General features: G+C 58.2%; 82 protein-coding genes, 1 tRNA gene, 1 other RNA gene and 1 pseudogene. 43 read left to right on the top strand and 42 right to left on the bottom strand.

From position 1 onward, the window contains the following. Positions 1 to 486 precede the first annotated feature (486 nt). The 3 genes from Q1A59_RS02175 to Q1A59_RS02165 all read left to right on the top strand — a co-directional run bounded on the left by Q1A59_RS02175 (position 487) and on the right by Q1A59_RS02165 (position 5,305). Positions 487 to 1,356, top strand: coding sequence for a phosphate regulon sensor protein PhoR (locus tag Q1A59_RS02175; protein WP_298404252.1), 870 nt, complete (start codon positions 487 to 489; stop codon positions 1,354 to 1,356). Positions 1,357 to 1,464: 108 nt separating this feature from the next. Then, positions 1,465 to 2,670 carry a 30S ribosomal protein S1 gene (gene rpsA / locus Q1A59_RS02170; RefSeq protein ID WP_298404250.1) on the top strand — a complete coding sequence of 402 codons (1,206 nt, stop codon included), beginning with the start codon at positions 1,465 to 1,467 and terminating at the stop codon, positions 2,668 to 2,670. Positions 2,671 to 2,797: 127 nt separating this feature from the next. After that, entirely contained in the window at positions 2,798 to 5,305 is a 2,508-nt protein-coding gene (locus tag Q1A59_RS02165; RefSeq protein ID WP_298404248.1) for an ATP-dependent Clp protease ATP-binding subunit, read from the top strand. Between the two features lie 46 nt (positions 5,306 to 5,351). Here the strand turns inward: Q1A59_RS02165 and Q1A59_RS02160 are convergent, their stop codons facing one another. The 6 genes from Q1A59_RS02160 to Q1A59_RS02135 form a co-directional block, all read right to left on the bottom strand. Then, the gene (locus tag Q1A59_RS02160) at positions 5,352 to 6,635 is read right to left on the bottom strand and encodes a DUF190 domain-containing protein (RefSeq protein WP_298404246.1); all 1,284 of its coding nucleotides are present in this window, start codon (positions 6,633 to 6,635) and stop codon (positions 5,352 to 5,354) included. Between the two features lie 72 nt (positions 6,636 to 6,707). Further along, on the bottom strand, positions 6,708 to 7,088 hold the full coding sequence (gene crcB, locus Q1A59_RS02155) for a fluoride efflux transporter CrcB (protein WP_299643644.1): 381 nt from the start codon (positions 7,086 to 7,088) through the stop codon (positions 6,708 to 6,710). Positions 7,089 to 7,236: 148 nt separating this feature from the next. After that, positions 7,237 to 8,223: an ABC transporter permease gene (locus Q1A59_RS02150; protein WP_298404243.1), complete on the bottom strand. Its 987-nt coding sequence runs from the start codon at positions 8,221 to 8,223 to the stop codon at positions 7,237 to 7,239. Then, the gene (locus Q1A59_RS02145; RefSeq protein ID WP_298404241.1) at positions 8,207 to 9,154 is read right to left on the bottom strand and encodes an ABC transporter ATP-binding protein; all 948 of its coding nucleotides are present in this window, start codon (positions 9,152 to 9,154) and stop codon (positions 8,207 to 8,209) included. Before Q1A59_RS02145 ends, Q1A59_RS02150 begins: the two co-directional genes overlap by 17 nt. A 50-nt stretch (positions 9,155 to 9,204) precedes the next feature. Continuing rightward, the gene (locus Q1A59_RS02140; protein ID WP_299643639.1) at positions 9,205 to 10,377 is read right to left on the bottom strand and encodes an NEW3 domain-containing protein; all 1,173 of its coding nucleotides are present in this window, start codon (positions 10,375 to 10,377) and stop codon (positions 9,205 to 9,207) included. Positions 10,378 to 10,501: 124 nt separating this feature from the next. Continuing rightward, positions 10,502 to 11,230, bottom strand: a complete 729-nt coding sequence (locus tag Q1A59_RS02135) for a class I SAM-dependent methyltransferase (protein WP_298404237.1) — start codon at positions 11,228 to 11,230, stop codon at positions 10,502 to 10,504. A 307-nt stretch (positions 11,231 to 11,537) separates the two neighbouring features. Here Q1A59_RS02135 and Q1A59_RS02130 point away from each other — a divergent pair, with 307 nt between their 5' ends. The 6 genes from Q1A59_RS02130 to Q1A59_RS02105 all read left to right on the top strand — a co-directional run bounded on the left by Q1A59_RS02130 (position 11,538) and on the right by Q1A59_RS02105 (position 18,627). Continuing rightward, positions 11,538 to 12,029 carry an NUDIX domain-containing protein gene (locus Q1A59_RS02130; RefSeq protein WP_298404236.1) on the top strand — a complete coding sequence of 164 codons (492 nt, stop codon included), beginning with the start codon at positions 11,538 to 11,540 and terminating at the stop codon, positions 12,027 to 12,029. A 177-nt stretch (positions 12,030 to 12,206) separates the two neighbouring features. Beyond that, the gene (locus tag Q1A59_RS02125; protein ID WP_298404234.1) at positions 12,207 to 12,701 is read left to right on the top strand and encodes an 8-oxo-dGTP diphosphatase; all 495 of its coding nucleotides are present in this window, start codon (positions 12,207 to 12,209) and stop codon (positions 12,699 to 12,701) included. Positions 12,702 to 12,809: 108 nt separating this feature from the next. Next, on the top strand, positions 12,810 to 14,081 hold the full coding sequence (gene serS, locus Q1A59_RS02120; RefSeq protein WP_298404233.1) for a serine--tRNA ligase: 1,272 nt from the start codon (positions 12,810 to 12,812) through the stop codon (positions 14,079 to 14,081). An 18-nt stretch (positions 14,082 to 14,099) separates the two neighbouring features. Further along, positions 14,100 to 14,456, top strand: a complete 357-nt coding sequence (locus Q1A59_RS02115; RefSeq protein WP_298404231.1) for a hypothetical protein — start codon at positions 14,100 to 14,102, stop codon at positions 14,454 to 14,456. 164 nt (positions 14,457 to 14,620) lie between these two features. After that, complete coding sequence (locus Q1A59_RS02110) at positions 14,621 to 15,415, top strand: alpha/beta hydrolase (RefSeq protein ID WP_299643633.1); 795 nt, start codon at positions 14,621 to 14,623, stop codon at positions 15,413 to 15,415. Positions 15,416 to 16,230: 815 nt separating this feature from the next. Next, positions 16,231 to 18,627: a transglycosylase domain-containing protein gene (locus Q1A59_RS02105; RefSeq protein ID WP_298482521.1), complete on the top strand. Its 2,397-nt coding sequence runs from the start codon at positions 16,231 to 16,233 to the stop codon at positions 18,625 to 18,627. Here Q1A59_RS02105 and coaE read toward each other — a convergent pair. Beyond that, complete coding sequence (coaE, locus tag Q1A59_RS02100; RefSeq protein ID WP_298404225.1) at positions 18,615 to 19,271, bottom strand: dephospho-CoA kinase; 657 nt, start codon at positions 19,269 to 19,271, stop codon at positions 18,615 to 18,617. The two genes, Q1A59_RS02105 and coaE, sit on opposite strands and share 13 nt — an antisense overlap. Beyond that, positions 19,268 to 21,238: an amidohydrolase family protein gene (locus tag Q1A59_RS02095; RefSeq protein WP_299643628.1), complete on the bottom strand. Its 1,971-nt coding sequence runs from the start codon at positions 21,236 to 21,238 to the stop codon at positions 19,268 to 19,270. Before Q1A59_RS02095 ends, coaE begins: the two co-directional genes overlap by 4 nt. A 694-nt stretch (positions 21,239 to 21,932) precedes the next feature. Between Q1A59_RS02095 and Q1A59_RS02090 the strand changes: the two genes are divergently transcribed. From Q1A59_RS02090 to Q1A59_RS02075, 4 genes are all read left to right on the top strand, one after another. Next, positions 21,933 to 23,378 carry an MATE family efflux transporter gene (locus Q1A59_RS02090; RefSeq protein ID WP_298404220.1) on the top strand — a complete coding sequence of 482 codons (1,446 nt, stop codon included), beginning with the start codon at positions 21,933 to 21,935 and terminating at the stop codon, positions 23,376 to 23,378. 139 nt (positions 23,379 to 23,517) lie between these two features. Then, positions 23,518 to 24,258 carry an SIMPL domain-containing protein gene (locus tag Q1A59_RS02085; RefSeq protein ID WP_299643625.1) on the top strand — a complete coding sequence of 247 codons (741 nt, stop codon included), beginning with the start codon at positions 23,518 to 23,520 and terminating at the stop codon, positions 24,256 to 24,258. A 197-nt stretch (positions 24,259 to 24,455) separates the two neighbouring features. Next, positions 24,456 to 26,450: an excinuclease ABC subunit UvrB gene (uvrB, locus tag Q1A59_RS02080; RefSeq protein WP_298404216.1), complete on the top strand. Its 1,995-nt coding sequence runs from the start codon at positions 24,456 to 24,458 to the stop codon at positions 26,448 to 26,450. A 3-nt stretch (positions 26,451 to 26,453) separates the two neighbouring features. After that, the gene (locus Q1A59_RS02075) at positions 26,454 to 27,722 is read left to right on the top strand and encodes a nuclease-related domain-containing protein (RefSeq protein ID WP_298404213.1); all 1,269 of its coding nucleotides are present in this window, start codon (positions 26,454 to 26,456) and stop codon (positions 27,720 to 27,722) included. A gap of 202 nt (positions 27,723 to 27,924) precedes the next feature. Here the strand turns inward: Q1A59_RS02075 and Q1A59_RS02070 are convergent, their stop codons facing one another. The 7 genes from Q1A59_RS02070 to Q1A59_RS02040 all read right to left on the bottom strand — a co-directional run bounded on the left by Q1A59_RS02070 (position 27,925) and on the right by Q1A59_RS02040 (position 36,592). Further along, positions 27,925 to 29,097: a phospholipase D-like domain-containing protein gene (locus Q1A59_RS02070; RefSeq protein WP_298404211.1), complete on the bottom strand. Its 1,173-nt coding sequence runs from the start codon at positions 29,095 to 29,097 to the stop codon at positions 27,925 to 27,927. A gap of 371 nt (positions 29,098 to 29,468) precedes the next feature. Beyond that, a complete protein-coding gene (locus Q1A59_RS02065; protein WP_298404209.1) occupies positions 29,469 to 29,954 on the bottom strand; it encodes a hypothetical protein in 486 nt (161 codons plus the stop codon). 49 nt (positions 29,955 to 30,003) lie between these two features. Then, positions 30,004 to 31,032, bottom strand: a complete 1,029-nt coding sequence (locus tag Q1A59_RS02060) for an ABC transporter permease (protein ID WP_298404207.1) — start codon at positions 31,030 to 31,032, stop codon at positions 30,004 to 30,006. Between the two features lie 51 nt (positions 31,033 to 31,083). Next, positions 31,084 to 32,043 (bottom strand): ABC transporter permease, encoded by a 960-nt coding sequence (locus Q1A59_RS02055; protein ID WP_298404205.1) that lies wholly within the window; start codon positions 32,041 to 32,043, stop codon positions 31,084 to 31,086. A gap of 106 nt (positions 32,044 to 32,149) precedes the next feature. Beyond that, a complete protein-coding gene (locus tag Q1A59_RS02050; RefSeq protein ID WP_299643649.1) occupies positions 32,150 to 33,955 on the bottom strand; it encodes a peptide ABC transporter substrate-binding protein in 1,806 nt (601 codons plus the stop codon). Positions 33,956 to 34,482: 527 nt separating this feature from the next. After that, entirely contained in the window at positions 34,483 to 34,974 is a 492-nt protein-coding gene (locus Q1A59_RS02045; RefSeq protein ID WP_298404203.1) for a hypothetical protein, read from the bottom strand. A 169-nt stretch (positions 34,975 to 35,143) separates the two neighbouring features. Further along, positions 35,144 to 36,592 (bottom strand): peptidoglycan-binding protein, encoded by a 1,449-nt coding sequence (locus Q1A59_RS02040; RefSeq protein ID WP_299643619.1) that lies wholly within the window; start codon positions 36,590 to 36,592, stop codon positions 35,144 to 35,146. A 122-nt stretch (positions 36,593 to 36,714) separates the two neighbouring features. On the opposite strand from Q1A59_RS02040, the gene nth reads away from it, so the two are divergent. After that, positions 36,715 to 37,377, top strand: coding sequence for an endonuclease III (nth, locus tag Q1A59_RS02035; RefSeq protein WP_298404199.1), 663 nt, complete (start codon positions 36,715 to 36,717; stop codon positions 37,375 to 37,377). 263 nt (positions 37,378 to 37,640) lie between these two features. Here the strand turns inward: nth and Q1A59_RS02030 are convergent, their stop codons facing one another. Beyond that, positions 37,641 to 39,059, bottom strand: coding sequence for an MFS transporter (locus tag Q1A59_RS02030; RefSeq protein WP_298404197.1), 1,419 nt, complete (start codon positions 39,057 to 39,059; stop codon positions 37,641 to 37,643). A 241-nt stretch (positions 39,060 to 39,300) separates the two neighbouring features. On the opposite strand from Q1A59_RS02030, the gene Q1A59_RS02025 reads away from it, so the two are divergent. Further along, complete coding sequence (locus tag Q1A59_RS02025) at positions 39,301 to 40,275, top strand: sodium-dependent bicarbonate transport family permease (RefSeq protein ID WP_298404195.1); 975 nt, start codon at positions 39,301 to 39,303, stop codon at positions 40,273 to 40,275. A 16-nt stretch (positions 40,276 to 40,291) separates the two neighbouring features. Continuing rightward, the gene (locus Q1A59_RS02020; RefSeq protein WP_298404193.1) at positions 40,292 to 40,600 is read left to right on the top strand and encodes a P-II family nitrogen regulator; all 309 of its coding nucleotides are present in this window, start codon (positions 40,292 to 40,294) and stop codon (positions 40,598 to 40,600) included. A gap of 27 nt (positions 40,601 to 40,627) precedes the next feature. Here the strand turns inward: Q1A59_RS02020 and Q1A59_RS02015 are convergent, their stop codons facing one another. After that, the gene (locus Q1A59_RS02015) at positions 40,628 to 41,653 is read right to left on the bottom strand and encodes a gluconeogenesis factor YvcK family protein (RefSeq protein ID WP_298404190.1); all 1,026 of its coding nucleotides are present in this window, start codon (positions 41,651 to 41,653) and stop codon (positions 40,628 to 40,630) included. 90 nt (positions 41,654 to 41,743) lie between these two features. On the opposite strand from Q1A59_RS02015, the gene dcm reads away from it, so the two are divergent. The 3 genes from dcm to Q1A59_RS02000 all read left to right on the top strand — a co-directional run bounded on the left by dcm (position 41,744) and on the right by Q1A59_RS02000 (position 44,476). Further along, positions 41,744 to 42,748 (top strand): DNA (cytosine-5-)-methyltransferase, encoded by a 1,005-nt coding sequence (gene dcm, locus Q1A59_RS02010; protein ID WP_298404187.1) that lies wholly within the window; start codon positions 41,744 to 41,746, stop codon positions 42,746 to 42,748. A 30-nt stretch (positions 42,749 to 42,778) separates the two neighbouring features. Continuing rightward, on the top strand, positions 42,779 to 43,798 hold the full coding sequence (locus Q1A59_RS02005; RefSeq protein ID WP_299643615.1) for a hypothetical protein: 1,020 nt from the start codon (positions 42,779 to 42,781) through the stop codon (positions 43,796 to 43,798). A 126-nt stretch (positions 43,799 to 43,924) separates the two neighbouring features. Beyond that, a complete protein-coding gene (locus tag Q1A59_RS02000; protein ID WP_298404184.1) occupies positions 43,925 to 44,476 on the top strand; it encodes a DUF3267 domain-containing protein in 552 nt (183 codons plus the stop codon). Here the strand turns inward: Q1A59_RS02000 and Q1A59_RS01995 are convergent. From Q1A59_RS01995 to Q1A59_RS01985, 3 genes are all read right to left on the bottom strand, one after another. After that, on the bottom strand, positions 44,425 to 45,705 hold the full coding sequence (locus Q1A59_RS01995; RefSeq protein WP_298404182.1) for a glycosyltransferase family 4 protein: 1,281 nt from the start codon (positions 45,703 to 45,705) through the stop codon (positions 44,425 to 44,427). The two genes, Q1A59_RS02000 and Q1A59_RS01995, sit on opposite strands and share 52 nt — an antisense overlap. A 224-nt stretch (positions 45,706 to 45,929) precedes the next feature. Further along, entirely contained in the window at positions 45,930 to 47,447 is a 1,518-nt protein-coding gene (locus Q1A59_RS01990) for a tetratricopeptide repeat protein (protein ID WP_299643612.1), read from the bottom strand. 3 nt (positions 47,448 to 47,450) lie between these two features. After that, entirely contained in the window at positions 47,451 to 48,449 is a 999-nt protein-coding gene (locus tag Q1A59_RS01985; RefSeq protein WP_298404178.1) for a molybdopterin-binding protein, read from the bottom strand. A 112-nt stretch (positions 48,450 to 48,561) separates the two neighbouring features. Between Q1A59_RS01985 and Q1A59_RS01980 the strand changes: the two genes are divergently transcribed. Further along, positions 48,562 to 49,386: a DUF3352 domain-containing protein gene (locus Q1A59_RS01980; protein ID WP_298490490.1), complete on the top strand. Its 825-nt coding sequence runs from the start codon at positions 48,562 to 48,564 to the stop codon at positions 49,384 to 49,386. Here Q1A59_RS01980 and Q1A59_RS01975 read toward each other — a convergent pair. Then, on the bottom strand, positions 49,364 to 49,756 hold the full coding sequence (locus Q1A59_RS01975) for a hypothetical protein (protein WP_298404172.1): 393 nt from the start codon (positions 49,754 to 49,756) through the stop codon (positions 49,364 to 49,366). The two genes, Q1A59_RS01980 and Q1A59_RS01975, sit on opposite strands and share 23 nt — an antisense overlap. Before the next feature lie 127 nt (positions 49,757 to 49,883). Between Q1A59_RS01975 and Q1A59_RS01970 the strand changes: the two genes are divergently transcribed. Together Q1A59_RS01970 and Q1A59_RS01965 are read left to right on the top strand one after the other, a co-directional pair. Then, the gene (locus Q1A59_RS01970; protein ID WP_298482513.1) at positions 49,884 to 51,089 is read left to right on the top strand and encodes a methionine aminotransferase; all 1,206 of its coding nucleotides are present in this window, start codon (positions 49,884 to 49,886) and stop codon (positions 51,087 to 51,089) included. Positions 51,090 to 51,151: 62 nt separating this feature from the next. Continuing rightward, positions 51,152 to 52,663, top strand: a complete 1,512-nt coding sequence (locus Q1A59_RS01965) for a carboxypeptidase M32 (protein WP_299643608.1) — start codon at positions 51,152 to 51,154, stop codon at positions 52,661 to 52,663. 386 nt (positions 52,664 to 53,049) lie between these two features. On the opposite strand, the gene Q1A59_RS01960 is transcribed toward Q1A59_RS01965, so the two are convergent. The 3 genes from Q1A59_RS01960 to Q1A59_RS01950 all read right to left on the bottom strand — a co-directional run bounded on the left by Q1A59_RS01960 (position 53,050) and on the right by Q1A59_RS01950 (position 55,889). Further along, positions 53,050 to 54,114 (bottom strand): hypothetical protein, encoded by a 1,065-nt coding sequence (locus Q1A59_RS01960; protein WP_298404164.1) that lies wholly within the window; start codon positions 54,112 to 54,114, stop codon positions 53,050 to 53,052. A gap of 141 nt (positions 54,115 to 54,255) precedes the next feature. Next, positions 54,256 to 55,488, bottom strand: a complete 1,233-nt coding sequence (locus tag Q1A59_RS01955) for a glycosyl hydrolase family 18 protein (RefSeq protein WP_298404161.1) — start codon at positions 55,486 to 55,488, stop codon at positions 54,256 to 54,258. Positions 55,489 to 55,535: 47 nt separating this feature from the next. Then, the gene (locus Q1A59_RS01950; protein ID WP_299643603.1) at positions 55,536 to 55,889 is read right to left on the bottom strand and encodes a metallopeptidase family protein; all 354 of its coding nucleotides are present in this window, start codon (positions 55,887 to 55,889) and stop codon (positions 55,536 to 55,538) included. A 209-nt stretch (positions 55,890 to 56,098) separates the two neighbouring features. Between Q1A59_RS01950 and Q1A59_RS01945 the strand changes: the two genes are divergently transcribed. The 7 genes from Q1A59_RS01945 to Q1A59_RS01915 all read left to right on the top strand — a co-directional run bounded on the left by Q1A59_RS01945 (position 56,099) and on the right by Q1A59_RS01915 (position 61,632). After that, positions 56,099 to 57,163 carry a M42 family metallopeptidase gene (locus Q1A59_RS01945; protein ID WP_298404155.1) on the top strand — a complete coding sequence of 355 codons (1,065 nt, stop codon included), beginning with the start codon at positions 56,099 to 56,101 and terminating at the stop codon, positions 57,161 to 57,163. 110 nt (positions 57,164 to 57,273) lie between these two features. Further along, positions 57,274 to 58,557 carry a Glu/Leu/Phe/Val dehydrogenase gene (locus Q1A59_RS01940; protein ID WP_299643600.1) on the top strand — a complete coding sequence of 428 codons (1,284 nt, stop codon included), beginning with the start codon at positions 57,274 to 57,276 and terminating at the stop codon, positions 58,555 to 58,557. A 181-nt stretch (positions 58,558 to 58,738) separates the two neighbouring features. After that, complete coding sequence (locus tag Q1A59_RS01935) at positions 58,739 to 58,957, top strand: YtxH domain-containing protein (protein WP_298404149.1); 219 nt, start codon at positions 58,739 to 58,741, stop codon at positions 58,955 to 58,957. 142 nt (positions 58,958 to 59,099) lie between these two features. Beyond that, positions 59,100 to 59,807: a zinc metallopeptidase gene (locus tag Q1A59_RS01930; protein ID WP_298404146.1), complete on the top strand. Its 708-nt coding sequence runs from the start codon at positions 59,100 to 59,102 to the stop codon at positions 59,805 to 59,807. Positions 59,808 to 59,810: 3 nt separating this feature from the next. Beyond that, positions 59,811 to 59,951, top strand: coding sequence for a hypothetical protein (locus Q1A59_RS01925; protein ID WP_298404143.1), 141 nt, complete (start codon positions 59,811 to 59,813; stop codon positions 59,949 to 59,951). 62 nt (positions 59,952 to 60,013) lie between these two features. Continuing rightward, complete coding sequence (gene udk, locus Q1A59_RS01920) at positions 60,014 to 60,643, top strand: uridine kinase (protein ID WP_298404254.1); 630 nt, start codon at positions 60,014 to 60,016, stop codon at positions 60,641 to 60,643. Between the two features lie 71 nt (positions 60,644 to 60,714). Beyond that, positions 60,715 to 61,632, top strand: coding sequence for a DUF2156 domain-containing protein (locus Q1A59_RS01915; protein ID WP_298404140.1), 918 nt, complete (start codon positions 60,715 to 60,717; stop codon positions 61,630 to 61,632). On the opposite strand, the gene Q1A59_RS01910 is transcribed toward Q1A59_RS01915, so the two are convergent. Next, the gene (locus tag Q1A59_RS01910) at positions 61,610 to 62,137 is read right to left on the bottom strand and encodes a dual specificity protein phosphatase (protein WP_298404137.1); all 528 of its coding nucleotides are present in this window, start codon (positions 62,135 to 62,137) and stop codon (positions 61,610 to 61,612) included. The genes Q1A59_RS01915 and Q1A59_RS01910 overlap by 23 nt on opposite strands. A 55-nt stretch (positions 62,138 to 62,192) precedes the next feature. On the opposite strand from Q1A59_RS01910, the gene Q1A59_RS01905 reads away from it, so the two are divergent. Next, positions 62,193 to 63,077 (top strand): GNAT family N-acetyltransferase, encoded by an 885-nt coding sequence (locus tag Q1A59_RS01905; RefSeq protein ID WP_298404135.1) that lies wholly within the window; start codon positions 62,193 to 62,195, stop codon positions 63,075 to 63,077. A gap of 12 nt (positions 63,078 to 63,089) precedes the next feature. Then, the gene (locus Q1A59_RS01900; RefSeq protein ID WP_298404133.1) at positions 63,090 to 63,653 is read left to right on the top strand and encodes an SH3 domain-containing protein; all 564 of its coding nucleotides are present in this window, start codon (positions 63,090 to 63,092) and stop codon (positions 63,651 to 63,653) included. A gap of 14 nt (positions 63,654 to 63,667) precedes the next feature. Here Q1A59_RS01900 and Q1A59_RS01895 read toward each other — a convergent pair whose 3' ends face one another. Continuing rightward, entirely contained in the window at positions 63,668 to 64,801 is a 1,134-nt protein-coding gene (locus Q1A59_RS01895) for a glycosyltransferase family 1 protein (RefSeq protein ID WP_298404131.1), read from the bottom strand. Positions 64,802 to 64,880: 79 nt separating this feature from the next. Beyond that, positions 64,881 to 65,591 (bottom strand): helix-turn-helix transcriptional regulator, encoded by a 711-nt coding sequence (locus Q1A59_RS01890; RefSeq protein ID WP_298404128.1) that lies wholly within the window; start codon positions 65,589 to 65,591, stop codon positions 64,881 to 64,883. A gap of 234 nt (positions 65,592 to 65,825) precedes the next feature. Between Q1A59_RS01890 and Q1A59_RS01885 the strand changes: the two genes are divergently transcribed. The 4 genes from Q1A59_RS01885 (at position 65,826) to Q1A59_RS01870 (ending at position 72,360) form a co-directional block, all read left to right on the top strand. Further along, a complete protein-coding gene (locus Q1A59_RS01885; protein ID WP_299643593.1) occupies positions 65,826 to 67,868 on the top strand; it encodes a S9 family peptidase in 2,043 nt (680 codons plus the stop codon). A gap of 173 nt (positions 67,869 to 68,041) precedes the next feature. Continuing rightward, positions 68,042 to 68,473 carry a MarR family winged helix-turn-helix transcriptional regulator gene (locus Q1A59_RS01880; RefSeq protein WP_298404122.1) on the top strand — a complete coding sequence of 144 codons (432 nt, stop codon included), beginning with the start codon at positions 68,042 to 68,044 and terminating at the stop codon, positions 68,471 to 68,473. Positions 68,474 to 68,542: 69 nt separating this feature from the next. Continuing rightward, positions 68,543 to 70,468, top strand: a complete 1,926-nt coding sequence (locus Q1A59_RS01875) for an ABC transporter ATP-binding protein (RefSeq protein WP_298404119.1) — start codon at positions 68,543 to 68,545, stop codon at positions 70,466 to 70,468. Next, positions 70,465 to 72,360 carry an ABC transporter ATP-binding protein gene (locus tag Q1A59_RS01870; RefSeq protein ID WP_298404116.1) on the top strand — a complete coding sequence of 632 codons (1,896 nt, stop codon included), beginning with the start codon at positions 70,465 to 70,467 and terminating at the stop codon, positions 72,358 to 72,360. Before Q1A59_RS01875 ends, Q1A59_RS01870 begins: the two co-directional genes overlap by 4 nt. Positions 72,361 to 72,561: 201 nt before the next feature. Here the strand turns inward: Q1A59_RS01870 and Q1A59_RS01865 are convergent, their stop codons facing one another. Further along, positions 72,562 to 75,288, bottom strand: a complete 2,727-nt coding sequence (locus Q1A59_RS01865; protein WP_299643589.1) for a clostripain-related cysteine peptidase — start codon at positions 75,286 to 75,288, stop codon at positions 72,562 to 72,564. Between the two features lie 25 nt (positions 75,289 to 75,313). Here Q1A59_RS01865 and gatA point away from each other — a divergent pair, with 25 nt between their 5' ends. The 3 genes from gatA (at position 75,314) to Q1A59_RS01850 (ending at position 77,768) form a co-directional block, all read left to right on the top strand. Further along, positions 75,314 to 76,774 carry an Asp-tRNA(Asn)/Glu-tRNA(Gln) amidotransferase subunit GatA gene (gene gatA, locus Q1A59_RS01860; protein WP_298404111.1) on the top strand — a complete coding sequence of 487 codons (1,461 nt, stop codon included), beginning with the start codon at positions 75,314 to 75,316 and terminating at the stop codon, positions 76,772 to 76,774. A 103-nt stretch (positions 76,775 to 76,877) separates the two neighbouring features. Beyond that, a complete protein-coding gene (gene rpsR / locus Q1A59_RS01855) occupies positions 76,878 to 77,123 on the top strand; it encodes a 30S ribosomal protein S18 (RefSeq protein WP_066787774.1) in 246 nt (81 codons plus the stop codon). A 162-nt stretch (positions 77,124 to 77,285) separates the two neighbouring features. Next, complete coding sequence (locus Q1A59_RS01850) at positions 77,286 to 77,768, top strand: Fur family transcriptional regulator (RefSeq protein ID WP_298404108.1); 483 nt, start codon at positions 77,286 to 77,288, stop codon at positions 77,766 to 77,768. Between the two features lie 7 nt (positions 77,769 to 77,775). Here the strand turns inward: Q1A59_RS01850 and Q1A59_RS01845 are convergent, their stop codons facing one another. The 5 genes from Q1A59_RS01845 to ettA all read right to left on the bottom strand — a co-directional run bounded on the left by Q1A59_RS01845 (position 77,776) and on the right by ettA (position 83,688). Next, positions 77,776 to 78,330: a hypothetical protein gene (locus tag Q1A59_RS01845; RefSeq protein WP_298404106.1), complete on the bottom strand. Its 555-nt coding sequence runs from the start codon at positions 78,328 to 78,330 to the stop codon at positions 77,776 to 77,778. A 10-nt stretch (positions 78,331 to 78,340) separates the two neighbouring features. Next, complete coding sequence (locus Q1A59_RS01840; protein WP_298404104.1) at positions 78,341 to 78,940, bottom strand: GNAT family N-acetyltransferase; 600 nt, start codon at positions 78,938 to 78,940, stop codon at positions 78,341 to 78,343. A 28-nt stretch (positions 78,941 to 78,968) separates the two neighbouring features. Then, positions 78,969 to 80,396, bottom strand: coding sequence for a protein kinase domain-containing protein (locus Q1A59_RS01835; protein WP_298482510.1), 1,428 nt, complete (start codon positions 80,394 to 80,396; stop codon positions 78,969 to 78,971). Between the two features lie 101 nt (positions 80,397 to 80,497). Further along, positions 80,498 to 81,883 (bottom strand): acetyl ornithine aminotransferase family protein, encoded by a 1,386-nt coding sequence (locus tag Q1A59_RS01830; RefSeq protein ID WP_298404099.1) that lies wholly within the window; start codon positions 81,881 to 81,883, stop codon positions 80,498 to 80,500. 128 nt (positions 81,884 to 82,011) lie between these two features. Further along, positions 82,012 to 83,688, bottom strand: a complete 1,677-nt coding sequence (gene ettA / locus Q1A59_RS01825; protein ID WP_299643583.1) for an energy-dependent translational throttle protein EttA — start codon at positions 83,686 to 83,688, stop codon at positions 82,012 to 82,014. 115 nt (positions 83,689 to 83,803) lie between these two features. On the opposite strand from ettA, the gene Q1A59_RS01820 reads away from it, so the two are divergent. The 4 genes from Q1A59_RS01820 to cdd all read left to right on the top strand — a co-directional run bounded on the left by Q1A59_RS01820 (position 83,804) and on the right by cdd (position 86,800). Continuing rightward, positions 83,804 to 83,877: transfer RNA gene (locus tag Q1A59_RS01820), tRNA-Gln, on the top strand. Between the two features lie 154 nt (positions 83,878 to 84,031). Next, a complete protein-coding gene (locus Q1A59_RS01815; protein WP_298404093.1) occupies positions 84,032 to 84,970 on the top strand; it encodes a ribose-phosphate pyrophosphokinase in 939 nt (312 codons plus the stop codon). Positions 84,971 to 85,056: 86 nt separating this feature from the next. Further along, a complete protein-coding gene (locus Q1A59_RS01810; protein ID WP_298404090.1) occupies positions 85,057 to 86,409 on the top strand; it encodes a hemolysin family protein in 1,353 nt (450 codons plus the stop codon). Beyond that, complete coding sequence (gene cdd / locus Q1A59_RS01805; RefSeq protein WP_299643580.1) at positions 86,390 to 86,800, top strand: cytidine deaminase; 411 nt, start codon at positions 86,390 to 86,392, stop codon at positions 86,798 to 86,800. The genes Q1A59_RS01810 and cdd overlap by 20 nt, the downstream gene beginning before the upstream one ends. A gap of 105 nt (positions 86,801 to 86,905) precedes the next feature. On the opposite strand, the gene Q1A59_RS01800 is transcribed toward cdd, so the two are convergent. Then, positions 86,906 to 87,553 (bottom strand): hypothetical protein, encoded by a 648-nt coding sequence (locus Q1A59_RS01800; protein WP_298404085.1) that lies wholly within the window; start codon positions 87,551 to 87,553, stop codon positions 86,906 to 86,908. Positions 87,554 to 87,643: 90 nt separating this feature from the next. Here Q1A59_RS01800 and ffs point away from each other — a divergent pair. After that, an RNA gene (ffs, locus tag Q1A59_RS01795) (signal recognition particle sRNA small type) lies at positions 87,644 to 87,742 on the top strand. Between the two features lie 56 nt (positions 87,743 to 87,798). Here ffs and Q1A59_RS01790 read toward each other — a convergent pair. From Q1A59_RS01790 to tuf, 8 genes and pseudogenes are all read right to left on the bottom strand, one after another. Beyond that, positions 87,799 to 90,756, bottom strand: coding sequence for a hypothetical protein (locus tag Q1A59_RS01790; protein WP_298404082.1), 2,958 nt, complete (start codon positions 90,754 to 90,756; stop codon positions 87,799 to 87,801). An 86-nt stretch (positions 90,757 to 90,842) separates the two neighbouring features. Further along, positions 90,843 to 91,241, bottom strand: a complete 399-nt coding sequence (gene rplL / locus Q1A59_RS01785; RefSeq protein WP_298404079.1) for a 50S ribosomal protein L7/L12 — start codon at positions 91,239 to 91,241, stop codon at positions 90,843 to 90,845. A gap of 94 nt (positions 91,242 to 91,335) precedes the next feature. Next, on the bottom strand, positions 91,336 to 91,878 hold the full coding sequence (rplJ, locus tag Q1A59_RS01780) for a 50S ribosomal protein L10 (RefSeq protein WP_298404076.1): 543 nt from the start codon (positions 91,876 to 91,878) through the stop codon (positions 91,336 to 91,338). A gap of 225 nt (positions 91,879 to 92,103) precedes the next feature. Continuing rightward, positions 92,104 to 92,817, bottom strand: a complete 714-nt coding sequence (rplA, locus tag Q1A59_RS01775; RefSeq protein WP_298404074.1) for a 50S ribosomal protein L1 — start codon at positions 92,815 to 92,817, stop codon at positions 92,104 to 92,106. A gap of 57 nt (positions 92,818 to 92,874) precedes the next feature. Beyond that, positions 92,875 to 93,300 (bottom strand): 50S ribosomal protein L11, encoded by a 426-nt coding sequence (gene rplK / locus Q1A59_RS01770; protein WP_298404073.1) that lies wholly within the window; start codon positions 93,298 to 93,300, stop codon positions 92,875 to 92,877. Positions 93,301 to 93,384: 84 nt separating this feature from the next. Further along, complete coding sequence (gene nusG / locus Q1A59_RS01765; RefSeq protein ID WP_066787822.1) at positions 93,385 to 93,942, bottom strand: transcription termination/antitermination protein NusG; 558 nt, start codon at positions 93,940 to 93,942, stop codon at positions 93,385 to 93,387. A 24-nt stretch (positions 93,943 to 93,966) separates the two neighbouring features. Beyond that, positions 93,967 to 94,194 carry a preprotein translocase subunit SecE gene (gene secE / locus Q1A59_RS01760; protein ID WP_298404064.1) on the bottom strand — a complete coding sequence of 76 codons (228 nt, stop codon included), beginning with the start codon at positions 94,192 to 94,194 and terminating at the stop codon, positions 93,967 to 93,969. A gap of 72 nt (positions 94,195 to 94,266) precedes the next feature. Continuing rightward, a pseudogene (gene tuf / locus Q1A59_RS01755) lies at positions 94,267 to 94,408 on the bottom strand (elongation factor Tu); the annotation flags it as partial.

The raw sequence follows: 94,408 nt of genomic DNA, 5'->3' as shown, positions 1-94,408 counted from the left end.
GTTCACGACCTCACGCAGCGCGTGGTTGCGCTACGGGGCGTCGTTGGTCTGCTGGTCAGGGAGAGAGCGACGAGGGCCCACTCCTCATCGCTCCCATCGCGTGGAGAGGGGTTACGTGTCATGCTGAACGCATCCCACGTTTATCTCTGAAGTGCATAACAGGCTCTAGCCTGTCAGCTTCCTCGTCGCTTCACGCTCCGCCGAACATTGCGCCGGCGCATGCCAATGTCATGGCGAGAAAGTGGCGCTACCCAGCGCAGCAGGGTGGTGCCCGACCGAAGCAATCTTCCGCTTCAGCGGCACCTGTGCCTGAGCGAGCAGCTTCCGTACTCGCCGGGGATTGCGTCGCCGCGCTCCGCCCGGCTCGCTATGCCACGTTAGGAACGAGCAAGCATTCGCCAATCTGTAATCTACGCACAATCTGCATACTTCAGCCTCTATGGTACCCTGCACCCAACGCTAGTCAAGGCGGGGAAAACGGGGTAAATGATGGGCCGCTGGATGTATGCGCCAACTACATCGCTGATCGTGATACTCGGCATATGTGCGTTAACCAGTGCGTTTGTTGCGCCTGCGCTTGCACTCATCGCCTTAGCCGGCTGCGTGCTCGCGCTACTCTGGGAACGCTACCGGCTCGCGCGCGCGATGCGCGCCCTAGCCCATCGTCTCCACCACACACCCCTTGACACCAAACTCGAAGTTGGAACTGGCGCATGGGGTGAAGTTTGCCATGCGGTCAACCGGCTTTTGCAACAATCGCGCACTGAGCATCACCTGCAACGCCTCCAGCCGGCCCAACCGGCGCTGCGCCAGATCAATCCACTCGACCTGCACCCGCCAGTCAGTGGACGCGACGCGGCCATCGCCGTCTTGGCAGTCGGCCAGCTTTATATTGCCGACGAACTTGACGAACTGCGAGCACGGACCCATCTGATCAGCGAGCCGGTCGAGCGCCAACAGGCCTTACTCCAGTGGTGCGACAGCTATGTTCTGCTTATCTTCGGTGCTCTTACTATCGAAGCCGATCCGTTACGGAACGCCATTACAGCGGCAACCAGCATCATTGCCCGCGCTGAAGCCGCCGGCTTGCCTGTACCGCCGATGGCCCTGAGCAGTGGTCGTGGGCGGGTAGCAGTGGTGCCGCTAATCGGGCTGCACACGATCGGCGAACCGCTTGAACAAGCCGCGATCCTCATCCATCAAACCACGCCCGGCACCCTCATTTGTGCCGAAGAGGCCTATTTTTCCCTCCGCAGCGCCGGCCTACTCCCGCTTAGCGCGGTGCGCTTCACCACGCCAGCGCGCAGTTACGCCCTCACACTCGACGATACCTACCTGCATCAGAAAGCGGAATAGTATCATGATCCTTGCGTTTTAAATCTGCCCGGCGTATAATATTGCTACGTATCGCTCCGACCAAGCCCCGTCGAATGGCGCGCCGCCGCTTCTGCGCAGGGATCTTTCATGGAAGAGTTGAATCATGTCGGCAATAATTCAAACGATCACGACGAAGCTCGCCAACCTGATCTAAACGATCTGCTCGATCGCGGCGATCAGGCGCTTATGGAGGAGATTCTGCGCGATCCCGCTCATTCTTATCGCAACCTCAAACACGGCGATACAGTTGATGGGCGGATTATGCGGATCGACCGCGACGAAATCCTCGTCGATATTGGCGCCAAAGCCGAAGGCGTCATCCCTAGCCGCGAGATGCAGACGCTCAGTGAAGAGGATCGCGCTGCGCTGAAGGTGGGTGATCCGGTCCTTGTCTTCGTCGTCCAATCGGAAGACAAAGAAGGCCGCGCGATCCTGTCGATCGACAAAGCTCGGCAAGAGAAGAGCTGGCGCGCGTTGCAAGAATGTTACGAGCGGGGTGAGATCATATACGCCCGCGTCAAGAACTACAACAAGGGCGGCCTGCTGGTCGATCTCGACGGCGTGCGCGGGTTTGTGCCTGCGTCACAAGTGTCGAGCATCAGCCGCAGCTCGGAAACGCAGAAGCAATCCGAAATGGCCCGGCTGGTTAATGTCGAATTGCCGCTGAAGGTCATCGAGATTAATCGTAACCGCAACCGCCTGATCTTGTCGGAACGGCAGGCGCTCGCTGAAACCCGCGAGTCGAAGAAGGATGAGTTGCTGTCGTCACTGCGCGAGGGCGATGTACGCGAAGGCATCGTCTCGTCGGTGTGCGATTTTGGTGCCTTCGTTGATATTGGCGGCGCCGATGGCCTCGTTCACCTCTCCGAGATTTCGTGGTCGCGGGTGAAACACCCCGCCGAGGTGCTTAAGGTCGGCAGCAAGGTGAAGGTGTCGATCCTGAGCATCGATCACGAGCGCAAGCGGATCGCGTTGTCGATCAAGCGCACGCAGAGCGAGCCATGGACGAAGGTAGCCGAGCGGTATCAGTTAGGCCAGATCGTCGAAGGGACGATCACTCAACTCACCTCGTTCGGTGCTTTTGCCCGCATCGAGGATGGGGTGGAGGGTCTCATCCACATTTCGGAGATGGGTGACGAGCGGATCCAACACCCTCGCGAGGTGTTGAGTGAAGGGCAAGTGGTGCAGGCCCGGATTATCCGGATCGATCCGGCGCGGAAGCGGATGGGATTGAGTCTGCGGCTCCAACACGAGCCGTCCGAGAGCGGCGCAGAAGCGGAGGATGATGGCTAGCTCCTGCCGTTGCTTGGTCGAGATGGCGCTCTCAACCAGCAACAATGGCAAGAGAGGGCAATATTCGTATTCCCCGGTCTGTCAGGCCCAATAGTCGTTTCCTCCAGTCTAGCAGGTGGAGAAGAGTATGTCTGATCTGTACAGCAAATTTACCAAGCGTGCCAAGCAGGTGCTGCAATTAGCCGCCGAAGAGGCGCGCGCGTTTAACCATCCATACATCGGCACCGAGCATATTTTGCTAGGGCTGATCCGCGAGAGCGAAGGAATCGCGGCCCGCGTGCTTGATGAGCTGGGAGTGAAGCTGCCACAGGCGCGCAGCGCAGTTGAATTTATTGTTGGCCCCGGCGAGAGCACGATGGTCACTGACCAAGAGCTGACGGCCCGCGCCCAGAAGGTGATTAAGTACGCGATTGAAGAGGCTAATCGCCTCAACCATCACTATATTGGAACTGAGCATTTGTTGCTAGGGTTGGTGCGCAATGGCGAAGGCGTCGCCACCGGCGTGCTCGATATTCTGGGTGTGTCGCTCGAGCAGGTGCGCAATCAGGTGATGCGCACGCTGCGCCACGGCACCGCCGGCGCCAGCAGTGAAACGCGCGCTGCGGCTGCGCCCGGCACGCCGCCGGCTCAGCGCCAGTCGAAGACGCCATACCTCGATGCACTCGGCACCGATCTGACCGAGATGGCCGAACAGGGCCGGCTCGATCCAATTATTGGCCGCCAGCATGAGATCGAGCGCGTGATCCAGATTCTCTCGCGCCGAACCAAGAATAATCCGGCCCTGATCGGTGAACCCGGTGTCGGTAAGACGGCAATCGTCGAGGGGTTGGCGCAGCGGATTGTCCAAGGCGATGTGCCCGATAGTATCAAGGGCAAGCGGGTGGTAACCCTCGATATGGGTGCTTTGGTTGCCGGCACAAAATACCGCGGCCAGTTTGAAGAGCGGCTAAAGAGGGTGATCGACGAGATCAAAGAGTCGCGCTGCATCCTCTTTATCGATGAGTTCCATACCATTATCGGCGCTGGCGGCGCCGAAGGGACGCTCGACGCGGCTAATATTCTCAAGCCGGCCCTTTCGCGCGGCGAGTTGCAGACAATCGGCGCCACCACGCTCGATGAGTATCGCAAGTATATCGAGCGCGACGCCGCCCTCGAACGGCGCTTCCAGCCGGTCATGGTCGATGAGCCGTCGATTGAGGATACGATCCAGATTTTGCGCGGGATCAAGTCGCGCTATGAGGATTTTCACCAGTTGCAAATCAGCGACGAGGCGATCCGTGCTGCGGCGGTGTTGTCGGCCCGGTACGTACCTGATCGGCAATTGCCCGATAAGGCCATTGACTTGATTGACGAGGCGGCTTCACGCGTGCGTATGTATCGCTCGGCGACCCCGCCGCGCCTACGTGATGCGCTGCGCGGCCTTGAAGCCCTGCGCAAAGAGCGCGAGGCGGCACTAGAGGATCAGCAGCTTGAGCTGGCCGACAATCTGCGCGAGCGCGAAGAGCGTATGCTCCAGCGCATCCAAGAGATTGAAGCCGAACTTGGCACCCGCAGCGATGAACGCTACGACCGACCTTACGTGACCGAAGAGGACATCGCAGAAGTGGTCGGGATGTGGACGGGTGTACCGGTGACGCGCTTGACCGGCAACGAAACCCAGCGCCTCATGCATATGGAGGAGTTTCTCCATAGCCGGATCGTTGGCCAGCACGAGGCGATTGTCACCATCTCGAAGGCGGTGCGCCGCGCGCGCGCCGGTCTCAAAGACCCCAAGCGCCCGATTGGGAGCTTTATCTTCCTTGGCCCCACCGGCGTCGGCAAGACCGAGCTGGCCAAGGCGCTGGCCGAGTTTATGTTCGGCACCGAAGAGGCGCTCATCAAGATCGATATGTCCGAGTTCCAAGAGCGCCACACCACCTCACGGCTGGTCGGCTCGCCGCCCGGCTATATCGGCTATGGCGAAGGTGGCCAACTGACCGACGCTGTCCGCCGCAAGCCGTACAGTGTGGTGCTGTTTGACGAGATCGAGAAGGCACACCCCGATGCCTTCAACCTCTTGCTACAAGTGCTCGAAGACGGCCACCTGACCGATGGCAAGGGCCGACGGGTTGACTTCCGCAACACGATCATCATCATGACCAGCAACGTCGGCACCGAGCACATCCGCCGTGCGTCACGGATTGGCTTCGGCGGCAATGCTAACGAGATCGACCAGATGGATATGCGGCGTAAGGTTGATGAGGCGCTCAGAATGCTTTTCCGGCCTGAGTTCCTCAACCGCATCGACGCGACGATCATCTTCCATCCGCTGACCAGCGAGGAGATTCAGTCGATCACCCAACTGATGCTCAAGCGCGTGCAGACGCAGCTCGATGAGCACCAGATCAAGCTAGTCGTGCAGCCTGACGCGCTTGAGTTCCTTGCCCGCCGCGGCTACGACCCAGCCTTCGGCGCGCGACCGCTCCGGCGGGTGATCACTAGTCTGATCGAAGACCCGTTGGCCGAGGGGTTGCTCTCTGGGCAGTTCCAAGATGGCGATACCGTGATCGTCGATACGTGCGAGGATCAACTGCGGTTGCGCTCACAGCGCGAAATCGATCAAGAGAAGGTTGAAGAAAGCCCCGCATTGGCATAGAGAACACCAAGAGGGGTGCAGCAATGCTGCACCCCTTCCGTTTCCCTTACTGGCTGCTACCTAATAATGCCCCCAACAATGCAGCTCGCCCAACCATCCCTACCAACCGGCCTTCATTATCAACCACCGGCAAGCGTTTGATCCGGTGCGTGATCGTCTGCTCAACCGCAGTTGTAATTGGGGTATCTGGTGTCACTGTTATCACAGGGCTTGTCATCACATCAGCCGCGGTGTGATTCTTGAGCGCCAGCTCTAACTCAGGCGGGCGAGCGCCGCCTCCGATCCAGATGGCGAAGCGTTGCAACAAGCCCGGCGCCACCGGTCGCATTGCCCGGCGCAGAATGTCGCCATCGCTGATGATGCCAATGACGCGCCGTTCATTGTCGATCACCACTGCGCGTCGGCGCGGCGTCGATAAAACCCGATCGAGCGTCTCGATCAACGATGTTTCAGGAGTAACGGTTGGCACGTCACGCACCATCACTTCACCAACCGTCTTGGCGGCATTCAAGCCGGTAGGTGCCGTTTCAGGACTCACCGCAAAGTTATTCGCTACTGTCTGCAAGATGTCTGACCTACTGACAATCCCTACCAACTGCCCCTCGCCATTAACGACCGGCAACCGTTTGTGATCATGCTCGGCCATGAGCAATGCCGCTTGTGTTAACGAAGCAGTCGCCGCGATAGTACGGGGGTTCGGCGTCATCACGTCGACCGCCCGTTCAGGACGGGTTGCAATTGCGGCCAATTGCGCCGCTCGTTCATCACCCGGCAGCAACTGCTGCAAGTGCAGCGGCAACTGGCTCACCCCGCGTTGCAACAAATCGGCATCGGTAACAATCCCTACTACCTTGCGCTGCCCATCCACGACTGGCATCGCTCGCAAGCCGCGTTCGAGCAGCAGCCGCACCAACTCGCCGACCGGCGTATCAACCGTCACTGAGACCACATCGTGATTCATCACATCGGCGACAGTCAGGTGAGAAGGAAAAATCCCGCCGGCGCGCCGGCCCACTTTCACAACGAGCACCGGCGAGAGCACGATCAACCCCTCTTGCACCAACTCGCTCAGCTTAGGCAATACTCGTTGCAAGCGATCGCTGCGGTCGATGCAGGTGATGATCAGCGGCAGCCGGCTAGGAATATCGACCAGCAAGTCGCTATGGAAAACGCCATGGGTGCCGTAACCTCCTACACCGCGTAAGACCGTCACTCCCGGCGCACCAGCGGCCCGCAGCGTATCGACAATCCGTGAGGCGATCGTGCGACCTTGCTGACTATCGCCTTCATCAATATAGATCCAGAGCTGCTGCGTCACGGCCTGCTCCATTGGAGACCTCCTCTCAAGGAGGCAAGGGCGACACTAGGCGTTGCCCTCACCGACTATCCTACACCAAACCACTTACCCGCCGATCCATCGCCCAAGCTCGACTCCAACGACTACGGCGATCAGACCGCCCACCACACTCCCGCCGACATACCCCAATGCCGCCAGCCAATTGCCGGCATTTAACAGGGTAAAGCTCTCGTAGCCAAACGTCGAGAAGGTAGTGAACCCGCCGAGCAAACCCGTCACCAACATCAATCGTACCGGTTCGCTGAGGGTCAGCCGGTTAGCGGTGAGGGTCAGCAACACGCCAATCAGCAGACAACCGAGCAGGTTGATGATGAGGGTGCCGTATGGCCACGCCGTGCCGAAGCGTTGGGCTGCCCACAACCCAATGCCGTAGCGGAGGTTGGCGCCAATCGCCGCCCCCAGCGCAATCGCCAATACGTTGTTCATCGCTGCCTATCTCTCCTTGTGCAAGGCAGAACCCGACAATAGCTATCTGTATTGTACGACGATTGGGGAAATTGTGGGGAATATCAGTGTGGGGAGAGTAGGGGGCGAAGGATGGGAGGGGCGAATAATAATTCGCCCCTACCGGCAATTACGCCCGCACCTCTTGGCGTTGAAAGAGGATATAGCCGATAGCGAACAGCACGATTGTCGCCGCGATCAGGCCGGTGGCGTGCGGCCACGTCAGCAAGATGCTCTGCCCAGCCGGCAATGGTGTGCCGGGGATGGCGTTGTGCAACTGGATGGGCAGAACAATCCCCAAGGCGCGCACTGCCGGGTTGAGCATCGCCAGCGCCACCTCCGAGAAGAGAGTATTTGGCGATAGCCGAGTGAGCAGCAGTTCCAGTTGAATTTGGTTGATCAACGCTTGAGTATCACCCGGTGGCACCGGTTGCAAGGTACGAGCCAACAGGCTGGCGATAATGCCCCAGAAGACGGTAAAGAAGAGCCAGACGGCAATCGCGGCTAGCGCCGCCGTGGCCGGCTGGCGAAAGATGATCGAGAAGAGCATCGCCAGTGCCAACCAAATTCCGCCGTAGAAGATGGTGATCAGCAAGAACCACAGCATGCGCACCGTCTCTTCGCTGCTCGGCGGCACCCCCAGTTGCAGCAAGCCCATGCCGATGATCAGGAGCCAGATCGCGGTCAGGGCCAAAGCCAGCGTGCCCAAACCGGCCAAGAATTTACCCAACAGCAGGGCATCGCGGTAGATCGGCTGCGCCAGCACCTTCGAGAGCGTGCGCTGGTTGAACTCGCCATTGATCGAGTCGAACGCCAGCGCAATCGCTAGCAACGGTACCAGCAAGCCAAGGAAACCGACAAAGGCCGGCAGCGGCTCGCGGGCCGTGGTAAAAAGGCGCAAGAAGAGGAAATCATCGCTAGTGCCAGCGCCAGCGCGCAGATTCTGTGACGCGGCATAGACGGTGCCAAAAGCGGTGAGCAAGATCAGCGCTTCAAGGATCATCATGCGGGCGCTGGTCAGATAATCGGCCATCTCTTTGGCCACCACCGCCCACAACCCCGTCCACGGCGAACCTTCGCGCTGGCGCGCGGGTGCTATGCTACGCGCGTGCTGCATAGGCCGCTCCTTTCTGGAAGTAGCGCGCGTACACCTCATCGAGGCTGGGCGTGTCTACGCTCAGACCCAGCAACTTACCACCTGCCTCGATCACCTTGCGGGCAATCTCGGCGCGCAGATCGGCACGCGCTTCGACGTTGTATTGGGAGCCGTTCGCTGACACTTTTACCACATCGGGCAAGGCGTGCAACGCCGCCGCCACCGCATCGCCACCCTCAGCCTCAACGTGGATGCGGTAGGCGCCACCAAGCACGCGCTGGGCCAACTCGCCGACTGTGCCTTCCAGCACCATGCGCCCTTGGTGGAAGAGACCGACCCGATCGCAAACCGCCTGCACCTGTTGTAATAGGTGCGACGAGAGCAAGATGGTAATGCCGCTCGCCTTGAGCTGGCGGATGAGATCGAGAAATTCGCGCACCGCTTCCGGGTCAAGCGCCAGCGTCGGCTCGTCCATGATGATTAGCTGCGGCTGCTTGATCAAAATCTCGGCCACCCCCAACCGCTGGCGCATACCGCGCGAGAAGGTCTTAACCCGCCGATCGGCCACGTTGCTCAACCCAACCTGAGCAAGCGCCTCGTTGATGCGCTTGCTCATCTCTGGCTCGCGCATACCATTAAGCTTGGCGATGTAATTGAGATTCTCGCGCGCGGTCAAGTTGTCGTAGAAACCGACTTGGTCGGGCAGATAACCAACCCGCGCCTTGACGCTAAGCGGCTGGCGGGCCGGGTCAAGGCCTAACACCCGCACACTCCCGCCGGTCGGCTCGGTCAAGCCCAGCAGCATCAGAATGGTAGTGGTCTTGCCAGCGCCATTCGGCCCCAACAGGCCGAAAATTTCGCCCTTGCGCACGGTCAGGTTGAGGTGATCGACGGCGATAAACGTGCCGTATTGTTTGGTCAAATCACGGCATTCAATCACCACGTCGGTCATAATCGTTTCCCCTGTTATCGTGGTAGAAACACACGACGTGCGGCTTTACATTACCGGCGGCCAAACCGCATCACCGCCACGCCAACGCCAACCACCGCCACCGCAATCAGGGCAATCCCAACTAACCCCCAAATCGTTGAGGTCAACACCGTAAACCGGAATTCGCTGGTGGCAACCGCTGCATCAGCCGGGCGGGCCGTGAAGGTAACGAGGTAATCACCGGCAATTGCCTGATTCGACGGCTGTACCTTCGCAGTGACTTCGACCAGTTGGCCATTGGCTAGCTCAGGGATCTGCTTCGGCTCAAATTCGACCGTCCAGCCAATCGGTGGTGAGGCGCTCAGTTCGATATTACGCGCCGGTGCAGAGCCGGTGTTGCGTATCACCAACTTCACATCAGTCTTTTCGCCAATACGTGCTTCACCAGAAAGCCGGCCATCGGGGGTTGTCAGCACCAATTGCGGTTGACCGGTAATATCGGCCACGAGACGGGTCGTCGCTTGCACATCACCGCCACGCGCCAGAATACCGATTTCGTAGGTGCCAGCGGGTACGTCAGGATTCAACGCACGCACTTCCACACTAAGGCTCTTTGACTCGTTGGGGCCAAACGGCACGCTGGTAATGCTTTGGCCCGACAACTTGAAATCAACTTGGAAACCGCGCGGCGCTTCAGCCAGCAAGCTTACTGGCACCTCTTCACTGCTCTCGTTCTTAAGTGTAACGTTGTAGCGGAAGGTGGTTGAAGGCGAACCGCGCAATGTCGGTAGATCGACCTTGAAGGTAAGACCAGCGGGGTTCACCGTCTTGGCCTTCAGCGTCAACTCGATCGGCAACGTCACCTCTTGGTTCACCCCAGTCGCTACCGCCACCATCCGATACGAACCGGCCTTCACATCTGATGGCGGCTCGATGCGCAGATCAAAAGTCGCGTTGTTATTCGGCTCAATGTAGGCTGACTGGATCACACGCCCGTCGCCGCGGAAGGTGATATTCCAACCGCTCGGTGCTTCACGCATGCCGAGGCGCACAATCTGCGGTGTCGTATCGGTGCCGAGCGTGAGTTTGAAAGTGACAACATCGCCAACGGTGGCTTCTTGGGCGGGGTAACGAGTGTAAAAGAAGAGATCACGCTGGTTCTCTTGGGCCAGCGCTGGCGCTGCGCCCACGACGGCGATCAGCGCTAACATCACGAGCAAGCTGATGTTGCGAAATGCGCGCATCGTCTACCTCCCCTTGTGATGGCAACTGTAGAATCTGCCGCGGAGATCCGCTCACTTTCGGGAAGATAGACGGTAATGATTAGAAAAAGATTAGTTGTGTATTAGTGTTCTCTATGAAATCTCTTCACTTGGTTAGCGCATATTCCCATAACTGGTGCGGCGCATCGAGCGCTGACTGCGGGCGCATCACGCGCACTTGCAAGGGGAGCGTTTGCAAATGCCCATACCAAAGGCGAAGCGGAATTGCGTGAACCGATTGCGGGTACAGCTTTAAGCGGTAATAGAGCGCGTGATCAGGAAAACCTAAGCGCTTCAGAATTGTGTAGGCGCGACGCCGTAGTTGCAAGCGGTATAACCAGTGTATGTGGTGGCAAACGTTCGTAAAGATTAACCCACCCGGCGCTAAAACCCGCGCAAATTCGCTTAACAAGTTCAGAATCGCTTGCCGATCGGGAATGTGTTGGAAGACGCCGAAAGAAAAGATCAAATCGATGCTATTGTCTGGCAGTTCGAGCCGGCTGGTCGTATTGACCAGAAACTGAGCATTGGCCAAATCGCGGTGCAGCTCGCGCGCTTTGCAAATAAGGCTCTCGGCGACATCAAGACCGATATACTCAGCGAAATGCTCGCACAGGGCCGGCGCCACTCGCCCGATCCCGCAACCGAAATCGAGTACACGCTGAAACCGACGCGGATAACCGAGACGTTGCATCTCTTCATGCAACTGTGCTATCTGATGCCGGCCAGTTTGAAAGAAGTCGGCTAATTCCCAACCGGATATGCCGGTCATTGCCCAGAACGGATCAAGCTGGCCTAAGGCATTCCATTGCTGTTGGTTGTAGGCAAAGGTCATAGTTCCTCCTGCCGAGACGAAGGAAGATTAACAGCTTCACTCATCAAACCACAGCAACCCTCCATTTGTCTTGTGTATTTTGGCAGAGATACGGATGGGGATATTTTCCTCATTGCAGCGGCATATCTCCATGGGACCCTTGCCTAAAGGAATATATCCGAACATGCGCAGGCCGGGTATTGCCCTCGCTGCTCACGCCACAACAGCCCTCACGACGCCGATTTGCGGCCAAGATATGCCCGTGCTATGATGCGTTTGCGATCGGTGGAACGATCCAGCGGCTGAAGCGACAGGGTTAACAGCGGCCATGATCCACCCCTTGCGCGAAATCATCCTCACCGGAGCATATAATCTCTTCATCCGCTTGCGGTTGGCGCAAGGTATTATCTTCCGCCCACGCGCAATTGGGGTGCGGGTGATCGTGCAGCGCGGCGATGAATTTTTGCTGGTACGTCACCGGGGTGGGGCGAAACCGTGGGGTCTGCCCGGCGGCGCGATCGATCGCGGTGAAGCGCCGGCGGAAGCGGCCCGCCGCGAGGCGCTCGAAGAGAGCGGCTGCCCGGTGACGGTGACTGGTCTCCATGGTGTGTTCCACTATCTCGCCAATGGTCTCAGCGATTACGTGATCGTCTTCACCGCAGTGGCTGATGGCCCGCCGGCGCCGCCCCGCGGTGACATCGAGATCTGTGATGCCCAATTTTTTCACCCCGACCGTTTGCCCGCCGGGGTTGACACCGGCAGCGCGCGCCGAATCGCCGAAGTGCAACGCGGTGAGCGTCATCTCTATCGAGCATGGTAACGCAGTAGAGCCGGACGACTGTCTGGCTCCGCAGCGCTCGAAACGCAAAGGGCGCAGAGGTTTTGCGGGGTGGGGGGTACATGTGCGGTGAGGAAACAACCCTCACACAAATCTTTATCGCGCTTTTGCATGTGAATAACGTTGCGTCTTCGTATTCACTTGCTATCGAGGTTAACGATGCCGTATACACCAATTCTCGCTACGCTTGGCTACGTCCTCTCACCTGACGGTCAATCGGTGCTGATGGTACATCGCAACGCGCGTGCCGGCGATCAGCACCTAGGCAAATATAACGGGCTCGGCGGCAAACTCGAACGTGACGAAGAGATTGTCGCCGGGATGCAGCGCGAACTGCGTGAAGAGGCTGGCATTACCGCCCTCGAACTTACGCTGCGCGGTACGGTGAGTTGGCCGGGGTTTGGTAAAAACGGCGAAGACTGGTTTGCGTTTATCTTCCTCATCACCCGCTTCAGTGGCGAACCACCAACAGCGAATGTTGAAGGAACGCTCGAATGGGTACCACTTGTACGCATCATGGACTTGCCACTCTGGCCCGGCGACCGCTTCTTTCTGCCGCTCGTCTTCGATCATGACCCACGCCCATTTCACGGCGTGATGCCTTACACCAACGGCCAGCCGGTTGATTGGCGCTATAGCCGGATTGGGGTATAACGGGATTGGTGAGGTGGGGCGTAGGGCTACAGCGGGTTACACTGTGGTATAATTGCCACGACAGCACCAACCGCCGCGCACGTGCGCATTGCATACCGGCAAAAAACCATGCTTGACATGAAACTCATCCGCGAGCAGCCCGACGAAGTGAAACGTCAATTAGCTCGTTGTGGCGTCGATGGCGCTCTTGTTGATCAGGTTCTCGCGTTCGACGAACAGCGTCGCCGCTTGATCTACGAGGTGGAGACACGCAAAGCTGAACGCAATGCGGTCTCGAAGCAGATCGGTGCGATGAACGACGCTGCCGAGCGACAGGCCAAGATCGAAGCGATGCGCCAATTGGGTGATGAAATCGCTGCCCTCGATCGTCAATTGGCCGAGGTCGAAGAGCAACAGCGGGCCGCAATGCTGGAAATCCGCAATCTGCCGCACCCTGATGTACCCGATGGGGTTGATGAAAACGATAACGTGATCGTCTATCAAGAGGGTGAAGCGCGACCGTTGCCTTTCCCTGCTCGCCCGCACTGGGAACTGGGTGAGGCGCTGGGCATCCTCGACTTCGAGCGCGGTGTCAAGCTCGCCGGTTCGCGCTTTTATGTTATGCGCGGAGCCGGCGCGCGCCTGCAACGGGCCGTCATCCAGTGGCTGCTCGATCTCCACCTGCAACAAGGCTACCAAGAGGTGTATACGCCGTTTGTGGTCAAAGAGTCGGTATTGTGGGCCTCTGGTCAGTTACCTAAATTCCGTGACAATCTCTACCGCGACGAGGAGTCGGGCTTGTGGCTGGTGCCGACGGCAGAAGTGCCGCTGACCAGCCTCTACGCCGACGAGATTCTCGAAGCGAGCCAGTTGCCAATTTACCACGCCGCCTACACACCCTGTTTCCGCAAGGAACAGCTGAGCGCCGGGCGTGACGTGCGCGGGATCAAGCGCGGCCACCAGTTCGATAAGGTCGAGATGTACATGTTCGTCAAGCCCGAAGAGAGCTATCAGGCGCTCGAGAAGCTGCGGCGCGATGCCGAAGCGTGTGCTCGCCTCCTAGGTTTGCCATTCCGCACCAAACTGCTCTGCACCGGTGATCTCGGCTTCAGTTCAACCAAGACCTATGACATCGAAGTATGGGCACCGGGAGTGGGTGAATGGTTAGAGGTCAGCTCATGCTCGAATGTCGAGGCGTTTCAAGCCCGCCGCGCCAATCTGCGCTACCGCCCTGAGCCGGGCGCCAAGCCAGAGTTCCTCCATACCCTGAACGGATCGGGCCTCGGCTTGCCGCGCACGATTATCGCGATTATGGAAAACTACCAGCAGGAAGACGGCAGTATTGTCATCCCCGAAGTGCTGCGCCCGTACATGGGCGGCATGGAGCGAATCAGGCCGTAAGGATGACTGCAAGACGCTATGCCAGTCGTTATTAATCTCACCAGCGCACTTCACGGTGGCACGAACCCTCGTTGCGGCACCGGCGACCACAGCAGTTGCGGGCCGGATTGCGGCTGCGGTTGCCCCTACACCGGTATGGTCGAGCGCGGCAACGTGCAACCGGTAGCACTCATCGAACAACGCTACCCCAACCAATGGCTCGCGCTCGTCATTCCGCCCGGTGAAGATGAAGAGCGACCCGAACAAGCTATGCTCGTCGCCTACAGCAGCGACCCCGACGAGGTGTGGGACGCGGTGAGCCGGATTACCTTTAATCAGGTGGTACACGTTTACTACAACGGCTCGCTTGACAGCTTTCTGGAACAGTTTTCGTAAGCAAAGCTGCACTGGGATTTGGGGCAGTGACTGTAGCTCGTTGGATAACCAAACTAATCATCGTGTCTGGAACGTTACAACCTTAGAAATTTGCGTTTTCTATTACCAGTCCTTTCGCTTCTTTACACCCTGTGCATCGTGGCGTTATTCACGACGTAGCAACTATGCTTACCGTTACCGACTACCTTGCCCAACCTGCCGTGCCGCCTGATGCACGTATCCCCTACGGCAGCCATCCTGATCAGTTTGGCGATCTGTATTTGCCAAATAGCCCGAAACCAGCACCAGTGATAGTGCTCATCCACGGTGGTTGTTGGCAAGCAGCGTATGATCTTACACCACTTGGTGAATGGTGTGCCGCGCTGCGTGCCATCGGATATGCTGTGTGGAGCATTGAGTACCGTCGATTGGGCAACGGCGGTGGCTGGCCGCAGACGTTTCACGATGTCGCTGCCGGCCTCGACCATCTGCGAGTTTTGGCCGACGATTACCCCTTGAACCTTGCGCGGGTGATTGCGGTCGGCCATTCCGCAGGCGGTCACCTCGCACTGTGGCTAGCCGCACGACCTGCGTTACCGGCTACCAGTCCCCTCGCCACCGCCAATCCGCTCCCGATCCACGGCGTGGTTGCGCTTGCCGCCGTCGCCGATCTCGCCCAAGGCGTAACTGCTACCGCCTGCGGCCCAGCCTGCGCCGAACTGGTCGATCACAACCCGCACCGCTACGCCGAGGCGTCGCCGCACATGCTCTTGCCGCTCGGCGTACCTCACTACCACCTCGTAGGCGGCGACGATCCGATCGTACCGGCGGCCTATGTCGCCGCCTTCGTTACTGCGGCCCGGCAAGCCGGCGATACAGCGCATCTGACCATTCTACCGCAATGCGGCCATTTTGAGCTGACGACACCGCATAGCGCAGCATGGCCAGCGGTGGTGGCAGCAATGAGAGAGATGGGGTAAGGGGGCTAACATCATGTTCGTCAATTGCAAAATTGCCCAAAACCACCTTCCATCTTTTGCGCTGGTCAAACGGTTTGATCGATAGAGGACTCGTTGTTGATCGAACCACAACGATGCCAGCGCAAACGAACCCTCGGTACCAAAACAGGTACCGCATTCCATCAGCCCACGCCGTGGTGGAACCACGATGCCAAACCACATCCACGCGATTGTACAGACCATGACCGTGGGTCTTTACCATGCAATCGCCGCAATTCTCCTTCCATCCGCCAACCTATTCATCACTCGTGGCTGGTTTCAAATCTGCTGCGACCAAACGCATTAACGAATACCGTCAACCCCCGGCACCGCCGTCTGGCAACCCCGACGATTCCACAATCGTAATTATTCGCACTGATGCAGCGTAGCAACGAAATATGACATCCATTTGCAACAATCCGGCCCGCCGGGAACACGACCGACTTCGCAGTCAACGGTAAGATACGGATATCAGTAAATTCCCGGCACCCCACCTCGCCTCGCAGAGACGCACGACCGTGCGCCTCTGCGGAGATCCGACCGCCATCATCGCCGCCATTGCTGCCCCACAAATACCAACCGTTTTATCACAATTTTGCCCTACTCATCCGGCGCTAAAACGCGCTATATTACTCATAACAAATAACACATTTGGACCAAATCTTTGGTGTCTGGCATGGTTCTCGTCTATGTCTAATCGCCCGCGCCCACCATTACCTCGGTTTCATCGCTCCTCAGCATTGTCATCACGCCGCCCGTCAGCATTATGGCGTTGGTTGAACCGATTTGTGTTTGGGATGCTTGTACTCATCGTGTTCGGTCTGTTTGCAATCATCGGACTCTACGTTTACTACGGCCGCGATCTACCGCCGCCTGAGTTGCTCGACCAACACCGCAGTTTCGAAAACACCCGCATCTACGCCCGTGACGGCACTACCCTGCTGTACGAAGTGATTGGCCCCGGGGTGCGCGTACCGGTGGCGCTCGACCGCATCCCCAAGCTATTGCGTGACGCCACAGTGGCGGTGGAAGATGCCAATTTTTACACCAATTCGGGCGTGGATCTCCCTAGCATTGCGCGCGCTTTCTGGCAAAACGTCACCGCCGGCCAGACCGTTTCTGGGGCAAGCACGATCACGATGCAGTTGGTGCGGACCATATTGCTCACCCCCGAAGAGGCGCAGCAGCAGTCGATCGAACGCAAGATCCGCGAGGCGATTTTGGCGATCCGGGTTGGGCAGGTGTATAGCAAAGATCAAATTCTGAAGCTCTATCTTAATGAGGTCTACTACGGTGCACAGGCGTATGGGGTGGAAGCGGCGGCGCAGCGATATTTCGGCAAGCATGTCTGGCAATTGACCCGCGGCGAGGCAACGTTGTTGGCCGGCTTGCCCCAATCGCCCTCCAACTACAATCCGTTCGAGAATTTGCCGCTAGCCCGCGCCCGCCAACGCATTGTACTCAACCAGATGGTGGCCGCCGGTTTTATCAGCGCTGCCGAAGCCGATTCGATCTTCGCGGAGCCGATCCGGTTGGTGCCGCCGATGACGACCATTCAAGCGCCGCATTTTACCTTTTATGTCTATGACTTATTGGTGCAGCGGTTCGGCGAGGAGATGGTCAACCGGGGTGGGTTGCGCGTGATTACCACCCTCGATCCGAACTGGCAGGCCCAAGCCGAGGAGGTAGTCCGCACCAAGATTGCCGAGCTGCGCGCGCGTGATGCCAGCAACGCCGGCGTGGTGATGCTGTCGCCTGATGGCCGGATTTTGGCGATGGTGGGGAGTGTTGATTTCAACGGGCCTGATGGTCAAGTTAACGTGACCATGGCGCCCCGCCAGCCCGGATCGGCGCTGAAGCCGTTTGTCTACGCTGCGGCGTTGCAGCGTGGATGGACGCCGGCGACTATTCTGTGGGATGTACCATCAAGCTGGATAGAGAATGGCGTGATTTACCAGCCGCGCAATTACGATGGCCGTTTTCGGGGGTCGGTGCGGCTGCGTTTGGCACTGGCCAATTCGCTCAATATTCCGGCGGTAAAGGCGCTGGAGTTTGTCGGGGTTGAGAACTTCGTCAATCTGATGAGTGAGTTTGGCATTACGACGTTTACCGACCCCAACCGCTATGGCTTAGCAATGGCATTGGGTAGCAACGAGGTGCGGCTACTCGAATTGACTGGCGCGTATGCCGGCTTGCGCGCCGGCGGCAGGCAGGTGCGACCAGTGGCGATCTTGCGCGTCACTAATAGTCGCGGCGAGATGCTCGAGTCGTGGCAACCCCAGCGCGGCAAGCCGTTGCTCGGCCCGCAGAGCGAGCAGATCGCCTTTCTCATTACTGACATCCTCAGTGATAACGCTGCCCGGTGGCTGGTGTTCGGGCGCAACAATGTGATGGAGCTGCCCAATATTCCGGCAGCGGTAAAGACCGGCACCAGCAATGATTACCGCGATTCGTGGGCGGTTGGCTATTCCGATGCGGTGGTCATCGGCGTCTGGGTCGGTAATAACGATAGCCGCCCGATGGCCGAAGTCGCTGGCGCGAATGGAGCCGGCCTCATTTGGCGCGAATTGATGTTGCGCTACCATGCCAACCGTCCGGCCCAACCCTTCACCCCACCCGAGGGAATCGTTGAGTTGCCGGTCTGCGTTGAGACGGGGGGGCCGCCGGTTCCTAATTGCCCGCAGGTGATTAGCGAACGCTTTGTGGTTGGTAGCGGGCCAGTGAGCGCGATTACATACCAAACGTATCGCGTTGGCGGCGATGGTTCGTGTCTAGCCGCACCCTACACGCCGCCGGAAGAGGTGCGGACGATGACCTTTCCACTTTACCCGACCGAGATGGCTGAATGGGCGAAGTACAATGGCCGCGCCGCGCCTACCGAGTATTGCCCGCCGCCACGCGAGCCAGATCGCGCGATGGCCCTGCTCGATCTCGCCGAGAGCAGTGTCGTCACCAACACCTTGCTCTTTGTCAAGGGCACCGCGCGCGGCCCGTTCATTCTTGACATCGGCCAAGGAACTGATCCGACCATCTGGCAGGTGTTCGGCCAGAGCAACCAGCCGGTCGAGGATGGCTTGTTGGGGGTGTGGAAGGCCAGCAATTGGCCGGCGGGTGATTACACGATTCGCTTGCGGGTGACCATGGCTGACGGCGGCGTGATCGAAGAGCGGCGCCGGATTCGCTATGCGCCGTGACTGGCAATCAGCGCCCGTTGCCACGCCGCTTCGACCTGTGCCCGCGTCTGCGCTTGCGAACCGCCGTTGTCGATAATCACGTGCGCCCGGCTAAACCGGCTCTCTTGCGGCGGCTGGGCCGCCACGCGGGCTTGGGCTTCGGCCAGCGACATGCCCCGTGTCGTCATCAACCGCTCAATCTGTTGTTCGGGCGGGCACGTCACTACCCACACCTGATCGCACTCGTCGGCCCACCCCGACTCGATCAGCTTGATCGCGTCAATCACCACAATCGGTCGCTCCACCGGACGCAGACGGGTGGCATATTTGCCCGCACTGGCCACTTCGTCGAGAAACTGGCGGATCTCGGCCCGCACTGCCGGATGGACGATCGCTTCGAGCCGTTTGAGCGCCGCCGGATCGTTGAAGACGATCGCGCCAAGTTTGCGCCGGTCGATAGGGCCGCCGGGGGTTGTCACGATTTGCGGGCCGAATGCGTTCACAATCGCCTGATAAACCGGCGTACCCGGCTGTTGCAGCCGATGGGTGACGCGATCAGCGTCAATCGTGCGCGCACCCAGCGCCGCGAGCATCGCCAGCACCGTGCTCTTGCCACAAGCAATGCCGCCGGTCAGCCCGATCAAGTAGATACCGGGATGTTTCATGCCGCCAGCTCCACATACTCTTGCAACACCAGCGCCTCATCGGTGATACCGACCAATTCGAGCAATTCGCTGATCAACTCGGCGCGTCGCTCGGCATCGCGCCGGCTCCACGTCCGGCTCTTAATTTCGAGGAAGGGGCCGGGATCGGGCTGGCCAGCCAGTGTATCGAGGTTGATCGCAAAATCGTGGTCTTGGTAGAGAATGCGCCAGCGCCGCCGCCGTTTTTCGATCTCCTCGATCCGGTCAGGTTGGAAGTATTCGCGGTAGAAGCGCACGGTATAGTCGGCGGGAGCAGTGTAGCGCGCCCGCGAGAGCATCATCGCCTTGGGATGATCGACTCGGCGCGCTTCAGCCATCAGCGTGAGCGTATACTTTGGTTGCGGGCGCGCGCCCGGATCGGTGCGGTGATCTTCGCGAATGCGGATCCGTTCGCCGTTGGCGAAGATGAAATAGGTGTCGTACTGGGTGCGTTCACTAGTCTTAGTGATGGTGATGGCCGGATTGCGCAAGAGGGCCAGCACCCGTTCGACATCAGCCGGTTGCAGGCGGGCCTTGACCTGAATCTCGAAAATCTCGGCCTGTTGCACACCTCCCAGCGCCAGAATCTTGGCTAGCAGATTGCGCTCACGGGTGGCGAGAAACTCGTTGATGCGAGCGGCAATCGCCTGCGCGTGGGCAATGATTGCCTCTTCATCGAGCGTCTGCAAGTGCCGATTGCGCAGCAGGAGTTTGCCGTCAACCAGCACATCACGCACATCGGCGGCCCGGCTGCTATAGACAAGGTGCGAATAGATTGCGTCGGCAGCGTAAGTGTAACGCGGCGCGCTGTGCAAGCGGCGCAGCTCGACCACGACGATGTCGGCCCGTTTACCCACGGCCAGCGAGCCGATCAGGTGATCGAGGTGGATGGCGCGCGCGCCCCAGCAGGTCGCCAGCGCAAAGGCTTCGCGGGCCGGTACCGCCGTCGGGTCGCCGCTTAAGCCTTTTGGCAACAGCGCTGCCAACTGAATCTCGGTGAACATATCTTGATCGTCGTTGCTGGCCGGGCCATCGGTGCCTAGCCCTACCCGCACCCCGGTCTCGATCATCCGGCGGAAGGGTGCCACACCGCTGGCTAGCTTGAGGTTGCTGGTCGGGCAGGGGACTGCGCCAGCACGGGCTTCACGTAAGAGCCGCATGTCGTCTTCGGTGGCATGGACGCAGTGGGCAGCGATACAGGGCACATCGAACGCGCCGACCCGCTTGGCGTAGCGAATCGGCGTCACTTCGCGGTCACGGATGCTCTCTTCCACCTCACGTGCCGTCTCAGACAAGTGCGTGATCAGCGGCGCGCCAAACTCTGCGCAGAGCGCAGCAGCTTGGCGATAGATGTCGTCGGTGCAAGTGTACGGCGCATGGGGCGCCACCGTGGCGATAATCCGCGGATGGCCGCGCCATTCAGCCATAAACCGGCGCGCTCGCTCGATGCCAGCATCGAACGAATCGGCGTCGGGTGTCGGCAAACGCATCACCGTCTGCCCGCAGATTGCTCGCATCCCGGCTTCATCGGCAGCGCGCGCCACCTCTTCTTCAAAATAGTACATATCAACGAAGGTTGTCGTACCGCCGCGGATCATCTCGGCGCAACTGAGCAGCGTGCCGATATAGCTGAATTCGGGATCGACAAACTGGCTTTCGACCGGAAACATATAGCCAAACAGCCAAACATCGAGCTGCTGGTCGGCCACTAACCCGCGCAAGAGACTCATCGGCACATGGGCATGACCGTTGATCAGGCCGGGAATAATCGCGCAATCGTGACAATCAATCGTTTCTTTGGCAGTGTAGCGCGCAGTAAGCTCAGCACTCGGCCCTACTGCCACGATTACGCCATCGCGAATCGCCACGGCGCCTTCAGTAAAGATGCGCCACGCTTCATCCATCGTTACAACGGTGCCGCCAGTAAGCAGGGTGTCAACATACTCCATGCAATCCTCCTCAACACGTTTGGCGTCTTCTTGACATTGTACGGGAAAGTGACCAAATCTGCGATCCGCCAGAATGCTGAATTGAGGAAGGCTATGCATAGGGCGAGACGTTCGCCCGCGCCAAGCGCAGAGAGATGTGATAGAAGAAATGATCGTGTGCTTCATCTGCGCCTTTGTGTCATTGCGAGGGTGCGTAGGCCCACGGCAATGCTGTATTGCCTCGCACCCAAAGCAATCTCCGCGGCAAGCGAGAGCAATACCTGTTACTCAAACCAATCCGCTTTGCACAAGCAAATAAGACCTAGCGCTAGACTGCCATACCAAGGCTTTTCGCAGCGTTACTCTACGCGCATTGTATACAGCTCGCTCGTAGATCTTCCGGTAAGAAAACCGCTGATCAATCTGTCAACGGATTTTCGCACAACCGTTATCGGGCGATGAGACGATCGGTCACGGTCTCTGAACCATCGCTCACGAAGGCGCGGGGGATTGTTTCGGGCGGTATGCATACACGCCCTCGTAATAACAAAAGGGTTGGTGAGATTATCATTGCAGAAATTGATGAATTCCCGACAAGGCTTACCCTATCTGCCAACAGAAATGATGTTTCAGCTCCGCCACACCTCCCCCAACTTCGGTTAGAATACACCCTATCAACACCCATCAGCGCGACGCATGCGTCGCTTCATGACTTATGCGCTCAGACACCCTCACTGCTGAAACGATCACCCCGCCGCCTTCGCGTGCTCAGCTTGAAAAGCGCGTGTTGCGGCTAGCATGGCCGGTGATCGGCGAGAACTTGCTGCAAACCATGCTCGGTGTGGTTGACACCATCCTCGTCGCGTCGCTCGGCGCAGTCGCGCTGGCCGGGGTTGGCGCTGCCTTACAGGTCATCTTCGTCACCACCGCCGCCCTCAGTGCATTATCGGTCGGGGTGGCCGTACTAGTCGCCCAAGCCTACGGCGGCGGGAAGCTCGCTGAGGCTAGCGCCGTCGCCCGCCAAGGGTTACTCTGGAGCATCTTGATCGGCCTGCCGCTTACCGCTATTGGGCTACCGCTCACCCCAACGTTGATCAACCTGTTCGGACTTGCGCCCGATGTGAGCCAAGTCGGAATCGACTATCTGGCAGTGACGATGAGCACCATCACCACCCTGACCATGATGTATCTGATCGGCGGCGTCTTGCGCGGGGTGGGTGATTCGCGCACGCCGATGTTAGTCACTGCTTTCGCCAATGTAGTCAATGTGATTGCCAGCGCAGCCCTGATCTTTGGCTGGCTCGGCCTGCCGGCGCTCGGCGCGGTGGGCAGTGCGTGGGGATCGGTGATCGCGCGCGTGATCGGCGCGGCGCTGCTGGTTTGGGTACTTTGGTTTGGGCGCAACGGTGTGCGCGCTAGCGGCGGCGGTAGGTGGTGGCCGCGTATCGGCGTCTTGCGTGATGTATTGCGCATCGGGATGCCGGCGGCAGTCGAAGAGGTATTGGTGATCGGCGCAATCGCTTCGCTGACGCCGGTGGTGGCAACGCTGGGCACGGTGCCACTGGCCGCCCACCGAGTCGCGATCAATGTCCTCTCGCTCTCGTTTTTGCCCGGTATCGGCTTTGGGTTGGCGGCAACGGCGCTGGTTGGTCAAGCCATCGGCGCGCAGCGCCCGGCTGAAGCCAATGCGGTGACGATGATCGCGTTGCGTTGGACAATCCTCTGGATGAGCGGCCTCGGTGTGTTGTTCCTCATTTTTGCCGAAGGGCTGGTCGGCATCTTCAACCGTGATCCGCAGTTGGTCGCCAACGGCGCGGCGGCAGTGCGCGTGGTGGCCCTCACCCAACCCGCGTGGGCTTTGACCTTCGCTCTCGGCGGCGCGCTGCGCGGCTTGGGTGACACCCTTTCGCCGCTCGCCATTAGCGGCACTGCGATCTGGGTCTGCGTCGCGCTGGCGCTGGTGATTGTGACGTGGTGGGCGCCGACGTTGTGGGGCGTGTGGCTGGCCTTCCTCATCGTTGGCCCATTTGAGGCAGCTATGTTCTGGCGGGTGTGGCGCCGGCGAATCGTGGAGCGAGCACGCGCAGAAGAGGCAACGACGCAGAGGAGAGTAAACGCGAAGGACGCGAAGCCGGATGTAGGTGGGGGTGAAGCACGCTGATAGCCCCCTATCCAATACCTTTGCGTCTTTGCGTTCAACTTCTTTGCGTCTTCGCCTCCTCTGCGTCGTTGGGAACTAAGTTCGCGGTGTCTCCGTCTTTACATTGAGCTACATAACAGACACTCAAGGAGATACCACTATGGAAAACCGTCTTCTCACAACTATTCTTGGCCTAACTGCACTCATCGCTGTCCTTGCGCTAACCGCCGTTAGTCTCTTTCGCCCTGCCCCAACCGTCACAGCCCAACCCGGCGTGAGTAATATGCCGCAGATTGTGGTCATCGGCACCGGTAAAATAAAGGTAGAACCGGACATCGCGACCATCACGATTGGCGTTGAAACCAAAGCGCCGACCACCCAAGAGGCGCTGGCTCAGAATAGCGCGCAGGCGCAGGCGATGATCGATCAGATTAAACAGTTAGGAGTCGATGCGAAAGACATTCAGACTTCCGGTATTAGTATTTATCCGAACTACGATGAAAAAGGTGAGACGATTGTCAGCTATACCGTCAACAACATGGTCACCGTGACCATTCGCAACCTTGCCCAAGCCGGTGACCTCATCGATCGAGTGGTGCAGGTAGGAGCCAACCGACTGTACGGCATCAGTTTTGGCGTCAGTGATATGGAAGCTGTATTAGCCCAAGCACGCGAGGCGGCAGTGGTCAACGCCCGAGCACGGGCCGAACAGATGGCACGGGCTGCCGGCACATCGCTCGGTCGGGTGCTGTTCATCACCGAAAACTTTGGCGCCAGCCCTATCCCGGTACCGATGATGGCCGATGCCTACGGCGCGCCAGCCGCCCGTTCGGCCCCGCCGGTGCAGCCCGGCCAGCAAACCTACAGCGCCACCGTTCAAATCACCTTCGAGTTGCGGTAAACGTCTCACGTAGCCACACAGCGCGCTGTGCCCCCATCGTAGGGAACACAGTGCGCTATCCCCCTCTCCCGCCGCCATTCTGGTATAATACCTCTAGCCCAACCAGCAGCGCGGCGTTGTTGCCCCTCCCGCCTCGACGCGGACGGCGCAACCCGCGCTGTTGCTATCTCTTCAGTGCCAGAACTCGCGAGCACCGTATGCCATTCCGGATCGAAGCGCCGTATCAGCCAACTGGCGATCAACCACAAGCCATCGAGAAATTGGTGGCCGGTTTGCGCGCCGGCTACCGCCATCAGACCTTGCTCGGCGCGACTGGCACCGGCAAGACCTTCGTGATGGCGCACATCTTCGCCCAGACTCAACGCCCCACCCTCGTCCTCGCCCACAACAAGACCCTCGTCTCGCAGTTGTGGGCCGAGTTCCGCGAGTTTTTGCCCGACGCGGCGGTTGAGATGTTTATCTCGTATTACGATGAGTATACGCCGGAAGCCTACGTTCCCTCGAAAGACCTCTATATCGAGAAAGAAGCCAGCATCAACGAGGAGATTGACCGGCTGCGCCACGCCGCAACGCAGGCGCTCTTCACCCGCCGCGATGTGCTGATCGTGGCGTCGGTCTCGGCGATTTACGGCCTCGGCTCGCCGCACGATTACGGCCAAGAGAAGATTCTGCTCCGCGTCGGCGAGGTGCGTAACCGCGACAAACTCATGCGTCAATTGATCGATTTACAGTTCGAGCGTAAAGATATGGACTTCCAACGCGGCACGTTCCGCGTTCGCGGCGATACGCTCGATATTATTCCCGCCAACGCTGAAACCGCTATTCGAGTCGAGTTCTGGGGCGATGAAATCGAGCGGATCGTCGAGCTTGACCCACTCACTGGCGAGGTGTTGCTTAAGCATACCGCAATCGAGATCTATCCCGCTAAGCACTTCGTTACCACCAAAGAGAAGTTGCAGCAGGCGATCATCGCGATTCAAGAAGAGCTGAACGAACGGGTACGCGAGCTTGAAGCCGCCGGTAAGCTGCTCGAAGCACAGCGGCTGAAGCAACGCACGCTCTACGACCTCGAAATGCTAAGCGAGGTCGGCTATTGTAGCGGGATCGAGAACTATTCGCGCCATCTTGACGGGCGCGCTGCCGGCCAGACGCCGTGGACATTGCTTGACTATTTTCCCGATGATTTGCTGATCTTTATCGATGAGAGTCACATCACCTTGCCTCAGTTGCGCGGCATGTACAATGGCGACCGCCAGCGCAAACAAACACTGGTGGATTACGGCTTTCGCTTGCCGTCGGCCCTCGACAACCGCCCGCTCAAGTTTGAAGAGTTTGAGCAGCACGTCTATCAGGTGATCTACGTCTCGGCCACCCCCGGCCCTTACGAGCGGGAAAAGAGCGAGCAGATCGTCGAGCAGATTATCCGTCCCACCGGCCTACTCGATCCCGAAATCGAGGTGCGCCCGACCAGAGGGCAGATCGACGACCTACTCGGTGAAATTCGGCAACGGGTTGCACGCAAACAGCGGGTGCTTGTGACTACCCTCACCAAACGCATGGCCGAGGATTTGGCCGACTATCTGAAAGAGATGGGGGTACGCACGATGTACCTCCACGCCGACATCGACACCATTGAGCGGGTTGAAATTCTGCGCGATCTGCGTCTCGGTGTGTATGATGTGGTAGTAGGGATCAATCTGTTGCGCGAAGGGCTTGATCTCCCTGAAGTCAGTCTGGTCGCGATCCTCGATGCTGACAAAGAGGGCTATCTGCGCTCGGAAACGTCACTCATCCAGATCATTGGGCGAGCAGCACGCCACATTGAGGGCAAAGTGATTATGTACGCCGACACTATCACTCGCTCGATGGAGGCCGCCATCCGCGAGACCCAGCGCCGCCGCGATATTCAGATGGCCCACAACCTACGCCACGGCATTACCCCGCAAGGAATTGCCAAAGGCGTGCGCGACCTGACCGACCGTATTCGCAAGTTGGCTGAAGAGCGCGGCGAATATGTGACGACACCTACTGCTGCTGTACCGGTTGATCTGCCACGTGACGAGGTGCTGAAACTGATCAAAGACCTTGAGAAGCAGATGAAGCAGGCTGCCAAGGATCTTGCCTTTGAGAAAGCGGCGGCGCTGCGCGACCAGATTGTCGAACTACGCAAGACGTTGACATTGAGCGAGTGAATTATGGCCGTTCAAGTCTGGATTGGCGAGAAACCAGAACACCCGCAAGAGCGCCGCGCCATTCTCGCGCTGGCCCAAACTCTTGAAAAACTTGAGGGCTTGTTCCTGATTCTCTCCAATTTCAGCGTCGGCGGGCGCAGTATCGACCTCGTTATCATCAAACATGACGCGATTGTCATTATCGAGCTGAAACATTGCGATGGTCGTGTCATCGGTAGCGTTAACGGGCCGTGGATTGTCGAGGGGCGCAACGGTGAGCAGAAACGACTGAATCCCGGTCGCAAAAATCCTTACAATCAGGTTATTTCATACTTTCATGCGCTGACCAATTTCCTCAACGAACACCGGCGCGAATTCCTTTCCGAGCAGAAAGCCAATTCCATCGATTTTCGCACCTGCAAGCGTCTAATTGTAATCGCGCCCCGCATTGAAGAAGGGTCACAGCTCGATTTGGACTGGAAGGTAGAGGTGCGTGGGCTTGATGAATTGCCCGCATATATGATTACCGAACGCTCGTCAGAGATCGAGCTGAGCGAAGAGGAGATGCTTGCTATCCCAAAACTGCTCCACTGTACCCCATGGACTGAACTGAACGAAGTGGTGCAGGAAGAAAAACCACCGGCACCGTCGTCACCGGCACTGCCGTGGCGCGAACGAGCTTGGCGGGCGTTGCAGACCACTACTGGCCGGCTAGCAGTAGCTTTTGCTGCGTTAGCCTTTGTCTTACTGCTCGCTCTTTTCTTCCGTCCGCCAGCGCCTGTCCCGCGTGCTGATGCACCAATGACGATCCTTTCAGCCGGCACGCCCGCTGACGGCGCAATGATCGGTTTCAACATTATGACAAGCCAATGCCGTTGGGATGGCTACCAATTGATTAGTAAATACTGGGATGCACGTAATCAGACGTGGCAGAATGTCGCTGCCGGCGAAATCACTACCGGTACTTCGCCTGACATCATTGTCGCCCTTGAGCAAATTGACGCTTGCAGCGACCGTATCGAGTTGAGGTGGAGTGTGCAAAACAACACTTCCCGGACGGTGCGTTTGCCGTTGCGCCACGATAACATCAAGATCAGTGACGGCTTAGGGAACGACTATCCGATCTCGAATGATGACGCACGACCGGCAACGATTACCGTCCCACCGGGTAGCCGGCAGAGTGGCGTGGCCGTGGTACGTCGTCAATTGGCAGCCAACGCGAGTACGCTGCGCATCACCTTGCTTGAACAGCCGTTCGGCGAAGCGAGCTTTATCGTTGCGTTGCAGCCGTAGCACAGCGATGCCGGTAACAAATTGCTCCCCCGCTGTCATTGCGAGCTGCAAAGGACAGAGCAGCGCTCTGTCCCGCAGCGAAGCAATCTCCTCCGAGCACGACAGCCAGCTCGCCCAAGCAGGAAATTGCTGCGGGTGCTGCGCGCCCTCGCAATGACATACGGGAACACCCTTTCGCCCTGACCGAGGAAAAGGATACGCCTCACGATTGGCACCGAGTCGGGTTGCGCGCCTGCTCAAACACGCGCTCAAACTCGGCCAGATATTCAGCCGCCAGCTTCGGATCATCGATGATCAGCAGATTTTCGTCATTGGTGCGTTCGGCCCGGATTGTGAAATTGTACGAACCGGTGATCACGATGCGCTCATCGATGATGATGACCTTGTGATGCATGGTGTAACAGTTTCCATCTTCCAGCACCTCGACGCCGCCATCGCGCAGCATGCCGAAATCTGAACCAACCCCACCGGCATTACGCCGCTCAAACACACCCCGAACCGGTACGCCTGCCTGTTGACGAGCAATCATTGCACGAGCAATCTCGTCGTTCGTGAATGAGAAGGCCATAAACAACACCGAACGACGGGCACCGTTGATCATCTCGACAATCCGCGCCGCCGGTCGCTCACGCGGGGTAAAGTAGTTCTCGATGGTTGCTTGGGCAGTGGTGATACGCGAAAATGGCGTTGTCGCCTGCTTGCTATTCCCAAACCGACCGGCTGCCAGTTCTTCAAATTCGACCCGATAATTCTCGACCAGCGCCGGAATGGTGATGCGCAACAGGTTGTTGTTATTGCGATAGGTGTCATTGATCGTCGCATTCCACGAGCCAGTCCACACAATCTTGGCATCAATGATGATAAACTTGCTATGGAGAAACGCTGTCGTATCCTCCCAGCTGATTGGAATGCCAGCAGCTTCAATCATGCCGGCGAATTTAGCATCAACTGGATCCTCGAGACTCTCGCGGTCAAGCGCCAACCGTACCGCTACACCCCGTTGGTGGGCAGTAACCAGCGCTTCGGCAAGCGGCTGCAACGTATACTCGAATGTCGCGAGATCAATACTCTGTCGAGCATTCGCAATGTCGTTCAACATATCACGCAGGTACGGCGGCGTCACCCGGTTGCGCGGAATATCGGGGTACACCAACGAGGGTGTGGTGAAGTAGACCGTCATCCCCCCTGTGTACCCACTGACGGTGGGGGTTGGCGGCGTTTCGATCCCAAAGAGTGATGGATCAAGCCCAAACCGCCGTAGATCGATAATCCCGGCGGTGATCAGGAAACCGAGCGCGAGAGTCAGAAAGAGCAAGATAACTTGGGTGCGATTGAGGCGCTGCGACGAACGTGGCGAAGCCGGTTTTCGCGCCATAGGATCCTCACAATCTTGCAAAGGCTCTGAGAAGGTGAGCAATACTATCGCTCTAACATATTATGTCATTACGAGGGGGCACAGCCGCTGACGTAATCTCCTGCTCGAGCGCGAGCCACACGCTCAGGTATCCCTCCAACCCACGCAGGAGATTGCTGCACCGCCTCCGGCGGTGCACAATAACACGGGCCACTTGTCATTACGAGGGGCGCAGCCGCCGAAGGAATCTCCTGCTCGAGCGCGAGCCATACGCTCAGGCATCCCTCCAACCTACACAGGAGATTGCTGCACCGCCTCCGGCGGCGCGCCATAGCAAGCGGAAAGTGGCAGCCCGCTCTGCCACCAACTACCCAGCTTTTCTGTCCGCCATCTTACCGCCGGCCAAGGTGCGCCAACAGGCTGAGCGGCAACACCTCCGGCCACCGGCGCGGCAACCGAGGCGGACGGGAGAGAGATGGCGAAGCTGCTGACGCATCGTAAGAGAGATCTGATGAGGTGTCAGGTACGCTTTCCGCACCAGTGATGAGCGAGACCGCCGCCAGCTCAGCCCCGCCAAGCGTGCGTGAGGTGGGTAGAGAGGAGGCTACTCCTGTCGGCAACGCTTGCGCCAACGCTCGCTCAGCCGTCGCTACCGCGCCATCGGCCCGCACCGCCGCCCGCACGGCGGTGCGGATCGCTTGCGCAACCGCTTCCGCAGCTACTTCATCAGCCGCATCGCAGGTAAGCTCGGCAGCTCGCGCCGTGGCCCAACGCAGCAATACCCCGGCTTGTGCATCATCTAACCCGGCGGTCAGCCGTTCATCCTCTTGGATAGCCTCAACCGCCAACCGTTGCAATGGCGTCAGGTGATGGTTCATATTCGGGTTCCGGTGACAAAAAACGCCTGTATGCCGGCATCATTGTACCTCACAACCGCGATCGCGGATCGAGCGCATCGCGCAACCCGTCACCGACAAAATTGATACTCAGCACTGTCAAAAAGATCAACCCGCCGGGGAACAGCGCCAACCACGGCGCCGCTTGCAGATACTGGCTGCCATCGGTCACCAGCCGGCCCCACGTTGGCGTGTCAGGGGGAAAGCCAACGCCAAGAAAGGAGAGAGTCGACTCAGTAATAATCGCGCTACCGACTTCGAGCGTGGCGGCGACGATGATCGGGCCAATCGCATTCGGCAGAATATGGCGGAACATAATTGCTGGCCGGCTCACCCCTAGCGCCGTCGCCGCCTCGACAAACTCCTTCTCTTTCAACGAGAGGAACGACGCGCGCACAATGCGGGCCGTGCTCATCCATGCCAAACAACCGATCACTGTCACCACAATCGTAAAGATACCGGCTTCAGGCGATCCCATTGCCTTAATCACCGGATCGCGAAACAAATAGACCACCAGCAAGGTGAGTGGAATCGCCGGTAATGAAAGGAAAAGATCGGTGATTCGCATCAAAATCTGGTCAATAATCCCCCCGAAAAAGCCTGCTGTCGCGCCGATAATCGTGCCCAGCGAAATCGCAATTGCCATCGCCGTCAGGCCAACCATCAGCGACACCCGCCCGCCATAGAGCGCACGCGCCAACAGATCACGGCCCAGATCATCGGTGCCAAAGGGATGAATTGCGCTTGGCCCTGACAAGATATTGAGAAAATCCAGATGATCAATCGCCGTTTGCAGATCAACCCGATCCTGCAAGAATGGCGAGCCAATTGACTCAAGCTCGGCAGCCAAGCGCGGAACGTAGAAATATGGCCCGACGAATGATACCAAGGCTAGCGTCAACAATACAAAGACCCCTAGCATCGCAAGCCGGTGCTTGCGAAACCGTCGCCACGCATCACTAAGCAACGTGCGTGGTTTCGCTGGCATACGGCTGGTCATCTGCTGGGCGCGGGCGCTGGGAGAGAGACCGACAGCGCCATTGAGTTCTATTTCAGACATCGAACGCTCACCCTTTCCGATGATGACCCTAAACGATGGCAGTGTTGCGCATTACGAATAACGTACCCGTGGATCAAGCACCCCATAAAGAATATCAGCGATTAAGTTGAACACAACGGTCAGAATCGCAAAAATAAACGTTAACGCCATCACTACGGGAGTGTCAGAATTATTGATCGAGGTAATCAGCAAGGCGCCTAAACCATTCACCCGAAACAGATTCTCGGTAATAATCGCACCAGCGAATATAGTAGGAATACCGAGCGCAATCAGCGTCACCACCGGTATCAGACTATTCACTAGCACATGGCGCAACACTACCATCCGGTCGCTGAGACCCTTTGCCCGCGCCGTGCGCACATAATCAAGGTTCAGGTTATCAAGCATCGACGAGCGCATAAAGCGAGTCAGCGCCGCTGTCTGCTGCACAACCAACACCGTCACCGGCAAGGCCATTTGCCGAACTTGCTGCACGAAGGTATCCCAGTCCACAACTTGCAAGGTCGTATTGTAAACAATTGGAAACCACTTAAGATTAATCGCAAACACCAGCATCAAGACAAGGCCAGTGAAAAAAGAAGGAACTGAGAACCCAACAAATGCAAAAAACGTAGCCACATTATCAAAAATCGAATATTGTTTCACAGCAGAGATGATCCCAATCGGAATTGCTAGCAAGACTGCAATCAGATATGCTGTTCCGACTACTATTAACGTCTGCGGCAAGCGCTGCCAAATCAAGTCAAGCACCGGCCCGCGCGTACCGAACGAAAAACCCCAATCACCGCGTAGCAATGAGGTAATCCAACGCACATAGCGCACCGGCCATGGCTGATCAAGCCCAAACTGAATCCGGATCAATTCACGGGTCGACTCAGGAATCGCCGGATTAAGCGCAAACTGCGCCAAAGGATCGCCGGGGGCAAGCGCAAGTACGGCAAAGATCACAAAGCTGATAATCAAGAGGGTAGGAATCGCAATCAATATGCGTCGAATAATGTATTGCAACATGTGTATCGCCCCCAGACCGCGCACAATGCCTACCTAACCAACTATCGAACATAGCAGAGACGCACGCTGATGTGCGTCTCTGCCATCTCACTGCCCATATCACCGCTTAGGGCACACGCCGCCACATTGCGATATTCCAAATGCTGCTGTCAAACGTATTGAAGGTCGGGCCTTCGAGGTTCTTCAGCTTGGCATTGGGCGTGCGGCGATTGATCAGCGGGATCACCGCGCCATCATTCACCAGCAGATCATTCATTTGGATGGCTAGTTGCGCGCGGCGTTCTGGATCGAGTTCGGTCTTCAACTGCTCGAAGAGCGCGTCATATTCGGGGTTGCAGTAGCGGCCATCGTTGCTACCATTCCACTGATTGGCCGACGACGACACTTCAGCGCAGATCCAGCCTTGCAGGTACTGCTGCGGATCAGCCGAGTTCGGGCCGTTGGTATACATTTGCAGGTCGGCGTAGAACTTGTTCAGCGTATCGGGATTACCTGCATCGCCGCCAAAGAAGACCGCTGCATTAATTGCCTTGACGTTGACCTGAATCCCAATCTCAGCAAGGTTCGACTTGATGATCGCCTGCTCGCCTTGGCGCAGCGTGTTAATGCTGGTCTGGAAGCTGACGATCAGCTTGACGCCATTCTTTTCGCGCACTGGGCCGTTCAACTTCCACCCTGCCTCTTCGAGAATACGCTTTGCCTCTTCAACATTACGCTCACAAGTGGTATTGGGTGAATTGAAGGCTGCCGGTACCACTAGAATGTTGCAAGTCGGCTCGCCGGTCGGGCCATAGAGCTGCTCGGCAATCGCCTTGCGATCAATTGCCAGCGAGATCGCACGTCGCACCGCCGGATCGGTCAGGAACGGATGCGGCTGATCAGGCTCGCTGCGCTTGTCGCCCAATGCCGGATCGGGATTGGCAAAGTTAACCACAATGCGCTCGACACCGAACGAACCACCGGCAATCGCATCACACTTGCCGCTATTCAAGATCGGCTCGAGCACCGCCTTCGGGATCTGCAAGTTCCACGCGAAATCGACTTCACCCGTCTCGCAGACGGCGCGCGCCGCCGAAGTTGCGTCGCCACCACCCTTGATCTCGACTTCGTCGAAGAAGACCTTATCAGCATCGCGGAAGAAGGGGTTGCGCTCGTACAGCACCGTGTCACCGGGGCGCAGTTCGCGCAGCTTCCACGCGTTGGTGCCGATCGGGGCCAGATTCGCCGCTTGGCATTCGGCGCTGGTGCTGGCCGCCGCGCCAATGCAGTTACCAAACTGCTTCTGTTGCAAAATCATACCGAAGGGGCCAACGAACGCAATGTACGGATCGGCAGTCGGTTCCTTCCACGTAATCTTTAGCGTGGTGTCATCGATCTTTTCGATGTTCGCGATCGGATCGAACGCTGCCTTCGTAGTGCAAGCCGTTGCTGGATCGGCGCAGTACTTCCACGTGAAGATGATATCTTCAATCGTAAAGTCTGTACCATCCGACCATTTGAGGCCCGGTTTGATCTTCCAAGTTACGCTGGTGCCATCAGGTGCAACACCACCGTTCTCAACGGTTGGAATCTCAGCGGCAAGGAAAGGCACCAGTTCATCGTTCTGGTCGTAGCGCGCTAGCGGCTCAAGGATGACAGTTGCGCCGTCGAAGTCTTTCGTACCGGTCGCCAAATGCGGGTTGAGCGTCGTTACCGCCTGCCAGTAGAGAATAGTCAATTTGCCACCCGGTTGCGCAGCCGGCGGCGTGATCGGAGCCGGCTCAGCCGTTGGTTGCGCCGGGGCAGCCGTGGGTTGCTCGGCTGGGGCAGCCGTTAGCTGTGGCACAGCCGTGGGTTGCTCGGCTGGGGCAGCCGTTGGCTGCGCCTGCTGCTGCTGGCCACACGCTGCTAACATGATCGCTGCCACTGCCATTAGGGTGATCCATACCCAAAGACGTTTGTACGACACAGAAACCTCCTCGCTCCTAAGATGAACACCCGGCTATGATGACTCAGAGTTGGCAGCAGCCACGATTTGCGCGCCCCCGATGCGACGCTACCCAACGCCGCAGAGTATCTGATGGTTCACTCCCGTGCTGCTCCCACCTCGCCATCCGTAAGTAGATCGCGCCAAGATGACGCGCAGAAAAAGGTATGTCAAATAAGCGGTCGATCAACCGTTGATGCCTCCCGCTCGCGTTGCTCAGCACAACTTTGTGTGGTGCACTTTGTTCATTATGCGCTGATTTGGAGACGTGCAGAATGTCTGAACAGTACCATAGGGCGGGCAAATTGTCAAGAAATTGAGTCATGTCGCGCCGGAATGCGCTATTCTTCACGAAGTCGCGGCGGTTAAGAGCAGATGAGGTGTAAATAGAAAACAGAGCGAGGAGACCGGTTGCCAAGCTGCACGGTTACACGGCACTATATTGCCGGCCAGCGCCGCATGGCTACGCGGCTTTACGATGGGATACCACATGCGCGGGCGATTTCATCGATCAGCCAGCGGCTGATCAGAATTTCTTGATCAATTCGCTGCTGGTTGGCGCGGGCCAGCGCGAGATGGCCGGTCTCGATGCCAGTGGCGGTGTGGATGGCGAGAAAGGCTTGATCAGCGCCGCGCCGTTCGCGGTCGGTGATGATCGCCGCCGTGAGGCCAACCCCCAGCAGCGGCCATTCGCCGTCACTCAACGCTTGCGCCCGCCGATAGGCCCATATTGCCATCGCTTGCGCCGTTTCGGCGCTGACTGCCGGGGCATTGATGGCGCCGGTGATCGCGATCCGCGACCGCGTTGAGTAAGCGTCAAGCGCTTCCAGCACCGTGCGCGACGATCCTGCAATCGCATGCAGCCACGCCAATCCTACGCTGCCCGCGCCGGCAAACGCCAGCACCAGCCGGTGCGACGCAGCGTGAATGGCGGTAATCCGTTCGGCGAGATCAGGCGGGATCATGATCATCGGTGTTGTGAATCTTCAGTGCTTTATGGCGTGCAACAGCTAAGATACCGCATGGTTTCGCTACTGGCATTATGCTCGCCGGCAATGAAGATTGCTGCGGACAACCGGCCCATAGCTAAGCGATGTGACTGCACCTCCTCGCAATGCCGGCAGGTTGGCCCTCTTACAACGCAATGCTGCGGGCTAATAACGCTTGCCACGTCGCGCAATCAATGCTATCCCCCGCTGGGAGACCAGCAGTGGCACGGAAGGCGCGAACCGCAACGGCGGTCGTCGGGCCGAACAGACCATCAACCGGGCCGGGATCGAAGCCGAGCGCCGCCAGCCGGCCTTGCACATCAGCGACCGCCGGATCGTAACGGCGTTCCGGCGCCGCTTGCGGGGACAGCGGGGAAAAGAGCGCGCAATCGTGCGCCGCCAGATCCGCCGCCGGCGTCCACGTTAAGGCAAATCCGGCAGCGGCAGTAATGAGCGGCGGTAAGGCTGGATCAGCCGGCAACCAGACGAACGACTCGCTGTCGGCAAAGCGCACCAGCGCGCCTTGCCCTTGCCGATCCCACAAGACCAGCACCGGTTCATCAAATTGTTCTGGGCGCAGCGGTGTGATCACGCCATTATCGCTAACCTGTACCATTTGCGGGCGAAAGGGATAGTCCCAGCTATACTCACTGGCTGGTGCCATTTCTACAAACGCGTAGATCACACCATCGGCCAGCCGTTGCGGCGCGCGCACCAACGGGATCGCTGTTTCGCGGCTCTCAAGAACTGCGAATTCCTCGCCGCTAATAGAGTCGATCCGGTAGAGGCCAAACCGAATATCAGGTCCGGGACCGCCGCCCGCCACCGTTATCTCACGGCTATCAACGCTCCACAGCTCCTCTTCGCAACAACTAAAGGCGCGCACCGGCTCGTCTTCCGGCCCGATAATCATCACTTCACCACCGGGTATGCCCATTTCCGGGAGCATCACCGCGAAAAGCAAGATCTGCACGCCGTTCGGCGACCACGCAACTGGTATATAACGCCACGCCGGATTGGCGACATCTGGTTCAGCCGGCTCAGGATCATCGGCACGCCCCAAGCTAGGCCACCCGCCAGTGATGTAACTGAGGTACACACCGCTCGGCGAATCTTCACGCCCGACGATCAAGCCGGGGGCCGGATCGGTGAGATGGTAAACGACCTTCTGGCCATCAGGCGAAATGCGAGGATAGCTGATGGACTGCTCGCGAACCAAAGCTCGCCGGCCCACGCCATCGAGAACGACCAGTTCATCGCCGGTAAGATAGACCAACGTCCCGTTTTCAGCTACACTCAGCTCGCGCACCGGCTGCGGTTCGTAGGTGATCTGGACGAGGCGGTTACCATCGGGTTCGAGACGCATGACCTGACCGTTGTGGATCAAATAGACTGGGGCGGGTAGGGTAGCAGCAGGGACAAGCGTCGGTGATGCTACTGCTGCCGTTGCTGTGGCCGGCAACAGCGTGGGGACAGCGGTTGGCGCCTCTGCGACAGGCGTGGCCGTGGGGGATGGCAGGGGCGCGGGCGGCGCAGTAGCGCAGGACGCGAGCAGAAGTGCGACCATCCCCCAGATGAACCAGCGTTTATTCACGAACACGCTCCTAGAGTGAATTGAACTTGCGCCCAACGCAGCACGAGTTGCCTTGCGCCAATGGTTTCGAGTATCATCATACGGCATGCCAGCGCAGTTTGCTAGGAGGAAGAGGAGGTTTTGTGACTGCGACGCAGTTCCCGATCGAGCAGGTGTTAGATACATTGGAACGCGAATTGGCTAAGTTTACGCTTCCACTAATCGACCAGATGGGGGAAGTGAGCCAGACGCCATTCCGCATTTTGATTGCCACCATCCTCAGCCTGCGCACGAAAGACACTCTGACCGCCGTAGTGGCGCCACGCCTGTTTGCCATTGCCGATACGCCGGCAGCGATGCTGGAACTGGGTGAAGAGCGGATTGCCGAGCTGATCTATCCGGTTGGCTTTTATCGGGTCAAAGCACGCCAGATTGTCGCTATCTGCCGGATTCTGCTTGAAAAGTACAACGGTGCAGTGCCGTCTGACCTTGATGAACTGCTCACATTGCCCGGCGTGGGCCGCAAGACGGCCAATCTGGTGGTCACTGCCGGCTTTGGCTTACCCGGCATCTGCGTTGATATTCACGTCCACCGCATCTGTAACCGCTGGGGTTATGTGCAAACCCGCACCCCCGAAGAGACCGAAATGGCGCTGCGGGCTAAGCTGCCGCAACGCTATTGGATTCCGATCAACCGATTGTTGGTTACATTGGGACAAAACATCTGCCACCCTACATCGCCGCGGTGCAGCATCTGTCCAATCCGCAACGTGTGCCCGCGGATTGGGGTCACGCGCAGCCGGTGACACAAAGGCGTAGAGAACTCTTAACGCAAAGGCGCGTAGGATGCTAAGGACACAGAGAGTATTAACGCAAAGGCGCAGAGTGCGCAAAGAACGCGAAGGGATAATAAGGGACGGGGTTGTTGTATGGAGGTCTACACTGAGATGGCTAGTATACCAGCATCTATACACGCCGCCAGAAAATTACGAGAAAACCACCAACCTCCACATTTCCCCCCTTAAAACCTCTGCGCCCTTCGCGTCTTTGCATTAAAAACATTCGCGCCTTAACCGCGATTATGGCGCGCCGCCAGCCGCGCCAGCGTCTCGGTGTGGCTAGCTTTGGTGATCGGATAGAAAGCGGTCAAGATCATCCCGCAGATCAAGATTACCGTTGGCAGCGGGCCAATCAGCAGTCGGATCGCTAACAGCGCACTTTCCGGCTGCTGGCCGGGCAGCAGATTCTCGTTGAAGCCGGCAAATTGCAGCGCCAAACCAACCAAAAATAGGCCGAGTGCCAAACCTATCTTTTGCAGCAGTACCATAAACCCGTAGAACATCCCCTCGCGGCGCTGGCCGGTCTCTAACTCATCCAGCTCGATCACATCGGGCATCATACTCCACGGGATGAGATATGCGGTCGCTACACCGGCTCCTGCAATGACGCCGAGCACGATCGCTAGTGTAATTTGTTCGGGCTGAAGAAAAAAGAGAAATGCTTGTACGCCAATCCAAATTAGACTACCAATCATATACACTGCCTTCTTACCGATTCGACGGCTAATCGCGCTCCATACAAACAGAAAGACCAGCGCCGAACCCTGTACGGCAAAAAGCATAATTGGAATAATATCGTTGGCGCTAGCAAAGGTCAGCCCAAACGCAGTCGCCGGAAATTGGGGCACACTGCCTAGCCAAAAGACGATAAAGAAGGTCAACACACTGGATGTCACCTGCACTGCCAGCCACGAGAACATATAGATGCCGACAACAAAGAGAAAAGGTCGATTTTTGAACACATACCGAATCTGATCAAGTAAACTCAGTTCTTCCACGCCGGGCTCAGGTTCGTAACGTTCGCGCGTGCCGAAAAAGCACCAGAGAAAGGGTACCGCAATCAACACACCGATCACCGCACCAGACACGAGATAACCGGTCTGCTGATCGGCAAATTGACCAACAATGATCTGATGCAGAATGCCACCGAGTAGACTACCACCGATACTGAAGGCGAAACGGTAGGAATTGAGTGCTGTACGCTCGTCGTAGTCGCGGGTAAGTTCAGGTGTTAGCGCAGTGTACGGTACATTTACTACTGTAAACGCAGTATCAAAAAGCAGCGCAATGACTAGGTAGTAGATAAACTTACCGGTCACATCTAAAGGCGGCACGATCCATTGCAAGAAAAAAAGCAGACCAAACGGCGCCGCGCCGAACAGCAACCATGGCCGTCGCCGTCCCCAACGGGTTTGAGTTTTGTCAGTGAGCCAACCGACAATCGGATCATTCACTGCATCCCAGATTTTGACAATGAGTAGAACGGTACCCGCGAGACCGGGCGGCAAGCCGGCAATAGTGGTAAGAAAATAGAGCTGAAAGAACGACGCAACAATCGTGGCAATCGCCGGACCGAGATCACCAGCTCCGAAGGCGAGGCGAGTTGCCAACGGCAGACGCTCAGAGTGTGCCGACGTCGTGGCGGCCATAGGGTGCAGCTCCTTAGGATGCAGAACGGCGAACAATGGCTACATTGTAGCACTGCTAGCTATGTTACGCGAGGTGGTAGGATAGAATAGACTGCTTGGTGGTAATCATAGCTGGGGATTATCACGAGAGGCTGCCGTTGGTGAAGCTATGTCCTAAACCACGGGAATCGCCGGCCAGCCTCTGCCTACTACAGCATATGGGGATCGACGCGCGCTGAAACACCTGCAACGAAGGAACGATATGCCGATTCTTGAACTGATGCAGATCAATCTTCTCTCACCAATGGTACTGGCGTTTGGGTTGGGGATCATTGCTACACTGATGCACAGCGACCTGAAATTACCCGATGAGCTGTACACGACCCTATCGATCTACCTGTTGTTGGCAATTGGCTTGAAAGGCGGGGTGGCACTGGCCGAAACGAGTTTGGCGGTGTTTTGGGCGCCGGCCCTTGCAACGTTGTTGTTAGGGTTGATTATTCCGTTGATTGCATACACCGTCGCCCGTCGCCTAGGAAAGCTCAGCGTTGCCGACTCAGCAGCATTAGCGGCCCATTACGGTTCAGTGTCGGCAGTAACGTTTGCTGCAGCGCAGACATTTCTTGATACGATTGGCATACGGTATGAAGGATTTATGCCGGCGCTCGTTGCTATTCTGGAAGTGCCGGCCATTGTGATCGCGTTGCTGATCGCGCAAATGGCTGGTGGGCACCAAGGTGGCGACTGGCGTGCAGCGGTGCGTGAATTACTCACCAGTAAAAGCATTTTGCTGTTAGTCGGTGGGATGGTGATTGGTTGGCTCGCCGGCCCGCGCGGTGGTAAAGAGGTAGCACCACTGTTTGTCGATCTGTTCAAAGGTGCGCTTACCTTCTTCTTGCTCGAATTGGGCATGGTGGCAGCACGACGCTTCCGCGATCTGCCGAGCGCCGGTTGGTTTCTCCTCGGTTTTGCAATTATCATCCCGATTATCAATGGGACACTCGGCGTTTGGTTTGGTAGCATCGCCGGTCTGTCATTCGGTGGTAGTATGATACTGGGTGTCTTAGCGGCAAGCGCCTCGTACATTGCTGCACCGGCTGCAGTGCGTATTGCGTTGCCGCAAGCTAACCCCAGCTTTTATCTGACCGCCGCACTCGGTATTACCTTCCCGTTTAACCTTGCTATTGGGCTACCCATTTACTACACGCTGGCTACGTGGATTGCCGGTGGATCATAAGGAAGGATGAGACAGCATGGAGTTAACCACGGTTAAACTGGTCACTATCATCGCCGAAGCGGTGCTTGAAGAGCGTATGTTGCACGACCTGCGCCAACTCGGCGCCCGCGGCTACACTGTCGGCTCGGTGCGCGGCGAGGGTACCCGCGGCGTGCATGCCAGCGAGTGGGAAGGGCATAGTCTGCGCATCGAAACCCTCGTCGCCCCTCCTGTGGCCGAACGTATCTTGCAGCATCTGGCGAGTACTTATTTCCCGCATTTTGCCGTGATTGCGTACACGACCGATGTGCAGGTCGTGCGGGGTGAGAAGTTTCGCGGGATATAGCGAGGCGCTAACTGGAATAGATGATGGCTACATGTTTGCCCGATCAAGTGCAATCTTCCACAGCGCTAACCCTAGCGTCTGAGGATCGTGGCGGATGGTGTCGGCCTTATTCCACAACTCGCGCGGACCGGGGTCAGGCTCGGCCAACTCGCGCACGAGCGGTTCAACACCGAGTGCGCGGATCGCTTGTCGGTCGGCATCAGTCACGATCAGCGGGTGTAGGCCGGCAGCACTGTAGCGCGCCGCTACCGCCGGGTGTAGCGCATTGGCATCGTTAAGTAGCGCTACATCGAGCACACCGGGGCCGAGCACCTCAACCAACCGCGCCACGTGATCAGCAATCGCCATGCCATCAGTCTGGCCGGGCTGGATGGTGGTGTTGCAGACAAAAACTATCGTCGCCGACGTTGCCCGCAACGCTTCGACGAGGCCCTCGAAGCAGAGCGTGGCGAGGAGCGAGGTATAGAAGCTGCCCGGTCCGATGACCACCAAATCGGCAGCAGCAATCGCTGCCAGCGCAGGTTCGTAGGCAGCAGCCGGCGGATCGAGAAATACGCGGCGGATGGGCGGCTTACCCAGCGCACGCACCGCCGCCTCTTCGACCACGATCCGACCATTGATCAACTCGGCACACAGACGGGTATTGGCCGTCGAAACGGGCAGCACCTGTTCGGGACAGCCCAACATCTGACGTGCCGTTGCTACTGCCACCGCAAAATCGCCTTCCATCTGCGCCAACCCACCTAGGAGCAGGTTACCTACTGCCATCCCATCAAGCAACGGCAACGCTGAACTGCGCAGCCGGTACTGCATGAGCCGGGCCAGCGGGCCGTTCGGATCAGCCGCCAGCGTCGCCAGCAGATTGCGCAGATCGCCGGGTGCAGGAATATTCGCGATCAGACGAGCCGCGCCGGTGCTCCGACCCGAATCGGTGACGGCAATGACCGCCGTGCGTTCGGCAAAAAACGGTCGTGCGCCGAGCAATACCTGCGCACTGCCGCCGCCACCGCCAATGGCAACGAGGCGGAGGGGAGGAAGATGGGATTGGGACATGACAGACTCCTTCCAATGAACTTGACAGCCATCAAGCCATACTGTATACATCAACTATGTTCAAACGCAACGAATTCGGACACGTTCCTTATGGATCAGCGAATCACCTTCATCGACCTCTTTGCTGGAATTGGCGGTATCAGACTAGCCTTTGAACGCGCAGGCGCAACGTGCATCTTCGCTTCTGAATGGGACAAGATGGCCTGCCGTACCTACGAAGCGAATTTTGGCGACAAACCGGCTGGTGACATTACACAAATACCGGCAGATGACATTCCTGATCACGATATTTTGACTGCTGGTTTTCCTTGCCAACCCTTTAGCATTGCCGGCGTTACAAAGCATAATGCGCTCGGTAATGCTCACGGATTTGCCCACATCACCCAAGGAACCCTCTTTTTCGATGTAGCGCGCATTATTGATCGCAAAAGACCACGCGCATTTTTGTTAGAAAATGTTAAACATCTTGTTAGTCATGATCGAGGAAAAACGTTCCGAATTATTTACGAGACACTTACCGAAGAACTCGGGTACTTCGTCTACCACAAGGTGATCGATGCGCGCCTTCTTGTCCCACAACACCGTGAGCGGATTTATATTGTCGGCTTCTCGGATCCGATTGCGTTTGAATTTCCAACGATTCCTGATCGAAAACCAAAATTACGGGATATTCTCGAATCTGATGTTGATCCAAAATACACGCTTACCGATCACTTATGGAAGTACCTCCAGCAGTACGCTGACAAGCATCGTGCGAAGGGAAATGGCTTTGGGTTTGGATTAGCTGATCTTGATCAAGTTACTCGTACATTAAGCGCTCGGTATTATAAAGACGGTTCTGAGATCTTGATCCCACAGGAAGGGAAAAATCCACGTCGCCTCACTCCACGCGAATGCGCCCGCCTGATGGGTTTTCCAGAGAGTTTTAAGATTGTCTGTAGCGATACAAGCGCATATCGACAATTTGGCAATTCTGTGGTTGTACCGATCGTTGAACATATTGCCAACGAGATAATGAAGGCTTTGCGTAATCCCATCCTAAAGCGTGAACAAGCTTATAATTTGCGCTTGTTTGAATTATGTGAAACAAGATAGCTTGATAACATTAGCAAGGATGCCGACCGCATGCCAATCTATTTTTCCACTGACGAAGCGATAGCGTATTTGCAAAGCGTAATAGTAAACAATAAAGCGCGCGGTATGATTGCCGAGATTGAATTAGAAAACTTCGTACATCCATCACAACAATTTCTTTCAGGAGCTTGGATCATCTCACCCAAAACACCGCAGTTTTACCAGTATCGCTATGCAGTTTTTGTTCTACCTGAACTTTATCTCAATGATCAAGAAATAACTCAAGCAATTGATAGTTGGAATAAAAACGGGAGGTTTCAAGCCATAGCTACATTTCTTAACGCTAACGGAATCGGAGTGATCGTTGCGGGAGCGATAAGCTCATCGCCAAACATTGACCAACTATCTTGGAAAAACTACGTGTACGCCGATCAACAGTTCACCCCTTCCAATCATCTGTTTACCCGTTGGCCGGAGCGTGGGCGCAATGCGCGCGGCAACTGTTGGCATGAAGATATCAAAAACCGTTTTTTGCAGGCAAGCGAAACCCAACTCACCGCTCTCACGTTACGGCAGGCATTTTACTATAGTTACCTCAAACAGCGGTTACACAAATCGCTAGCCGATCCGTATGATGTAGACCTGTTCATTGTTGGTTCTGACAGTACAGTGCTACCAGTTGAAGTCAAGGAGAAGAGTCCAACCCGTCGAGGTGATTTCGGCTTAGATGCCGGTCGCATTTTGATGATGCTGAGACTGTGTCTTACTACCCAAAGTAATGGTGTTTACTTGATCCGTCAAGTTAACACTGACGAACAGAGAGGTTTTGTTGCATGGCGCTATACTCTTTTATCTGATATCGTGATGGGTTGTAGCTGGAACTTACAGGCTGGTGGGAGAGGTATGCTTGGCGGGATGACCCAAACGGTGATGTTATCAGACGACCTTTTCAAACCTTTTCAGCCAGATATGCTTACTGAAGATTGGCTACGCCGTCACAGCAATGTAACCTCTTCAATTCGCGAGTTAGCCGACGAGTTTGCTAAGAAATTATCAGACTTTCTGCCGTAGCGAATGAGCTTTGGTATTTGCTCCTTATTCAGCACAAACAGCTTATTATCCAGTTCAACCCTATCTCGCTAGATGCAAGGAAATGAACCCAGATGGGCGTCCATGCTACATCATGAGGTGCTACCGATGGACACCTCACAAACCGCTTACCAACACCTTGATCGCTCGGTTTCGTTTACGCAGGCCAATCTGGGCGCGCTGCTGTTTGGTCTGCCGCTTGCCCTGCTGCTCATCTTCGCACATATCCTCATTCATCAATCGTTCTTACTCATAGCATCGTGGGAACTATTGGGAGCCTTCGTGATTGGCGTTGTCGTCCACGAAGGGTTGCATGCCGCGGGGTGGATGATTGCCGGACACCTGCCGCTGAGCGCGATCACATTCGGCTTCAGCATCAAAGGGCTGGCACCGTATGCCCATGCCAAACAGCCGTTGCCGATCAATGCCTACCGTTTTGGCACGGCTCTGCCGTGCGTGACGCTCGGCATCATCCCCGGCCTGATCGGCATTATCGGCAATTGGCCGATGGTCACCGGCTTTGGCGCGATCATGACCCTTGCTGCCGGGGGTGATCTGCTAATCTTGTGGATGCTACGACGTGATCCGGCCACAGCGTTGGTGGTTGATCACCCCGATCGGGCGGGGTGTGAGGTGTGGTTGCCGGCCAGTAACTCGTGATAGAGGGCCAGCGTTTGCCGTGCTACGACCGGCCAATCGAAGGTTGAGCGCACGATCCGTTCGCCTTCTGCTCCCCACGCTGGCCAACGGTCACGGGCGGCTAATGCAGCGCGCAGTTGAGCGGTAAGATCATCAACGTCACCCGGCTGCACTAATAGGCCGTTGCGGCCCGGAAAGACCTTGTCGGGAATCCCGCCGATTGCGCTGGCGACCACCGGCCGACGATGGATCATCGCTTCGAGCGTGACGAGTGAACTGCCTTCGTAGCGGGTGGGATGCACGAACAGGTCAATCTCTTCGTAGAGACTGTGTAACTCCTCATCGTTAAGCCGCCCGACAAAGAGGGTGTGATCGGCAATACCGGCCTCCTGCGCCTGCTGCTCGAGCGCCTCGCGCGCCGAGCCGCTACCGACCAGCAACCAGCGCCAATTGGCTGGCAATTCATTGTGCAAGCGGGCAAGCGCCGCGATCAAGACATCAAAACCCTTGTTGGGTTCGAGCCGGCCCACGCTGAGCAAAATCGGGCCGCCACTCGTCAACCCCAACCGGAACCGCAGCGCCATGCGCAGATCGCTGCGCACCTGTGCTAAACACTCTTCGACGTCTATCGCCGAAGGGATAACCACGACCTTCACCGGATCAACGCCAAGATAGCGCGGAAGATCATCTTTGGTGCAAGCGTCGGTTGCAATCACGCGATCGGCTTGGCGATGGCCGTAGGCGTAGAGCAGTCGGAATGGGGCGTAGGCTAGCCATTTCAGCCGGTCAGGAGTGCGAAACTCTTCCATGCCGTGCGGGTTAGCGACAAACGGCGTGCTAAGCAAGCGTGGGTCACGCTGGCGGGCCACCGCGTAACCAAAGACACACAACCCCTGTGTATGCACCACATCGAACGCACCGGCTAGCACGCGCTGCGCAGCAAGGCGCCCGATCCGCCAACTGTACAGTGGAAAATTGATCTGACGACCAATAACCCCATTTGGTGGCAGCAACGGAGTTGTATAATCGTAACGAAGAGTCTCGATCGCATAGGGACGGAGATCGCCTTGCTCGGCGTTGTCCGGCGGGGTTTGTACGTAGAGCGTCACTTCTACTCCCAAACGGGTCAGATATTTGGTGAGATGGTAGACGTGGCGCTCGATACCGCCAAAACCGTGCAGTGGGAAGACCGCGCGCGCCAACATCGCCACCCGGATCGGGCGGGGATGAAGCGGATGGGTGGCGTCCATGGCTGCGCAATCCTCCCTCGATGCGATATCACCAAGCTGCCGCGATGATACCACAAAACCAGCAAGGCGCGATACAGCGGCGTAAAGCGTCATCGTACAGGCGTAACGCCAGTTCTAGGGTGAGGTCAACGTATGGTGATAACACACCTACCACGCTTCACGTCTTTATGGAACGTTAATCACAACTGCGGAACCCCATGCCCAAGAACGTCGTATTCACTCCCTCACATTTGGCGGAAGAGCGAACCGCGCTGCGCCCATGCCCACGCATTGTTGGGGTCAATTTCGACAGCACGGGTCAGATCGATAAACGCTTCTTCGTAAATCTTGAGCGCCTGATAGGTTGCGCCGCGCCGGCTCAGCACCCACGAGTCATCGGGGTTGAGTTCAAGCGCGCGATTGAAATCTTCGATCGCCTCATTGTAATGGCGCATAAGGCGATAGGTTTCGCCCCGCTCAGCGAGCACCCATACCACATCGGGTTTCAGTTCAAGCGCACGGTTAAAATCGGCCAACGCCTCTTCGTAACGGCTCAACACCCGATACACCTGCCCACGGCTGCCCAACGCCCACGCATGATCGGGTTGCAATTCGATCGCGCGGCTAAAATCGGCCAACGCTTCGTTGTAACGGCGGCGCAGGCGACAAATCTCGCCCCGTTCGGCAAATGCGCCCACGTGGTTGGGTTCAAGCTCGATCACGCGGCTGAAATCGGCCAGCGCCTCATCAATCCGATCGGCGGCGCGATGCAAGAGGCCACGCTGCATATAGACCCATGCATAATCGGGATCGAGTTCAAGCGCGCGGTTGAAATCGGCTAAGGCCGCTTCAGTATCACCAAGCGCGCGGAAGGTAGCGCCGCGACTGCCTAACGCCCATGCATAATCGGGATCAAGCTCGATCGCACGACTAAGATCGATCAATGCGCCATCGTAGTCGTCAGCCAAACGACGCGATTCACCGCGCTCGGCATAGAGCCATGCCAGATCGTCTTGCAAGGCAATGGCGGCGTCAAAATCGGCAATGGCCGCCGGATAATCGCGCAATTCGCGGTAAGCAATGCCGCGATGCCCCAGCGCCCACGGATAATGAGGATCTATCGCCAAAGCCTGCGTAAATGCCTCGATCGCTTCCGGGTGCCGACGCAGCGCCCGCAGCGCCTCGCCCCGCTCGGCGTGAACCCATGCCAGTGTCGGATTCAGCGCCAGCGCCGCGTCAAAGTCGGCTATTGCCTCATGATGGCGGCGCATCGCTCGCCATACTTGGCCACGGCTACCTAGCGCCCATGGATAGGCAGGACGCAACTCGATTGCGCGCGAAAAGGCCGCAATGGCCTCTTCATAGCGGCGCAACATGCGCAGCGTCTCGCCGCACTCGGCGTGATACGCGGCATCTTCAGGATCAAGTTCACACGCTCGCATCAGATCAGCCAACGACTCTTCCATCCTTCCCAATTCACGCAGCACTTGCCCGCGCTGAAAGTAGGCCCACGCATAGTCTCTATCAAGTTCGATAGCACGATTGAAATCGGCCAGCGCCGCTTCGCGCCGGTCGTGGTACAAACTTTCAAGGCTCATCACTCCCCCTTTCAGCGTGTTCAGGCGTGCTGGCAGATATATTACCATTACGCAAGCGGCTGCGGCGAAGTTGCACCGGCGATCGAGATTGCGAAGAGCATCACGGCTACCGCGCTCGCGGATACGGCAGTCAAACAGCCGTGCTCCGTAGCCGGGCTGGTTCATACCTCATCCGCGCCGGGAGGCGCCAAGCAGCCCGCCAAGGCCCAGCGCAGCAATCTCGCGCCGACCGAGCCGCTCATTTGCCATTAGTCGCGGCAAGATCAGATCAACAATATTCTGGTCGCGTGAACGCACACAACCGGGCGCGCCAATCAGGGGGATGGTATCAACGGCGTGATGAAGATAGGCTAGCAACAACAGATTCCCCGGCTCAACCGGCGCGCCGTAATGCGCGATCTCGCCACCTAGTCGCCGCACTGCTCGCGGAATGACATCATCGCGATCAACGACCGACGTCTCACCGGCAGTGATGATAATATTCGATCCGGCAGCCATGAGGTCAGCTAGACCGACAGCAACTTCATACTCATCTAACGGCAAATCTCGGCAGGCAACTATCGTTGCACCAAGATCGGTGATCCGACCGGCAATGGCCGGCAATATGCCTCGTTCCACCCTTGCTCGTGCCGCCGGGCTACTTACCAATGCCACACCAAACTGCTGCCGAACCAACGGAGCAACCCGCAACACGCCTGCTCCACCGGCTATGGCGGCTGCTTGCAGCAGATCGGTCACGGGGACGGCAAACGGAATGATCTTGATCGTTGCGATCATCTGTCCGGCAGTAACCAAGGTGTAAGGAGGAAGGGTCGCAATCGTAAGACCATCGATCAGGTTGATCGAGAATAACGCTTCAGCATTAATCATCAGTGGGCCATCACTGACTGCATATAGGTTGACCCGACCGGCGTGCGGTTCGCCAATTGCTACCCCCGACCCAGCGACGATCTGCGCTACCCGAATAGCCGCTTCGTCTTCGTGGACATCATCAGGCGCTAATATCGCTACCCGTACTGCCGATAGCCCTAGCTCAACCAGACGCGGCACATCTTCAACACGCAGGCGCCGTCCTTTATGAAACGCTTTTCGCCCCTGCGCATCGGCTACATTGTGGCAGAGAATATGACCAACCGCCGCTGCCGGCGGTAAGGTTTCGATCCGCATATATGCCTGCCTCTGGGTAGGGTGAGAACGAAGAGTTGCAGGGATTACGAAATTCAGTCTATACCTATGGTACCATATCAAGAGAGCATTGGACTGCCTCTGTGACAAGACTATGATCAAAACATCAACCATTCCCCGTGAACGAGGTCTTGGTTACGCCTTCGCCGGCGGACTGGCGATCACCTTGATTGCTACTCTGATCGGCGCTATGTTCGTCTACTGGTTTACCACCGTCCAACGCGGCCCAGCGCCGGCAGAACTCTTACCGGCTGATGTCCAACTGTACGCTAGCCTGTCACCAACCCTTAGCGACGTGCCTGAACAACCGCGGATCGAACGGGCGCTCAGCGAAGTGTTTGGCCTCACGATGCCAGCAGATGCAGCTGCCAACGTTGCCGCTGTGCTTGGCGTGAAGCTCGATAGCGATGTGATAACGTGGATCGGCAGCGATATTGCAGTCGTGGTACGTGACTTTACCCCGGTTACGAATGATGTGGCCACCGATTTGGTTGAAAATGGCGAGGTATTGGTCTTTCTGGCTTCGCGCAACGATCCGCTAGCTAAGATCTTTCTAGACAAATATCTGGAAGTGCGCCGGAACCGGGGTGAAACGTTTACCGAGCAACGGGCCGGCAATGCGACGATCTACATCGGCGAGATTGCCAGTCCGCTGCGGGCAGTAGGCTTGATCGAGCACTATATCGTCTTTTCTAACCGGCCAGAAGCGCTGCTTGATCTGGCAGCCGGCCCAGATCGACCAAACCGACTGGCCAGCCTGCCTACATTTCAGCAATTCCGCGAGACGATAGCGACCGTGCGTTCCGGCACGCTCTACACTGATGGTTCGCCCGCTGCCGAAGCGGCGCGGGCGGCGGTGCGAGCATGGTTGGTGAAGGTGTTGGGGGAAGGATCGGCTATTCACCGTCCTTCTCAATAATCTGTACTTTATTGCTCGCCGGCGGCGAGGTGGGGCGACGGTTCCAATTCAGCACCTGCCCGAGCAATGCCCACATTCGCTGCTCGACGGCATCCTCGCGGCCAATCAGCAGCAGGCTCACGCCGCCGAGCACCAAAATGCCCGGCCACACCAAATTGATCAGCGAGAGTAGCGCCAAGCCCACGCCCCACAACAAGGCTTGCACCGCTTCGTTGGTGCGGCCAAGGCTGCGTTGGCGGCGGTAGATGACGATGCCGCCGCCGGCCAGCAACGCGATCGGCACCAGCCACCACAACTTAAAGATCGCGACAATACCCATCGTCACTAAGAGCAGACCGATTAATCGCATCTGATCGCGCTGGAATGACATATTCTTCCTCCTTCAACGTTCGTACTCTGGTACTGCCGGTATGACGCCGATGCAGTCGCAAAAGTTGCACCGGTCTGTGGTACCATACAGAAAGCCGGTTCTTCTGCCATCCATCAGAGGTTCACTGATGACCACAGCACCCAGCGCCGAGCGCGTTCGCCAGTTTGGCACCACGATTTTTGCCGAAATCAGCGCCCTTGCCGTGCAGTGCGGCGCGGTCAATCTTGGGCAAGGCTTTCCTGATTTCGCCGGGCCGGAATGGATCAAGCAAGCAGCCGCTGAGGCAATTGCCGCCGATGCTAATCAGTATGCCCCTTATATTGGCATTCCTCGGTTACGAGAGGCGATTGCTGCCACGTGGCAGGCCCACGGCTGGCGTGCGATCGATCCGCAGAACGAAGTGACCGTCACCAGCGGCGCGACTGAGGCACTCTTCGCGGCAGTGCAGGCGTTGGTTAACCCCGGCGATGAGGTCATTCTGTTCGAGCCGTTTTACGATGCGTATCTGCCTGATGTGACTATGGCCGGCGGCGTGCCGCGCTTCGTCCGCCTCCATCCGCCGGTAGAAGGCCAAACAGGGTGGTGGTTTGATCCGGCGGAATTGCGCGCCGCCTTTTCAGCACGCACGCGCTTGGTGATGCTGAACACGCCCCACAACCCGACTGGCAAGGTCTTTCGACGGGCCGAACTCGAGCAGATCGCCGAGCTGTGCCAGACTTACGATGTGGTAGTGGTATCGGATGAGGTCTATGATCAGTTGGTCTTCGCTGGCGCTGAACACATTCCTATCGCGACCCTGTCGGGAATGTGGGAGCGCACCTTGACGATTAACAGTATCGGCAAGACGTTTAGTCTCACCGGCTGGAAGATCGGGTACGCAGTTGGCCCGGCCCACCTCAACGCCGCGCTGCGCGCGGCTCACCAATGGATCACCTTCGCCACCGCCACCCCGTTGCAATTTGCGGCGGCGGCGGCGCTTGAAGAGGCGCTGCGCAACGGCTATTACGCCCAGTTTCGCGCTGAGTATACCGCTCGTTACCGGCTCTTGGCTGAAATACTAGCAAGTGTTGATTTGCCGGTATTGCCAACCGAAGGCAGTTACTTCTTAATGGCCGATATCTCATCAACCGGCTTTGATCATGATGTCGCCTTCTGCCGCTTTCTTACCCAAGAAGTCGGCGTCGCCGCTATCCCGCCCTCGGCCTTCTATGCCCGCCAGCACGATTTGCCGTTGCTAGCCCGGTTTTGCTTCGCCAAACGCGACGAGACTCTCCGCGCTGCTCAGCAACGGCTACTGGCGTGGCGACAACGCCAAACCACAAAGAATGGGTAACTCCTTAGTAGTTTGAGGATCACGCTCCATACTTGGCGCTCACGAGAAAGCGAGTCATAACCATGGAAACCCGTTTGCACGAACTCCGCACCCGTTTGCAGGAAATTGACGATATCAACAGCGCAGCCGCCGTGCTCAATTGGGATCAGAGCACCTATATGCCGCCCGGCGGCGCTGCCGCGCGCGCCCGCCAACTGGCCACCCTCTCACGGTTGGCCCACGTGCGCAGCACCGATCCTGAATTGGGCCGGTTGTTGGCTGACCTGATGCCCTACAGCGAACAGTTGCCCTATGACCATCCCGATGCGGCGCTGATCCGGGTGGCGCAACGCAATTACGAGCGCATGACCCGGATTCCGGTTGATCTTGCGAGCGACATTGCAGCACATACAGCGGCTAGCTACCATGCATGGACGCAAGCCCGTCCGGCGAATGATTTCACCACCATGTTACCGTATCTCGAACGCACGCTCGAACTAAGCCGGCGAGTGGCCGACTGCTTCCCCGGCTACGACCATCCCGCCGATCCACTGATTGACGTTAGCGACTATGGCATGCGCACCACCGTGATTCGCGACCTCTTTGCCCGCCTACGCGCCGGCCTCACCCCGATCATCCGGGCAATTGTCGCCCAACCGCCAATTGACGACTCATGCCTGCGCAAATACTACCCGCGCAATGATCAACTGGCCTTTGGTGAGCAGATCATTCGCCAATTCGGGTATGACTTCGAGCGCGGACGGCAAGACCTCACCCACCATCCGTTTGCGACCAAGTTTTCGGTCGGCGATGTGCGCATCACGACCCGCATTAATGAGCATGATTTAGGCGATGGTTTGTTCAGTACCCTGCACGAATCAGGCCACGCTATGTACGAACAAGGTGTTGATCCGGCGTTCGAGGGCACGCCTCTCTGCGGTGGCGTGTCAGCGGGAGTGCATGAAAGCCAATCGCGGCTGTGGGAAAATCTGATCGGCCGCTCACGGCCATTCTGGGAGCATTTCTACCCCGAATTACAACAGACGTTTCCCCAGCAACTGGGCAACGTCCCGCTCGACGAATTCTATCGCGCAATCAACCGGGTACAACCGTCGCTTATCCGCACCGATGCTGATGAAGTGACGTATAACCTGCACGTGATGATCCGGTTTGATCTGGAATTGGCCCTGCTAGAGGGCAACCTGAAGCTGCGCGACCTACCGGAAGCATGGAATGCGCGCTACGCCGAGGATTTAGGGGTGACGGTGCCCGACTATCGCGATGGCGTGCTGCAAGACGTGCATTGGTTTGGCGGTCTGATCGGCGGCGCGTTCCAAGGTTATACGCTAGGGAATATCCTTAGTGCGCAGTTCCTTGCTGCCGCTCGTGCAGCCCATCCCGAAATTGATGATGAGATTGGGCGGGGTGAATTCGCTAGCCTACACGGCTGGCTGCGCGAGCATATCTATCGCCACGGCAGCGTGTATACGCCCAATGAACTGATCGAGCGCGCGACCGGTAAGCCGATGGAGATTGAGCCGTATCTGACCTATCTGCGCCAGAAGTACGCGGCGATCTACGGAATCGCGTTGTAGGGGTGACGCTAATGATGCCCTCTCCCCCCGCACGACAGGAGAGGGTGTACCGCTCCCTCTCGGAGTGATGGAATCGCACCTTTGTGCAAGATTGCTTCACCTCGCTCCGCTCGTAATGACGGGCGACCGCTGCGCCCTGCGCGCCTTGACGTGAAAACCTCTGCGTCTTTCCTCACATGGTGGCTTGGCGTTGATTCCCTCTCCCCCTCCGCACGACAGGAGAGGGGACACCGCTAGATGGCGGGCAAGGCAGGGCAGAAGGGGAACGCCCTCGCCTCCCGCGCGGAGTGATGGAGTTGCGCCTTTGTACGAGACTGCTTCGCCTCGCTCCGCTCGGCTCGCAATGACAGCAGGGCCGGGCATTACGAGGCGCGGGGGGATGCCAATCAACGAATAGTATACGCGCTTATGAGGCTCATCTCGCCGAGACGTTGGCGCTGCGATTGAAAACCGGCTTGGGCACGCTCGATAAACGCGCGTGCCTCTTGAAAGCGAAGCGCGGCACGATTGGCGTTCGCCACATCGTAAGTGCTGTAGAAGTCGAGGATGGCATCGAGACCGGCCAACTCTAGCTCAAGCCCCTGCCGATAATCTTCGTGAGCCGGCATCAGCACTCCCGGCGCACGCAGTTCACCAAGATTAGCCAGCGCCTGCGCTACTGTCGCTCGCAGCCGTTGGGTCGCCGCCACATGGTTGATCGACGCGCCACCGGGCTGGCTCGTCTCTTGCCGATAGGCAGCCGAAGCAGTGCGCAGATCGGTGCGGATCGCATCAATCGCGGTAAGATACGAAACGGTGAGGCTCTCGACGACGGCGAGCGGCTCGGCTTCCAGCGCCGGAATGGGGGTCGGAGTCGCAAGTGGCGCTGCCAGAGCAGTTTCGACGGTAAAGGCTGGTTCTTGCTCGGCAGCCAGCGCCGCAAGCGCGCGCTCGCGGGCAACGCTCACACTCTGATGCAAGATGAGCGCCACCGCCAACAACACAATCGGCAACACCCACAACACTATCCGCACCCGCGACGTTTCGCGGCGCTGCCAACGCCAATGAACCCACCAATCGCGGCTTTGCGCGGTTGGTGTGGGTGGAGAAGCAGGTGCGGCATCGGCGGCTGGTTCCGGCGTCGATGCCGGCGGCGCGAGGTCGGCAATTGGACGCGCAGTCGTCGTGCCTTGCCGTTCGAGATAGGCCAGACCACGACGAGCGTGGGGATTATTGGGGTTAATGCGCAAGACGGCTCGCAAACAAAAAGCGCGCTGCGCTGGATCGTCAACCACGCCGCTCAACCACAGCCATGCCCGTTCATCGCGGGGATCGAGCTTGAGCGCACGCGCTAGCAAGCCGGCAGCAACCCGGCGCTGCCCGCCGCGCGCCGCCGCAATGCCACGCTCGACCAAATCACGCGCCTCGGTTGGATTGGCTCGGACACCGGGTTCGCCTGCGGTGGTGGTCATGATGTAGTCCAATGTATCTAATTTGGAACGCACGGATGTGCGCCGCTACGATTGACGGTTACGCTGATCACCAGAGGGCGTACCGCCGGGGGAGGCGCACTGCCGAGATGCACTGCTGGGGCGCACTACCGTGCGCCCCTACTAGTGTTCCGGTAATAAGGCGTTTAATGCCCGTTGAATCAACGTTGAATCCTGCACTAAACTAGCGCGTACCGTCTGCCAATATTCTGGCCGTTCGTACCCCAACTGCCAAATCGCAATACCCGCCAAATCAAGCTTCTGCACCGTCGCGATCTTATCGGCGAGACCGGTATCAGTCATAAACCAAACGGTGCGCGTACCGGCGCTAGTGCGATAAGTAAAAGTGCTCTCACCGACCCGTCCGCGAGCGTTGCGTTCGATAAAGCTCACTGTCGGTTGATACTCGTTGATGATCTCTTCGATAATCTTCCAAGGCCGAGCGGTAGCATTGCCGTCTGGCGGCCAATCGTAGCCGTAGAAGTGAACGCCGATCAGTACCTTAGCCGGATCAACGACCTCACGAGCATAATTGGCGACGGCTTCAATCCAGTACGCTGGAGCAACCGGCCCCGGTCCTGACCCACGCCAGTGGTAATCGTACGTCATAATCCGCAATTGATCAACATGCGGCCCGATCGCACGCCAATCTTGAAACGCACCTAAACCGCCATCATCACGATCTTTGGCATGGACAGCGACAGTCAAGAGCCTGTCGTGAGCGTGCAATGCCGCAGCAAGATCAACGATAAACGCGGTAAAATCGTCGCGCAGCGAAGGCGCGAGCGATTCATAATCAATATCAATTCCATCGTAACCGCGTGCCAAGACCTCATCGACAATATTTTGGATGTGGCGCGCGCGTAATTGCGGATTGGTCAACACTGGCACCACCGCGCCGGGGTTGCCAACATTATGAATTGAGGGGATGATACGCACGTTGTTTCCATGTGCAATCCCCACCAGATCATCATCGCGCCGGCCATAGAGCCGTCCGCTCGCATCGGTGGTATACCAAAAGGGACTAATGTCATCGATAATATCGACATTGGCGAAAAACGACTCGCGTGCATCGCCGGCAAAATTCGGCGGCAGCCAGACCGCGATATATCGCCCGCTCTTGGGATGATACCCAACCGTCTCTGGTTGGGGCGGAGCGGTAGTTGGCAGCGGCGTCGGCGGCACCGGCGTCGGCAACACCAGCAATGGCGCAGCGGTGGCAGTAGGAATCACCGCAACGGTTGGCGTTGGAGCATTCGCCGAGAGCGCAATGAGCGCGCTTGACATCTGCACGGTCTGCCAGAGTAAGAAACCAGCAATCGCCAACGCGCCAACATACATCATTCCGGTGATCATCGTACTGATCCGCACGCGCTACCTCTTGAACGACAACCGATACTCGCTTAATACGCGCCCAACTCGCGTAACCGCTCATCGCTAATCCCGAAATGGTGGGCGATTTCGTGCAAGACAGTGCGCCGCACCTGCTCGCGCAGTGCCGCTGTGGTGCGAAAATCGCGTTCGAGCGGCTCTTGGAAGATGGTAATCATCGCTGACGCATTATACTCATCGGTGAGCGGTACCCCTTCGTAGAGGCCATAAATCGTCTGCCATGGCTTCAACCCAAGTGCGCGCCGTTGGTCACGGCTTGGACGTGGCGCAATCACCACTTCGACCGTTTCGAGATGGCGCGCAAAAGCAGGGGGTAAACTCGCGATGACTTCAGCAACCAAATTAGCAAAGTCAGGCTTTTCCATTGCGTTTGCTATCAAGTATAATGTAGAGCCACAGCTTCATTATACTGGCCGCAGTTAAATGGCGTCAAGCATTTTGCCGGTTTTCACAAAGCCAAAAACGCATCTTAGTCTGATCGAGCGAGCGAAAAATCGGCAACACTTATCATGAGAGTTACTCTAACAGCTCGTTTTTACACATTCCCGCAACAGAAGAGGTAAGGATCATCCTCATGCAAGACATGCAAATCGCATTTCTCAAGCGCCTCCTAAGCGCGCCGGGGCCATCGGGCGACGAAGATCGGGCGGCACGAGTGTGGCGGGCTGAGGCACGCACTTTCGCCGATCAAGTGTACAGTGATGTGCTCGGCAACAGCTTTGCCGTCCTTGAAGGCAGCGGGCCGCGCATTCTGCTGGCTGGCCACATTGACGAAATTGGCGTCATGATCAGCCATATTGATGAGAATGGCTTTCTCTACTTCAGCCCCATTGGCGGTTGGGATGCACAGGTGCTGATCGGGCAACGCGTGCGCTTGCTAGGCCGACGCGGCGAAGTGCTCGGCGTCGTCGGCAAAAAGCCAATTCATTTGCTGAAACCAGAGGAGCGCACTCAAGTAACCAAGATCGAGCAGATGTGGATTGATATTGGCGCGTCGAGCCGCGCCGAAGCGACCGAATTGGTGCAGGTCGGCGACGTGGGCGTAATTGATGCACCAGTGTACGAATTGCGCGGCGGGCGAATTGTGAGCCGCTCGATCGACAACCGGATCGGGGCGTTTACTGTGCTCGAAGCGTTGCGCTTGCTCAGCCAAAACCGCCCGGCAGCCTGCGTCGCCGCCGTGGCGACCACGCAGGAAGAGATTACCTTCGGCGGCGCAACCACTGCCGCGTTCAGCTTTGACCCGCAAGTCGCGCTTGTGGTTGATGTCACCTTCGCTACCGACCATCCCGACGCCGATCAGCGCCAGTGGAATACGGTGAAGCTTGGCGGCGGGCCGGTGCTTTCGCGCGGTTCGGCCAACAGTGGCCGCGTCTTCCGCCGGCTGGTCGAATTGGCCGAACGCGAGTCGATCCCGTACACCGTCCAAATTGCGCCACGCTACACCGGCACTGACGCTGACGCGATCCATCACGTGCGCGGCGGCATCGCCAGCGCAGTGATCTCGATCCCTAATCGCTATATGCACTCACCCAACGAGATGATCGAGATCAGCGATGTGGCGCATGCAGTCAAATTGATCGCCGCGTTTGTTCATTCGGTGGCGAGCGTCACAGAATTCATTCCCACCGATGAATAATCTTATTCCGCAACCACCATCGCATCGTGGTACAATAGGCATTGTCGCGCCGCCGCTGTCGCGACCGGCCAGTGCTGGCCGCCCTTACTCATCGGAGAGGGGTCAACATCATGGTGATGACTGACGTAGCACATACTGCTGCGCCCTCTGAGGGCGCCGATCTGCTGAGCACCGTCCAGCAACAATTTGACGAAGCCGCCGATCTGCTCGATCTGCCGGCCCGCCTCCGTGGTATCTTGCGCGCCCCTCAGCGCGAACTGACCGTCAACTTTCCCGTCAAACGCGATGATGGCCGTATCGAAGTATTCCAAGGGTTCCGCGTCCAACACAATCTGGCCCGCGGCCCAACGAAGGGCGGCATCCGGTACCATCCGGCAGTCACGCTTGACGAGACGCGCGCATTGGCGATGTTAATGACGTGGAAGTGCGCATTAGCCGGCCTACCCTACGGCGGCGCCAAAGGCGCGGTAATTGTCGATCCCAAACAGCTCTCGCTTGGCGAGATCGAGCGGCTAACCCGCCGTTTCGCCACCGAAATCAGCGTCGTCATCGGCCCTGAGCGCGACATTCCCGCGCCTGACATTGGCACCAATCCACAGGTGATGGCGTGGATTATGGACACCATTTCGATGCATCAGGGCCATACTGTGCCAGCAGTCGTCACCGGCAAGCCGATCAACATTGGCGGCTCGGAAGGCCGACTTGAGGCGACCGGACGTGGGTTGACGTATGTACTCACGACCGCATCACAGCATCTTGGCTTGACGATTCCAGAGATCCGGCTCGCTATTCAGGGGTGTGGCAACGTTGGCTCAACCGTGGCGCGGGAAGCCGTCGCGTTAGGTATGAAAGTCGTCGCCTTGAGCGATAGCCGTGGCGGAGTCTACAATCCGCACGGCCTCGACGTCGAAGCAGTGCTGGCACACAAAGCGCTCACCGGCAGCGTGGCCGGCGCAGCGAACGCCGACTCGTTGACCAACGAGGAGTTGCTTGAAATTGAGTGTGATGTGCTGGTACCAGCGGCGTTGAGCGGTGTGATTACGACCCAAAACGCCAGCCGTATCAAAGCGCAGATCATCGCCGAAGCGGCGAATGGCCCGACCACTAAAGCCGCCGATGCCATTTTGTACGACCGCGGCTGCCTCGCGATACCCGACATTCTGGCCAACGCCGGTGGTGTCACGGTTAGCTACTTCGAGTGGGTGCAAGGATTGCAAGAGTTCTTCTGGAGCGAACGCGAGGTCAATGCCCAGTTGCGCCGGGTCATGACCAACGCCTTGCAGCAGGTGTTGCGCGTCTCGGCAGAGCGGCAAGTTGATTTGCGTACCGCCGCCTACATGCTGGCGATCCAGCGGGTGGGTGACGCGGTGACCACGCGCGGGATCTATCCGTAGCGCCATCAGGCCGCACACAGGTGTGGCCGGTAAACGACAGCCTACGATGCGCCATGACTCAGTGGCATATCGTTCTAGCTTGATAAGAGCGATCGCTTGGGAGTGCGGCAGTTTGACTGCCGCACTCTATATAGTATGATTGGATACAGGAGTAAGCATCACCGTAAAGAGTAGAGTTTCTATGGATGACCTCGATGCCATGATTGACAGCCTGATACCGCACCGCACTAGTGGCCGACGCTTCATAACCGGCTTGCTGCTGGGACTGATCGGCGGCGGCGCTGCAGCGGCCCTATTGATGCCCCGTAGCGGGCCGGCGCTCCGCGCATGGTTGGCCGAACGCGCCCAAGCGTGGCTGGGACAGGCTCGCAACACACTGACCGGCGAGCAACCCTTATGATGTGAACGCGCGACCCTGACTGCCAGCCTCATCATTTTTGCAAAACTCAAACATTTCACCAACACCCGCCTCATGCAAGAGAGTGGTATACTGAGCACAGCAGCGGACAAGTACCGCATCTCAACGTTCAAAGGAGGTGCCTATGCCATTCTTCTTCGATCCAACCTATCTGCTCTTTGCGGTGCCAGCGATGCTCTTCGCCCTCTGGGCCCAATTTCAGGTCCAGTCGGCCTTTAATAAATGGTCGCAGGTCGCCAACATGCGGCGGCTGAATGGCTTTGATGTTGCGCGTATCTTGATGCGGAATGAAGGCCTTGATCATGTCGGCGTTGAAACCATTCCCGGCATGTTGACCGACCACTACGATCCTGCGAGCAAGGTCATTCGCCTCTCGGAAGGATCGGTGCAACCGTCGGTAGCCGCTATGGCGATCGTTGCCCACGAGTTGGGTCACGCCGCGCAAGACAAAGAAGGCTATGCGTGGTTGCGCGTGCGATCGGGCATCGTTGGGTTCGCCAACATCGGCTCGCAACTCGGCACATGGCTGTTCTTTATCGGTATGTTGCTCGGCGCCGGCGGCGGCAGCCAGTTCGGTTTCCAACTAGCGGTCGTTGGCGTGATCTTATTTAGTGCAGCGGTTGCCTTTACACTGGTGACGCTGCCGGTTGAATTCAACGCCAGCGCACGCGCGCGCGAAATGCTCCAGCGCGCCGGGTTGGTGACGGTGCAAGAGGCGGCAGGGGTGAATGCCGTGCTCAACGCGGCAGCGCTGACCTATGTGGCGGCGGCAGCGCAAGCGATCGCGCAGTTGCTTTACTTCGTGACGATTTTGATGCGACGGAGGGATTAACGCATGACAGAGGAAGAACTGCGCCGAAAGTTGGTGCATGGCTTGATCAGCCTTGTGTTGAGTTTGGTAGCCGCGTGGTTAGCGACCTATTTGACGAACAAGATTTTAGGCGAGCCATCAAAACCGGAGTCGCAGACGGCGTAGAGGCATTGTAGGGGGAGAGCCTTGCTCTGCCCCTATGATGCTCTTTTTTTGATGTTTGTATGATAAATACCAACCCCATCATTATCGGCGTCGCCGGCGGCAGCGCCAGCGGCAAAACGAGTGTTGCACAGGCGATTTTGCAACGAGTCGGCGCCGACCGCATTGCTCACATCGATCACGATCGTTACTACAAAGACCTTAGCCATCTGCCACTCGCCGAACGGGCTAAATTCAATTTTGATCATCCTAATGCGCTCGACAATGATCTGTTAGTTGCCCATCTCGATGCCCTGTGCACTGGACAAGCGATCGATCTGCCGACCTATGACTATGCCACCTATGTACGCCTGCCGCAAACCGAGCGGATCGAACCGCGTCCAGTTATCTTGGTCGAAGGCATCTTAATCTTTTACGAACCGGTGTTGCGCCGCCGGATGCATATCAAACTGTTTGTCGATACTGACTCCGACCTTCGCTTCATCCGCCGGCTGCGCCGGGATATTGCCGAGCGCGGACGTTCGGTTGATTCGGTGATTGAGCAATATCTGGCGACGGTACGCCCAATGCATCTCGAGTTTGTCGAACCGACGAAGCGGTACGCCGATGTGATTTTCCCCGGTGGCGGACGCAATCCGATCGCAATTGATATGGTCGTGGCGCGGATCGAAGCTGCCTTGCAAGCAAATGCTTGACGCAATTTGCAACCAAGCGCAAACTACATACGAGAGCAATTCGATCATCCTAGCGCCGGTTACGAGCCACTATGCCGTTGAGCCTGCTGTCTGAAAGCGATGAGCTGCCACTAAGCTGGACGCGCGCCGCCCTTGCTACACCGCGCGTCCAACGGGTGCGGTTGCCGTTGTCTGGCTTTACGTGGCTGGCTTACGCCACTGTGCCGGCGAACGGCCATTTCAGCACCCTTCACCATGAGCACGGCCAGCATGCCCGCCTACTGTTGCGCGGCTGCCCGGCAGGGTTAGCGCAACGGTTGGCCCGCGCCGGCTGGGAAACAGTGCGGGTTGGCATAGAAGGCGTGATCGATCTCGCTGGCGAGAGCTTGCAGCGGCGCTCTGTGCGCAAAATGGCGCGCGCCGCCGCCCGCTTTGGCAGCGTCCATGAAATCCCGTGGAGCCCAACCGCTGTTGCCCGGTTGCGCTGGCTGGCCCGCGAAGCGCGTCACGGCCAGCGTCCGCAGCTTCGCTATCTCTTTCGCACAACGTTTGAACCGGAAACGCGCCTGTTTGTCTTCATCGACCACGATGGGCACTGGCAAGGCGCGGTATTGCTTACCCAGCCCTCTCCCACTGCCGCGGTCACCGAATTGATGCTACGCCGGCCACACGCGCCATCGGGGGTCATGGAAGCAATCTTTGCCACAGCCGGCCATCAACTTCGCAGCGAAGGCTGCCAGACTCTCAGTCTCAATGAAGCGCCCTTCCGCCATCTTGAGACCAATTTGCGCCCGCTCGAATGGCTCATTACACTCGCCGGCAGGCAAATGGCCGCCGTGTATGATGCTGATGGCCTGTACCGATTTAAAGCTAAGTTTGCGCCTCACTGGCGCCCCGTCTACCTTTGCGCCCGGCCACGCCTGCCGTTGTTGGCGCTCGTTGATCTCTTTACCGTATCGGGATGCTTGGAGCTAGCTGCCAGCGGTCTCAATCGCCGGCAGGCGGCGTAGCGCGACTACTGTGGTGGCGCTGGCGTAAGAGCCGCTCATACTCGCGCAAGCGCCCTAGTTGCCGGCGATTAGGGCGAATAATGGGGCGCGCGATGCGCAATGTTGCCAGCGCTGCGCGATGCTCTAGCCCATGGCGCGCCATCAGATAGGCTGCCGCCATCAGCGGCGCCCGGCCTACGCCTGCATGGCAATGGACGAAGACCGGCAGACCATCGCCAATGGCATGGGCTATAAAATGCACCCCTTCATCGAGTTGCTCAATGGTTGGCGGATGAAAATCCGGCACTAAGAGGCGCAAACTGCGCGTGGGCAACGGCCCTCTAAACACGTCAGCCCGTTCGGCTTGCAACGAAAGGACTGCGCGTACCCCTAGCGCGTAAATTGCCGGCCACTGCTGCGGATGAAATTGCCCGCCGACAAACAGCATCGGCGTAATCGGGGTAATGTTCAGGCCAAAGAATCGTTGCCACTGCGTGGAAAAATACTGGCGCACCCGGTTGATCATTACGCTTCTCTGGTACAATACAATTTCAGACCTCTATGTGTATGGTAGCACAAGTATGTGGCCGTTTCGCAAACCAGTTGATCTCAGCGCAGCGATTGTCCGGCCAAGCCAGCCGGCCGACGTCACAGCGGTCAGCCATCTCTTCAACGCCGCCAGCCGCCGCTTTTCCGCCGCCGCCGGCAGCGAACTTTACAACGCGGTGGAAGAAGGGCGAGCAGTTGTCATGCAGCTTGAACGCGAGGTGTTGGCGGCGGCAATGCTTGGCCGACCTATTCATCATATTGCCTGGCTGCGTGCATTCGCAGTGAGCGAACGGCTCCAACCTCGCGAAGCATTAGCGCGAGTCGCGCCTGCACTCGAACAGCTCGCTCGCAAACAGGCAATTACCTCCCTCTATTATGCCGGCGATGATCAGTCGGATCAGTGGCTGTGCCCGCTGCTAGAGCAAGCCGGTTACTACCATCAAACGGATGTCGTCGTCTATGAAAAACGCGACTGGGAAATTCCCGCCCATGGCAATAGCGATGTGCAAGTTCGCCCTGTCCAAGCCGTTGATCTAGCCGAAGTGCTGCAACTCGACGTGCGTTGCTTTGAACCGCAATGGGTCAAAGACGAAAGCATTCTCGCGCCGGCCATCGCCGATGGGTCGTTTTTCGTGGTAGCTGAACTCAACGGCCAGATCGCGGGATACAGTTATGCCACCAGCCATTTTGGCGGCCGATTGGTACACTTGGTGCGGATCGCGGTCGATCCTAATGTGCGCGGACGCGGCATCGGTGTACGATTACTGGCCGAATTCGTCGCCTACGCGGCTGAAACCGGCGCCGGGTTGCTCACTCTCAACACACAAGCGTACAACCACCATGCCCAGCGGCTGTATCGCTGGTTTGGCTTTACGCCTACCGGTGAACGCCAGCCGGTGCTATGCCGCTGGTTGTAGAGAGGGAGAACCGTGCCACCGAAAACCGATCCGCGCGACTGGAATCGGCTGTTTGAACGCCGCCAACGCCGGCGTGGCCCGCTCAGCGCTCTCATTGCAGCGCTTGTGATTGGGATGATCATCGTTGGTCTGATCGGGATCACGCCCTTTATCAGCGACCAACTGGAAACGAACCGAGCCATTGCCCGCCAAACCCAAATCGCGCTGCAAACTCGTGAGGCGCGGGCAACCGCTCAGCAAGCAGCCACACAGAGCGCCATCCCAGCGGTTACAGCAACGCCAGCGCCAACGGCAACCGCAACACCTACACCGACGCCAGAGTCGATCATTGGTCGCGCGCGCGTCATTAACGGCGGCAATATCCGGCGTGAACCGCGCGTTGCCGCTGAAACGGTGATAGGGCAAGTGTGTGTGGGAGATCGGGTGGTGTTGCTAGAAGAGCAGGTGACCAACGGCGCCAACCGTTGGTACCGGTTGCGCGTGGTAGAAACCGTAGGCAACTGCGTTCTCGAACGGGTGAGCGCCGGCACAGAGGGGTGGGTGAATGCCTTGCTGCTAAGCGTGCCCGAACCGTAGGAACTGACAATAGATTACCGCGCACTGGCTGCTGCCTGCTCGTACACTGCCAGCGTTGCTTGCGCCGTCGCGCGCCATGAGAATAGCGCCGCCCGGCGCAACCCGCGCTGGCGCAGCAATTCACGCAGATCGCGCGAGCGGAGTACGCGCAAAATACCCTCGGCGATCTCGTGCATACTGTGCGGATCAACCGTTAGTGCAGCTTCATCAACCACCTCTGGTAAGCTGCCGGCGTAAGCGCAAACCACCGGGACGCCGCACGCCATAGCTTCAAGCGGCGGCAAGCCAAAGCCTTCATACGACGAGGGAAACACAAACAACAAGGCCCCGCTGTAGAGTGCTGGCAGATCGGCTTCGGCAACATTCGCCAACCCTGTGACCCGGTCGCTTAAGCCGCGTTCAGCGGCAATCGCCATTGGCAGCGGATAGCGCCGGTCAAATTTGCCGGCAATCACCAGCACTGCATCGGCAAATGCCGCCGGCAACTCAGGCAGGACCCGTTCCCATGCGCGCACAAGGCGATCAATATTCTTGTGCGGCTTGTTCGAGCCGACGTACAACACATAGTGACGCGGCAAAGCGTAGCGCATCCGCACCTCGGTAATCTCATCAACCGGCTGCGGAGCAAAAACCGGCGCTGCGGCCAGTGGCGTCACTGCGATCTGGTCGCGCGGAATGCGGAGATGAAAGGCCAAATCATCACGCGAAACCGTCGAGATGGTAATCAGCTTGCGCGCACTCTGGGCAGCGAGCCGCAATGACCAGCGGTAGAAACGCCGCCCACGTGAGCTCAGCGTGTGCGGGTAGCGCAACGGCAAGACATCATAGATAGTTACCACCGAGGGGCAGGGCAGCAGATACGGTTTGACAATGTAGGGCGAATGCAAGAGATCGAGACGCAACCGGCGCGCCAACAACGGTATCTCAAGCTGCTGACCCAGCGCAAAAGGGCCGCTCCGCACGGTGATGTATTCGGTGACAGCATTGGATAGCGGCGGTAATGCTTGCCCGGCATTGACCAACACCAACAACCGATGAGGCGCACAATGTTCGCTTAAAGCTGGCAAGAGCGCGGTGATATAACGGCCAATGCCGGGGAAGTGGTCGCTGGCATAGCGAGCATCAAAACCGATGCGAAGCGGGGACATAGAAATAGAAACAAAGTGTGATCAGGCTATTAGGGCTGGTTTGAAACCCACCCTAACACCTGACCTTACACCCATCCCCCTAGATCCCTTCAGCCAGCAACGACGCGATATAGGTTAACGTCGCGCGACGACCTTGAGGATGCAAGCGCCGCCACAGATTGAGCAGGCGCTGCTCGGTGTACGCATTAATCACTGCCTCGTCGGTCATCGTATCAACCACCGGCGTGGCCACCGCATTGGCCGGCGCAGAAGCCGGCGCAGAGTTAACTGCTGCCGAAGAGGCAGCGCTCACCGGCTCATGGCTCGGCGCCGGCGGCAACACAACGCCACGCTGGCTCAATTCAGTCGCAATGATAAGTCGAGCCACTTCCAGCGAATCAGCGCCCAACACTTCGGCGAGTTTCATCGCGTTATCGGGGTCGGGCGTGGTTTGGCCGTTGATATAGTTTTTCATCGCACTGTCGCTGATCTTGGTAGCGGTACAGAGGCTCGCGCGCGTGAACCGGCCTTGTATCTGCTCTTTCAACCACGCACCGAAGGTTTGCCCGGCGTAAGGCAATAATTCAGAACGTTCACGGACTTCACTAGCGGGCATATTCAAGACTTCCGCCATTTGCTCAACGGTTTTGCTACGCATCCGTGAACGTGCGCCTGCTTCAAACAGGTATGAGCGTAAAGTAGCCACACTGAGACCCAACATCCTAGCAAAATCGACCAGCGATGTTCGCCGTTGCATCGCGGCATGGAATAAGAGCACCGAAAGCGGCGTCTTTTGATCGGACGTGCTCACCGGAGGCAATCCTTTCGTTATCAGCAGTTCTCATCCTATGATTACACAAGAAATTGTGAAAACCTCTTTAATTACACTCGCTATTGTAAGATTATAGTTGGATGTCGCTAAAATGTCAAGGTTTATGTTATGGTCATTTGATAATTTCTGACAAAAATATCAAAGTGACATGATTAGAGAAGTGTGTTACAATAGCAAGCAATTGACACCGGTTTCATAATTGCAGGACCGCTCATGACAACCCCAACCCCTAGTCGCTTTACGATCGACGACCTCTACGAGCTGGGATGGCTGGAAGACCCGCGCCTTAGCCCTGATGGACGTATGGCAGCAGCTATATGGGTTACTGTCGATCGGGTAAACAATGGCTATCGCCGCCAGATCGTGGTGGTTCCAACCGCTGGCGGGCCGCTGCGCCGGTTTACGCGCGGCAAGCAGGATCGCCAGCCGCGCTGGAGTCCCGATAGTAAGTGGTTGGCATTCGTCTCAGACCGCGACGATGAGCGGGGCCAGATTTACGTTATACCGGTTGATGGCGGCGAGGCCCGCCAAGTCACCAGTATGCCCAACGGCGCCAGCGATCCAGCGTGGAGCCCGGACGGACGATGGATCGCGTTCCTTTCATCAGTGAACGCCGAAGAGCAAGCACGAGAAGATAGCGGTGAACTGCCGCCGCCGCCGACTGATGCGTGGGAGGCCCGTCGCGCGCGTGAGCAGCGCCAGCACGACGAGGAGCTGCGCAATGATCCACGGGTGGTGACGAAGTTGCCGTACCGCAGCGGCACGACTTATTTCGATGATCGCCGGCGGCATATTTATGTGATTGAGATCGGCGACGAAGACACACCGGCTACTCCGCGCCGCCTGACGTCCGGCGATCTCCACTACAGCGCACCGGTCTGGATGCCCGCTGGCGATGCGCTCCTTAGCACTGCGACTCGCGACCCTGAAGCCGACTCGCTCTTTGCCTATTATGATGTGATGCGCATTCCGCTTGATGGATCGTTGCCGCAGGCGCTGACCAGCCCCGGCTTTTCGTACCTTGACCCACAACCCTCGCCCGATGGCAGCCAAATTGCCTTTTTGCGCCTGAATGAGGCACGACTGCTCGGTGAAGGCCGGCGGGTAGCGATCGTTCCCGCTGAGGGAGGCGAACCGCACGATCTCACCGCGCATACTGACCTGAATATAGCGCAATTCCACTGGCAACCTGACGGGCAAGGCGTGTTGTTTAGCGCCGGTTGGCGCGGCGATGCCCACGTCTACCAGATCGGGTTACCGGGCACGCCGACCTACCGCAATGGAATGACGCTGGTAGGCAGGCCGCGCATCGTCAGCGAATTTGATGTGGGGCGTGATGGCAGTATCGCATTTGTCGCCGGCAGCCCTGCCAATCCGTGCGATCTCTACTTCCGCAGCGCCGATGGTCACGAGCGCCGGTTGACGGCAATCAACGACCGGCTCCTCAGCCAACGGATCATCATGCCGATCGAGGAATTGCTCTACCTTGCGCCTGACGGCAGCGAAGTGCAAGGCTGGGTGCTGCACCCGCCCGATTTCGATCCGACCCACCGCTATCCATTGGCGGTCTATATCCACGGCGGGCCGCATGTGATGTGGGGGCCGGGCTTTCGTTCGATGTGGCACGAATGGCAAACAGCGGCGGCGCGGGGGTATGTGGTCTTCTTCTGCAACCCGCGCGGCAGCGAGGGTTACGGCGAACTCTGGCGAGATGCCATCCGCGGCAATTGGGGTGAAGCTGACGCACCTGATATTTTGGCCGGGATTGACACCCTCGTCGTTCGCGGCTCTATCGACCCCGACCGCATCGCCGTCACTGGCGGTTCGTATGGCGGCTATATGACGGCATGGCTAATCGGCCACGACGATCGCTTTGCCTGTGCCGTCGCTGCGCGCGGCGTCTACAATCTGCTGACCCAGCACAGTACCAGTGATGCGCACGAGCTGATCGAGATCGAGTTCGGTGGCTACCCATGGGAGCTGTATGAAGAATTGTGGGATCATTCCCCATTGGCGCATGCTCACAAGATTCAAACACCGCTGCTGCTCTTGCACAGCGAGCTCGACTACCGTGTGCCGATCAGCGAGGCTGAACAGCTCTTCGCCATCCTCCGCCGCCAAAAGAAGGTGGTGGAACTGGTGCGCTACCCGCGCGAAGGCCATGAACTGACCCGCAGCGGTGAACCGCGCCACCGCGCCGACCACATGCGGCGGACGTTGGAATGGTTTGACCGGTATTGCCGGCGGGAATCATAGATACCGGTCACGTTATGATCGTGGAGACGCACGTCGGTGCGGCTCTACCAACCGCCCCGCGCTCTCCTGTACAGGTATAGCAGCGCTGTGCCCTTTCCTCCATTTCTCATTTGACACAGCAATCATTTCCGCCGTATCATACCCTTAGTTTGTCTAACTAATTGTTTTGACCTATGGATCAAATCACCATCGCCAATGCCCAGCGCCTGATCCAATTGATCGACTGCATGCGGGCCAATCAACCGCGTAGTCCCCTCTTCCAGCAGCTCGGCGAGTGGGGATTGTCGATGTCGCATATGCGCTTGCTCGGTTTGTTAGCGCCTGATCGCGAGCTGTCGATGCGCGAATTAGCCGAGGCGCTCGGGATTACGCCACCGTCGTTGACCGCCCTCAGCCGCCGGCTGGTGCAGAACGGCTTGGTCGAACGCCGTCCGCATCCCGACGACAGCCGGATCACGCTGCTGGCCCTGAGCGAGGCCGGGTGCAAACTCCATCGCGATCTTGAAACGGAACGGCTAGGGCACATGGCGCGGTTGTTGGCCGGCTTAAGCCATGCCGAACAGCAGCTCTTTCTCGATTTGCTAGAGCGCGCGATGCGCACCTGACCCGACCAACGACTCGCCTCCTTCACCGAAAGTGAGAGGATTCAGCAACCATGCCAGCAGGAAACGTCTATGCAAGCTAATCGTGCCGCCCAACTACCGACCAATCGGCCCAATCCCGGCGCGCTGATCCGCGCCATTCGCTATCTCGGTAAGCAACGCCGCACCGTGATGATCGCCTACAGCGCGTTGGTGATCGCGACGCTGGCACAACTGGCCGTGCCGCAATTGGTGCAGAACATGATCGATGCGGTCACGCGCAGCATCACCGCTACCCGCATCCTCACCGAAGTGCCGGCGGCATTTCAGGCTGCCGCGGCCGCACAACTCGGCCTTACCATCGAGCAATTGCAGCGCGATGCCAACAACGCTGAAGGTTTGGTGATTAACGCGGCCTTGCTGATTTTAGTCTTCGCCGTGATGCGCGGCGTCTTTTCGTTTTTGCAATCGTTTATGGCTGAACAAACATCGCACGGGTTGGCCTTCGACCTGCGCAACGCAATCTTTAGCAAGATCCAGCGCATGTCGTTCAGCTTCTACGACCGCAACCAGACTGGGCAGCTCATGGTGCGTGCTACCGACGATGTCGAGCGGGTGCGCACCTTTGTTGCGCAGGGGTTGGTGTTGGTCGCCCAATCGTTTTTGCTCCTCACCGGCGCGCTGATCGTGCTCGCATTTACGAACTGGCAACTGACGCTAGTGATCTTGCCGATCCTGCCGATTGCACTGGCCGTCTTTGTCGTCTTTGGCCGCCTGAGCCAACCGTTGTTCGGGGAAGTACAGGCGCGACTGGCCCGGCTCAACACGATTTTGCAAGAGAATGTCGCCGGGATTAAGGTGGTCAAAGCGTTTACCCGCGAACCTTACGAAGAGCAACGGTTCGATCGAGCGGCAACGGCGCTGATGGAACAGCAGATCAAGGTCAACCGCATCTTCGCCTTTCTGTTCCCGGTGGTGTTTCTGATTGCCCAGCTCGGCCAAGCGGCGATCCTCTACTTTGGCGGCCAGCAGATCCTCAATGGCACGCTAGAGTTGGGCCAGTACCAGAAGTTTAGCCTCTATCTGGTGTACGTCTTCTTCCCGCTCGGCCAGCTCGGTTTTATCATCGCGCTGCTGGCGCAAGCCGGCGCGTCGGCGGCCCGCATTTTCGAGGTGCTCGATACCGAAAGCGAAATTGTCGAACGCCCGAATGCGATCGTCTTACCGCCCTTGCAAGGGCGGGTCGAGTTCCGCAATGTCACCTTCCGCTACTTCAACAGCAGCGCACCGGTGTTGCAAGATGTCAGCTTTGTAGTTGAACCGGGTCAAACTGTGGCTCTGCTCGGCGCCACTGGCAGCGGCAAAACTTCGATCATCAATCTGATCCCGCGCTTCTACGATGTGAGCGAGGGGGCAGTACTGATCGACGGCTACGATGTGCGCGAGGTGACGATTGACAGCCTGCGCAGCCAGATCGGGATTGTGTTGCAAGAGACGAACTTGTTTAGCGGCACGATTCGCGAAAATATCGCCTTTGGCCGCCCTGACGCCAGCGACGAAGAGGTGATCGCGGCGGCGAAAGCGGCGGCGGCGCACGACTTTATCATGAGTTTTCCCGACGGCTACCAGACACGGGTTGGCGAGCGGGGCACGACACTATCGGGTGGTCAGAAACAACGCATTGCTATTGCCCGCGCGCTGCTGCTCAATCCGCGCTTGCTCATCCTCGACGACAGCACCAGCAATGTGGATGTCGCGACTGAGGCACTGATCCAGCGCGCCCTTGATCGGCTCATGCGCGGGCGCACCAGCTTTGTGATTGCCCAGCGGATCAGTACGGTGCGCAATGCCGATCTGATCCTCGTGCTCGATAAAGGGCGTTTGGTCGCCAGCGGCACCCACGCCGATCTGCTAGAAAACAGCCCGATCTATGCCGAAATCTACGCTTCCCAGTTGATCGAAGACGCCCCCTTGCCGTCACCAAACGGCCAGCTTGGCGAAGGAGCATCCACGCTATGATGGGAGGATTTGGCGGCCCTAGCCGCATGCTCAATACCGAGGTGCAAAAGCCAAAGAATGTATTGGCGACGATCGCTCGCTTCTGGCCCTATTTCCGGCCCTATTGGTTTGCAGTAGCGCTAACGCTGATCTTTATCACGGCTAGCGCCCAGTTGCAGGTGATAGCACCTGAACTGATCGGGCAAGCGGTGGACTGTTACCTCTTCCCGCGCGCCGATGCCTGCTGGTACACGAACGTCAATCCCACCGCGACTATCACCGACCGGATGGGAGGGTTAGCCGGCTTAACCGGCTGGTTATTGGTACTCTTCATCGGCGGCGCTTTCCTGCAAGGGTTGGCCTTCTTTAGTATGAACTGGACTGGCCAGCGCGCTTTGCGCCAGATTCGCGAAGATGTCTTCGCTCATATCCACCGGCTCTCGCTTGGCTATTTCTCTCGCAACGAGGCCGGCAACGTTATGAGCCGCATCACCAGCGATACCGACACCATCCAGCAGACACTCAGCTTTGCCTTGTTGAGCGTTGTCAACGGCCTCTTGCAAATCGGGCTGACGATCAATGCGATGGTGCAGAGCAATCTACCCTACGCCCTGATCAGCCTGAGCGTCGTGCCGTTTATGATCCTCGCGACGTTTTACTTCTCAACCCAAGCCCGGCGCGCGTTTCGCACCAGCCGCCAGCAGATGGGGAACGTCAATGCCGGTCTGCAAGAGAGCATCGCCGGCGCGCGCGAGGTGCAGGCGTTCAACCGCGAAGCCGAGAGTATTGCCCAATTCGAACGAGCGAATGCCGCGAACCGTGATGCCAATATTCGCGCCGCCAGCTTCACCAGCGCGCTTAACCCGGTGCTGGAAGCGTTAGGCTATGTCGCGATCGCAATTGTGGTTGTGGTGGGTGCGCTCAGCGCACTGCGCAACACCCCCCTCTTCGGTACGGCAATCATCTCGCTCGGCACCATTTTTGCGTTTATCCAATATGTACAACGCTTTAACCAGCCCATCCAACAGATCGCTACCCTTTGGACAAACGTGCAGAACGCGATTGCCGGCGGCGAGCGCATTTTTGGCCTGCTCGACGTACAGCCCGATCTGGTTGATGCAGACAACGCCCGCCCGCTGCCTCCGATTAAAGGCCGGGTCGTATTCGATCACGTCTGGGCCGAATACAAACCGGGCCAGCCGGTATTGCGCGACGTGAGCTTCGTGGCTGAGCCGGGCCAGACGATTGCTATCGTTGGGCCAACCGGCGCCGGCAAGACGACGCTGGTCAACCTGATCCCGCGTTTCTACGACGTAAGCGCGGGCAGCGTCACGATTGACGGCTACGACGTGCGCGAGGTGACGTCCGCTAGCCTGCGTTCGCAGATCGGAATCGTGCTGCAAGACACCTTCCTGTTTGCCGATACCGTGCTGAACAACATCCGCTATGGCCGGCTCGAGGCCAGCGACGAGGAGGTCATCGCGGTGGCCAAACTGGTTGGCGCGCACGAATTCATCGAGCGGTTGCCCGACGGCTACCAGACGATGCTCGGCGAACGAGGTACTGGTCTCAGCCAAGGCCAACGCCAATTGATAGCGATTGCCCGCGCCGCACTGGCCAATCCACGCATCTTAATCCTCGACGAAGCGACCAGCAGCGTCGATACTCGTACCGAGCGGATCATCCAGCGCGCCTTTGACCAGATGCTGGTCGGACGCACAAGTTTCGTGATTGCCCACCGGCTCAGCACCATCCGCAACGCCGATCTGGTGCTAATGGTCAAAGACGGTCAGATTGTCGAGCGCGGCAGCCATTACGAGCTATTGGCCCAGCGCGGCGCGTATTACGAGCTGTACCGGCAGCAATTCACCGCTGGTGAAGGTGCAGACGTGGAACCGGCCCGGGTGGGGTAGAGTAGGAGTAGCAATCATCACGCGCCGCGCGCGGGTAGAGCAACGCTCTGTCCGCGCGCGGTGCAGCAATCTCCTGCGAGCACAGTAACAAGCCCTCAGCGTCCACTCTCGCCCAAGCAGAAGCGCCCTTGCAACGACAACAGGTCACCCCCAAGCAACAACAACCAGTTGACCACGACCGGCCGCATCGTACCCAACCAATCACCGGATCACAATCGGCAGATACCGATCGTAGGCAATCGGGAACCCGGCAATCAGTGGCAACCCTGTGCCACCAGCAGGCGCAGCCGTCACCCCTCCCACCCCGACAGGCCGATCAACGGTGAGATAACGGCGCAGAAAACGGCTCCACGCATCGGTTTGGCCGCGGTAGAGCAAGCGTTCAACGTAAAGCGGCTGGGATCCAAACAGCGAGTGGTGGGGGAAGAACTCAGCCAAACCGCCGCCGGGAGGCAACGTAGACACACCGGGGACGCCAGATGCTTGCCGGCGGGCGTTGATCACGAAGGGTGTCGAACCGCCAAGCACAGCCGTCAGCGCCGCATTTGCCGTCAGCACAGGGGCTAATGCGCTGGCTTGCAAAGCGGGAGCAGAGGCCAAAGCTGCTGTGAAATCACCGAGATCGAGGAAGGCATCTTCCGGCACATAATACCGGTCGCCGATCGTATCACGCATCATATCGGCCAAGCCATTGCCCGACGAGTCGTAGATAGTACTGGCCGCGCGCACCTCACCTAATGCTTGCTGGATGACAGTACCACGTTCATTCAACACCCGCGCAAGCTCGGCAGCTAGCGCATCACGTGCCGTTTGCACCGCACTGGCGTGCGCAAGATCGAACGCGGCCAGCGCATACTCGCGCAATACTCCATCGGCACGTGACGCCGCCGCATACAGCACCGGCACATCACTCGCCACCGCGCGCGGATCATTGCCATCGGTCGCGGCCAGCCGGTTCAACACCTGACGCAACCATGGCGTGCGCCAGATCTGGCCGGGTGGCGCGACCAGATAATCGGCGGCAGGGGCCAAGGCCAAGGCTGTGGTAAGATTAGCCGTCAACGGCGCTTGCATCAGCACAAGATTGATCCGTTTACCGCTCGCATTGGTAGCAGCAGTGAGCGCCGATCCCACATCAGCGATGCTCATCGCCAGTTGGTTGGCCGTCGTCTCATCGCTCCCAAACCCCAACGCCGGATGAGCCGGCCCCACCAGCACCAGCATCGTGCGACTGGCCGGGAACTTCTGTAAACCTTTCGCAACAAACTCGCGCAACGTCGCCGGGTCAGCGCTGTTGGGTTCGAGTTGCTGCCGGCAATCCACAGCACTTCCGCGCAGAGCACAGATCTCCCCGCCAGTGTTGCCATATCCATCGTAGAAGGTCACAATCGAGATATTCGGATAGGATGCCGCCAATGCCTTTAACCGCGCCAGCTCAAAGGCTGGCTGCGCCACCGCGCTCATCCGCGCTAGATCACCAAGCGCATTATCCGCAGCCACGTAGATCAGCACCGTCCAACTAGCCGGCGCTGCATCTGCCGGCCAGCCTTCATCGTTGGCCGGTTGGGTAGGTAACGTGCGTGGCGCCGGCAAGAAGGTAATCGTATGCTCAGCAAAGCTATAGCCATAGGCTGGATGGGCGGCGGTGCCGCGCGGATCACGCACGATGGCATACCAACGATACGGATAGCCGTAGCGAAGCCGGAATGTAGCAAAACTGGCTGGAACAAGGTCAAAAAAAGGCTCAGTCGCAGTCAAAACCGGGCTGCACAACTGGGAAGGCAAGCCCGTTTCGGACACGAGCAGCGCCGGATCATACAGACAAATCTGGTAGGTTTCACCCTCGATCCCACGTGGCTCAATTTCCAACCGCACCGGAGAGTCATCGGCCAACACCACTGTAGCATTGGGTGGTGGATCGACCAACCGCACGGTGCTCAGCTCAAGATCGAGATTGGACACTTCTTGCCCAGCAGTAAGGGTGGTAATGACCGGCCCAGCCAGCACCCCCAGCCGGCGATCATCACGGGCCGGAGCAAGTGGCTGATTGGCAAACCAAACTTGATAGGCAGCACCGGCAGGCAACGGCGGCACGCTGAACTGATAACGAAAGCCATCTTCCGCTGGCGTGACTTGAGCCGTTGCGACCACCTGCCGCCTGTTGCCATCGTAACGCAGCAGTAACACATGCGTATCGTTCAGAGCAGATGCTGTGCGATTGCGCTGCGTCACCCGCCCGCTGAGCGTTGCGACGGTGCGCGCACACACCTGTGCTTCAATGTTATCAAAGGAGATGTTAATCGCCGTGCCATCATTTACACCGCGCAACGTAATGACCAATTGCGCCGCGCCCTCCTTAGCTAATGGCGCAATATCCGTAGCAGCCCATGTAAAGCTGCGCCAAATACCGTCAGCCCTTCCACTCAGCGATAGATCGACGGCGAAAATGCGACCCGATGGAGTCGGGTCATTAGGCAAGTTCAGCGATAGCGTCACCGTATCGTTCGGCCCCAATGCGCCGGGTGGTATCCGGTACCGCAGCGAACCAATGATCTGCTCGGCAGTCGCCGGTACGGTGAAGGTTTGGCCAAAAGCATCGACATCAACACTGCCATCGCTATCGCCATCGTCATCTTCGATCAGGAAGATCGCTTGCGGCGGCGAAAAGACCTGTGCGACCTCGGTGGTAAAGTTCACCTGACTGCGTATCGCACGCCAAGGCGATTCTGATGGCCCAAGGCTGATCGCCGGATCGGCCAGCGCATCGGTGCAGAGCATCAAATTAGCCAGCTCAGGCGGTGGATCATAGACCGCCTCGATCTGCGGTGGGATGAGACCGATGAGGAATCCAACGCAGAGCAACAGCGCGATCAGGCGCTGCCTCACCGTCAAACGCTGCACTGAAGTCTGGTACAATAAAGCGACCATGCGCCACAACTCCGCTGGAGGCGATATGACCGAAGTCTCTCATCTTACCGTAAGTACCGCTCAAGCTGCATTGGCAGCCGGCGAGATCACAGCGGTAGAACTCACCGAAGCTTATCTCGCGCGGATCAACGCTACCGAACCACAGATTCGCGCCTTCCTGCATCTTACCCCCGACACCGCCCTTGCCGCGGCACGCGCTGCTGATGAACGGCGGCGAAAAGGCCAGCCACTCGGCCCGCTCGACGGCATCCCAATCGGGATCAAAGATGTCATCTGCACCAACGGCGTGCCGACAACTGCCGGTTCGCGCATCTTGGCCGGCTTTCGCCCACCCTACAACGCCACTGTCATCGAGCGGCTGCTTGCCGGCGGCGCAGTGCTGATCGGCAAACTCAACTGCGATGAGTTTGCTATGGGTTCCAGCACTGAAAACAGCGCTTACCAGATCACCACCAACCCGTGGGACACCAGCCGGGTGCCGGGTGGCAGTAGCGGCGGCAGCGCGGCGGCAGTCGCCGCCGGCCAAGTACCGGCCACGCTCGGTACCGACACCGGCGGCTCGATCCGGCAACCGGCGGCCTTGTGCGGTATCAGCGGCCTCAAACCGACGTATGGCCGGGTCAGCCGGTATGGTCTGATCGCCTACGGCTCATCGCTCGATCAGATCGGGCCAATGGCGTGGACAGTGACGGATCTGGCTATGATCATGAACGTGATTGCAGGCCACGATCCGCGTGACGGTACGAGCGCTCCCCTGCCCATCCCTGATTACACAGCAGCGTTGACCGGCGATCTGCGCGGGCTGCGGATCGGGATTCCCCGCGAATACTTCGTGGAGGGTATGGAACCGGGAGTAGAAGCCGCCACCCGCGCAGCTATCGAGGCGCTGCGCGAACAAGGTGCGACATTGGTCGAGGTGTCGCTGCCGCACACTAAATATGCTTTGCCTACATACTACATCATCGCCCCCGCCGAGGCTAGTGCCAATTTGGCCCGATTCGACGGCGTGCGCTACGGCTTCCGCGCCGAGGGTGAAACAATGTGGGAGCAGATCGAGCAGACGCGCGGGCAAGGGTTTGGCCCCGAAGTGCGCCGGCGGATCATGCTCGGCACCTATGCGCTCTCAGCCGGCTACTACGATGCCTACTACCGGCGTGCGCAACAAGTGCGCACCTTGATCAAGCGCGATTTCGATCAGGTGTTTGCCGAGGTAGATCTCTTGGCCACACCCACCTCGCCTACGGTGGCCTTCCCCATTGGCCAAAAGATCAACGATCCACTAGCGATGTATCTCAGCGACGTTTGCACCTTGCCAATTAACCTCGCCGGCGTACCGGCGCTGGTTGTACCGTGCGGTTTTAGCGACGGATTGCCAGTAGGTCTGCAATTGATCGGGAAGCCATTTGACGAAACCACGTTACTGCGAGTTGGCGATGCGTATCAACGCATCACCGATTGGCATACTCGCCGGCCAGCGTTGGCATAAGCGCATTCCTTGCACTACATACCCGCAGATTGTGGTATACTAAAAGGCGGTTTATAAAAACTCGACCGGTCAGTATTGGATTATTTAAGGAGAGACATCATCAATGAGCCGTTCGCGAGGGGTTGGGCGGCCACGAGCGCGCCGCCGCGAGTGTGAGTTTACCAAGTTGGGTATTGTGCCCGACTATAAAGATGTCAAGCGTCTGCAGAAGTATCTGACTGCGCAGGGCAAGATCCTGCCGCGGCGCCGTACCGGCGTGTCGGCCAAGATGCAACGCCGGTTGGCAGTTGCTATCAAGCGCGCGCGCCATCTGGCGCTGTTGCCGGCAGCGCCGGCGCATACGCGCTAAGCGATTAGTCGGATCAACGCGATAGTAGTATCGCGTTGCGCGGCAGCACCAGCGCATACGCGCTGAGCGATTAGTGCTAGAAACGGTACGGATGACGTGCGAGGGTTGAAGCGGCTCATACGCTGCTCTACCCTCGCACGTTGACTAGACGGGAAGTAGCTTATGGCAGCCTCTATCTCTCCATCGCTGCAACCACCAATCGACACCCAAGCTTGGTTAAGCGGTGTGCGCGCCGCATGGCAACGCAGTGGCCTTCGCATCACCGGACCCCGCCTCCGCGTGATCGAGACGATCGTATCGTACTGCGCTCCGTTCAGCGCCGAGCAACTCTACGCCGATCTCTGCACTCACAACGAGGCACCGGGGCGGGCAACCGTCTATCGCACGATCGAGCAACTGCACGCCAGCGGTTGGCTTGCCCGTATCCATGGCTCGGTCGGTGAAGAAGGTTACGTACCCTGCCATCCCGGCCATCTTCATCATCTGGTCTGCACGCAATGCGGCGCGGTTATCAGTTTTGAAGGCTGTGATCTAGAACAGATGCTAGCCCGTGTTGCCAAAGAGACCGGCTTTAGCGTCGAGGGGCATTTGCTGCAATTGTTTGGCCGCTGTGCGCAATGCCAAACGAAAGCTTCATCGTCGTAGCATACCGTTACGACGATGGCAACACTACCCCAAACTTGCTTAAATGGGGGCGAACAATGTCAAGCGCGCCCATTGTTTTGAGCCGCGCTGCAAGGTAGGTTACGTCGAGTTGACAGCGCCGGATGATCCCGGCAACATCATTGATATCGTGCTTCCCTTGCTCTGGCCCGCGCTGCAACAGCAGTTTGTGGGCCACAATATCTTCCGGCGCAGCGACATAGACTTGCGCGCCGAGTAATGGCATCCGGCGGCGGTGGTGCTGCATCGGTTCGTCGAGCCAGAAGGGATGGCTGGCAGCACCGCAACGCACCGTTAAATCTTCGAATAACTTGATCCCGCGCCAGATCACCCGCGAACCATCTGATTGCACCGCTTTGTGCGATTGTTGCAATAATTGGATAATCCGCGGCAACGCGCCCCGCTGCACTAGAATATCCACATCGTTGAGCGGACGCCGATCACCGTATAAATGAGCAGCCGCGCCACCGATCACGGCCCATGCCATCTGATCGCCGTCGAGCAGGCGTTGGACGATAGCAAGATTTCCGGCGATAAGTGACATTATCTTCCCCCTATATCAACGAGCCACCCGCGGCTAGCCATGCCTCGCGCGTGAGTTCCATCTCGTAAAATTCGACCTGCGCATCAAACCGGTTGCGCCGAAAATGGGGGCGCAGGTGTTGATACTGGTGATCATCCAATAAGCGGAGCACCGGTTCATTACCAATGCGCCGCCATTCGCTGCCTACGCCGACAAAACCGAGCCGTTGATAGCAACGCACCGCGCGCAGATTAAAAGCAGCAACATCGAGCACCATCCGCTGATAACCGAGCGAACCGAAATAGTAGGCAAGAAAGAGGCGCAACGCCTCACCGCCTAAACCCTGCCCTACATACGGCTGGGCCAACGAAATCCCTAACCGGGCCGACTGCCACTGCCGGTCGATCTCGCGCAACGAGATGCGCCCGATAAGTTGGCCTGACTTCAGATCAATCGCCCACGCCTCAGTGGTGCCCGTCCAATGACTATCATCTTGACCGGGTTGGTATGGTCGCGGAATATTCCACAGTGAGCTGAACGGTTCGCTATAGCGTGGCCAGCGCTCTTGCATCAGCGTATCGGCTCGCCGCCATGGCCGAATGCGAACCCGCTCGCCGAGCAATTCACGCATTTCCGCTTCCTCTGCCACCATCTCTCTCCTACGGTTGCGGACGTAAATAGTTGAGCGACATCCAGCCCTCGATGGTCTGGCCATTCAACTCCAACTGCACTTTGAGCCACGGGATATTATCGGCCATCACCGGCCCTTCCAGTTTGCGCACCACAACCCCATTTGGCACAACAGTAACAATATTGTCAGGTTGGGCGTTTGGCGCCGACCGGAGATTCAACCCTTCGGCAATATTGACCACATAAAGCTCAGGAGCGGCATTGCCCGGCCAACTCAGCTCAGGCAACGACCACGCCGGCAGATCGGGCAAGCGCGGCGCATCACCCCAACCAAACCGCCCAATCGCCCATGTTACCGCCCAAAATGAACCCCCGGCCACTATCAGCAAGAGCGTGACCATAACCAGCCAACCCATCAGGCTCCGGCTCAAGTTATACCGACGAAACTGGTCGATGTCAAACGAATTGGTCAGCACGCGGCTCATCCGGCTGCGAAGATCGTATGGATGAGTTGGCGCCGGGCGGAGATAAGGAGCTGCCGGCGGCGTTACCGGCTGGCGCTGCGCTCCACTATCGATAGGAGGACGAGCAGTGGCTGCCGGTTGCACCACTAACCGGCGGGTCTGCACCGTCAACTCGCGCCAGAGATCGTTAATCGCCAATGCCAACGCTTGCGCATCAGGGAAGCGCTGGGCCGGATCACGAGCAGTCGCCTGTGCGATCAGCCGTTCCACCGATGGCAGGTACATCGTTGGACGGATGCGGGCTAGAGGCGGCACCGACTGGGTAAGATGAGCCAACGCGGTGGCCTGCGCATCGTCGCCGTGAATCGGGCGTTGGCCGGTGATCAGCTCAAAGAGCAAAATGCCTAAAGCGTATACCGCGCTGGAAAGCTGCGGCGGCTGGCCGGCACTGAGTTCGGGCGCGCGATAATGAGCCAGATCGGCTGGGATCATCGTTGGCGCAAAGAACCAACCGTCCACTAACTTGACCTGCCCATCGCCAACTAACAAGAGGTTGGCGCTGCTAATCGGCGGATGGGCAAGACCGAGCGGCAATTCAGCCGAACGGTGGCGCTGGCAGAGCGCGATTGCTTCGGCCACTTGCCGCACGATCAAGAGTGCTTGCGCCACGCTCAATGCGCCGATGCCAAACAAAGGCCGGCCCTCCACCGCTTCGGTGATCACAAAGGGCCGGTCACCACTCTCACCGCTATCAAACACTTCAAGCAACACCGGATGCGATCGGCGCGCACTCTGGGCTGCCTCGGCCAGAAACTGCGCGCGTTTACGCGGATTGTCGCGCAATTCTTTGCGCAACAGATGGATCAAGACCGTCCGTTGCAGACGTAAGTCAGTCGCCTTGTAGACAGCAGCCAACCGTGACTCACCAAGCGCTTCGTGAACACGATACCGGCCAAAGAGGACTGGTTGCTTTGTCGCTTCAGGAGCGGTCATGTGATTGATCCATCAAAACGGCGTACACCCAGTATCCTAGCAGGCATCATCACCTCATTGTAGTTGCGCCAGCCAGATTATATTCTCTTACCAGTATACAGCTAAGCGGCCAACCCTGCATCATAGGCGGCGCTACCTTTGCCGGCAACGCATGCTTCAATCGCCAACGCAAACCGGGCCACGGCCTCATCAGCCTGCGCCATAGTGATGGTTAGCGGCGGGCAGAACCGGACAGTCGAAGCGCCACAGGTCAACACCAGCAACCCCTTGCGGAAGCTCTCCTCCATGACGGCATCGGCCAACGCGCCGGCGGGGTTACCTTGGGCATCAACAAACTCGACCCCGATCATCAACCCGCGCCCGCGCACCGCACCAATCTGCGGGAAGCGCTGCTGCAACGCCTGCAACTGTTCGAGCAGATAAGCACCAACTGTCGCCGCATTCGCCATCAGCTCTTCTTCGACCATGCAGAGCAATTCATACGCCACGGCACAGGTGAGGCCATTGCCGCCGTAGGTATTGCCGTGCGAACCGGGCTGCCACTGGCGAGCCAATTCGGTACGCGCAATCATAGCCCCTAGCGGCAAACCGCCGCCCAACCCTTTAGCCGAGGCCACGATGTCAGGCACAATGCCCTCATGCTCAAAGGCCCACATCTTGCCGGTGCGGCCAACACCGCTCTGTACTTCATCAACGATCAGCAATATACCGTAGCGATCACAGATCGAGCGCAGACGGGCTAAGGCACCGGGTGGCGGCACGACATAGCCGCCTTCGCCCTGAATCGGCTCGATAATGATCGCCGCCACCTCTTCCGGGGGCGTAGTGGTCTTGAAGAGCGTGCGCTCGATCAGATCAAGACACGCGATCTCGCACGAGGGGAATCGGAGGTTAATCGGACAGCGATAACAATTGGGATAATACGTATGGCTCACGCCCGGCAGCAGCGGAAAAAAGCCGCGACGTTGGCGCGGCTTGGAGGCCGTCAGCGAGAGACTGCCGTAGCTGCGCCCGTGAAACGCGCCGTAGAAAGCGATAATATTCTGGCGACCGGTAGCGTAGCGGGCCAATTTAATGCTCGCCTCAACCGCTTCGGTGCCGCTATTGGTGAAAAAGACCTGCCAGCCCTTACCGCCGGGCATCAGCGAAACCAGCTTTTCAGCCGCCCGCACCATCGGCTCGTTGTAAAAATCGGTGCCGGCCATGTGGGTAAACCGCTGCAACTGCTCTTGCGCCACCTTCATGAGGCGCGGGTGGCAATGACCGGCGGCCAGCACGGCAATTCCCGCATTCATATCGAGAAACCGGTTCCCATCAACATCCCACACTTCACAACCTTGGGCATGATCGATGGCGAGCGGATACACACGCCCCAACGGCGCAATCACTTCGTGATCGCGGGCTACCAACGCCTGCGCGCGCGGGCCGGGCACCGGTTCGGGCATATACTCAGCAGGCATCTTTGCCGTGTCGGTATGAGCAGTCATAACGCGCTCCTTTGCAGATCGTGATGATAGTTGCAGACAAAATATTGTAGCCGACAGACGTTGTCAGCGTCAAGCACACCGAGGAGCGTCCTGCGGTACACCTTGACTCCTCCGGTTGTTCTTGCCGGTTATCGGGTCAATTTGCGGTAGACAATCCGGTGCGGGTGATCGGCCTCGGCCCCTTTGCGGCGGCGATAATCGGCAGCGTATTCCGAATAGGTCCCGGGGAACCACACGACTTGGCTGTCGCCTTCAAACGCGAGCATGTGAGTGGCAACCCGATCGAGGAACCAGCGGTCGTGCGAGATGATCAGCGCACAGCCGGCGAAGTTCTCTAACCCTTCTTCCAGCGCGCGCAGGGTATGCACGTCGAGATCGTTGGTCGGCTCGTCGAGCAGCAAAACGTTTGCCCCCGACTTGAGGATGCGAGCGAGATGGACGCGATTGCGTTCGCCGCCCGAAAGGCTACCCACCAGTTTCTGCTGATCGCTGCCACTAAAGTTGAAGCGAGCACAGTAGGCACGTGAGTTAACTTGCCTCCCCCCCAGCACAATCTGGTCGTTCCCTTCGGTAATCGCTTCCCAGACCGTTTGCTTGGGATCGAGCACCTCACGGCTCTGATCGACGTAGCCGAGCTTGACGGAAGCGCCAACTTCAAGCGTACCGCTATCGGGTTGCTCTTGGCCGACAATCATGCGGAACAGGGTCGTCTTACCGGCACCGTTAGGACCAACGATACCCACAATCGCTCCCGGCGGCACATCGAAGCTCAGATTTTCGTAGAGCAGTTTATCGCCGTAGGCTTTGGTTACATTGGTAGCCCGGATCACCAGATCGCCAAGTCGGGGACCGGGTGGGATGTAGATCTCAAGCTCGCGGTCGCGCTGGTCTTGGCTCTCGCTGAGCAACCGCTCGTAGGCGGCGATGCGCGCCTTCGACTTGGCATGGCGGCCCTTGGGCGCCATATTGATCCATTCCAACTCGCGCTGGAGGGCCTTTTGACGCTGCGATTCAGCCTTCTCGGTCTCGGCCAGCTTCTGCCGTTTCTGCTCAAGCCAGCTCGAATAGTTGCCCCGCCACGGAATGCCGTGCCCGCGTTCGAGTTCGAGAATCCAGCCAGCAACATTGTTGAGGAAGTGACGATCGTGGGTCACGGCGATCACGGTGCCTTTGTACTCTTGCAGATGCCGTTCCAACCACGCCACTGACTCGGCATCAAGGTGGTTGGTCGGCTCATCAAGCAACAGAATATCGGGCTGCTGCAACAGCAATCGGCAGAGTGCCACCCGGCGGCGCTCACCGCCCGACAACACCGCCACTGGGGTATCACCGGGCGGACAGCGCAGCGCGTCCATCGCCAGCTCTAGCCGGCTATCGAGATTCCAGCCGTCAACGTGATCGATCTTGTCTTGCAGTTCGGCCTGCTCGGCGATCAAGGCATCGTAATCGGCATCAGGGTTGTTAAACTGCTCGGTGATCTCGTCGTAGCGGCGCAGCAGGGCCACCGTCTCGGCCATGCCCTCTTCGACCACTTCACGCACCGTCTTGGTATTGTCGAGGCGTGGTTCTTGTTCGAGCAGGCCAATCGTATAACCGGGGGCGCGGGTGATCTCGCCAGTGTAGTCTTGATCGAGACCGGCCATAATCCGCAAGAGCGAACTCTTGCCCGAACCATTGACGCCGATCACCCCAATCTTGGCGCCGTAGAAAAACGAGAGGCTGATATCTTTCAGGATTTCGCGATTGGGTGGCACCACCTTGCCCACCCGGTACATCGAGAAGATAATCTTTTGGGTATCGGTCATGCGAAAACTCCTTGGATTGAGTTATACCGCTCTTAGTGTAGCATAGAGCGGCCAACCAAATACAGCGCGCGATTGACAACACAATTTCAAGCTTATGGTATAATACTTGACGTGATGCCGGGTGGTGTAATGGTAGCACAGCGGACTTTGGATCCGTTAGTCTAGGTTCGAGTCCTAGCCCGGCAGCCATAGTAACAACCGTGCCACAGGCAATGAAACGACTGAACCCGCACAATCTGCTCTCGGCAATGGTGGTCAGGATTTCTGGCTCGGTCAATTGATTGATACGTGCGCAGTGAGCATGCTCGCTGCGCGTTTCTATTCAAGAAAGAACGACTGCATCATGGATGGTCGCCTGCTCATTTTCACCGGCAACGCCAACCCGGCGTTAGCGCAAGAGATTGCCCGCAACCTGCGCATCAATCTGGGGCGGGCGCTGGTCGGCACCTTCAAGAACGGCGAGACGCGGGTCAAGATCCACGACAATGTGCGCGGCTGCGATGTCTTTGTGATCCAGCCCACCTGCACGCCGGTAGATCACCATCTGATGGAACTGTTGATTATGATCGACGCCTTCCGGCGCGCCTCAGCCGCGCGGGTGACGGCAGTCATTCCTTATTACGGTTACGCCAAGCAAGAAAAGAAGACATCGGGGCGCGAGCCGATTACGGCTAAGCTGGTCGCCAACTTGATCCGTACCGCTGGCGCCGATCGGGTGCTGACTATGGACTTGCATGCGCCGGCAATCGAAGGCTTTTTCGATATTCCGGTCGATCACTTGCAGGCATCGCCATTATTGGCCGACTACATCCGCGAACTCAACCTTCCCAATCCGGTCGTGGTCTCACCTGATGCCGGCGGCGTGGGGCGGGCCAACCGCTTCCGCGAACGGATCGGCGCCGGCTTAGCGATCATTGCTAAGCAGCGCCTCGAACCCGATACCGCCGAAGTGATCGAGATGGTCGGCGAAGTTGAGGGCAAGACGGCGATTATCGTTGACGATATGATTTCAACCGGTGGCACACTGATCGAAGCAGCGCATACCCTGCTGGCCCGCGGCGCGCGCGCTGTCTACGCTTGCGCAACCCATGGCATCTTTGCCGACAATGCGTTGCAACTGATTGCAAAATCTGACCTGATCGAGACGATTGTCACCAATACCATTCCCCAACCGCCTGAGGCAACCGCAGCGCGCGTGCGCACAATTAGCGTCGCGCCGCTGTTTGCTGAAGCAATTATGCGGATCCACAAAGATCTGTCACTCAGCGCGCTGTTTTCATAGTTACGCAGGCATATTGCGCCCGAACGCTCTCGCAGCTTCGGGCACTATAGCAGAGTGATCGCGCCATTCTGCGCTGCGGAAGGAGGATGATTAACTTGGAGGACCCCGGTCCTAATTCGTTGATCATCGGCATTGGCCTGTGCCTTATCTTCCTCGGCATTACTTCGGCTGCCGATACAGTCTTGATGACGGTAAGCCGCCCTCGCCTGAGCGCCTTACTCGCCTCAGCCGGTCTTGGCACGCGCCGCTTTACGGCCCATTTTCTCGATGAGCCGTACCGGATCAAATCGGCCATCATCTTTCTCAATGCTGTCTTGACCATTACCGTCACCGCGTTGACCATCCAACTCACGGCACTGTATGGCATCAATGCGCTCATTGGCAGTTTGGCTGCTCTCCTGTTTGCTATTCTGCTGCTGAGCGAAGTGGTGGCCAAGGCGCTCGCGCGCCGCAACCCCGACACCACCCTGTTGGTGCTGGCCCGCCCGCTGGTGATTGTCGCCACGATCTTGTGGCCGTTGATGGCCGTGATCAATGCCATGACCCGCCCCATTTTCACCCTCTTAAGCGGCAAACCGGCCCCGCCGACGCCGCTAGTGACAGAAGAAGAGCTGCGGCTGATGATGAGCGCCGGTGAAGAGGCGGGTTGGATCGAACACGAAGAGCGTGAAATGATCGAGGGAGTCATGGACTTCGGTGACACGCTGGTGCGCGAGATTATGATCCCGCGCGTTGATGTGGCCGCGCTTGAAGTCAATAGCTCGCTCGACCGCGCGCTCGATATGGCGATCACCCGCGGTCACTCGCGCATTCCGGTCTACGAAGAGACAATTGATAATGTGGTCGGCATTCTGTACGCCAAAGACCTTATCCCTGTTTTACGCGACGGCAAGCGCGATACGCCACTGCGCGATCTCTTGCGCCCGGCCTATTTTGTGCCGGTGACGATGAAGGTTAAGGCGCTCTTGGAAGATTTGCAGCGCCGGCGCGTTCACATGGCGATTGTAGTCGATGAGTATGGCGGCACCGCTGGTATCGTCACCCTAGAGGATTTGCTCGAACAGATCGTCGGCGAAATCCGCGACGAGTACGACACCGAAGAGCCGGCGATTGTGGAAGTGGGGCCGCGCGAGTTTATCGTCGATGCTCGTGTCCCGATTGATGATGTGGCCGAATTGTTGGAAGTAGAATTCCCAGCAACGACTGCCGATCGGATCGGTGGCTTGGTGTACGAGCAGTTAGGTCGGATTCCGCGAGTGGGTGACGAAGTGACCTGCGGTGACGTCACGATAACAGTACTCTCATTGAAAGGCATTCGTGCCGAACGGTTGCACATTGTGCGGCATACGCCGGAAGAGGTAGAGGCGGCAGCGCCGGCGGAGGCCGAAAATCCTATATTGCCGCTAACCAAAGAAGCGCATGGATCAAGCAGTCCTTGATCGACTCGTTGCCGCTGCGTTGACGGCCCAAAGCCGCGCTTATGCGCCCTATTCGCAGTTTGCCGTCGGCGCAGCCGTACTCACGGCGGATGGGCGGATCTTTAGCGGCGCAAACATTGAAAATGCCTCGTACCCGTTAACGATCTGCGCCGAGCGGGTAGCGCTGTTCAACGCGTACATGGCTACAACCGAACCCGTGACAGCGCTAGCGGTGGTGACGCCGACCGCTACCGTTGCAAGCCCGTGCGGCGCGTGCCGGCAAGTGATTTTTGAATTAGCCCCACGCGCCCAGATCATTCTGCTCAACGCCGACACGAGCGAACGCCGCTTGACCACCCCGGCTGAGTTGTTGCCCTTTGGCTTTGGCCCTGAACAACTGCGCGGGGAGTAAGTGTAGCCACTAGCATAGCGTGCGGCAGTAGCGCTACTAACCGCCATCGAGTGACGCCGCGCTCGGCAGCGAGCGTTATCCCGGTGAACACTTCACGGTTAGGCTTCATTGCGGCTTGCTGCTATCCGGCGGGGTCTCCGGCATCGGCAACAACGGCGCGACCGGCTCGACTAACCGATCAACAATCGCGCTGAGCCGAGTGAATTGCGGCCCCAGTTCGGTTTCGGCGAGTGGGATGTTCACCGGCACATCAAGTTCAACCGGGATCGATGTCACCAGCTTGACATTCATATTCAAATCGACCGGCAATTCAAGCCCGGCGGGCAAAACGATTGCCACACTGGCATTGAGATTGCCGCCGCCGCCGGGAAACGTGATCTGGGCCGGCGCCTGCAACGAAACCGGCTCGGTCAATTTCACAACATTGCGCTCGGTCATGATCGTTGCGCCATTGATCGGCACATCCAGCTCGATCGGCAAGCGTGTGCTCAACGGCACCGTATAGACAATCGTCGCTGATTCAAGGTGATCAACAACATCTTGCAACTCAGCCAAATTATTGGCGGCAAAGACCGGCAAACTCTCGGCCAATTGCGCCACTTGGCGCTGGTTCATCACCAAAATCCCAATCACAATCCCCAGCACCACGAGTAGCACTGCATTCATGATGAACGATGTCCAGATCAGTGCTTTGTAGAGGGGGGCAATGCGCGCGTAACGCTTGACAGGGCGAGGCGAGGTTTCGTTGCTCATGCGTCCTCCTACAACTACAGTTGTCTCGAATAATACCACGCCTACTCGTAGATGCAAGAGTTGCGCAATCGCGATTTTGGAGTATAATGAGCTAGTGCCGCGAACGGCAGATACTTGCGGAACCCCGCCAGGACCGAAAGGTAGCAACGGTACGCGAGTTCCTCTGGGTGTTCGCGGCGCTTTGTTTTTGGCAGATGCGAAGCGGATAGGGGACGATGCTGCCGGCCAGTAGAAAGCCGGGTACGCTAAGCGCGATCATCGGCGACAATCGCCGCCGCCAGTTCGGCCAACAACTGCGTACCACCCATGCGCTGCAACATCGGCACAACTAAACTCAGCGCATGAAACATTTCTTCGCGCCCAATTGCTGCCTTGCCCAGTGTGCTCGCCAGCCGGTGCAGCGTCATCGGATCGGCAGGATCGAGCGCGGCCACAATCGCCAATTCAGCGCGTACTCGTTCATTACGGCGGCGAATCCGGCGCGCAATAGCGGCAGCCGTTGTCACCTCGCCACGCTCGACGAGCGCCACAGCCAGCGCCGCGCGGTAGCGATTGCGCACCTCGCCAGTCAGCAATTCGTCAGCCAAACGGTCGGCCAACTCAGTATCGGTTGCCGACAACAATGGCGCAATCATAACCAAGGCGCGCCCGCGTTCGCTGGCCACCTCAATTGTGCGGATCATATCGACGGCAACGAGCACCTCACCGGCCCGCGCGCGCGTGATCGCCAGATCAGCACTCGTGCGCGCCCGTTGGTCCTCGGCCACAATGGCCGCAGCTTGCGCACTTGCCGCATCCCAATCACCAATTGCCGCCAACGAACGCGCAATCTCATCGCGCGCCCAATCGCGCTCATCGTCATCGGTCATCGCAGCCAACACCTCTTGGGCGCCGGTATAATCACCCGCCTGAGCGCAGGCCACCGCGACCCGCGACAAAGCGCGTTCCAACTCTTCGCCGTTTAACTGATACGCAATCGCCAGCGCCCGATCCTTGCGGCCAATAGCGGCATGGGCCGAGGCCAAAGCCGCAAGCAAGATCGGACGATCCTCGCCTTGCAAGGCATCAATCTCGCGTGTCGCGCGCTCGGTGGCGAGATTGGCGACCAACCCTTGCAACAACAACCGCAACTCAAGCAGGGTTGTAACCCGTAACTCGCGGTTGCTAATCCGTTCGGCGGCAGCCAGCGCATCACCATCCTTATCGGCCAGCGCAAAGACCCGGGCAAGGCGGGCTAAGCCACGATCACGCTGATGCGGGCTCGCCAAGGCCGCTATGCGTTGAAACGCCGCCTCTTCGTTGCGCAACGCGAGGTCACACGCCAACTCGATCTCGGCCCATGCCCGCGCCGTCTCAACTTTCAATTCTTCGAGCAACATCTCGCCCCGTGGATCACCGATCCGGACTAATGCAACCGCCACCTCAGCCTGCGCCCATGCGGCTCGGTTCTCATGCAGTATCGCACGCGACAGCCGCCAGGCGTGATCATACTGGCCATCGACCAATAACCGGCGCACAACTAGCGTCTCAACGTGAGCGCGCCGTTCGAGCAGATCGATTTGTTCAGCGCAAGCCAAGGCTCGCTCAATATCACCCGCCTCAAGGCAAGCCGTCGCCAAGGCCTCGATCGCCTGATCACGCGCATCGCGCCATGCCCGTGACACCGGTTGCGCCTCAAGATCAAGCGCGCGCGAGAGCAAGCGCATTGCGGCACTGCGCATATTGACGCTGTAGCATGCTTCGCCGAGCTGGCGCAGCACAGCGGCTTTCGGCACGCCATCGGGTAACTGCTCGACGATGGCCGTCACCCGGCGCAGGCTACCCTCGCGACCACCGGTTTTAATCGCAGTGAGGAACGCCGCCGTCACCACTTCCCCGCTCAATTGGCGGGCGCGGGTCGCGAGCGTACCGGTGATCGCCGCAGTGCGGGCTAACGCCAACGGTGGGCCATGGGCGGCATCGTACAGCATCCAACCAGCATCACGCAATGCACCGGCCAGCCCTTCACGCAACTCGCGTTCACGCAACCACGCAGTTTGATGAGCGGTCGGTAGATGAGCCGGTCGCTGAGCCGGCGGGCACAGCGCGGTGTGGCGCGCCAGTTGGCGCACAAGGTAACGGTTCACCGGATCGAGGGGATTACGCCGCAAGCGTTCAGCGCACCATTGCGCCAATTCACCGTGAGCGGCTTCCATCTCGCGGGGTGTATGGCGAGCCAGAAAGAGGCGCACAGCGCGATGAGCATAACGTACCAGCAACAGGGTGTCTTCATCGCTCAAGCGTCGAAGGTTGATATGCACCAGTCCCTGCTCTTCCCAACGATCGAGCACCAAATGGGGATGCTCAGCGCTAATCTCGGCCAGCGCCGCTACTGGCAACGGTTCGCCGCTCGCGGCCAGCAACACCGCCAACCGCCGCTCGGTTGGATTCAACGCTTGCCACCAATCCAGCAACAAATGGTTTAAATCGGCAGGCAGATCGGCACTATTGAGCAGACCGAGATGGAGCCAGCGTTCAGCCCAGCTCAAGTAGAGCAGATTACCCTGCGCTGCGGCCAGCAACGGCGCACGCCATGGTGGCGGACAGTGACGCAGTTCGAGCAAGGTCGTCTGGGTTTGGATCAACTCACTATCAGCAACCGGCAGAACAAGACGCGCATCCGGTTCGACCGGCAATGAACCGTGCATCACCAGCGTCACCCCGGCGGGGAGATCAAACGGCAATGGCAGCGGCAACGAGCGTAACGGCTGCCGATCGCGGTCGGGAGCACTGACCAACAACACCAACGGCTGGGAAGGATCGGCCACCTCGGCCAACAGGCGTTCACAAGCGGTAGGATCGGTCAACGCTGCTGGGTCGATCAACGGCAGCGAAGGACGGCGCAGAGCAGCAATTTGAGCATAGAACGCCAGCGCACCGCTGCCGTCATCATCATCAGCTAGCCAGAGCGGCCAATCATAGCGCACCGCCAACTGGCAGAGCAAGGTAGTTGCGCCAGCGCCGATCGACGACTCGAGGGCAACAATACCTTGCCGATTACGCAGTGTGGCGACAACAGCATCAAGTAACGCTGGCCGGTCGATAGCCGAGCGCAAGCAAGCTTGCACCCGTTCTTGCTGCGCGTGCAACGACGGGGCGACAGTGGCATACAGTTCGCTAAATTGCTCGACAGCGCGAAAAGCGCGTGGCAGTATTGGCCTCATCGGGTATGTACTATACCACACCCTTGCCGAAACAGTGTACGGGCCCAGCATTGCTGTGCCCGTACACCATCGCGAGACGAAACAGCTTACTTAATCTCGACCACAGCACCAGCTTCAGCCAGCTTGGCCTTAGCCGCCTCAGCCTCTTCCTTGCTCACACCCTCGCGCACCGGCTTGGGCGCACCCTCAACCAGATCCTTCGCCTCCTTCAGGCCAAGGCTAGTCAGCTCGCGCACCACCTTAATGACCTGAATCTTGTTGGGGCCAGCCTCCTTGAGGATGACATCAAACTCAGTCTTCTCCTCAACCGGCGCAGCAGCGGCAGCGCCGTCACCGGCAGCAGCCACTGGCGCGGCAACACCCATCGCCATCACCGGCGCCGCCGCTGTCACGCCCCACTTCTCTTCCATCTTCTTCTTCAACTCGACCAGCTCGAGAACATTCAGGCCCTCGATCATCTCGATAATCGAATCGATCTTCGACATGGTATGTATACTCCTTTATGTAGTACTAATAACCTCATTCCCTGTACGGGCACAGCGTTGCTGTACCCAACAGCCCAGCACTGCTGTGCTATTCCTACGAATTCTGCGGCTGCAATTGATCAATACGAGCCTGCAAGACGTACAGCACATTGGAGATCGCGGCGTTGAGCACACCAACCACACCGGAAACCGGCGCTGCGATTCCGCCGACCACCTGTGCCAGCGCCTGCTCGCGCGACGGCAGCTTCGTCACCTGCTCAAGCGCATCGGCTGGCAGCAGCGTCTTGCCGAGCAACGCACCACGGACAGTAAAGCTCTTATTGCCTGACTTGAGATAATCAAGCAGCGCCTTCGCCACCTTCCCCGCATCATCGTAAGCAAGGGTCACTGCGGTCGGGCCGGAGAGCAACGGATCAAGCGCCTCGCGACCGGTATGATTCGCAGCAATCTTGAGCAGCGTATTTTTCGCCACCACGACTTCGCCACCGTGCTCACGCAACTTTCGGCGCAGCTCGGTCATATCAGCAACGGTCATGCCACGACCACTCCCACGATAGTCAGCCACTACGACCAACTGAGCGCGGCGCAGCTTCTCGGTCAACTCATGAACGGTTTCAATCTTGCGCTGCGTTGGCATCTATCTCACCTCCTCTCTGATGAAGTCACAATAAAAATGGTCGCTCGCGTCCTGAGACCGAGCGACCGAGATGAGCGCAGCCAAACACTGCGCACTATCGATAGAGCGAGCGCAACGCTCACGGCTATCGCATCTCAGACACCACCTCGGCCGGCGGCCCAACGGGGGCCATTACGAGCGCATGCTCACCGGCTGTCTCAGGCAGCCACGAGATAGATATAACTGTTACGGCTTAAAGGTTTGCGCCGCGGCTGGATCAACCGGCACACCGGGACCCATCGTGCTGGTCAGGGTCACAGTGCGAATATACGTGCCTTTCGCGCCACTCGGCTTCGCTGCCTTGACCGCATCCATCAAGGCGACAAAATTCTCGGCCAACTGCTGCGGAGTAAAGCTCACCTTCCCGATCGCCACGTGCAGAATGCCAGTTTTATCGTTGCGGAATTCAACACGGCCACCCTTAACTTCGCGGATGGTGCGGGCGAGGTCGGCAGCCGGCACTATCGTACCGCTCTTAGGGTTTGGCATCAGACCGCGAGGACCGAGCTTGCGACCAATGCGACCAACCTTACCCATCATATCGGGAGTTGCGATTGCCACATCGAAATCGAAGAAATTCTCGCGATCGATCTTGGCAATCAGATCATCGCTCCCAGCGTAATCAGCACCAGCATCGAGCGCTGCCTGCACCGCCTCACCCTGCGCGAAGACGAGCACCCGCACCGTCTTGCCGGTACCGTGGGGCAACGCAACCGTCGTGCGGATATTCTGATCGGCGTGACGCGGATCGATGCCCAGACGCAGGTGCGCTTCGACCGTCGCATCAAACTTGGCATACGACGTCTCTTTCACCAGCGCCAGCGCCTCGGCTGGAGTGTAGAGACGCGAGCGATCAATCTTCGCCAGCGCGGCGAGATACTTTTTTCCGTGCTTTGGCATGGTAACACTCCGGGTGGTGATGGCGGATCAATTGATCCTCCCACCAACTAACAACGCTTATTCAACGATCTTAATGCCCATGCTGCGGGCAGTGCCGGCAATAATCCGTTCCGCCGCCTCAATATCATTTGCGTTCATATCGGGCAGCTTCTGCTGGGCAATCTGGCGCAGCTGGGCGCGGGTAATAGACCCTACCGTGGTGCGCTTCGGATTGCTCGCACCTTTCTGCACCCCAGCAGCCTTACGCAACAGGTCAGCCGCTGGCGGCGTCAACAGGCGAGCGACGAAGGAGCGATCGCTATAGATCGAGATTTCGACCGGGACAATGCTGCCGGCTTGCGAAGCCGACTTCTCATTGTACTCCTTTACGAACGCCATGATATTAATGCCGTACTGGCCGAGCGCCGGACCAACGGGCGGCGCCGGTGTCGCCTTACCAGCCGGCAACTGCAGCTTGACAACTGCGACAAGTTTCTTAGCCACAACACTACTCCTTACATAGCGGGAAGCAGTGAAACGCCTTCCCTCCCTCACGCAGCCGGCGAGGTCACGGATAACGGAACCATCTTACTCAACCAACCGGGTCACTTGCAAGAAGTCAAGCTCCACCGGCGCTTCCCGACCAAAGAACGAGACCAGCACCCGCACGCGGCCCCGCTCGTGGTCGATCGCATCAACGATGCCCTCGAAATCGGTGAATGGGCCATCGATAATCTTAACAGCCTGCCCCTTCTGATAGCTGACGCGCACCTTCGGCGCTTCGCCCTCCATCTGGCGCAGAATGGCCTTTACCTCTTCATCCTCAAGCGGGGTCGGCTTATTCCCATGCCCGACAAAGCTCGTCACACCCGGCGTATTACGCACCACATACCACGAATCGTCAGTCAGGCGCATTTGCACCAACACATAACCGGGATAGATCTTCTTGTTGACTGTGCGGCGCTGGCCATTCTTGATTTCAATCTCTTCTTCGGTCGGCACAATGACGCGAAAAATCTGGTCTTGCATCTCCATCGAGGCAATGCGATGCTCCAGATTTTGCTTTACTTTATTCTCGTAGCCTGAGTACGTGTGAATCACGTACCAACGCCGATCATCAGTCTCTTTTTCTTTTTCCTCAGACATGGGCAGCCCCCGTTCGCGAACAGCTTACTGGACGAGGCTCACGAGGCTCGTGTAGAGGAAGGTGAAGATCGAATCACCAATAAAAAGTAGCAACCCGATCACCAACGACACTACAATCACGAGCACCGTCAGGCGAATCGTCTCTTCGCGGCTTGGCCAAACGACTTGCCGTAACTCGCTGCGCGTCTCGCGAAACGTGCGCACGAGGATGTTTTCTTGAATGTCGCGCTCTGTATCTTTGGCCACGGCCATTGTATACCCTTCACTTTGAAGCTGCCGGCAGCGGCAAGGCCACCGGCAGCTCAGCGAATCCGGCCTCAGGCGTTAATCAAGGATCTTGGTCACGACGCCGGCGCCAACGGTGCGACCACCCTCGCGGATTGCGAAGCGGAGGCCCTCTTCGATGGCCACCGGCACGATCAGCTCAATCGTCATCACCACGTTATCGCCCGGCATCACCATCTCC

Origin of the sequence: uncultured Chloroflexus sp. (assembly GCF_937951745.1) — a bacterium.
Classification (GTDB): Bacteria; Chloroflexota; Chloroflexia; order Chloroflexales; family Chloroflexaceae; genus Chloroflexus.
Note: the sequence above shows the minus strand (reverse complement) of the source record. Positions and strands in the feature narration are given on the sequence as shown.

Coding starts and splice junctions, on each gene's coding strand:
- Q1A59_RS02175 (WP_298404252.1), top strand. CDS start 487: ATGATGGGCCGCTGGATGTATGCGCCAACTACATCGCTGATCGTGATA.
- rpsA (WP_298404250.1), top strand. CDS start 1,465: ATGGAAGAGTTGAATCATGTCGGCAATAATTCAAACGATCACGACGAA.
- Q1A59_RS02165 (WP_298404248.1), top strand. CDS start 2,798: ATGTCTGATCTGTACAGCAAATTTACCAAGCGTGCCAAGCAGGTGCTG.
- Q1A59_RS02160 (WP_298404246.1), bottom strand. CDS start 6,635: ATGGAGCAGGCCGTGACGCAGCAGCTCTGGATCTATATTGATGAAGGC.
- crcB (WP_299643644.1), bottom strand. CDS start 7,088: ATGAACAACGTATTGGCGATTGCGCTGGGGGCGGCGATTGGCGCCAAC.
- Q1A59_RS02150 (WP_298404243.1), bottom strand. CDS start 8,223: ATGCAGCACGCGCGTAGCATAGCACCCGCGCGCCAGCGCGAAGGTTCG.
- Q1A59_RS02145 (WP_298404241.1), bottom strand. CDS start 9,154: ATGACCGACGTGGTGATTGAATGCCGTGATTTGACCAAACAATACGGC.
- Q1A59_RS02140 (WP_299643639.1), bottom strand. CDS start 10,377: ATGCGCGCATTTCGCAACATCAGCTTGCTCGTGATGTTAGCGCTGATC.
- Q1A59_RS02135 (WP_298404237.1), bottom strand. CDS start 11,230: ATGACCTTTGCCTACAACCAACAGCAATGGAATGCCTTAGGCCAGCTT.
- Q1A59_RS02130 (WP_298404236.1), top strand. CDS start 11,538: ATGATCCACCCCTTGCGCGAAATCATCCTCACCGGAGCATATAATCTC.
- Q1A59_RS02125 (WP_298404234.1), top strand. CDS start 12,207: ATGCCGTATACACCAATTCTCGCTACGCTTGGCTACGTCCTCTCACCT.
- serS (WP_298404233.1), top strand. CDS start 12,810: ATGCTTGACATGAAACTCATCCGCGAGCAGCCCGACGAAGTGAAACGT.
- Q1A59_RS02115 (WP_298404231.1), top strand. CDS start 14,100: ATGCCAGTCGTTATTAATCTCACCAGCGCACTTCACGGTGGCACGAAC.
- Q1A59_RS02110 (WP_299643633.1), top strand. CDS start 14,621: ATGCTTACCGTTACCGACTACCTTGCCCAACCTGCCGTGCCGCCTGAT.
- Q1A59_RS02105 (WP_298482521.1), top strand. CDS start 16,231: ATGCTTGTACTCATCGTGTTCGGTCTGTTTGCAATCATCGGACTCTAC.
- coaE (WP_298404225.1), bottom strand. CDS start 19,271: ATGAAACATCCCGGTATCTACTTGATCGGGCTGACCGGCGGCATTGCT.
- Q1A59_RS02095 (WP_299643628.1), bottom strand. CDS start 21,238: ATGGAGTATGTTGACACCCTGCTTACTGGCGGCACCGTTGTAACGATG.
- Q1A59_RS02090 (WP_298404220.1), top strand. CDS start 21,933: ATGCGCTCAGACACCCTCACTGCTGAAACGATCACCCCGCCGCCTTCG.
- Q1A59_RS02085 (WP_299643625.1), top strand. CDS start 23,518: ATGGAAAACCGTCTTCTCACAACTATTCTTGGCCTAACTGCACTCATC.
- uvrB (WP_298404216.1), top strand. CDS start 24,456: ATGCCATTCCGGATCGAAGCGCCGTATCAGCCAACTGGCGATCAACCA.
- Q1A59_RS02075 (WP_298404213.1), top strand. CDS start 26,454: ATGGCCGTTCAAGTCTGGATTGGCGAGAAACCAGAACACCCGCAAGAG.
- Q1A59_RS02070 (WP_298404211.1), bottom strand. CDS start 29,097: ATGGCGCGAAAACCGGCTTCGCCACGTTCGTCGCAGCGCCTCAATCGC.
- Q1A59_RS02065 (WP_298404209.1), bottom strand. CDS start 29,954: ATGAACCATCACCTGACGCCATTGCAACGGTTGGCGGTTGAGGCTATC.
- Q1A59_RS02060 (WP_298404207.1), bottom strand. CDS start 31,032: ATGTCTGAAATAGAACTCAATGGCGCTGTCGGTCTCTCTCCCAGCGCC.
- Q1A59_RS02055 (WP_298404205.1), bottom strand. CDS start 32,043: ATGTTGCAATACATTATTCGACGCATATTGATTGCGATTCCTACCCTC.
- Q1A59_RS02050 (WP_299643649.1), bottom strand. CDS start 33,955: ATGGCAGTGGCAGCGATCATGTTAGCAGCGTGTGGCCAGCAGCAGCAG.
- Q1A59_RS02045 (WP_298404203.1), bottom strand. CDS start 34,974: ATGATCCCGCCTGATCTCGCCGAACGGATTACCGCCATTCACGCTGCG.
- Q1A59_RS02030 (WP_298404197.1), bottom strand. CDS start 39,059: ATGGCCGCCACGACGTCGGCACACTCTGAGCGTCTGCCGTTGGCAACT.
- Q1A59_RS02025 (WP_298404195.1), top strand. CDS start 39,301: ATGCCGATTCTTGAACTGATGCAGATCAATCTTCTCTCACCAATGGTA.
- Q1A59_RS02020 (WP_298404193.1), top strand. CDS start 40,292: ATGGAGTTAACCACGGTTAAACTGGTCACTATCATCGCCGAAGCGGTG.
- Q1A59_RS02015 (WP_298404190.1), bottom strand. CDS start 41,653: ATGTCCCAATCCCATCTTCCTCCCCTCCGCCTCGTTGCCATTGGCGGT.
- dcm (WP_298404187.1), top strand. CDS start 41,744: ATGGATCAGCGAATCACCTTCATCGACCTCTTTGCTGGAATTGGCGGT.
- Q1A59_RS02005 (WP_299643615.1), top strand. CDS start 42,779: ATGCCAATCTATTTTTCCACTGACGAAGCGATAGCGTATTTGCAAAGC.
- Q1A59_RS02000 (WP_298404184.1), top strand. CDS start 43,925: ATGGACACCTCACAAACCGCTTACCAACACCTTGATCGCTCGGTTTCG.
- Q1A59_RS01995 (WP_298404182.1), bottom strand. CDS start 45,705: ATGGACGCCACCCATCCGCTTCATCCCCGCCCGATCCGGGTGGCGATG.
- Q1A59_RS01990 (WP_299643612.1), bottom strand. CDS start 47,447: ATGAACCAGCCCGGCTACGGAGCACGGCTGTTTGACTGCCGTATCCGC.
- Q1A59_RS01985 (WP_298404178.1), bottom strand. CDS start 48,449: ATGCGGATCGAAACCTTACCGCCGGCAGCGGCGGTTGGTCATATTCTC.
- Q1A59_RS01980 (WP_298490490.1), top strand. CDS start 48,562: ATGATCAAAACATCAACCATTCCCCGTGAACGAGGTCTTGGTTACGCC.
- Q1A59_RS01975 (WP_298404172.1), bottom strand. CDS start 49,756: ATGTCATTCCAGCGCGATCAGATGCGATTAATCGGTCTGCTCTTAGTG.
- Q1A59_RS01970 (WP_298482513.1), top strand. CDS start 49,884: ATGACCACAGCACCCAGCGCCGAGCGCGTTCGCCAGTTTGGCACCACG.
- Q1A59_RS01965 (WP_299643608.1), top strand. CDS start 51,152: ATGGAAACCCGTTTGCACGAACTCCGCACCCGTTTGCAGGAAATTGAC.
- Q1A59_RS01960 (WP_298404164.1), bottom strand. CDS start 54,114: ATGACCACCACCGCAGGCGAACCCGGTGTCCGAGCCAATCCAACCGAG.
- Q1A59_RS01955 (WP_298404161.1), bottom strand. CDS start 55,488: ATGATCACCGGAATGATGTATGTTGGCGCGTTGGCGATTGCTGGTTTC.
- Q1A59_RS01950 (WP_299643603.1), bottom strand. CDS start 55,889: ATGGAAAAGCCTGACTTTGCTAATTTGGTTGCTGAAGTCATCGCGAGT.
- Q1A59_RS01945 (WP_298404155.1), top strand. CDS start 56,099: ATGCAAGACATGCAAATCGCATTTCTCAAGCGCCTCCTAAGCGCGCCG.
- Q1A59_RS01940 (WP_299643600.1), top strand. CDS start 57,274: ATGGTGATGACTGACGTAGCACATACTGCTGCGCCCTCTGAGGGCGCC.
- Q1A59_RS01935 (WP_298404149.1), top strand. CDS start 58,739: ATGGATGACCTCGATGCCATGATTGACAGCCTGATACCGCACCGCACT.
- Q1A59_RS01930 (WP_298404146.1), top strand. CDS start 59,100: ATGCCATTCTTCTTCGATCCAACCTATCTGCTCTTTGCGGTGCCAGCG.
- Q1A59_RS01925 (WP_298404143.1), top strand. CDS start 59,811: ATGACAGAGGAAGAACTGCGCCGAAAGTTGGTGCATGGCTTGATCAGC.
- Q1A59_RS01915 (WP_298404140.1), top strand. CDS start 60,715: ATGCCGTTGAGCCTGCTGTCTGAAAGCGATGAGCTGCCACTAAGCTGG.
- Q1A59_RS01910 (WP_298404137.1), bottom strand. CDS start 62,137: ATGATCAACCGGGTGCGCCAGTATTTTTCCACGCAGTGGCAACGATTC.
- Q1A59_RS01905 (WP_298404135.1), top strand. CDS start 62,193: ATGTGGCCGTTTCGCAAACCAGTTGATCTCAGCGCAGCGATTGTCCGG.
- Q1A59_RS01895 (WP_298404131.1), bottom strand. CDS start 64,801: ATGTCCCCGCTTCGCATCGGTTTTGATGCTCGCTATGCCAGCGACCAC.
- Q1A59_RS01885 (WP_299643593.1), top strand. CDS start 65,826: ATGACAACCCCAACCCCTAGTCGCTTTACGATCGACGACCTCTACGAG.
- Q1A59_RS01880 (WP_298404122.1), top strand. CDS start 68,042: ATGGATCAAATCACCATCGCCAATGCCCAGCGCCTGATCCAATTGATC.
- Q1A59_RS01875 (WP_298404119.1), top strand. CDS start 68,543: ATGCAAGCTAATCGTGCCGCCCAACTACCGACCAATCGGCCCAATCCC.
- Q1A59_RS01870 (WP_298404116.1), top strand. CDS start 70,465: ATGATGGGAGGATTTGGCGGCCCTAGCCGCATGCTCAATACCGAGGTG.
- Q1A59_RS01865 (WP_299643589.1), bottom strand. CDS start 75,288: ATGGTCGCTTTATTGTACCAGACTTCAGTGCAGCGTTTGACGGTGAGG.
- gatA (WP_298404111.1), top strand. CDS start 75,314: ATGACCGAAGTCTCTCATCTTACCGTAAGTACCGCTCAAGCTGCATTG.
- rpsR (WP_066787774.1), top strand. CDS start 76,878: ATGAGCCGTTCGCGAGGGGTTGGGCGGCCACGAGCGCGCCGCCGCGAG.
- Q1A59_RS01850 (WP_298404108.1), top strand. CDS start 77,286: ATGGCAGCCTCTATCTCTCCATCGCTGCAACCACCAATCGACACCCAA.
- Q1A59_RS01845 (WP_298404106.1), bottom strand. CDS start 78,330: ATGTCACTTATCGCCGGAAATCTTGCTATCGTCCAACGCCTGCTCGAC.
- Q1A59_RS01840 (WP_298404104.1), bottom strand. CDS start 78,940: ATGCGTGAATTGCTCGGCGAGCGGGTTCGCATTCGGCCATGGCGGCGA.
- Q1A59_RS01835 (WP_298482510.1), bottom strand. CDS start 80,396: ATGACCGCTCCTGAAGCGACAAAGCAACCAGTCCTCTTTGGCCGGTAT.
- Q1A59_RS01830 (WP_298404099.1), bottom strand. CDS start 81,883: ATGACTGCTCATACCGACACGGCAAAGATGCCTGCTGAGTATATGCCC.
- ettA (WP_299643583.1), bottom strand. CDS start 83,688: ATGACCGATACCCAAAAGATTATCTTCTCGATGTACCGGGTGGGCAAG.
- Q1A59_RS01815 (WP_298404093.1), top strand. CDS start 84,032: ATGGATGGTCGCCTGCTCATTTTCACCGGCAACGCCAACCCGGCGTTA.
- Q1A59_RS01810 (WP_298404090.1), top strand. CDS start 85,057: ATGATTAACTTGGAGGACCCCGGTCCTAATTCGTTGATCATCGGCATT.
- cdd (WP_299643580.1), top strand. CDS start 86,390: ATGGATCAAGCAGTCCTTGATCGACTCGTTGCCGCTGCGTTGACGGCC.
- Q1A59_RS01800 (WP_298404085.1), bottom strand. CDS start 87,553: ATGAGCAACGAAACCTCGCCTCGCCCTGTCAAGCGTTACGCGCGCATT.
- Q1A59_RS01790 (WP_298404082.1), bottom strand. CDS start 90,756: ATGAGGCCAATACTGCCACGCGCTTTTCGCGCTGTCGAGCAATTTAGC.
- rplL (WP_298404079.1), bottom strand. CDS start 91,241: ATGTCGAAGATCGATTCGATTATCGAGATGATCGAGGGCCTGAATGTT.
- rplJ (WP_298404076.1), bottom strand. CDS start 91,878: ATGCCAACGCAGCGCAAGATTGAAACCGTTCATGAGTTGACCGAGAAG.
- rplA (WP_298404074.1), bottom strand. CDS start 92,817: ATGCCAAAGCACGGAAAAAAGTATCTCGCCGCGCTGGCGAAGATTGAT.
- nusG (WP_066787822.1), bottom strand. CDS start 93,942: ATGTCTGAGGAAAAAGAAAAAGAGACTGATGATCGGCGTTGGTACGTG.
- secE (WP_298404064.1), bottom strand. CDS start 94,194: ATGGCCGTGGCCAAAGATACAGAGCGCGACATTCAAGAAAACATCCTC.